This window comes from Burkholderia sp. SRS-25, assembly GCF_004343765.1.
Classification (GTDB): domain Bacteria; phylum Pseudomonadota; class Gammaproteobacteria; order Burkholderiales; family Burkholderiaceae; genus Burkholderia; species Burkholderia contaminans.
In genome coordinates, this window is record NZ_PTXM01000005.1 from 1 (window position 1) to 112274 (window position 112274).

The following is a 112274-nucleotide window of genomic DNA, read 5'->3' on the forward strand; positions in this document are numbered from 1 at the left end:
GGGCGATCGCGATCGGTCACCCGATCGGCGCGTCGGGCTGCCGGATCCTGGTGACGCTGCTGCACGAGATGGCCAAGCGCGATGCGAAGCGCGGGCTGGCGTCGCTGTGCATCGGCGGCGGGATGGGTGTCGCGCTCGCGGTCGAGCGTCCGTAACCGGCCGTCCGTAACCGGCCATTCGCGACCAGCGAACCGAATCCGTGTGCCGGCCGATTGCAGCTTCGGCCGGCGTCACGTGAAGTCAGAGGGGGCCTCCGGCAGCTCTCGAAACCAAAAAATGGAGTGAGATTTATGTCTCAGCGAATTGCGTACGTAACGGGCGGGATGGGCGGCATCGGCACCAGCATCTGCCAGCGCCTGTCGAAAGACGGCTTCAAGGTGGTCGCGGGTTGCGGCCCGAACTCGCCGCGCCGTGTGAAATGGCTCGAGGAGCAGAAGGCGCTCGGGTACGATTTCATCGCGTCGGAAGGCAACGTCGGCGACTGGGACTCGACCAAGGAAGCGTTCGACAAGGTCAAGGCCGAAGTCGGAGAGATCGACGTGCTGGTCAACAACGCGGGCATCACGCGCGACGTCGTGTTCCGCAAGATGACGCACGAAGACTGGACCGCCGTGATCGACACCAACCTGACGAGCCTGTTCAACGTGACGAAGCAGGTGATCGACGGGATGGTCGAACGCGGCTGGGGCCGGATCATCAACATTTCGTCGGTGAACGGCCAGAAGGGGCAATTCGGCCAGACCAACTACTCGACCGCGAAGGCCGGTATCCACGGCTTCACGATGTCGCTCGCCCAGGAAGTCGCGACGAAGGGCGTGACGGTCAACACCGTGTCGCCGGGCTACATCGGCACCGACATGGTGAAGGCGATTCGCCCGGACGTGCTCGAGAAGATCGTCGCGACGATCCCGGTGCGGCGTCTCGGCGGGCCGGAGGAAATCGGTTCGATCGTCGCGTGGCTCGCGTCGAACGATTCCGGTTTCGCGACGGGCGCAGACTTCTCGCTGAACGGCGGCCTGCACATGGGCTGAGCGTCCGCGCTGCGCGGGCCGGGTGGCCGCGCAGCCGGGCGTTTTCCGAAGGCCCCCGCCTCCCGGATTCGGGCGGCGGGGATTCGTCACTTCCGCTACGCTGCACTCAAAGGCGTTACATGACTACTACAAAGAAGACGGCCGAACGGCTCATCAAGAAGTATCCGAACCGTCGGCTCTACGATACCGAGACAAGCACGTACATTACGCTGACCGACGTGAAGCAACTCGTGCTGGAGCAGGAGGACTTCAAGGTCGTCGATGCGAAATCCAACGAAGACCTGACGCGCAGCATCCTCCTGCAGATCATCCTCGAAGAGGAAAGCGGCGGCGTGCCGATGTTCTCGTCGTCGATGCTGTCGCAGATCATCCGTTTCTACGGGCATGCGATGCAGGGCATGATGGGCACGTACCTGGAAAAGAACATCCAGGCGTTCATCGACATCCAGAACAAGCTCGCGGATCAGTCGAAGAACCTGTACGAAGGCAATGCGATGAATCCGGAAGTCTGGTCGCAGTTCATGAACATGCAGGCGCCGATGATGCAAGGGATGATGACCAGCTACATCGAGCAGTCGAAGAACATGTTCGTGCAGATGCAGGAGCAGATGCAGAACCAGGCGAAGTCGATGTTCAGCACGTTCCCGTTCAAGCAGCCGGGCGCGTCGGAGCCGGAAAAGAAGTAACGGTTTCGCGGCAGGCCGACCGGCGGGCAACCCGTCGACGTCGGTGCCGCGAAGCAACGCGGTGCGGGCCGGCCGATCGTGCGTTCCGGCGCGACGATGTGCGGCGGCCGCCTGCCGGACCCCCTCGCCGACGGTCGTTCGTGATCGTCGGCACCGAATGCGCGTGCCGGGTTCGGGCGTGCATGATCGTTGTCCAGTCGATCGAGATCCAGTCACCTGCGAAGGAACACCGGGGCGCGCCGCGCCTGATGGTGCGCGTTCGTGCAGGCACGCTTACCATGAGCGGCGCTGCGTGGTGTGGCGTGGAGCTGCCTTCGGCGAAACGCGATACCGGCGCCCGGGCACGACAGGCCGTGATCGGCGATGCTGCCTCGACGCAGTGCGACCAAGAAAAAACCGACTGAGAGAAAGCATGCGTGGGATTCGAGTGGCATCGGCCGGCCGGCTGGCTGGTTTTGCTTCGATGTTCATGATGGGCATTGGCTTGACGACACCTGGCTTTGCGATGGATTGCGCGAAAGCCGCGCAGCCGATCGAGAAGCGCATCTGTGCGAGCCCCGTGCTGCGGGCAGCCGATACGCGGATGAATTCGGTGTACACGGGCGCGCTGAAGGCCGCGCCGGACACGGCTATCCGCGACATGCTGGTGCGCAGCCAGCGCCGCTGGATCGACGCGCGCAACAACCGTCTCGACGCCGATTACGAAGGCCGTGCGCTCGCCGTCGACGAAGTGCGCAAGGCAATCGATCGGCGCACCGCCGTACTGGCCGATCAATCGAACAAAGGGTTGATCGCGCGTGCGCAGGCCGAGCGCCGGTGGCTCGTGAAATACACGGGTGGCCCGCTCACCGGTTTCGATGCGAACTGCGACTTCATTCCCGACGATGCGACTGGCGCGCACGTTTCCTACGCATGTTTCGGCGCGGTCCATGTGCAGCATCGCGCAAGGGTCTGCAGCCAGAGCGAGGACTGGGCGACCGGTGCGGTTTATCAGTATCGCTCCGTGAGTGCAGCCGACGGCGGGAAGGGGCGACCTGTGGCGTTCTGCGAAGCGCAGGCGCATGGGAGTGCGTGCGACACCGGTGGCGCGCAATCGGCGTGGATGCGTGCGGAGGTGTCCGGTGGCGATAACCACGCGTCAGCGCCGGTAGCCGGGTTGCCGCAACTCGATGCGGAAATGTGGCCGATCGGCGATGGAGACGATGCTTTGTGGTTCGAGCGGTGCCTGACGGCTGCGAAGTTTCCGTGAGCGCCGGATTGGATTTGTCTGTTGTATGGGCCCGCTTCGGCGGGCTTTTATACGTACGTGTTCGTGGTTGGCGGTTCAATACGAGGCGGGCCGGGCGTGCGCAATGGCCGACGTTACCGGCCCGGCTTGTTTTATGCCGGGAATCCTTGCTCGTCGTCGTGCGGCGGCAGATCGAGCACGAGCTTGACCGCGCAGTAGTTTGCCTTGAGCGAAAACACGCGGCCGATCACGAGAAATGTCTGGCGCGAATTCTCGAGCTCGACGAAGTCGCCCGGTTGCGGTACGTGCGCGCCTTGGTCATACGAAAAGCTGGTGCTGGTTTGCTCGCCGATGGCTTCCGCCGCGTGTTCGGTGAATTCGATCGTGATGTGGGTGGTCATGCGAGCCCCGTTGGGTAATGGAAGAGAGGGAAGAGAGTCGACGCTGCGATTTTCGCATAGCGACGGGGCGGTTCCGGCGGAATTGTCGGGAAGCGACGCGTGCAGGTGGATCCCCGTCACTTCACCGATTTCCAGTCGAAGGCGGACCGTACGGTCTTGGCCAGCACGTTGCGCAGCGCCAACCAGAGCAGCTTGATCGCCGCCTCGTCGTTCGGGAAGTGGCCACGCATCGTGTCTCACATGGCGTTGACGGTAAGCCGACAGCCTCTCATCCCGCATCAAACCGATGCGAGCGGCACGCACGTTTCCTATGCGTGTTTCGGCACGGTCCATGTGCAGCATCGTGCACGGATCTGCAGCCAGAGCGAGGACTGGGCGACCGGCGCGGATTGTCAAAACCGGTCGGTGATTGCGACCGTCGACGGGAAGGTGCATCCGGTGGCGTTCTGCGAAGCGCAGGCGCACGCACAATCGTGCGATGGCAGCGGCCCGCCCGAAGCCGGGCGGGGTACGGAGCGAAGCGAGGCGGCGGTTATTTCTCCGCAAACGTGCCTGCTTCCACCAATGTCATCTTGTCGGGGTCCAGGTACGTGCGGATGGCGGTGTTGACCTGCTCGACGGTCAACGCGCGGACGCGCTCGGGATAGGTGTCCAGGTCACTCAGCGGGCGGTCCTGGAGCACCGTCTGGGCGATCATGGCGGCCATCTGCCCGGTGGTTTCCATCGCGACTCGATGGCGGCCGATCATGCCGTCCTTGCGTGCATCCAGTTCCGTCTGGGTAACGCCCTGTTTCCACCAGGCATCCAGAATCCGGCGTGTGCTGGCGACGCCCTTGTTCAGCAGGGGCGGGGCGAAGCTGCTGGTGATGACGAATCCGCCGTCCATCAGGGAGAGCCCGGACAGGCCGGCGCGGATGCCATAGGTCAGGCCTTCCTTGTCGCGGACCCCTGCCATCAGGCGGCCGGTGAAGCCGTTGCCCAGGATGTTGACAGCCGCGCTGAGGGGCAGATAGTCGGCATCGTTGGCGCGCAGGTCGATGGCCTGACCCAGCATCACGCTGACGGATTCCTTGTCCCCCATGGCGATGCGCTGCGTGTCGGGCCGGCTTGCCTTGCGTGGCGGGCTTTGTCGCACGAGTGCCCGGCCTCCGCTCCAGCCCGCGAAGGCGTCGGTCACCATGGACTGCAGGCGGCGAGGGTCCGCGCCGCCGACCACGACCAGCGTCATGTGGGCGGGCCCGTAATAGGCTTGATGAAAGGCCTTGATGTCGTCCAGCGTGGCAGCGGCGATCGCTTCGAGCATCCGTTCGCGCGGCACCGGTGCGTTGAGGTGGGCATCGGGGTAAATGGACCGATTCAGCGCCTCGGTAGCCCGAACCGACGGGTTTTCTCCGGCGTTACGGACCGCGGCCTCCAGCCGGCTCTTGGCCTTGGCCAGCTCCTCCGGCTTGAAGGCCGGCAGGCGCAACTGCTCGGCCATCAGGTCGATCAGCGTCGGCAAATCCTTGGTCAGGCTTTGGCCGTGTATGCCGACATAGCCGCCGTCGGTCTGGAACGACAACTGAGCGCCCAGGCTCTCCAGCAGCGCGGAGATCGCCACCTTGTCGCGACGGGTGCTGCCCTCCTGCAGCAACATGCCCGTCAGCAACGGCACGGCGGGATTGGCCGCCTTGCTGGCCGTGTCGGCATCGCCCAGGGGCATCACCCCGGTCACGGACACCATTTCCTGCGGCGACATCGAATAGGTCAACAGCGTGATGCTGCCGGCCTGGGAGCGTACGACGCGGTCGGCGATGCCTGCCTGAGCCGCAACAGGCAGGCATAGCACGGCGAACCACACGAACCACGTTCGCAGATGGTTGAAACGAACATGTTTCATGAAGATTTCTCCGGGACGAACCAGCCGGTGGTGCTCTGGTTTTCAACGAGGTACTTGCGGGCTACGCGCTGCACATCGGCGGGCGTCACCTTTTCCAGTGCTTCAAGCTCGGTGACGAACAGTGTCCAGTCGCCCTGCGAGACCGCGTTGCCCAATCGGGCGGACGTCGAGCGGACGCCGTCGCGCTGGTAGACCTGATCGGCCCGGTAAGGGCCCAGCACCCGCTGGATATCCTCGCGAGTGACGCCCTCGGTCTTGATCCGCTCCAGTTCGGTCCAGGCGATTTTCTCGGCCTGCTCGTGTTTCGCGTCGGGCGGCAGGCTGACCGTCACGACGAACGGACCGGGATCGCGCAGCGCGTGAAAGCCGGCGCCGGCTTGCGTGGCAACCGTGGTGTCGACCAGTGCGCGATACAGCCGGCTGCTCTTGCCTTGGCTCAATACCAGGCCCAGTACGGTCAACGCAGCCGCATCGGGGTCGAGCGCGCGCGGCCCCTTGAAGGCGATGATCAGATTGCCCGTTGCGCCCGCGCGTTTGAGCACCAGCCTTCGCGGCCCCTGCTGCGGCGGCTCTTCGGTCGTGACAGCGGGAATGGCCTTGGGCGCGCGCGGGATGCCGCCGTAATACTGCCTGACCCACCCCAACGCCTGGTCCGGCTGGAAATCGCCGACCAGGATGACGGTGGCGTTGTCCGGCCAGTAGAAGGTGTCGTAGAAACGGCGCAGCTTGTCCACGTTCGCATGCTCGATGTCGCTACGCCAGCCGATGGTGGGGTGGTGGTAGGGATGCGCCTGGTAAGCCGTGGCCATGACCTGCTGGAACAAGGCGGTGAAAGGACTGTTCTCGCCTCGCTCGTACTCGTTGCGAACCACCGTCATCTCGCTGGCCAGGTCTTCCGGGCGCAGCAGGAGGTTGCGCATGCGGTCGGCCTCGATCGCGATGTAGCCTTCCAGCGCATCGCGCCCGAGCGTGCCGAAGTAGTTGGTGCGGTCCATCGAGGTGGTTGCGTTGAAGTTCGCGCCCACTCGCTCCATGTAGCTGTTCAGGGAGTTGCCGAGCGCCTTGTTGTAGTGCCGGCTGCCCTTGAACATCAGGTGCTCGAGCAGGTGAGTGTCGCCGGTCGTGCCTGCGGCTTCGTTGCGTGAACCCACCCGGTACAGCACCTGGAAACTGACCACCGTCGCAGCGGGATCGGGCACGGCAAGCACGGTAAGGCCGTTGGCATCCAGACGGTATTCGTCGATACCGCCCAGGGAGCGCACGTGGGTAAAGCCCGGTACCTCGACGGGTTGGGCCATCACCGTGCCGGCGATCAACGGGCACAGCGAGAGCCACGTGCATATCAAACGTCGTACTGACATGTAGCGTCCTTTTGTATAGGCAGGATGAACGCGGAAGATCGGGCGCCGGCTCGGCGGTCGGTTGACTGCGATGCGTCGAGCGCGGCGAATGCGAAGTTTTTCATATTCTCCGATGCATGTTGACCGACGGCGCGTTCCGGGAGGCATCGCAGCCGTGATGCGTTCGTCGACGGCCGTACGTTGCTTGACCGTCGACGCGTAGCGACGGACGGCGCGATCCCCGTTGAGCGTGCAGATCACCTGAAAGCGATTGTCGGGCTTGGACTTCTTCAGTGGCGCATCGTCCTTGGGTTTGCCGGCAAACAACGTCGGCAGGATACCGTTCGAAGCTGATGCAGCGGCGGAGAATCGGGGCTTGCCGCCCATGCCCCTGTGGAGCGTGACGGCAATCGATATGCTCAGGCGGCTCGACGGCGACATCGAGGACAACGCGGCCTCGTGGCGCGCTGATGAGCCAGATTCGACCCCGCGCCGCAATGCAGGCGGGGGCAGGGAGACTCATGCGCAATGCTACTTTGCGCCCCATTATCGTGAAATGAGACGAGTTCGAATGTTTGGGACAGTACCGGCGCACTCGTCGGCAGGACCCGGCCATGAAAGATCGTGAAAGCAGGTGCGCTTTGCCTTCCGCTCGATCGAGAGTCTCACCGGGATCAAAGGAAGCGCGGCGCCGTCAGCGCTTCAAATGCGTTGGTTTCGGACATCGCGTGAGCGGGTCGCGTGGCAATGCACCGTTTCAAAGTGAAAGGGGCGCATCGGGCAGCCGTCGCATGACGGCGCCCCCGCTGGCGCGCCGTGCATCCGATTCGACGGTCGATGCCGCCGCCGATCGCCTGTTTTGCCTCGCCACCCCTAAATGGCTGTAAACTCACGCTTTTGCTGCCACGCCCCCACATTCCAGATGTCCCAATCCCCCAAAGTAGGGTTCGTATCCCTCGGGTGCCCGAAGGCGCTCGTCGACTCCGAACAGATCATCACGCAACTGCGCGCCGAAGGCTATGAAATCTCCGGCACGTACGACGGTGCCGACCTCGTCGTCGTGAACACCTGCGGCTTCATCGACGAAGCCGTGCAGGAAAGCCTCGACGCGATCGGCGAAGCGCTGACCGAGAACGGCAAGGTGATCGTCACCGGCTGTCTCGGCGCCAAGTCGAGCGCCAGCGGCTCGAACCTGATCGAGGAAGTCCACCCGAAGGTGCTCGCCGTCACCGGTCCGCACGCGGTGGGCGAAGTGATGCAGGCCGTGCATTCGCACCTGCCGAAGCCGCACGATCCGTTCACCGATCTCGTGCCGGCGGCCGGCATCAAGCTCACGCCGCGCCACTACGCGTACCTGAAGATTTCCGAAGGCTGCAACCACCGCTGCACGTTCTGCATCATCCCGTCGATGCGCGGCGACCTCGTGTCGCGCCCGGTCGCGGAAGTGATGCTGGAAGCCGAGAACCTGTTCAAGTCGGGCGTGAAGGAGCTGCTCGTGATCTCGCAGGACACGAGCGCGTACGGCGTCGACGTGAAGTACCGCACGGGCTTCTGGAACGGCAAGCCGATCAAGACTCGCATGACCGACCTGGTCGCCGCGCTCGGCGAACTCGCCGCGCAGTACGGCGCGTGGGTGCGCCTGCATTACGTGTATCCGTATCCGAGCGTCGACGAAGTGATTCCGCTGATGGCCGAAGGCCCGTTCAAGGGCCACGTGCTGCCGTACCTCGACGTGCCGTTCCAGCACGCGCACCCGGAAGTACTGAAGCGCATGAAGCGTCCGGCGAACGCCGAGAAGGTGCTCGAGCGCGTGCAGAAATGGCGCGAGATCTGCCCGGACCTGACGATCCGCAGCACGTTCATCGCGGGCTTCCCCGGCGAGACGGAAGAGCAGTTCGAAACGCTGCTCGACTTCATCCGCGAGGCGGAACTCGATCGCGTCGGTTGCTTCGCGTATTCGCCGGTCGAAGGCGCGACCGCAAACGAACTCGACGGCGCGCTGCCGGATGATGTCCGCGAGGAGCGCCGCGCGCGCTTCATGGAAGTCGCCGAGGAAGTGTCGGCGAACCGCATCCAGCGCAAGGTCGGCAAGACCCTCAAGGTGCTGATCGACGAAGTCAGCGACGAAGGCGGGATCGGTCGTACGGCGGCCGATGCGCCGGAGATCGACGGCGTCGTCTATGTCGAGCCGGCGGCGAAGGCATCGAAGCGCTACAAGGTCGGCGATTTCGTGTCCGTGAAGATCACGGGCGCCGACGGCCACGATCTGTGGGGCGAGGTTTAAGCGATGGCCGCCGCATTTCCGGAGATCCTCGCGCTCGGCGAGGCGATGATCGAATTCAACCAGTCGCAGCCGGGCCGGCCTGAATTCCTGCAGGGCTTCGGCGGCGACACGTCGAACTTCTGCATCGCCGCGGCGCGCCAGGGCGCATCGACGGGCTTCGTGTCGGCGATCGGCGACGATCCATTCGGTCGCCTGCTGGCCGACATGTGGCGTGCGGAACACGTCGACACGACGTATGTGCGCGTCGACTGCACGGCGCCGACCGGCGTGTACTTCGTCACGCACGGCGCCGATGGTCACCAGTTCGACTACCTGCGTGCGGGCTCGGCTGCGAGCCGCTATGCGACAGGTGATCTGCCGCTCGATGCACTGGCCGCAGCGAAGGCCGTGCACCTGTCGGGCATCAGCCTCGCGATCAGCACGGCTGCGTGCGATGCCGCATTCGCGGCGACGGACCACGCTCGCCGCAACGGCGCGAAGGTCAGCTTCGACACGAACCTGCGCCTGAAGCTGTGGCCGCTGCCGCGCGCCCGCGCGGTGATGCGCGAAGCGCTGCGCCAGACGGATATCTGCCTGCCCAGCTGGGACGACGTGACGGCACTCACGGGCGCGAACGATCGCGACGCGATCGTCGATGCGATGCTCGAACACGGGCCGCAGGTCGTCGCGCTGAAGCTCGGCAAGGAAGGCGCTTACGTGGCGACGCCGAACGAGCGGCGTGTCGTGCCGGGCTTCGCGGTCGAAGCCGTCGATGCGACGGGCGCGGGCGACTGCTTCGGCGGCGCTTTCGTCGCGCGGATCGTCGCGGGAGACGATCCGTTCGCGGCGGCGCGTTATGCGAACGCCGCGGCGGCGCTGTCGACGACCGGCTACGGCGCGGTCGCGCCGATTCCGCACCGCGATGCGGTGGAGCGCCTGATGCAGGGCTGACGCGGCATGCGCACGCCGGTCACGGCAAGGCGCTCATGATTATGCGCATTGGCGGCGGGCAGGGCATCGCCGCGATTTTCGAGCGAATCTGAAGCAAGGAGCAACACAAGGTGGGTCGATATTCGCAATGGCAACGGGCGCTCGTCGTCGCGGGCGCGCTGGCGGCGAGCATGGCGATGCCGGGTGTCGTCGCGGCGCAGGCCGTCGCGCCGGGCGCGCAGCAGGATGAACCGGCAATGGCGCGGCCGCTGAAGCCGAATCCCGAGTTCGCCCGCCTGCCGCGCTACGAAGGTACGCTCGGTGACCGGCCGATCGTCGTGCATCTCGGCCCGAAGACGGACGAGGAAGGCGTGCACGGCGAATACCAGTTCGCCGATACGGGCGAGGTCGTGCTGCTCGCGGGCGATCGCGACGGCGACACACTGGAAATCGAGGAATCGAACGACGGCACGAACATCACGGGCGTGTGGATCGGCCGCTTCGACGCGACAGGTGACCTGAAAGCCGACCGGATGAATTCGGACGAGTCGGATCCGCAGCCTGTCGTGCTGCGTCTCGCGCCGGGCAAGCGTGCGGCGCTGCAGGTGCGCGACGGCCGCGTGCAGGAAATCGAGACGGTGGGCGGCGTCGTCAATCTGCGCACCGAAGACTGAACCCGCGCTGGCTCGGTGCGCGCGGCGCGCATTGTACCGGGCCAATTGCGCCGATTTTGGCTAATCTAGCTGCATATTCCGCAACCGAACGGCCTCGTGCCCGGCTTCCAGTCATGACTGCATCCACTCCCAAGCGCGCACTGCAAACCCGCATCGTTCAACCCGACGACGTGATCCCGGAAGGCTTCCGTTCGTTCGTGCCGCCGGTCGCGCGCGCGTCGACGGTCGTGTTTCCCGATCTCGCGACGATGCGTGCGCTCGTCTGGCACAACGACAACCAATGGCGCTACGGGCTACACGCCACGCCGACGTCGCTCGCGCTCGCGCAGCGGCTCGCCGAGATCGAGGGCGGCTCGCATGCGCTGCTGCAGCCGTCGGGTCTCGCGGCGATCATGAATGTCTACTTCGGGATCGTGAAAGCCGGCGACGACGTGCTGATTCCGCACAACGTGTACGGGCCGAACGCCGATTTCGGCAACTGGCTCGCGAAGGATTTCGGCATCACCGCGCGCTTTTACGATCCGCTGATCGGCGCCGGCATCGCCGACCTGATCCAGCCGAACACGCGGCTGATCTGGATCGAGGCGCCCGGCTCGGTGACGATGGAAGTGCCGGACGTGCAGGCGATCACGGCGGCCGCGAAGGCGCGCGGCATCGTTACCGCGATCGACAACACCTTTTCTGCCGGGCTTGCGTTCAAGCCGTTCGAACACGGCGTCGACATCTCGGTGCAGGCGCTGACCAAATACCAGTCGGGCGGCAGCGACGTGCTGATGGGCGCGACGATCACCGCGAATGCGGAACTGCACGCGAAGCTGAAGCTCGCGCGGATGCGCTGCGGCGTCGGCGTGTCGGTCGACGATTGCTCGCTCGTGCTGCGCAGCCTGCCGAGCATGCAGGTGCGTTTCGACGCGCACAGCAAGAGCGCGCTTGCGCTCGCGCAATGGCTGAAGGCGCGGCCGGAGATCGCGGCGGTATTGCACCCGCAGATCGCCGATTGCCCGGGGCACGCGTCGTTCATGCGCGACTTCACCGGCGCGGGCGGGTTGTTCTCGGTGGTGTTCGACGAACGCTACAGCGCGGAGCAGGTCGACCGCTTCGTCGAGTCGCTCGAGCTGTTCGCGATCGGCTGGAGCTGGGGCGGCGCGTGCAGCCTCGCGATGCCTTACGACGTCGCGTCGATGCGTCCGGACTGGGCGCATCGCGGCACGCTGGTGCGTTTCTATGTCGGCCTGGAAGACGAAGCCGACCTGCGCGCGGACATCGAGCGCGCGATGCAGGCCGCACTGGGCTGATCGCCAGCCGATCGCGGCCTTCGGAAAAACAAAACGCCGGCGCGATGTTGGATCGCGCCGGCGTTTTTCATTTCGGATTCCGCGGGATCAGAACAGCCGCAGCAGCCCGTCGAGGCCGACGTGATCGAACGCGACCGTCGCCGCATCGCGCACGACGGGCTTCGCGTGGTATGCGACCGACAGCCCGGCCTCGGCCATCATCTTCAGGTCGTTCGACCCGTCGCCCATCGCGATCGCACGGCTCGGCTCGAGGCCGAGCGACGCGCACGTCTCGCGCAGCAGGCGCGCCTTCACGTCGGCGTTGACGATCTCGCCGAGCACCTTGCCGGTCAGCTTGCCGTCGACGATCTCGAGCGTGTTCGCATGCGCGTAGTCGAGGCCGAGGCGGGCCTTCAGCCGTTCGGTGAAGAACGTGAAGCCGCCCGACACGAGCAGCGTCTTCATGCCGGCGGCCTTCACGCCGGCGAGCATCTTCTCGGCGCCCGGCGACAGTTGCAGCCGTTCCTCGTACACGCGTTCGAGCGCATGCGCGTCGAGCCCGGCCAGCAGGGCGACACGGCGCGTGAGGCTTTCGTTGAAGTCCCGGATCTCGCCGCGCATCGACGCTTCGGTGATCTCGGCGACCTGCGTTTTCAGCCCGCAGAAATCGGCGATTTCGTCGATGCACTCGATCGTGATCAGCGTCGAATCCATGTCCATCACGGCGAGCCCGAAATTGCCGAGCGAGAGGCCGGCCTCGACGAATGCGAAGTCGAGCGCGTGCGTGCCGCAGTAAGCATCGATGTCGAGGCGTTGCGCCGGTTTCGCGTTGTCGATCCGCAGCGCATGATCGTCGGTCTGCACGATGCGGGTGCCGCGCGACAGCGCGAGCAGCGGTGTGTGATGGGCGTCCGACAGCGGCGCAAGACTCTGGATGACGAGGTTGTGGGTCATGACGGGATGGTTGGGAAGCGAATGAAATGCGTAGGGGGCCAATGGGCAGCCGCCTGCCGATGCGGGCCCCGTCCGGCGTCGGGCCCTTGCGTGGCGAACGCGCCATTGTAGCCGGTTGGCCGCACGCGGCGGTCAGGGGCGGATCGAAACCGCGTGCGGCGCTGCGGTCATTGCCCGTCCGCGCGATCCCAGTACGGCGGATCGCCGAAATGCCCGGCCAGGAACGCGATGAAGGCGAGCGTCTTCAGCGGCACGTGCGCGCGGCTCGGGTAGACGGCCCAGATCGCGATGTCTTCCGCGAACGGATAGTCGTCGAGCACCGTGACGAGCGCGCCGCTCGCGAGCAGCGGGCCGACGTCCCAGGTCGACTTGATCGCGATCCCGAAGCCGTCGACGAGCGCTTCGCGGATCGCCTCGCCGTTGCTCGCGACGAGCCGGCCGCTTACCCGCACGGTGAGCGGGCCTTGCGGCGTGGCGAACGACCAGTCGCGCTGGTCGCCGAGGATCACGCACTCGTGCTGCGCGAGGTCGGCCGGATGGCGCGGCGTGCCGTGTTCGGCGAGATACGCGGGCGAGCAGCACAGCACGCGGCGGTTCGTGGCGAGCTTGCGCGCGACGAGCGTCGAATCCTTCAGCGCGCCGAGGCGGATCGCGACGTCGTAGCCGTCGTCGACGAGGTCGACGATCTCGTCCGACAGCCGCAGGTCGAGCGACACGGACGGATAGCGGCGCAGGAACGCGGGAATCACCGGCGCGACATGCTGGCGGCCGAACGACGACGACATCGACACCTTCAGCCGCCCGTACGGTTCGGTGCGGCCGTGGCCGACCGATGCGCGCGCGGCATCGGCGGCCGCCAGCAGCGTGTCGGCGTGCGCCATGAAGACTTCGCCGTCCTGCGTGAGGCTGATGCGGCGCGTGGTGCGGTGCAGCAGCCGCGCGCCGAGCTGGCGTTCGAGTTGCGCGATGCGCGCGCTCGCGACCGCGGCCGACACGCCGAATTCACGGCCGGCCGCGGTGACGTTCGCGAGCAGCGCCGCGCGCACGAACAGCGCGACGTCGAGCAGGTCGAGCGGCTTGTCGGGGGCCGGAATCGGGTCGGACGTCATTATTCTGAAATTCCTGAAAATGTTTAAGGAAATATAGCGCTTTTCTCGAAGGATCGGGTTGCCTACGATGACGTTCATGGGGCTGCGCCGCGGCCCACAGGATTTCCTGAAGGAGTGTCGTGATGAAAGCCGTTGGACTGACCCGTTATCTGCCGATCGACGACCCGCAAGCCCTGCTCGACGTGGAGCTGCCGCAGCCCGTACCGGGCCCGCGCGATCTGCTCGTGAAGGTCGAGGCGATTTCCGTGAACCCGGTGGACTTCAAGGTGCGCGCGCCGAAGCCGCAGGTCGAGGACACGCCTCGCGTGCTCGGCTGGGACGCAGCGGGCACGGTGGTCGCGGTCGGCGCCGACGTCACGCTGTTCCGGCCCGGCGACGAAGTGTTCTACGCGGGCAGCATCACGCGGCCGGGCGCGAACAGCGAATTCCATACGGTCGACGAGCGGATCGCCGCGCTGAAGCCGCGCACGCTCGATTTCGCCGCATCCGCCGCACTGCCGCTCACCGCGCTGACCGCATGGGAAGCGCTGTTCGACCGGCTGCGTGTATCGCCGCAGGGCGCGGACGCCGGCAAGTCTGTGCTGATCATCGGCGGCGCGGGCGGCGTGGGTTCGATCGCAATCCAGCTCGCGAAGGCGCTCGGCAAGCTGCACGTGATCGCAACTGCATCTCGGCCGGCGTCGGCCGAGTGGGTGCGCTCGCTGGGCGCGGACGCGGTGGTCGATCATTTCGGCGACCTGCCTGCGCAGCTGCGCGAGGCCGGGCATCCGAACGTCGACTACGTGCTGATTTTCAACGATACGGATCGTCACTTTCCTGCCGCTGCGGAGGTAATCCGGCCGCAGGGCGGCATTTGCACGATCGTCGAGAACGACAAGCCGGTGCCGGTCGAATTGCTGAAGGCGAAGAGTGCCGGGTTCCACTGGGAATTCATGTTCACGCGCGCCATGTTCGAGACGCCGGACATGATCGAACAGCACCGCATCCTCGGTGAAGTCGCGCGGCTCGTCGATGGCGGTACGCTGCGCACCACGGTCGGCGAGCAGCTCGGCACGATCAACGCGGCGAACGTGCGACGCGCGCACCAGTTGCTCGAGGCCGGGCGCTCGATCGGCAAGCTCGTGCTGAGCGGCTTCTGAGCCGGCATCGCGCGTAAGGTTGCGGCGCCGCGAACGCAAGCGGGGTAACACCCGATGCGTTTGCGGCGCATTGCATGCCGCTTGGCGGTAGACTGGCAGCGCATCATGCATCGAAAACCGCGCGGCACGCGCGTGCCGCCGCATACCAAGGAGGTCAGCATGAGCCAACGCAGCTTGTCAGTCGCCGCATCGTGGTCGGTCGTGTTCGTGGCGGCGTGCGTCAGCGCGAGCGTATTCGCGGCGCCGCCGGTCAAGGGCAGCCTGAAGGGCGGCGGGACCGGACAGCTCGAATACACCGTCAAGGTCGACTCGAAGACCTTCGGCAATACGCAGGAGACCCGCAAGATCCGTTCGGGCGAGACGGACGACTTCAACTGGAAGTCGGTGCCGCCGAGCGGCGCGGTCGCGATGCCGGACGGTTGCCCGAATGCCGACAGCCTGCCGCGCGACGAGAACGGCGCGATGGTGCGCCAGACCCAGGTGCGGCTCGCGCCGTCGATCGACGCGAAGGGGATCGCCAACGTGCAGTTGAGCTTCCAGGCGGCCGCGCCGAAGGGCACGCGCAACGTGACGGCCGGGGGCAAGGCGCTGCAGTGCCCGGACGTCGTGTCGGTGAGTCAGGTGAAGTGGGTGTCGATCCCGACCAACGGCGGGTCGAAATCGGTCACGATGAGCGATGGCACGAAGGTGACGGTGTCGATCAAGCGTTGAGCGGTGCGCGCGGGCCGGCGTCGGACCAGGTGCGCGCGCAACGGATTCGACTTGCGGTACCACGCGGCGACACGTGACCGTTTCGTGTCGCCGTCACGATGCTTTCTCGCGACCTGCTTCAACGGCATGGCAGCCGTTCGCCGTTCGCCGTGCGACAGCGTCGCAAAGCGACCTGCGTGACGTCATGCGAATGTCACGCTATGCTCGCCCGCATCATCACCTTCCTGTCACGACATCCCGATGAAATACCCAATGCGCGCGCTGTTGTGTGCCCTTGCGTTCGTCGCCGCTCGCGCGCACGCGGCCGACGATTGCGGTTTCGTGAAGAAAGTCGAGCTGCCGTCGCGGCAGCAGGTGGCGGTCGTGTCGAGCGGCGCGCTCGAGCCGTGCTCGACCGGCAGCTACGCGGTGCGCGTGTATTCGACCGCGCATGCCGCCCCGGGCTTCGACACTGACGATTACGTGACGGGCACGCTGCATGTGCGTGACGGTACGGTCACCGATGCATTCACGGCCGACCTCGGTGCACGTGCGCCGCAGGCACTCGTCGTGACGACGCGCTCGGCCGGCAGCGGCGGCTATGTCGGCGCGCAGGCGTATGTGACGACACCGCGTGCGGTAAGGCTCGTCGCGTCGGTCGACGGGCTCGCGCCGGACGCTGACATCGCGGCGGCGTTGCGGCAGGCGCTCGGCAAGCGCCGCAGCGGGCGCTGACTGTGGCGAGCGCGCGAACGTATCGCGCGACAGCGCCGCGTGTCAGTGCGCGCGTTCTTCGAGCCGCGCGGCGAGAAAGCGGTGATCGGCCGAGAACAGCCGGCGATAGGTCATCAGCACCGCGCCGACCGTGCCGAGCGCGGAGGCCGCGGCGATCAGGAACATGATCACGATCTGGTAGCGCACGGCCTGCAGCGGCGACTGGCCGGCCAGCACCTGGCCCGTCATCATCCCCGGCAGGCTCACGACGCCGACGACGGCCATCTGGTTCAGCGTCGGCAGCATGCCGGCGCGCACGGCCTGGCGTGCAGCGTCCTGCGCGGCTTCCCAGCGCGTCGCGCCGAGCGCCAGCGCGGTTTCGACGCGATCGCGGCGCGCCGTGAGTTCTTCCATCATCCGCTCGACACCGAGCGACACGCCCGTGAGCGTATTGCCGAGAATCATCCCGAGGATCGGAATCGCGTATTGCGGCGCATACCAGGGGTGGATGCGGATCACGACGAACAGGCCGACCGCCGCGACGAACCAGCTGCTGAACCAGATCGACGCGATGCTGTCGATGCGCTGGCCGCGATACGTGCGCTTGCCGCGCCCCGCGCCGGCGAACCCGGCGATCAGCGTCATCAGCGCGGTGAGCGGCAGCACGATGTACCAGTGAGGATGACCGAACACCCAGCCGAGCACGTAGCCGATCGCGAGCAATTGCACGACGGTGCGCACGGCCGCGAGCGCGAGCTTGCGGCCGAGGCCGAGCGACAGGGCCATCGAGATCGCGCCGTTGACCGCGACGAGTGCGGCGGCGATGCCGACGTCGACGAGACTCAGGTCCTGCAGTGCGGGGCTCATTGCGTGGCCTCCGTCGGGTTGGCCGCGTGCATCACGCCGGCCTGCATCACGAGCCGCATCGTGCCGATCCGCGCGGCCTGGGCCGGATCGTGCGAGATCCACATGTACGCGCGGGCGTCGGGCGCCGCGTCGAACCACGCGCCGACCAGCGCCTCGATCGCGCGCGCCGATTCGGGGTCGAGCGCGGACGTCGGCTCGTCGAGCAGCAGCACGTCGGGATCGAGCTGCAGCACGCGCAGCAGCGCGGTGATCTGCGCTTCGCCGCCGGACAGGTCGCTCGCGCGCTTGTCGAGAAAGTCGGGTCCGCGGCCGGCCTGAGCGGCGAGCGCTTCGGCGCGCGCGCGATCGAACGCAACGTCGCGATAGATCGCGAGCGAATACGGATAGCGCAACTGCGCTTCGACGGTGCCGTCCATCTGTGCGGGGCGCTGGCGCACGTAGGCGATGCTGCGCCGGTAACGCGGGATCGCATTGCGCCGGATCCGTTTGCCGCGCCACAGGATGTGGCCGCCGTCGAGCGGATCGAGCAGTGCGAGCGCGCGCAGCAGCACGCTCTTGCCCGACCCGGACGGCCCGGTGATAGCAATTCGCGATCCCGCTGCGAGGCTGAAATCGGTCGGGGCGAGCAGGGTCTTGCCGCTGCTGGCATCGCGCCGCGTGATGCGCTCTGCATCGATGAGGCCGGTGGGGGCTGTCATGTCACAAATGAAAAAAAGCGTTAATGGCGCCGAAACGTCACCATGGCGTGCGTCATAATACCGATTGAAAAGCCGCGGGTGTCGTGCGCCGTTCGTCCACGCAAGCGGCCCGGCATGGCGCGGCAACATTTCAGAACAACAACGGAACCGCCATGACGCTAGCCCGAGCCATCGGCAAATCGGCTGCATGGATCGTCGGTATCGTCGCGGTGCTCATCGCGGCGGCCGGCGTCTTTCTCTTTATCTTCGACTGGAACCGCGCGAAGCCGTGGGTCAACGAGCAGGTCACGGCCGCACTCGGCCGCCCGTTCGCGATCAACGGCGACCTGAAGGTCGGCTGGCGCCGTCCCGACGGCGAAACCGGCTGGCGCGCATGGGTGCCTTGGCCGAGCTTCACGGCTACGCAGCTCGAGATCGGCAACCCCGACTGGGCGAAGATGCCCAAGTTCGTCACGCTCGATGCCGCGCACTTCGATCTTGCGATCCTGCCGCTGCTCGCGCATGAAATCGTGATCCCGTCGATCGACGTCGTGAATCCGGCCGTCGACCTCGAGCGGCTTGCCGACGGCCGCAACACGTGGACCTTCCAGTTCAAGCAATCGTCGCAGCCGTCGCCGTGGAAGGTGCGGCTCGACAGCTTCGGCTTCGCGAAGGGCACCGTCACGTACCGCGACGCGATCACGAAGGCCGACCTGACCGTCGCGATCGATACGCTCGGGCAGCCGATTCCGCTCGGCGACGTGCTGAAGGAGCAGGAGCAGACATCGCGCGCGGCATCCGCGCAGCGTGTCGGCAAGCATGGCGCCGCGCAGTTGAGCGCGAAGGCCAACGCAGAGGCCGCGTCGAGTGCTTCCGCCGCGCAGGCTGCAAGTGCGGCGTCGGCCGCGGGTGTTTCGGCCGGGTCTGCCGTGGCGCCGGCTTCGTCTTCCTCGTCCACAGCTTCGGCATCGGCTGCTGCTGCCGCGTCTGGTGCAAGCAGCGTCACGGCGCCCGCGAAGCCGTCCGGCCCGACCTATGCGTTCGGGCTGAAGGTCGACGGCCGCTACAAGAACGTGCCGATCAGCGGCACCGGCAAGCTGGGCGGCGTGCTCGCGATCCAGGACGCGTCGCGGCCGTTCCCGTTGCAGGCCGACGTGAAGGCGGGCGACACGCGGCTTGCGATCGTCGGCACGCTGACCGATCCGATGCATCTCGCGGCCATCGACCTCCGACTGTGGCTTCAGGGCACGTCGATGTCGCACCTTTACCAGCTGACCGGCATCACGCTGCCCGACACGCCGCCTTACGCGACCGAAGGCCGGCTGATCGGCAACTTCAAGCGGAAGGCCAGCACCTTCCGTTACGAGAACTTCAACGGCCGCGTCGGCGGCAGCGATCTCGGCGGCACGCTCACCTACGAGCAGCGCGAGCCGCGGCCGAAGCTGTCGGGCGAGCTCGTGTCGAACCTGCTGCAGTTCTCCGATCTCGCTCCGGTGATCGGCGCGGATACGGCCGCGAGCAAGGCCAAGCGCGGCGACACGACGAAACAGCCGCCGGGCCGCGTGCTGCCGGTCGAGACGTTCCGCACGGACCGCTGGCGCGCGCTGGATGCGGACGTCAAGTTCACGGGGCGCAAGCTGGTCAAGAGTTCGGACCTGCCGATCACCAACCTGTACACGCACATCGTGATGACGGATGGCGTGCTGTCGCTCGAGCCGCTGCAGTTCGGCGTCGCGGGCGGCACGCTCGCCACGACCGCGCATCTCGACGGCAGCGGCGCGCCGCTCAAGGGGCGCTTCACGGTGGCTGCGCGGCACCTGAAGCTCAAGCAGTTGTTCCCGGCGCAGAAGGTCATGCAGTCGGCGCTCGGCGAGATCAACGGCGATGCGTCGCTGTCGGCGACCGGCAACTCGCCGGCCGCGCTGGCCGCCACGTCGACCGGTGAGGTGAAGGCGCTCGTGACGGATGGCCGCATCAGCCGCCTGCTGATGGAAGCGGCGGGGCTGAACGTCGCGAACGTCGTCTACGAGAAGCTGTTCGGCAACAACGACGTGAAGATCAACTGCGCGGCGATCGACTTCGTCGCGACCAACGGCATTCTCGACCCGAAGGTATTCGCGCTCGATACGGACGACGCGCTGATCAACGTCGACGGCCCGATCAGCCTGCGCGACGAAACGCTGAACCTGAAGATCCATCCGCACACGAAGGGTTTCCGGATCTTCTCGCTGCGCTCGCCGCTGTACGCGAAGGGCACGTTCAAGAACCCGGACGTCGGCGTCGATGCAGGCGCGCTTGCGCTGCGCGCCGGCGCGATGGTCGGCCTCGGGCTGATCAACCCGTTCGCGGCCTTGATTCCGCTGATCGCGCCGAGCAACAACCGCGACGTGCCGTGCTCGGAGCTGTTCGGTCAGATGAATGCGAAGGCGGCGCAGCGGGCGGCGGCGAAGGCCGGCAAGTGACGCGCGTCAGCGGCCTGCGCGCACCCACAGCAGCACCGCGTCGACTTCCCGGCCGTCGATCCTTACCGGGGCGGCGGTGCCGAGCTGCAGGCGATCGCCGTCGAGGCTGAAGGCGCGCTGCTGGACGTTGCCGATCCAGTTCGGGAACAGGCTGACGTCCATTTCGTGGGTCAGCGTGCCGTCGTCGGCAACTTGAAAGGGGCCGGAATAGGCGATGTAACCGCCGGCGGCGGCCGCGCGCTCGTCGGCGGTGCCGCCCTGCAGGTCGCCGTCCGCGTAGGGCGGTCGGCCGGCGGCCATCAACTGGGCGGACATGTAGCCGTCCGGCGTGTACAGGATCCAGCCGCGCGCGTCTCGGCCGAGCGGGTAGGTGACCGCGCTGCCGTCGCGCGGGCGGATTTCGTAGGACACGAGGCGCCATGCGCCGACGAGTTGTTCGCGAAGCTGGCTGGCAAGCATGCAGGATTCCGGTAAGACGGCGGTGGGGCGCGTGCCGTCGTGTTGGCGGGCCGCCGGGCGGCCGGAAATGCGCTGCCGGAACGGCGTGGTCGGCAGTTTCTCCGACACCTGCTAAAATACACGGTTTTCCGTCGATTTCTCCTTTAACGGGACCTGCCGTGCTTTCTACTGCCAACATCACGATGCAATTCGGGCCGAAGCCCTTGTTCGAGAATATCTCGGTCAAATTCGGCGAGGGCAACCGCTATGGTCTGATCGGCGCGAACGGCTGTGGCAAGTCGACGTTCATGAAGATCCTCGGCGGCGACCTCGAGCCGAGCGCCGGCAACGTCGCGCTGGAGCCGAACGTGCGTCTCGGCAAGCTGCGCCAGGATCAGTTCGCGTACGAAGACGTGCGCGTGCTCGACGTCGTGATGATGGGCCACACCGAAATGTGGGCCGCCATGACCGAGCGTGACGCGATCTACGCGAACCCGGAAGCCACCGACGACGACTACATGCACGCCGCCGAGCTCGAAGGCAAGTTCGCCGAATACGGCGGCTACGACGCCGAGGCGCGCGCGGGTGCGCTGCTGCTCGGCATCGGCATCGAGGAGAAATTCCACAACGGCACGATGAGCGACGTCGCGCCGGGCTGGAAGCTGCGCGTGCTGCTCGCACAGGCGCTGTTCTCGAAGCCGGACGTGCTGCTGCTCGACGAACCGACCAACAACCTCGACATCAACTCGATTCGTTGGCTCGAGCAGACGCTCAACGAGTACAACTCGACGATGATCATCATTTCGCACGATCGTCACTTCCTGAACTCGGTGTGCACGCACATGGCCGACATGGACTTCGGCACGCTGAAGGTCTGGCCGGGCAACTACGACGACTACATGCTCGCATCGGCACAGGCGCGCGAGCGCCAGGCCGCGGCGAACACGCGTGCGAAGGAGCGTGTCGCTGAACTGCAGGACTTCGTGCGCCGCTTCTCGGCGAACAAGTCGAAGGCCCGCCAGGCGACGAGCCGTGCGAAGCAGATCGACAAGATCAAGATCGAGGAATTCAAGCCGTCGTCGCGCCAGAACCCGTTCATCCGCTTCGAGTTCGAGAAGAAGCTGCACAACGTCGCGGTGGTGGCGGAAGAGATCACGAAGAAGTACGAACGCACGATCTTCCAGAACTTCAACCTGTCGGTTCAGCCGGGCGAGCGGATCGCGATCATCGGCGAGAACGGCGCGGGCAAGACGACGCTGCTGCGTTCGCTGCTCGGCGCGCTCACGCTCGATCACGGCACGGTGAAGTGGTCCGAGAACGCGAATGTCGGCTACATGCCGCAGGACACGTACGAGGAGTTCCCGAACGACATCACGCTGATGGACTGGATCGACCAGTACCGCAAGGACGGCGACGACGAAACGATGGTGCGCGGCACGCTGGGCCGCCTGCTGTTCTCGTCGGACGACATCAGGAAGTCCGTGAAGGTGCTGTCGGGCGGCGAGAAGGGCCGCATGATCTGGGGCAAGCTGATGCTCGGCCGCCACAACGTGCTGCTGATGGACGAGCCGACCAACCACATGGACATGGAATCGATCGAGTCGCTGCAGATCGCGCTCGAGCAGTTCGAAGGCACGCTGATCTTCGTGTCGCACGACCGCGAATTCGTGAGCGGGCTGGCGAACCGGATCATCGAAGTGCGTACGGACGGCACGCTGTTCGACTTCGGCGGCAATTACGAGGAGTTCCTGACGAGTCAGGGGCAGGAGTAATTGTCCTGACGCTTCCGTTCATGTGTTGCGGTCCGGCAGTGGTACGAAGCTGGAGCGTATAGCAGCGCGAAGCCGCGAGAGGCGCATCGGGCCCGCATCGACAGTATTGTCGATGCGGGCTTTTTCATTTCCGTGCCGGTGAAGCGCGGGGGTGTCGTACATTCCCGTTTCCTCCCCTCAATCGACTTCGGGTAAATTACGCTCCGAATACCACCCTCAATTCCGACCCGGAGCCCCCCTCGATGCAGGACCATCCTCTCCCGCTCGATCTATCCGGCCTTGCGCCAAGCCTCTATGCGCAGGGTACCGAGGAAGGCATCCTGTCGCGCATGATGGAGCGGATCGCGCCGACCAACCGCTTCTGCGTCGATATCGGCGCGAGCGACGGGCTGCGCAACAGCAACACCGCGCGGCTGCTGCGCGAACGGGATTGGTCCGGCGTGCTGGTGGAAGGTAGTGCGTACCGCTTCGGCAAGCTGGCCGCCCACTACGCGGGGGTGGACCGCGTTCGCTTGCACCACGACCGCATCCAGCCCGACACGATCGACACGTTGCTCGCCGATGCGACCACGCCAACCGACTTCGACCTGCTGTCGATCGACATCGACGGCAACGACTACTGGGTCTGGCGCGGCCTGCGGGCATTCCAGCCGCGGATCGTCGTGATCGAATACAACCCGTACTACACGCCGCCCGAGCGCTGGGTCATGTGCTTCAACCCGGACCACGAATGGGACGGCTCGACCTATTACGGTGCGAGCCTCGAATCGCTCGTTCATCTCGGCCGGCAGAAGGGCTATGAGCTCGTCTGTTGCGACGACATGGGCAACAACGCGTTCTTCGTGCGGCAGGACCTGTATCCGCTGCTCGGCATCGCGAACAACGATCCCTCGGTGCTGTTTCGTCCGGCGATGTACAAGGTGCGCTACGTCGGACACAACACGTTCCTGAGCGGTCATCCGTATCGATACGGCCCGGCCGAGCACATCTGAATGGACTCGCTCGCCGCGACCTTCGACGAGATCCGCGAGGCCTATGCGCTGGGCCGCATCGGGCAGCCGCGCCAGGTCGGCGAGCGCGTGTGGCACTTGCCGACCGATGACGGCGGCATAGCAGTCAAACTCTACGCGCTCGAACATCATGCGCGTGCGGCCAAGGAAGCGGCCGTGCTCGCGCACTTCGAGAGGCACGGCGATGCGCGCTTCCACGTGCAGGCGCTGAAACGCACGACGTCGGGCGCATCGCTGTGGACGGGCCACGGCTCGCACGCGATGCTGACGCGCTGGGAAACCGGCCGGTTCAGAACCTACGACACGTTTTCGCCGGCCGAATGGGATGCGCTCGGGGCGAGTCTGGCCGCGTTGCATCTGAGTCTCGAGCAGCTTCATTTGCCGCAGCTCGACACGATCCGCGCACGGCTGATCGCGATCGACGCGGACGCAGTGCGCCGCAGCCTGCACGACGCACTCGATCGCGCGCGCGCGAACCACGCCACCGACGACCTGCGCCGCTACGTCGATCTCGCGTTGCGCATGCTCGACCGCTACTATCCGGGCAGCATCGACGCGTTTCCGGCCGACGATCCGCAGCATCCGATCCACAACGACTACAACCAGTTCAACTATCTGTTCACGGGCACGCTGCCGCCGCTCATCCTCGACTGGGAAGCGTCGATCGGCGCGCCGCGTGAATACGAGCTGGTGCGTTGCCTGAATCATCTGCCGCTGGAGGCGCCGCATCTGGCGGAAGCGTTCGTGCTGGCCTATCGGCGGACCCGGCCGGTCGATCCCGCGCGCATTGCATGGGCGGTCGATGCCGCGTGCGTGCAGCACGCGCTCAAGCTCTGGATCGTGCAAGGCTGGCTCGACGAACCGTCGCGCTTTGGATCGCATCTGAACGGCGCGGTGACGATGGCGTCCGCGATGGTGGATGCGCGCGACCGTCTGGTCGATTTCTTTTCCCGTTGTGTGGAAGCAGGACGCTGATGTGAATGCGAATCTGAACCGGATGTCGAATCCGACGCTGACCACCGAGCGGCAGCATGTGTTTCCGCCGCCGCTGGATCGCGATTACCGCGTCGAAGACGGGCGCGTGCTGACGCGCTCGCTGGAAGCGCATATCGTCGATCACTGCAACCTGACCTGCGCGGAATGTTGCTCGCTGTCGCCGCTGCTGCCCGAGTGGTATGCGAGCCCCGAATCGATCGAGGCCGATCTGCGCCGCGCCGCTAAGGTGCTGCGCCCACGCATGTTCAAGCTGGTCGGCGGCGAGCCGCTGCTGCATCCGGCGCTTGTCGAACTCATCCAGCGCGTGCGCGCCACCGGCATCGCGCCCGTGATCTCCGTCACGACGAACGGCCTGAAGCTCGGCGAGATGACCGATGCGTTCTGGCAGGCGGTGGATGCGCTGACGATCTCGCGCTATCCGAAGCCGGCGCTGTCGCCCGACCTGGTCGCGCACATCGAGCGCCAGGCCGCGCGCTTCGACGTGCGCCTGAACTGGAAGGTGCAGGACGTGTTCACGACGATGAACCGCGCACAGCCCGGCACCGATCGCGACGAAGCGCAGCGGCTTTTTCACGATTGCTGGATCCGCGAGCGCTGCCATATGATTCGCGACGGCATGTTCTACACGTGCACGCGTCCGGCGCATTTCCATACGCTCTACAAGGGCGAGAAGGACTTTCAGTCCGACGGCCTGCCGCTGCGCGACGACGCCGGCATGCTCGACGCGATGCTCGCCTATCTGCAACGCGAGGCGCCGCTCGAAGCGTGCCTGCATTGCCAGGGCGGCAGCGCGCCGGTGGCGCCGCATCGCATCCTCAAACGTATTGAAGTGGACTCCTTGAAAGCTCGTTATCCATGATCGTCGGCACGCGCGACCTGTTCGGCTTCGACCGGCTTCACTACCATCCGCGCAGCGGTGCGGCGGCGTCCGGCATCCGGGCCGTCCTGCACGCGTCGGGGCAACCGGCCGGCGCGCCGGACGCGGCGGCCATCGCGGGTTACCTGAGCGGTGAGCGGCTGCTCGGCCCCACCGTGTTGCGCGACGTGCGTGCGGTGCCGCCCGGCCATGCGCTGATCCGTTCGCCGCAGGGGCTGACCGTGCAGCCGGCACCCGGGCAGCCGCAGCACGCCGATCTGGAAACCGTGCTGCGCGCATCGCTGCAGCGCGCGCTCGACAGCGGCAAGCGGGTTGCGCTGGCGCTGAGCGGCGGGCTCGATTCGGCGCTGTTGCTCGCGTTGCTGCGCGAACTCGGCGCGCAGCGGCACGTGACGTCCTACGTGCTCGTGACCGACATGCCTGACTATTGCGAACGCGATGCCGCACTCGAACTGGCCGCGCAGATGCAGGCGAACGTGAAGATCGTGCGCGCGAACGAGGCCGATTTCGTCGCGGCGCTGCCGAGAACGACGCATGCGGTCGAGGAGCCGATGTTCAACCTGCATCCGGTCGCGAAGCTGTTGCTCGCCGAGGCGATGGCCGCCGATGGCGTCGAGGTGGCCATCACCGGCGACGGCGCGGACCAGGTGCTGCGCCGCGACCAGTCGGCCAACTATCTGCCGCTGTGCCATGCGCTGTTCGATGCGGCGTCGGTCGGCCTGCATCCGCCGTTCGTCGACGATGCCGTCGTCGCGCATCTGACGAGCATCGCGCCCGATCCGGACAAGCAATGCCTGCGCGATCTCGGCGCGCGCCTGAACCTGCCGGACCGTCTCGTGCACGGCCCCAAGCGCGGGCGGCTCGCCCCGGCGATGGACCTCGCGGCGCTGCTCGATCGCGACCGCACGCACGCGCTGGCCGACACCCTCGGCCTGGCCGCACCCACGCTGCAGGCGGATACCGAACGCGTGCTGTGGACGACGCTGTCGCTGATCCTCGATCATTTTGACCACCTCGATGCCGCGCATCGCCCAGCCTGAATCGTTCATGAAACGCATCCTGTTCTGCGTGGTGCCCGAAAAGGGGCACGTCAATCCGTGCATCGGCCCGGCCCAGCATCTGCGCACCGCCGGGTGCAACGTCGCGTTCTATGCGCCGGCCGATATCAGTGCACAGCTCGACGGTGCCGGCGGCTTCGAATTCGTCGGGCCGCGCGAAACGCCCGAGCGCCACGACCTGTCGCGCGGCGCGAGCTTCGCCGCGAACATTCGCGACGCGGACTGGCTGCGGCACTGGATCCGCACGCTGCTGATCGATCTCGCCCCCGCGCAGGTGGAAGGCCTCCGCGCGGTGCTGCGTGACTGGCGGCCCGATGTGGTCGTGATCGATCCGCTGCTCTATGCGGCGGCGATCGCGGCGGAGCTGGAAGGGCTGCCGTGGGTCTCGATGTCGAATTCGCTGAATCCGGTGCTGCCGGACGATCTCGATTCGGAACTGCTGCGCACGGTGCGATGGCTCGAACCGGAACGCACGCGCCTGTTCGCGCGCTACGGGCTCGACGCGCGTTTTCGCGGTTGCGACATCCTCTCGCCGCACCTGACGCTCGCGTTCACGACCGACGCGCTGGTCGGTGTCCCGCCGCCCGGTGTCGAGCTGGTCGGGCCGGCAATGCCGTCCGGCCCGCGCGGCGACGAGACGCCGTTCCCGTGGGAACGCCTCGATGCGGATCGTCCTTTGGTTTACATGTCGCTCGGCAGCCAGCTTTACTACCATCCCGATGTGTTTGCGAAGGTCATCGAGGCGACGCGCGCGACGTCGGCGCAACTGGTGCTGTCGGTGGGTGAACTGGTCGATTCGGATCTGCTGCCGGCCGACGACGGGCGTGTGGTCGCGGTACGTTACGTGCCGCAACTGGCGCTGCTGCAGCGCACGCACGCGTTCGTCAGCCACGGCGGCGCGAATTCGGTGATGGAGTCGCTTGCGAGCGGCGTGCCGATGCTGCTGTCGCCGTTCTGCAATGACCAGTTCCATTCGGCGCACTTCGTCGAGTGGGCCGGCGCGGGGTGCGTGCTGGATCTGCAGCAAGCCGGCGTGGCGGATATCGCCGATGCACTTGAACGCCTGTTGCGGCCCGGGACGTTGCGCGACCAGGCGGCGCGGATCCGCGCGAGCTACGCGGCGCGCGACGGTTCGGCCGAGGCGGCGCGCCTGATCAGCGTACTCGCTTCAGGAAACCGCCTGGCGACAGCGTCATGAGCACGCGGTCCTCGATGTCGTAGTCGACCTCGAAGCGGTTGTCGCGAGCGAGGAATTCATGCGCGGCGGTGGCCGGGTTGTTGCCTTTGCCGTACGGCTTGCCGTCGAACATCGACGCGGGCAGGTACTCCATGATCGTATCCATCACGATCGCGTAACTGCCGGGCGTCACGAGCGGCGCATAGCATTCGAGTTCGCGCAGCACGTGCGCGTGGGTGTGCGTGAGATCGAGGATCGCCATCACGCGTGCGCCTTCATCGATCTGCGCACGCACCGATGCGAGCGTGTCGGCCGCGCATGATTCGCCTTCGATCAGCGTCATGCGGTGGGCGAGGCGGTGCGATTGCAGGCGCTGCCTGACCTCGTCGCGCAGGCGCGGCTCGATTGCGACGACGCCGCCGTGCTCGCCGGCCAGTTCCAGCATCGACGCGGAGAATACGACGCCGCCGCCCGCCGCGATCCCTGTCTGCACGATGCGGTCGGGACGCTCGCGCCAGATCAGCTCCTGGAGCGCGAGCATGTCGCCGGGCAGGTGAAAGAAGCGCTCGCCGAGCCAGCGCGTCTGGAACAGATGGTCGAATTCGGCAGCACGCGTCAGCCATTCGATATTGATGTCCCGCATGCGGGCCGAGGGACGCTCTGACATGGTCAATGCAACGAGTAGGAGTGACGTGAAAACGCTGGAACCGTGGCTTCACCGGTATTGGAACATCGGGCCGGCGCACCTGCAGGCGCTGGCGTCGGGCCATACTAACAAAACGTATCTCGTCGAGTGCGATGCGGGGCGCGCGGTGCTGCGCGTGTCGTGGCCAGGCAAGGCGGTCGAGCAGGTGCATCGCGAGGCGGCAGTGCTCGGTCATCTCGGCCACTCGCGCACGGCACCGAGGCTGCCTGCGCTGCCGAAGCTGCGGCCGACCGTGGACGCACGGTCCGGTGTGCAGCTGCCCGACGGGACCTGGCTGCATCTGTTCGAGCCTATCGCCGGCTGCCCCGGCCTGCCGGACGATGCAGAGGCGGGCGCGATCGATGCGATGCGTGCGCTTGCGCATCTGCACGCGGCGATGGCGGCGATGCCCGCGACCGAATCGGCGCCGCTGGCCTGGCTGTCTGCGCGCCACGCACGCGTGGCGGCGCGAGCTGCGCCGTCGTTGCCGGGTGACTTGAGCGGCCACTACGAGACGATGATCCGTCGGATCGGCGCACATCTCGACGCTGCTGCCCGCTGGCTGACGGGAGCGGCGCAGTGGCTGCACGGCGACTATCACGCGGGCAACCTGCTGTACGTGGGGCACGCGGTGAACGGCGTGCTCGATTTCGACGATGTCGGGCAGGGCGCGCAGTGGCTCGAAGCGGCTTTTGCGCTGTTCGCGCTGTCGCGCGATGCGGGCAGGGACGATGGCTTCGTATTCGATGCACGGCGCTGGGATGCCGGCCTGCAAGCCTATGCCGCGACGCGGCCCGGTGACGTGCCGGACTGGATGCACGACCGCCGCGATGCGCTGATGGCCCTGTTCTGCGCGGACCAGACGCTGATCCATCTCGAAGCCGCACAACGCGGCCTGTGGACACCGGGGCCGGGCATCGGCTTTCTCGGCAGCTGGCGGCAGTTGCTCGATGGTGCGGCGCCGGTACGTTGACCGGCGGCTTCGTCAGCTCGGACGATTCAGGAACAGGCGCACCGCTTCGACCGTATTGGGCCGCGCCTCGCCGTGCCGCGATCCGTCGTGCATGCAGAACAGCACGTCACGTTGCCGTGCCGCGCTGGCGTCGACATGTGCGCACATCGCTTCGAACAGCGCTTGCGGCGACGGAGCGGGGCGCTGCCAGTCGTCCAGTATCGCGGTCCAGCCCGTGTGTTCGCGCTGCAATCGTGCCAGCACGCCGGTGCGATTGTCCTGCGGCATCAGGCCGTAAGGCAGGCGCAATGGAATCGTGTCCGGAGCCGGAACGCCGGCGCGGCGATAGGCTTCGCGGATCAGCGCGTCGGTCGTCTCGATCTCGTCGATCAGTGCATCGTCCGTCAGCGCGCCGGGCTTCGCGTGCGAATGGGTGTGATTGCCGAGTTGGTGGCCTTCGCGCGCTATTCTTGCCGCGACGTCGAGCGCGTTTGCCAGATTCTGGCCGAGCAGGAAGAAGGTCGCCTGACAGGACGCGGCGTGCAGGACATCGAGCAAGAAGGGTGTCGAGGGACCGGGCCCGTCGTCGAAACTGAGGCGAATGGACATCGCGGGTGGGTGCGCCGTTCAAGGTGTACCGGAGGAACGATAACGCAAGTCGCGGCGAGCGGCGGCCGGCGCTCTCATCGGTCGGCTACTGGAGCGGCTCGATCGCCAGCGGACAGGTGCCGATCCGACGCAACTGCGTGCCGGTCCATTCATAGAAGAACCGGGCGGCCTTCGCGCTGTTGTCGTCGCAATCGTCGTTGAAGCAGCCCGCGACGATCAGCAGCCTGCTGCCGGGGCGGAAATCGACACGCTCCTCGTCGTTGCCCATCACGCCCGCGATGGCCTGCACGCCGGGCATCGTGTACGTCGCGCCCGTGTACTTGTCGACGATCGCGAAATTTCGGCAATCCGTTCCGCAACCCCAGATCGCAACCCGGTAGTGGCCGGAAAAATTGGCCGGTTGTGTGAATTCGTCGCGAATCACGGTGCGGTAGAGGCGGGTTTCCCGGGTGGTCAGGCGGGGCGCGGCAGCCGGCTTGCGTGGCGCGCTTGCGGCGGGTGCCGGATAGCGGTCGAACGAAGGCGACGAGCATGCGGCGGCGACCGCGGCCGTCGCGGCGCGAGCGGTGCCGGTGCCGCAAAGCAGCGCGGCCGACGCGCAGGCGATCAGCAGAAATCGATGGGCAAGCGTCACGCGCGCATCCTTCAGGTTCGGGATCGGGCCGGAGGGTCCGAACGGCCGGCGACGACGATTCTATGACGCTTCACGCGCGCCGGCGACCCGGCGCAGCGATCGCGAGCCTGCGTCAAACCGACCTTCCGCACGCGGCCCGTCGTCAAGCTTTGTCAAATTGTGGCGATATCACGATGCCTGACGTTTCAGGCCGCCTTCGAAGGCAGTCATGTGCGGGTTGATTGAGTATCCTTGGATTCGATTCGCGGCACTCATGCCATCACAACCGGGAGGCTTCACATGAATGCACGTCTATACCGCGCGATCGTTGCCGGCGCGCTGATCGGATTGCTCGCGCCGTTTTCGGTGGCGCATGCGCAGCTGGGCGATGTCCTGAAGCAGGTCGGCGGCGGTGGCGATTCAGGCGGCAGCGCGGGCGGCGCGCTCGGCAATCTCGGCGGCCTCGGCGGTGCATTGACGGGCGGCGGTGGTGCGTCGCTGATGCCGGGCAGCACCGGCAACGTCGCCGGCCTGCTGCAGTTCTGCATCCAGAACAACTATCTCGGTGGCGCGTCCGGCGGCGCGTCGTCGGTGAAGGACGCGCTGATGGGCAAGCTCGGCGGCAGCGCGTCGTCCGACAGCGGCTATACCAGTGGCGCGAGCGGGATCCTCGATGCCGGCAACGGCGGCAAGCTCGACCTGAGCGGCGGCGGCTTGAAGCAGCAGGTGACCAAGCAGATCTGCGACAAGGTGCTGACGCAGGCGAAGTCGCTGCTGTAAGTGTCGCGGTGCGTGGCGGCGCAGGGGGCGGCGCGACGCGTACCGCGTCCGTCGGTCATCGCGACTGCCACGCGCGTCGACAAACAGGCGAGCGGCCGCGCGACGCCGCGGCCCGCACGCATGGACTCAATCGGCCAGCCGCTTGTCGGCGAGCGCCTTGCAGCAGTCTTCGTAGACCCATTGCACGAGTTTCGCCCGATAGTCGAGATCGTCGGTATCGACGATTTCCTCGACCGCGTCGCGCGCCCATGACGCATCGACGAACCCGGCATGCCGCTTCGCGATGTCTTGCGCGAGCGCCGCGAGCTTGGCAACGGCCAGCCAGTCGGCCTGACGATGATGGCGGTCGAGCCAGCGGTGTGCGGCCTGGACCTGGAACGCGGCGTCCGGCCACGATTCGTTGAGGTAAAACGCGCCGAGATTGCCGCAGGTGAGCCAGCAAAGCAGTTCCAGGCGGTCTTGCGAGCCGAGGGTATGGGGTGCGTCGGACATGGCAGCGCTCACGAAATACGTCGATTCCGGGCGGCGCCGGTTGCAACGGGCCGGTGCCGATAATAAAAACATAGCACGATGCGGGCCCGACCGCGCACCCGGGTGGATGCTGACATGGCGGTGGTGAAACGGACGCTGCGCCGGCCAGGATCGCCGACGGCGAAGGAAGGGGGCAGCGGGAACGGAAAGTGCGCGAGCGCGTGAGCGGCGACACGGGAAGAGGCGGCCGGGGAACGGCCGCTGGGCGCCGTGAATGCCGTGGAGCGGGCCCGTTGCCGGACCCGCCGCAGCCCGGCGCGCGGGCCGGGCTGCCGATGAGCGAACTCAGGTCGTCGTGTGCGTGGCGCGCGCGATCGAGCGGATGCTGCGCTCGACGCGGATCAGGATGATCAGCACCGCGAGCGACACGAACGAATACAGCGCGACGAGCGCGGCGACGCCCGCGTAGCGCGCGGTCTGGCCGTTCTCGGCAGCGGTTTCTTCCGCGGCCTTCTTCTCGTTGTCGATCGCGGTCCGGCGTGCATCGTAGCGCTGCGAGAAGTCGCGCATGACCGCCGACACGACGTCGGTGTACGCCTGCTCCCGCGCATATTCGTCGCCGTGACTGGTGACCTTCTTCTTGACGCTGGCCGCGACGTCCGTGCGCGACAGCACCTTGTCGAGATACGCGATCTGCTGCTCGTAGTACGCGACTTCCGGATGGTCGTCGTCATTGAGCACGCGCTGGAACGACGGCTCGTATGCATCACGATCGACCGCGTAATCCGGCGACAGGGCCGCCCGGCCATGCTTCTGCACGATGCCCGACAATTGCGTCGACAGGCGCAGCGCGGGCGACGCATCGTCGTCCTTGGCTGCCGCGCCGTCGGCGGCAGGCGTGGCCTTGGCGGGCGCATCGCTCTCCCACGCGAACGATGCAGGATCGACCTGAACGGCCGAATCGACCTTCGGCGGTTTCGACAGGCGCGCATCGAGTGCGACCGCGCCGAATATGACCCCGCCGATCAGGACTGCGGTCGCGAACAACAGCACGATCACGCGCAGTACCTGAAGATAGCCGCCCTCGATTCTGGTCAGGATGCTCAAGGCATTCTCCTTTCTTATGATGATTGAGGCGCCGAGGCTAAAGACCTTTCTAATGGCTGTCAATCGTCACACCGGCCGCCCGAAACGCTCGCTAGAATGTCGGCTTTCCTGGAGGCGGAAAGCGATGAAAATCTACGACCAGTTCTATATCGACGGCGCGTGGCGCAAACCGGCCGGCACCGGCACGATCGACGTGATCGACTCGGGCACCGAGGCCGTGATCGGCCGGATTCCGGAAGGCGTCGCTTCCGACGCGCAGGACGCGATCCGCGCGGCGCGCGCAGCCTTCGACGCGTGGGCGGCCACGCCGCCCGCGACGCGCGCGGGCTACCTGCGCAAGATCGTCGAGCAGCTGCAGGCGCGCAGCGAGGAGTTCGCGCAGTCGATCACCGGCGAAGTCGGGATGCCGATCAAGCTGTCGCGCGCGATCCAGGTCGGCGGCCCGATCTACAACTGGAAGGCGTACGCGAAGCTCGCCGAATCGTTCGAATTCGAGGCGCAGGTCGGCAACTCGCTCGTCGTGCGCGAGCCGGTCGGCGTCGTCGCGGCGATCACGCCCTGGAACTATCCGCTCAACCAGGTCACGCTGAAAGTCGCGCCGGCGCTCGCGGCCGGCTGCACGGTCGTCCTGAAGCCGTCCGAAGTCGCGCCGCTGAACGCGTTCATGCTTGCCGAAGCGATTCACGAAGCCGGGCTGCCGCCCGGCGTGTTCAACCTCGTGTGCGGCTATGGCCCGGTCGTCGGTGAAGTGCTGGCCACCGATCCGGACGTCGACATGGTGTCGTTCACGGGCTCGACGCGTGCCGGCAAGCGCGTGGCCGAGCTGGCGGCCGCGAGCGTCAAGCGCGTTGCACTCGAGCTGGGCGGCAAGTCGGCGTCGGTGATCCTCGACGATGCCGATTTCGCGACGGCCGTGAAGGGCACGGTCAACGCGTGCTACCTGAACGCGGGGCAGACCTGCTCGGCGCACACGCGCATGCTCGTGCCGGAAGCGCGCTACGACGAGGCGCGCGCGATCGCGAAGGCGGCGGCCGAATCCTACGTCGCCGGCGATCCGCGGCAGGATGCGACGCGCCTCGGCGCGCTCGCATCGGCCGCACAGCAGCAGCGTGTGCAGGACTACATCCAGCGCGGGATCGACGAAGGCGCCGAACTCGTGACGGGTGGCACAGGCCTGCCGGAAGGGCTCGCGAAGGGCTTCTTCGTGAAGCCGACCGTGTTCGGCCGCGTCGATCCGAAATCGACGATCGCGCAGGAGGAAATCTTCGGGCCGGTGCTGTCGATCATCACATATCGCGATGAAGACGAGGCCGTGCGAATCGCGAACGATTCGCCGTACGGGCTCGGCGGCGCGGTATGGGCCGGCAGCGACGAACGCGCGATGGGTATCGCGCGCCGCATCCGCACCGGGCAGGTCGACATCAACGGCGGCGCGTGGAACATGGCCGCGCCGTTCGGCGGCTACAAGCAGTCGGGGCACGGCCGCGAGAACGGCGTGTACGGGCTCGAAGAATATCTCGAGTACAAGTCGATGCAGCTCAAGCCCGCGAAGCCGGTCTGAGCGTTTCTCGTGGCATGAGATGGAAACGGCACGCTCGCGTGCCGTTTTTTTATTGACGGCCGTCAAGGTGCGCGTCTGTGGATCGTCGATCATCGCGGTTCCGATGTTCCGACGAGGTTTCAGATGACCGTACGCACTTCCTTTCCGCCGCTGACGATTCGCGGCCGCACCTTGTTGCCCGTCGTGCAGGGCGGCATGGGCGTCGGCATCTCTGCGCACCGGCTGGCGGGCAGCGTCGCGCGCGAAGGCGCGGTCGGCACGATCGCGAGCATCGACCTGCGCCACCATCATGCGGACCTGCTTGCACGATGCCGCGCGCAACCCGATCGCGCGACGCTCGAGGCCGCGAACCTCGAGGCGCTCGCACGCGAGATCCGCCTCGCGAAAACCTACAGCGAAGGCCGCGGGATGATCGCGGTCAACGTGATGAAGGCCGTGAGCGCGCATGCGGACTACGTGCGGGCGGCGTGCGACGAGGGGGCGGACGCGATCGTGATGGGCGCAGGCCTGCCGCTCGACTTGCCCGATCTCACGCAAGGCTACGACATCGCGTTGATTCCGATCCTGTCGGACAGCCGCGGGATCGCGCTCGTGCTGAAGAAGTGGATGAAGAAGGGGCGCTTGCCCGACGCGATCGTGATCGAGCATCCGGCGCACGCGGGCGGGCACCTCGGCGTCACGCAGATCGACGACATGCACGACCTTCGCTTCGATTTCGCGCGCGTGCTCGACGAGACCGCCCAGGTGATGGCGTCTCTCGGTCTTGCGCGCGAAACGATCCCGTTGATCGTTGCGGGCGGGATCAACAGTCACGACTCGGTGCGCGCGGCGTTCGACGCCGGCGCGAACGGCGTGCAGGTGGGGACGCCGTTCGCGGTGACGGAAGAAGGCGATGCGCATCCGCACTTCAAGCGCGTGCTGGCCGACGCGACGCCCGAGGACATCGTCGAATTCGTCAGCGTGACGGGGCTGCCGGCGCGCGCGGTGAAGACGCCGTGGCTCGATCGTTACCTGCGCAACGAGACGCGCATCCGCACCAAGCTCGGCGCGCTGAAGCAGCGCTGCCCGACCGCGCTCGAATGCCTCAGCGTATGCGGCTTGCGCGACGGCATCGAGAAGTTCGGCCATTTCTGCATCGATACGCGGCTCGCGGCCGCGCTGCGCGGCGACGTGGCGAACGGGCTGTTCTTCCGCGGCCGCGAAGCGTTGCCGTTCGGCCGTGCGATCCGCAGTGTGCGCGATCTGCTCGACCTGCTGCTGACGGGCAGCGCGACCGAGCCTGCGGCAAACCGTCCCACGTTTACGCTGGCTTGACGGATATCAAGATAAAGAGAAGACCCTACAGGGAGAATGGAAACCATTCTTTGGGGGTCCGTACCATGCATAAAACGATTCGAACTTGTGTCACCGCTGCTGCCGTTGCAGCCGCTTTCGCCGCGATGCCTTCGCTGTCGCATGCGGCCTCGCCGGGCGACGGCATCAACCAGGGCGACGTCCTGGTCCGGCTGCGCGCGATCAGCATCCAGCCGAACGAACGCGCGAGCGATACGCTGGGCGCGCTCAACGTCGGCGTGAACAACGCGATCGTGCCGGAGCTCGACTTCACGTACATGATCCGCGACTACCTGGGCGTCGAGCTGATCCTCGGCACGTCGCGTCACCAGCTCACGTCGAGCATCGGCAATCTCGGCGGCGTGGGCGTGCTGCCGCCGACGCTGCTGCTGCAGTACCACTTCAACCATGCCGGCAAGGTGCGTCCGTATGTCGGTGCGGGCGTGAACTACACGTACTTCTACAACAACGGGCTCAACGTCGGCGGCGAGGGCGTGTCGATCAACAAGAGCAGCTTCGGCCCCGCGCTGCAGTTCGGCGTGGACGTGCAATTGACGAAGAAGGTCTTCATGAACGTCGACGTGAAGAAGATCTGGATGAGCACCGATGCGACGCTCGGCGACAAGGGCATCGGCACGCTGCACATCGATCCGCTGATCGTCGGCGTGGGCGTCGGGATGAAGTTCTAGACGCGAAGGGAAAAGAACAGAGTTGGGGTTGGCGGCATGGCGGTCGGCATGCCGCTCTTTTTTTGCGCGGCGGATTTACAGCTTGTCGTACTGGAAGCGCATCGCGGTGCCTTCGCGCGAGATGCGCTCCCACACCGCGCGCTTCTCGTCGTCGCTCAGGAACACCCAGTTCGACACTTCGGCGGCCGTGCGGCCGCAGCCCTTGCAGACTTCGTCGAAGAGGGTCGAGCACACGCCGATGCAGGGGCTGTCGGGCAGGTCGTGGAGATTGGAGGCCATCGGGAGGTTCACGCAGTTGAATCGTCAGCCGCCATTTTAATCCATCGCGGCCGATCGGCCGGGCGGGGGCGACCGGCGTGCCGTACGCGCGCCGGGCGCGTGTCGGCACGGCCAGGCATCGGGCCCGGTCGCGCAGGCCGCTCGCGCGTCCGGCCGGCGAACGCGGTTGCGTCGCCGCCCGTTTTTCCCGGTGGACAGCCGCCGATTACCCGATAGAATTCCCCGGGAACGCCTCGCCGCACGGGCAGCCAGCCTGGCCGGCAGCGGGAATCTGTTCCGTTTGCGCGACACCGGCATGATTTTTTTGTGACGGGGCGCGAATGATGGTAGTTTTCGGGGTTTTCGAGGGGCGGCGCGCCAGAATGCGCCGCCATGACGAGGCAGACGGCAGCCGGACACACGGTCCGGCCGTAGGGAGAACGGGATGAAAGCAAAGGTAGTGGGCCGGTTCGCAGCGCTCGCGCTGTGCGTGGGTGCATCGGCGGCAGCGGCGAAGGATACGCAGCTCAATGTCTATAACTGGTCGGACTACATTGCGAAGGACACGATCCCGAACTTCGAGAAGCAGACGGGCGTCAAGGTCCGCTACGACAACTACGACAGCGACGACACGCTGCAGGCGAAGCTGCTGACGGGCAGCTCGGGCTACGACATCGTCGTGCCGACCAGCAACTACGCGGGCAAGCAGATCGCCGCCGGCATCTTCGCGCCGCTCGACAAGTCGAAGCTGCCGAACCTCAAGTACCTCGACCCGCAACTGATGGCGCTCGTCGCAGGCGCCGATCCGGGCAACAAATACTCGGTGCCCTGGGCGTACGGCACGACCGGTCTCGCATACAACCTGACGAAGGCGCAGCAGGCGCTCGGCAAGGTGCCGCTCGACAACTGGGACATCCTGTTCAAGCCGGAAAATCTCTCGAAGCTGAAGACCTGCGGCGTGTCGGTGCTCGACGCACCCGACCAGATGTTCGCGGCGACGCTGCACTACATCGGCAAGGATCCGATGAGCACGAACCCGGCCGACTACAAGGCCGCGATGGAAGTGCTGAAGAAGATCCGCCCGTACATCACGCAATTCAACTCGTCGGGCTACATCAACGACCTGGTCGGCGGCGACATCTGCTTCGCGTTCGGCTGGTCGGGCGACGTCGTGATCGCGAAGCATCGTGCGATCGAAGCGAAGAAGCCGTACAAGGTCGAGTACTACATTCCGAAGGGCGGCGCGCCGGTGTGGTTCGACGTGATGGCGATTCCGAAGGACGCGAAGAACAAGGATGCCGCGCTGCAGTGGATCAACTACATCGAGGATCCGAAGGTGCACGCGGCGATCACGAACGCGGTGTACTACCCGAGCGCCAACGCAGAGGCCCGCAAGTACGTGCGGCCCGACGTCGCGAACGACCCGGCCGTCTATCCGCCGGCCGACGTCGTGAAGACGCTGTTCCTGCTCAAGCCGCTGCCGCCTGAAATCCAGCGTCTGCAGACGCGTCTGTGGACCGAGCTGAAGTCGGGCCGCTGACGCGAGCCGATGTTCCCGGCAGTCATGAAGCCCCTGGTGCCCCCGGGGGCTTTGTTCGTTCAACGCAGGAGAGAAGCAGCACATCATGAATAGCCAGTCGGGTGCGCCGGTCGCGGGCGCGCCGTCCTCCGTTTCCTCCTCCGGCGCCGATGCGCGCGCCGAGTCTTTTGTCCAGATCGTCGACGTCGTCAAGAAATTCGGCGACACCGAAGCCGTGCGCAGCGTCAACCTGACCGTGCGCCAGGGCGAGCTGTTCGCGCTGCTCGGCAGCTCGGGCTGCGGCAAGTCGACGTTGCTGCGGATGCTCGCGGGTCTCGAGACGGTCACGTCGGGCAAGATCCTGATCGATGGCGAGGACCTCGCGCAGATGCCGCCGTACAAGCGGCCCGTGAACATGATGTTCCAGTCGTATGCGCTGTTCCCGCACATGTCGGTCGAGTCGAACGTCGCGTTCGGTCTCAAGCAGGAAGGCACGCCGAAGGCCGAGCTGAAGGCGCGCGTCGCATCGGCGCTGGAACTCGTGCAGATGAGCAAGTACGCGAAGCGCAAGCCGCATCAGCTGTCCGGCGGCCAGCAGCAGCGCGTCGCGCTCGCGCGCTCGCTGGTCAAGCGGCCGAAGCTGCTGCTGCTCGACGAGCCGATGTCCGCGCTCGACAAGCAGATCCGCCAGCGCACGCAGATCGAGCTCGTCAACATCCTGCACAAGGTCGGCGTCACCTGCATCATGGTCACGCACGACCAGGAAGAAGCGATGACGATGGCCAATCGCCTCGCGGTGATGAGCGAAGGGCAGATCGTGCAGATCGGCTCGCCGAACGAAGTGTACGAATATCCGAACAGCCGCTTCTCGGCCGAATTCATCGGCTCGACGAACCTGTTCGACGGCGTGACCGTCGAGGACGAACCCGACCACGTGTACATCGAGTCGCCGGAGCTGCCGAGCCGGCTGTACGTGAGCCACGGGATCTCGGGCCCGCTCGGGATGCCGGTCACGGTGTCGGTGCGCCCCGAACGGATCGCGCTCACGCGCAAGCCGCCCGAGGGCGCGTTCAACTGGGCGCGCGGCCGGATCAGCAACGTCGCGTACATGGGCGGCTACTCGCTGTATCACGTGAAGCTCGACGGCGGCAAGACGGTGATCGCGAACGTGTCGAGCCTCGCGATTTCGGAGCTCGACACGCCGGCGCTCGGCGACGAGATCTACGTGCGCTGGAGCGCGACGGCCGGCGTGGTGCTGACGTCATGACCACGTTCAAGTCCATGCTCTCGTGGCCGGTGCGGCGCTTCAACCTGACGGGCGCCACGGCGGTCGTGGCTGGCCCGTTCACGTGGCTCGTGCTGTTCTTCCTCGTGCCGTTCGTGCTGGTCGTCAAGATCAGTTTCGCGGAGCTGCAGCTCGGCATCCCGCCGTATACGGAGCTTGCGTCGTATACCGACGGCGTCGTGCACGTCGCGCTTAACCTGTCGCACTACGCGTTCCTGTTCACGGACAGCCTGTATTTCGCGACCTACGTGAACTCGGTGTGGGTGGCAGCGATCACGACGCTCCTGTGCCTGCTGATCGGCTATCCGATGGCGTACTACATCGCGCGCTCGAATCCGGCGACCCGCAACCTGCTGATGATGGGCGTGATGCTGCCGTTCTGGACGTCGTTCCTGATCCGCGTGTATGCATGGATCGGCATCCTGAAGAACAACGGGCTGCTGAACAACTTCCTGATGTGGATCGGGCTCACGCATACGCCGATCGAGCTGTATCGCACCAACTACGCGGTGTACATCGGGATGGTGTATTCGTACCTGCCGTTCCTCGTGATGCCGTTGTATGCGCACCTCGTGAAGATGGACCTGCGCCTGCTCGAAGCCGCGTACGACCTCGGCGCCAAACCGTGGAAGGCGTTCGTGCAGATCACGCTGCCGCTGTCGAAGAACGGGATCATCGCGGGCTGCCTGCTCGTGTTCATCCCGGCGGTGGGCGAGTACGTGATCCCCGAACTGCTCGGCGGCGCGAACACGCTGATGATCGGCCGCGTGATGTGGAACGAGTTCTTCAACAACGCAGACTGGCCGATGGCGTCGGCGGTGACCTGCGCGATGGTGCTGCTGCTGCTCGTGCCGATGGCGATGTTCCAGCACTTCCAGGCGAAAGAGCAGGGAGGCCGTCGATGAAGCCGAATCGTTACCTGCAGTTCGCGGCGCTGTTTGCCGGCTTCGCGTTCCTGTACATCCCGATCATCAGCCTGATCGTCTATTCGTTCAACGAGTCGAAGCTCGTCACCGTGTGGTCGGGCTTCTCGTTCCGCTGGTACGCGGCGCTCGTCGAGGACGACGAACTGCTGACGGCCGCGTGGCTGTCGCTGAAGATCGGCGTGCTGACCGCGTTCGCGTCGGTGTTCATCGGCACGTGGGCCGGCTTCGTGCTCGCGCGGATGGGACGTTTTCGCGGCTTCGCGCTGTTCAGCGGAATGATCAACGCGCCGCTCGTGATTCCCGAGGTGATCCAGGGGATCTCGCTGCTGCTGCTGTTCATCGAGCTCGCGAAGTGGATCGGCTGGCCGGCCGAGCGCGGCGTGTTCACGATCTGGCTCGGGCACGTGATGCTGTGCATCTCGTACGTGGCGATCATCGTGCAGTCGCGCGTGCGCGAGCTGAACCCGTCGCTGGAAGAAGCCGCGCTCGATCTCGGCGCGACGCCGCTGAAGGTGTTCTTCACGATCACGCTGCCGCTGATCTCGCAGGCGCTGATCGCGGGCTGGCTGCTGTCGTTCACGCTGTCGATCGACGACCTCGTGCTGTCGGCGTTCCTGTCGGGCCCCGGCTCGACGACGCTGCCGCTCGTGGTGTTCTCGCGTGTGCGGCTGGGGCTGAACCCGGAGATGAACGCGCTGGCGACGCTGTTCATCGTCGCGGTGACGGCCGGTGTCGTGATCGCGAACTTCGTGATGCTGCGCCAGGAACGCAAGCGGATGGCGGGGTTCGCGACCTGAGGTTCGGGTTGCGACCGCTGCTGTTAAAAAACGCCCGGTGCCGACGACGAGTCGGGCCGGGCGTTTTGTTTTGGTGGCGCTGCGTGTGGATCGGTGCCGGTCAGTACGCGATTGCGACGGACGAGGGGCGTCGCGGGCGGGACGCGGGTTCGATTCCCGCGCCCGATCGCGCGCCGCCTTACGCGCCGAACGCCGCCTTCGCGAGCAGCCCGAGCGCGACGCACACGAGCACGGCCGCGAACCCGGCTTGCACGTGCCGCGCGGCGAGGTGGCGCGACGCGCCGCGGCCGGCGGCCATGCCGAGCGCGGTCGCGACAGTGAACCACAGCGTCACGTCGAGCGGTGCGCGCGTGCCCGACACGAGCGTCGCGAACACGCCGCCGGTGCCGACGAGCGCGATCACCATCAGCGACGTCGCGACGACGCCGTGCATCGACACGTTCGTGAATTTGCGCAGCATCGGCACGATCACGAAGCCGCCGCCGACGCCGAGCAAGCCCGTCATCAGGCCCGTCATCGCACCGGTCGACGCCAGCGCGACGCCGACCGGCCAGGACCACACGAGCCGGCCGGTATCGGGGTTGATGCGGCCGACGCACAGCGGCGACGCTTCCGCGTCGACCGGCGCGTGCCGCAGCGCCTGCAACAACAGGCGGCCGGCAACGACCAGCATCGTCAGCGCGAACAACGCGAGCAGCAGGCGTTGCGGCAGCACGTGCGCGAGCCGCACGCCGAGCGTCGTGAGCGGCACGCCGGCCACCGCCATCAGGATGGCGGCGCGATAGCGCACGAGCCCGCGGCGGAAACCTTCGAGCGCGCCGAGGGCTGCGCTGCCGGCCACCGCGACGAGCGCGACGGGCGTGGCCTGCTGCATCGGCCAGCTCATGCCGACGACGAGCGCCGGCACCGCGAGGATGCCGCCGCCGGCGCCGGTCAGGCCGAGCACGGCGCCGACGAAACCACCGAGGACGAGAGAAATCAGCATGACGTCATCGGGCTCCGCTCAACGCACGATCGCGGGCTTGGCGAGCCATTCGCGGCCCTTGAGCATCGCCTTCCAGTAAAGCGGCGGCAGGATGCGCTCCTTCAGCAGCCACGCGAGCCGCGACGGACGCTTGCCGTCGATCAGCCACGCAGGGAAGGTCGGCGCGACCTTGCCGCCGTACAGGAACTCGGCGAGGACGATCTTGCCGCGCTCGACGGTGAGCGGGCACGAGCCATAGCCGTCGTACGCGGCGTCGCCGTGCACGCGGCCGAGCGACGCGAGCAGGTTGTGCGCGACGACGGGCGCCTGCTTGCGGGCGGCCGCGGCCGTTTTCGCATTGGTCGTGTTGGTGGCGTCGCCGAGCGCGTAGACGTCCGGATACTGCTTGTGCCGCAGGGTTGCAGGATCGACGTCGATCCAGCCGGCCGCGTCGGCGAGCGGGCTCGAACGCACGAAGTCGGGCGCCTTCTGCGGCGGCACGACGTGGATCATGTCGAACGGACGCACGACGGTTTCCTTGCCGCCGTCCGGCAGCGCGCGCGCGAACGTCGCACGGCGCGCGGGGCCGTCGACCGACACGAGGTTGTGGCCGAACGACAGCGCGATGTCGTAGCTTTTCACGTATTCCATCAGCGCCGGCACGTAGTCGGCGACACCGAACAGCGCGGCGCCCGCATTCAGGAACTCGACGTTCGCGGCTTCCAGGCGGCCGGAACGCCGCCAGTGGTCGCACGACAGGTACATCGCCTTCTGCGGTGCGCCCGCGCACTTGATCGGCATCGGCGGCTGCGTGAAGAGCGCGTTTCCGCCGCGGAACGCGCGGACCAGCTCCCACGTGTACGGCGCGAGATCGTAGCGGTAGTTCGACGTGACACCGTTGCGGCCAAGCGTGTCGGCCAGGCCTTCGATCGCGTGCCAGTCGAGCTTGAGCCCCGGGCACACGACGAGCTTGCGATACCCGATGCGGCGGCATCCGTCGAGCACGACCGTGTGCGCGTCGGGCTCGAAGCCCGCGACGGCGGCCTGGATGTGCTGCACGCCGCGAGGCAGCACGTCGGTCATCCGGCGCGCAGTGGTCCCGGGCTGGAACACGCCCGCGCCGACCATCGTCCAGCCCGGCTGGTAGTAGTGGACGTCGGCCGGATCGATCACCGCGATGTCGAGCGATGCATCGCGCGAGAGCAGGCTCGACGCGACCGCGATGCCGGCCGCGCCCGCACCGACGATCACGATGTCGTGCCGAGCGTCGACGGCCGGCGCCGCCTGTCTGCCACCTTGCACGACCCGCGACGCGAGCGCGCGCAGGTCGTAGCCGGCTGCGCCGGCCGTCGCGACGATGTCGTTCAGCGGACGCAGGCCGGCTTGCGACAGCGCCCACAGTGTGGCCGAGCGTGTACCGCTGCGACAGTACGCGAGTACCTGGCCTTCGAGCGACGCGACGAGCGCGCCGAACTGCGCGGCCTGGTCGTCGGTCACCTTGCCGGTATCGACCGGCAGGTAATGCACGTCGATGCCGAGCGGCGCGGCGGCCGCGCGGATCTCGGTGACGGTCGGCTGGTCGGGGCCTTCGCCGTCGGGGCGGTTGCAGATGATCGCGCGAATGCCGGCCGCGTGAAGCGCGGGCAGGTCGGCCGCCGCGATCTGCGGCGAGACCGACAGCGTGTCGGTCAGCTTGCGGATGGTCATGTCGGGGTTCTCCGGGGGGGGGGCGTGTCGCTCAGATCGCGTCGAGCGGGATCTTCAGGTAGCACACGCCGTTGTCTTCGGGCTCGGGCAGGTGGCCGGCGCGCATGTTGACCTGCACGGACGGCAGCATCAGCACGGGCATCGCGAGCGTGGCGTCGCGCGCGGTGCGCATCGCGACGAAATCGTCCTCGGTCACGCCGTCCTTCACGTGCACGTTCGCGCGGCGCTGCTCGGCCACGGTCGTCTCGAACTGCACGTCGCGGCCGCCCGGCTGGTAGTCGTGGCACAGGTACAGGCGCGTGTCGGGCGGCAGGCCGAGCACGCGCGCGATCGAGCGGTACAGCGTGCGCGCGTCGCCGCCGGGGAAGTCGCAGCGGGCCGTGCCGTAGTCGGGCATGAACAGCGTGTCGCCGACGAATGCCGCGCGCTGCGTCGCGTCGTCGACGCAGTAGGTCATGCACGCGGGCGTGTGGCCCGGCGTGTGCAGCGCGCGGATCGTCAGCGCGCCGAGCGCGAGCGTGTCGCCATCTTCGAGCAGCCGGTCGAACTGGCGGCCGTCCTGCGCGAAGCCGGGGCCTGCGTTGAACAGCGTGCCGAACACGTGCTGCACGCGGCGCACGTGCGAACCGATCGCGATCTGTCCGCCGACGTGTTCCTTCAGGTACGGCGCGGCCGACAGGTGGTCGGCGTGCACATGGGTTTCCAGCAGCCAGTGCACGTCGGCGCCGAGTTCGGTGACGCGGGCGATCAACCGGTCGGCGCTGGCCGTGCTCGTGCGGCCGGATTTGGGGTCGTAGTCGAGCACGCTGTCAATCAGCGCGCACGCGCGACTCGCGGTATCGAGCAGCAGATAGCTGACGGTATGGGTCGCCGGGTCGAAAAAGCCTTCGACCGACAGCGTGGTGGCATCGCTCACGGGGTGTCCTCGATCGGGTTCTGCAAGTGCAATCGGAATCTGTAACTCAAGAAGCGTGCCAGGTTGCAGCGCGGCCCGAGCCGATCTGCCAGGGACTTGATTCCGCTCGGATTTCGGGTCCGGCCGCCATGATGCGCGGACGTCGGCGGCATCCGGTCACCGACGCGGACTGCCACATCTGGCAGTGTCGTGGCAGAATTGGCAGTCTGCCTGGCAGTTCGTCGGGCTGCCCTTCACCGAGCGTCCGCATGAATCCGCACGACACCATCCCGATCGTCCCTGCGCCGCGCCACGACGCCATGCCCGACGTGCGCGCGCTCGTCGCGTATCTCGAGCAGGATCCGCAGCCGATGATCGTCGTCGATCCCGACTACCGCATCCTCGCGGCGAACGACGCGTACCGGCGCCAGTTCGGCGTGGCCGGCGTCGAGCACGTGGGCCGGCACTGCTTCCAGGTCTCGCATCACTACGACGTGCCGTGCGACCAGGCGGGCGAGCATTGCCCGATGAAGCAGGCGCTCGAATCGCGCGGGCTGAACCGTGTGCTGCACATCCACCACACGCCGCGCGGCCCCGAGCATGTCGATGTCGAATTGCGGCCGATCTTCGATGCCGACGGCAACGTGATCGCCTATGTCGAGCGCCTGACGACGGTGCGCAGCGCATCGGCGCAGCCGAGCGCGGAAGGGCTCGTCGGCGGCGCCGATGCGTTCAATGCGGCGCTCGGCGCATTGCAGCGCGTCGCGCCCTCGATGCTGCCGGTGCTGCTGCTCGGCGAATCGGGCACCGGCAAGGAGCTGTTTGCCCGCGCGCTGCACGAGGCGAGCGACCGCGCGATGGGGCCGTTCGTCGTCGTCGATTGTTCGGGGATCGCCGAGACGCTGTTCGAGAGCGAACTGTTCGGTTACGAGAAGGGCGCGTTCACGGGCGCGAACCAGCGCAAGCCGGGCCTCGTCGAAACCGCGCAGGGCGGCACGCTGTTCCTCGACGAGATCGGCGACGTGCCGCTGCCGATGCAGGTGAAGCTGCTGCGGCTGATCGAGTCGGGCACGTTCCGCCGCGTCGGCGGCGTCGAGGCGCTGCGCGCCGACTTTCGGCTGGTCGCGGCCACGCACAAGCCGCTGCGCGAGATGATCGACGACGGCCGTTTTCGGCAGGACCTTTACTACCGGATCAACGCGTTTCCGATTCCGTTGCCGGCGCTGCGCGAGCGGCGAGGAGACGTCGCGCTGCTGGCCGAATCGATCCTGCGGCGGATCGCGAACGCGCGCGCCAGCGCGGGCGACGCGGGCGCCCGGCCGTTCGTGCTGACCGAGCGCGCGCTCGCGTGTCTCGATGCGTACGCGTGGCCGGGCAACATCCGCGAGCTGCGCAACGTGCTCGAGCGCGCGTGCCTGTTCGCGGACGACGGGACGATCCGGATCGAGCATCTGCCGGCCGAGCTGGTTGTCGCGTCGGCGGTGCAGCAGGAGGGGGCCGGCGATGCGCGCGGCGTGTCGGACGCGGAGCTCGTGCGCATCGCACGCACATTCGACGGCACGCGCAAGGCGCTCGCCGAGCAGGTCGGGATGAGCGAGCGGACGTTGTACCGGCGAATGAAGGCGCTCGGGCTTGGCACGCGCGAGGGCTGAGCGCGCATGCTGCGCGCGGCTGGCGGCGAAAAGCGGCTTTGCCGATAATGGCGCGTTCGATGTCCTTGTCCCGTTTCCGATGAAAAGACATGCCCTTTTGCATGGCCTGGTGCTCGCCGTCGCAGCGCTGGCCGCCCCGGCGCACGCCGCAGACTACGCGTGGTCCGATGCGGCCGGCGCGCACGCGGTGACGCTCGCCAGAACCACGTCCGGCGACGACGTTGAACTCAAGGTCGCCGCGACGCTCGACGGCCGGCCCGACTGGACGGTGCGGGACTTCGTGAAGGCATGCCCGGTCGACGTGATCCTCGACGTCGTGCCCGCGTCGATCGAAATGCGCGACCTGCTCGGCAACGGCCGCAAGCAGTTCCTGTTCGCGTACAAGATCGGTTGCCGCGGCGACGTGAGCGCCGATCAGGTCAAGTATTTCCTGATCGACGCGGGCACGAAATACGTGCTGCGCGGCGAGGAAACCGTGACGGTCAACGGCAAGTTCGTCGACGGCGGCGCGGCGCCCGTGCCGAACGCGGACCTGAAGGCGCAGCCCGCGTTTCTGCGTTACATGACGAAGCGCTGGCGCGGGATCAGCATGCGCAACGACTAGGCGGATGCACGGCCGTCGCGTGCGGTACGGGCACGGTGATGCGGGGTTGAGCCTGCCGCACAATAAAAAATCACAACAAAACGACAATTAATTATCGTTTTACGATAATTTCAGACGTACAATCGATGCTCATTCATTTGTCGTCGAGGTCCCCTCATGCATTCCGATCGCATCGCCCGTATCAGCCAGCAGATGGCCGCCGTCACGCTGGGGTTCATCGTCGGCATGATGGTGCTCAACGCCGCGTGCTGGCTGTTTCCGTCGCTGAACGGGGCCTCGGGTCCCGGTTTCGTATTCGGCATCTCCAATACGGTGTTGACCGATCTGCACGTCGATGTCGCCGCGTTCCCGTGGTGGCAGAAGGCGGTGGGCATCCTGTTGTCGAGCGTGCCGCTCATCGCGCTGGCAAACGGCCTTCGTCATCTGCGCGCGCTGTTCCGTATGTACGCACGCCGCGACTATTTCTCGGTGGGAGCCGCCGGCCATCTCGGCAAGACGGGGCGTGCGATCGGCCTGTGGGTGCTGCTGAGCGTCGTATGCGAGCCGTTGCTCACCGTCTGGGCGACGATGCTCGAACCGGTCGGCCAGCGCACGGTCAGCATCGGCTTCGGTCTGCCGTACGTCGTTGCGCTGTTCACCGCGGCCTGTATCTCGATCATCGCGCACATTCTCCGGCAGGCGAGCGAGCTCGACGCCGAGCATCGGCAGTTCGTCTGAGGCGCGCGATGACGATCGTAGTCAAGCTCGACGTGATGCTCGCGATGCGCAAGGTTCGCTCGAAGGATCTGGCGGCAGCCGTCGGCATCACCGAACAGAACCTGTCGCTGCTCAAGCAAGGGAAGGTGAAAGGCATCCGCTTCGCGACGCTCGAGGCGATCTGCCGCTATCTCGACTGCCAGCCCGGCGACCTGCTCGTGTTCAGCGATGACGGCGGCGCGCCCGACTGACTCGGCGCGAACGCGGTGTGTCGATGCGCTCGGGCGGCGGCGGCCGCGTATCGTCGCGCTGGCCGTCGCGGTGTCCGTATCGATTCATGTGCTCGGATGGTTCGTGCTGCAACGGGCATTGACGGCGGGCGGCCCGACAAACCGCGAGCGGCCGCGGGTCGCACTGCACTTCGAGTTGATTCCCGCGCGACCGTCGCCGGTGGCGATCACACGCGAGAACGGGCGAGCCGGTCCCGCCAGCCGGCGCAGCGTCGCGCAATCGGCGAGACATTCCGGTGCGGTTGCGAATGCGCGTACGACGGCGCGCGCCTCATCCGATGCATCGCACGGCCCACGCGAGACGATTGCAGGCGCGAGCGCGGACCGGCGCGGAGATCAACCGGCAGCCGCCGCACGTGCCGACATCGACTGGCGTCGCGATCTCGATACGATCGGCGCGCCGCAACGCACGGCGCGCAGCCCGGCGCAGGCGGCGGTCGGTGCGTTGGGCGCGTCGTCGGGCGGCACATTGCCACGTCGCCGTACCGTCGACACAAAGCTGGCCGACGGCATGTCAGGCGCGCATCGCGCCGATTGCCGGAACACCTATGCGGGCGCGGGCCTTCTCGCACTGCCGATGCTCGCGCTGGATGCGGTTCGCGATACCGGTTGTCAATGGTGAAACGGGCGGCAGGCAGAAAACCCGCCTGCCGCCCGCACCGTCATGCACTCAACGCGCTCAACGGGTTCATCGCGCAGGCGCAAGCTGCGCCATCGCCTCCCGCACGAAGCCGATCAACGTGTCGTCGATCCACGAATCCTTCGTCAGCGACGGCTCGCTCATCATCGCGTGGCGGAATTTCGCATGCGTGGCAGGATCGTTGCCGGCATAGCTGCAGAACAGCGTGAGCCAGCGCTGCGCGAGCGCGCGGCCTTCCGGTGAATCCGGCCTGGCGCCCGCATCGATCGCGTCGCGCACGTCGCCCATCAGTTGCGGCCATGCCATCGCGCTTTCACCGTAGTGCGCCCGCATGAAGCGGATCTCGTCCGGCGCGAGATACTTCTCGAAGATCCGCATCTTGGTTTCCGCCGACGCGCGCAGCACATAGTCGCGCAGCGCGGTCGAGATGCCGATCTTCGACTGCATCGCCGGTTCGTGTTCGTGCATCAGGTTCAGCTTTGCCAGCAGCCGTGGATCGTTGTTCGTGTCGCGCACGAGCAGCGACATCCAGCGGCCGGCGAGCGCACGGGCGCGTTCGTCCTCGGCGGGCACGCCCGCGTCGTGCAGCGCACGCACCTCGTCGACGAGTGCGATCCATTCGGCGTCGCCCGCCTGGCTCTTCTGGTACATCGGCAGGCGTGCGAGTTCTTCCTCGGAAAAGTATTTGTCGTACACGGTCATCAACTCCAGTGTGGTGAGCCAATCGGCCAGCTCCGGCTCCGTGCCCGCGGCAAGCTGCGCATGCAGGTTCACGAGCCGCTCGCGCAACTGCGCGGTCTGCGCGAGCTGACGGTCGAGCAGCGCGATCTGCTTCTCGACGATCTCGACGAGCGGCGTGTCGGGCTGGTTCAGGTGGTCGCCGATTTCGGTGAGCGACAGGCCGAAGCGACGCAGCGCCTGGATCTGGTGGAGCCGGGCGATGTCGTGGCGGTCGTACAGCCGGTAGCCGTTGTCGGCGCGCGCCGAAGGCGTCAGCAGACCGATCGCGTGATAGTGATGAAGCGTGCGGACGGTCAGCCCGCTGCGTTTCGCCAGTTCTCCCACTTTCAGTCGCATTCGTTCCTCCATTCGGGTCGCACACTGGAGTCTCGAACGTTACGCTACGTGAGGGTCAAGCGGAAGATCGGGAATCGGGTGCGCGGCGGGATTCCGCGCACCCGATGGCAGGGCCGGCTTATTGCGGCGAAGGCGGGGTGTCGGCGCCGGCGCCGGCGGCGCGCGCCTGCTGGCCGGCGGCGGACGCGTCGGCCGACTTGTCGGTCTTGCCGGGCTGGCCGGGTTGGCCGGGTTGGTCGACCGGCGGCGTGCCCATCGCCTGGTAAAGCCGCGCGGTATCCGCGAACCGCGCGCCGGTCGCACGGATCTCGTCGAGCCGGGCGTTGCGATACTGCAGCTCGCTGGCGCGCGCGGCCGACGGCGGCAGCGCGCCGAGCCGCACGCGGGCCGCCGCGTCGTCGTACGCGCCGCGCGCGGACAGCGCGGCGCGGGACGACGCGTCGAGCGCTTCCGCATCGTGCTCGAGCGCCGCGAGCGAATCGGCGACGTTCTGGAACGCGCCGAGCACGGCCTGCTTGTACTGGTCGACGGCGGCCTCGTAGGTCGCCTTCGCCGCGCGGCGCTGCGCGAGCAGCGCGCCGCCGTGGAAGATCGGCTGGCTCAGCGACGCACCGACGTTCCAGATCGAGCCGGCGCCGGACAGCATCGTCGGCCAGCTGAAGCCGCCTTTACCCATCGCGGCCGACAGCGACAACTGCGGGAACATCTGCGCGGTCGCGAGGCCCACTTCGGCCGCGGCCGCCTTCAGCCCGGCGTCGGCCGCCTGGATGTCCGGGCGGCTTTGCAGCAGGTCCGACGGCACGACGACGGGCACTTGCTCGGGCAGGTGCAGGTCGGCAAGCGTGAGATCGGCCGGCGGCTGGTCGGGCGTGCGGCCGACCAGCACCGCGAGCGCATGGCGCGCCGAGTCGCGCTGCTGGCGCAGTGCGGGCAGGCTCGCCGCGAACGTGTCGGCGCTTTGCCGCGCGTTCAGCGCGTCGCTGCGCGACGCGGAGCCGAGTGCGTAGCGGCGTTCGGCGTCGTGCGCCTGGTCGTTGGCGAGCGCGACGAGCCGCTCGGTCGTATTGATCTGCGCATTCAGCACCGACACCGTGATCGACGCGGTGACGATGTTCGCGGCCAGCGCGCGCCGTGCGGATTCGAGCTGGAACGTGCTGACGTCGACGCGTCGCGCCAGCGCGCGGTTCGCGAAACGCGCCGCGCCGAACAGGTCGATCGTGTAGCTCGCCTGCAGCTGCCCGACGAACGTGTCGTACAGCAGCGTCGGCGCGCCGAGCGCGGGAATCGGTACGCCGAGCGCACGCTGGCGCGTGGCCTGGCCGCCCGCGTCGATCGACGGCAGCATCGAGCTGCCGATCTGCCCGCGCAACTGTTCACGCGCGGCATCGAGCGAATGGGATGCCGCGCTCAACGTCGGGCTGTTGCGCAGCCCTTCGTCGACGAGCGCGTTCAGTGCGTCGGAGCGGTACTGCTTCCACCAGTCGGGCACCGGTTTTGCCCCGACTTCGAACTGCTGCGTGACGCCTTGCGCGGACACGGTCTGCTGGACTTGCGGTGTGGCGCCATAGTGCGCGGGCGACGGCATCGCGGGCGGCTCGCCGCTCGGCGCGAACCACGCGCAGCCCGCGAGCGGGCCGGCGAGGCTCGCCGCCGCGAGTGCCCGCACGACTTGTGTTTTCAGGTTCATCGATCGATCCATGGTCAGGCTCCCGACGGCGCGGCACGGGTGCCGCCTGGCGGCGGGCCGTCCTGCGGGTCGCGTTCGTCGCGCTTCACGCGGAACCACGTCGCATACAGCGCGGGCAGGTAGAACAGGGTCAGCACGGTCGCGCTCGTGATGCCGCCCATCAGCGCGGTCGCCATCGGCCCGAAGAAGTTCGAGCGCAGCAGCGGGATCAGCGCGAGCACGGCGGCCGCAGCCGTCAGCGTGATCGGGCGGAAGCGCCGCACGGTCGCGCCGATGATCGCGTCGATGCGACGGTGGCCGACCGCGATGTCCTGCTCGATCTGGTCGACGAGGATCACCGAGTTGCGCATGATGATCCCGAACATCGCGATCACGCCGAGCATCGCGACGAAACCGAACGGCTGGCCGAACAGCAGCAGCGTCGCGACCACGCCGATCAGCCCGAGCGGTGCGGTCAGCACGACCATCAGCACGCGCGAGAAACTCTGCAGCTGGATCATCAGCAGCGTGAACACGGCGATCGCCATCAGCGGCATCTGTGCGTTGATCGACTTCTGCGCCTTCGCGCTTTCCTCGACCGAGCCGCCGATGTTGATCTGATAGCCGACCGGCAACTGCGCGCGCAAGTCGTTCAGCTTCGCGTCGACCGCATGCGTGACGTCGATGCCCTGCGCGCCGGCGCGCACGTCCGACTGTACGGTGATGGTCGGCTGGCGGTCGCGCTCCCACACGACGCCGTATTCGAGCGTCGGCTTGAAGCGGCCGAGCGAGCCGAGCGGCACCGGGCCGTTCGGGGTCGGCAGCGCGAGGCCTGCCAGCTTCCCCGGATCGACACGATCCGCCCGCGGCGCGCGCAGGTCGACCGCGATCAGCTTGTCGCGCTCGCGGTACTGCGTGACGGTCGTGCCGGACAGCGTCATCGCGAGGAAGCTCGACACGTCCTGCGACGTGACGTTCAGCTCGCGCGCCTTCTTCTGGTCGATCTCGAAGCGCACCGAGCGCTCGGCCGGCTCGTCCCAGTCGAACTGCACGTTGACCGTGCGCGCGTCGCCGCGCATCGTCGCCGCGACTTTCTCGGCGATCGAGCGGACCGTCGCGATGCTGTCGCCGCTCACGCGGAACTGCACCGGATAGCCGACCGGCGGGCCGTTCTCGAGCCGCGACAGCCGCGAGCGCACGGCCGGGAACTGCTCGCGCAACGTGGTTTCGAGCCAGGCCGCGAGCTTTTCGCGGTCCTTCACCGATTTCGCGGTGATCACGAACTGCGCGAAGTTCGGCAACTGAAGCTGCTGGTCGAGCGGCAGGTAGAAGCGCGGCGCGCCGCTGCCGACGAAGTTCACCGAATGATCGATCTCGGGGCGCTTGTCGATCACCTTCTCGAGCCGCTCGGTCTCGCGCAGCGTCGCCGCGAACGATGCGCCTTCCGGCAGCCGCAGATCGACCAGCAGCTCGGGGCGATCGGAACTCGGGAAGAACTGCTGCGGCACGAGCGTGAAGCCCATCAGCGCGACGACGAAAAGCGCGCCCGTGATCAGCAGCACGACGAAGCGCCGTTCGATGCACCAGTCGATCCAGCCGCGCAGCCGCCGGTAGAAACGCGTGTCGTAGATGTCGTGCTCGTGGTCGTCGGGCAGGTGCGCTTCATGTGCCTGCCGCTTGCGCTCGGGCAGCAGATGGAAGCCGAGCAGCGGGATCAGCACGACCGCCGCGAACCATGACGCGATCAGTGCGATCGCGGACACCTCGAAGATCGAGCGCGTGTATTCGCCGGTGCTCGATTTAGCGAGCGCGATCGGCAGGAAGCCCGACACGGTGACGAGCGTGCCCGTCAGCATCGGGAACGCGGTGCTCGTATAGGCAAACGCGGCGGCGCGTGCACGGGTGTAACCCTGTTCGAGCTTCACGGCCATCATCTCGACCGCGATGATCGCATCGTCGACGAGCAGCCCGAGCGCGAGCACGAGCGTGCCGAGCGACACCTTGTGCAGCCCGATGTCGAACAGGTACATGAAGAGGGCGGTGACCGCGAGCACGACCGGAATCGAGATCACGACCACCATCCCGGTGCGCAGGCCGAGCGACACGAGGCTCACGACCAGCACGATCGCAATGGCTTCCGCGACGGCTTCGAGGAAGTCGTCGACCGAATGCGCGACCGCATGCGGCATGCTCGACACCAGCGTCAGCTTGAGGCCGGCCGGCAGTTGCGCCTGCAGGTCCTTCGATTCCGCGTCGAGCGCCTTGCCGAGCCGGATCACGTCGCCGCCCGGCTGCATCGTGACGCCGATGCCGAGCACGGCTTTGCCGTTCGCTCGCATCTGCGTGACTTGAGGATCGTCGTAGCCGCGCTTCACCGTCGCGAGATCGCCGAGCCGGAACGTGCGGCCGTTGATGCGGATCAGCGTGCCGGCGATCGCGTCGACGTTGTCGAACTGGCCGCTCGGCCGCACGAATACGCGATCGTCGGCGGTCGTCAGCGTGCCGGCCGACGAGATGTCGTTCTGCGCGTTGATCGCCTGCCCGAGCTGCTGCGGCGAGATGCCGAGGCGCGTGAGCTGCGCATTGTCGACCTCGATGAAGATCCGCTCGCCGGGGTCGCCGAAATAGTCGACCTTGCCGACGCCCGGCACGCGCAGCAGCACGGTGCGCAGCTGGTCGGCGTAATCGTGGAGCTGCGCGGGCGTGAAGCCGTCGCCTTCGAGCGTCCAGATGTTGGTGTAGACGTCGCCGAATTCGTCGTTGAAGAACGGGCCCTGCACGCCGGGCGGCAGCGTATAGCCGATGTCGCCGACCTTCTTGCGGATCTGGTACCAGGTCTCCGGCACGTCCTTCACGGGCGCCGAATCCTTCATCGTGAAGAAGATCAGCGATTCGCCGGGGCGCGAATAGCTGCGCAGGAAGTCGATGGCCGGCGTTTCCTGCAGCTTGCGGCCGATCCGGTCGGTGACCTGTTCCTGCACCTGCCGCGCGGTCGCGCCGGGCCAGAACGTGCGGATCACCATCACGCGGAACGTGAACGGCGGGTCTTCGGATTGCGCGAGGCGGGTGTACGCAAGGATGCCCGCGAGCGTCGCGAGCGCGATCAGGTAGACGACCAGCGCCTGGTGGCGCAGCGCCCACGCCGACAGGTTGAAGCGGCCTTCTTCGTAGGAAACGCTCACGATGCGAAGTCCTCCGGATGCAGCGGCGCGATCGCGCGCACCTTCTCGCCCGCGCTGACCGTGTGCACGCCCTGCAGCACCACGCGTTCGCCGGGCTGCAGCCCGTGCGACACCGTCACCGTGCGCTCGTTGAAGCGCGCGACGTCGACGCGGCGCAGCTCGAGCGTGTCGTCCTTCGTGCGCACGACCCATACGGCCGGCTGCTGGCCGTCGTGGAACAGCGCGGTCGCGGGCAGCGTGATCGGCTGCGTGCCACCGGTGGCCGGTGCGCCGTCGAACGCGACGCTGGCCGTCATCCCGAGCCGGATCGCCGCGTCGGGTGCGGTGAGGGTGAGCTTCACGCGATACGTGCGGCTTTGCGGATCGGCGGCCGGTGCGATTTCGCGGACCTTCGCGGCGAACTGGCGGCCGGGCAGCGACGGCAGCGTGACGTTCGCCGTGTGACCGGGCGTGAGCGATGCGAGCGCGGCCTCGGGCACGTCGCTGACGACGTCGACGTCGCCGGACCACGCGAGCTGGTAGACGGCCTGGCCGGCCGACACGTTCTGGCCGGTATCGGCCTGTTCGGCGGTGATGGTGCCCGCGTGGTCGGCAACGAGCGTCGCGTAGCGGAGCTGGTTTTTCGCGAGCGCGAGCTGCTGCTGCGCCTGGTCGCGCTGCGCGAGCGCCGACGTGTAGCTGTTCTCGGTCTGCTCGAGCTGCGCGGTCGCGATCAGGTTCTCGTGCGCCTGAGCGCGATCGCGGTCGAGCTGCTGCTTCGCGAACGCGAGGCTGTGCGTCGCGGCATCGAGTTGCGCCTGCGCGCTCGCGGCGTTCTTCTCGACGTCGGACGGATCGAGCAGCGCGACGACCTGGCCGGCCTTGACCGTATCGCCGAGGCGCACCTTGCGCTCGATGATCTTGCCGGCGATGCGGAACGACAGCGGGGTGGCGTAGCGCGGCTGGATCTCGCCGGGGAGCGTGCGTGCGACGGCAGCGTCGTCGGCATGAGCGGGCAGCGCGACGACGGGGCGCGGGGCGGGCGGCGCGGATTCTTTCGGATGACAGGCGGCAAGGACGAGCGAGGCGCCGACCAGCAGCGCGACGCGGGAACCGGAGCGATTCACGAAACCCCCAGATGAGGTGAGAGCGAGAGCGGAACGAGGCCGGCAAGCGCGGCGGGCGCTTGCCCCGAGCGGCGCCGGCACGGGCGTGCGGACACCATCTTTCAGAAACTGTGGCGAATTCTAATACACACCTGTATCTGAATGCAAAGATGAATCCGTAAGGTAAAGGGTGCTAGACTGCGCGCCATGAAACCTCAGCGCTTAACTCGCGAGCAGAGCAGGGACCAGACGCGCGAACGTCTGCTGATTGCCGCGCACGGTATTTTTCTGAAGAAAGGCTATGTCGCCGCGAGCGTCGAGGACATCGCGGCGGCGGCCGGCTATACGCGTGGCGCGTTCTATTCGAATTTCAGCAGCAAGTCCGACCTGTTGCTGGCGTTGCTGGAGCGCGACCACGCGGAGGTGCAGGCCGATTTCCAGGCGATCTTCGACGGCGGCGGATCGCGCGAGCAGATGGAGTCGATGGCGCTCGCGTATTACCGGACGCTGTTCCAGGACGACGAATATTCGTTGCTGTGGGGCGAGGCGAAGCTGCAGGCCGCGCGCGACGCGAAGTTCCGCGTGCGCTTCAACCAGTTCCTGCACGGCAAGCGCCTGCAGATGGCCGAGTTCATCCGGCGCTTCGCCGAGCGTGCCGGCACGCCGCTGCTGCTGCCGGCGGAGACGCTTGCGTTCGGGCTGATGTGCCTGTGCGACGGCGTGCAGTCGTATTACACGGCCGATCCGCAGCACGTGTCGGCCGAGGCGGCCGAGTCGGTGCTCGCGGGGTTCTTCGCGCGCGTGGTGCTCGGGCGCGCGCCGGACTGAGCGGGCCCTGGCCTTGAGCCGCGCTCGTGCTGCCGGCGGCGAGGCGCCCGGTCAGCGCTGGCCGGTCATCCGCCGGTACGCATCGAGCAGCGACGTCTTGTAGACGACCCCGGCGAGCGTCGGCTCGGCTTCGCTTTCGATCACCGGCAGGCGTTCGCCCTGGAACGCCATGAAGCGTTCGAGCGCGGTCGCGAGCGGCATGTCGGGCGTGAGGAGCGGAAACGGCGTGTGCGCATAGTGCGCAGCCGTCTTGTCGGTCGTGTCGCGCTTGTCGAGCAGGTCCGACGTGATGTCCTTCAGTGCGACCGCGCCGCGAAAGCGCCCGGCGTCGTCGGTCACGTACAGATACTTCACCGGATATTCGAGGAACACGCGCGTCATGTCGGCGACGCTCGCGGTGAGCGGCACGACCGTCTGCGCGGGCTGGATCAGCTCGCGCATCTGCGTGGTGCGGATCCGGCTGCGTTCCTCGGCATCCTGGTGGTGGTGCAGCGTGATCTCGTACATCGACGTCGTGCCGGTCGCGCGTGCGACGAAGTACGCGAACACGCAGGACACCAGCAGCGGCAGCACCACCTGGTAGCTGAGCGTCATCTCGAAGATCATCAGGATCGCCATCAGCGGCGCCTGCGTGGCGCCCGTCAGGAACGCGCCCATCCCGACGATCGCGTACGCGAAGTACGCCGATGTATGGCCGGGCCACACGGCTTGCATCGCGAGCCCGAACAGCGAGCCGAACACCGCGCCGACGAACAGCGTCGGCGTGAATACCCCGCCGATCGCGCCGGAGCCGACGGTGGCGGAGGTCGCGATCACCTTGAGCACGAGCACCGCGACGAGGGCCTGCCAGGTCCACGGCGAATGGAGGATGAGGTTCACCACGCTGTAGCCGTTGCCCCACACGTCCGGCACCCATACCGAGATCACGCCGACGACGAGGCCGCCGAGCGCGAGCCGCACGGGCAGCGGCACGGGCAGCCGCTTGAACTGGTTCTTCGATGCATCGAGCAGGTGCAGGAACTGCGGCGCGAGCACGCCGCACAGCGCGCCGAGCACGACGAACAGCAGCACTTCGGGGCCGGTGACGGCCGGAAACACCGGCATCTCGTACGGCGGCCGGTAGCCGGCAAATTCGCGCATCACGATGTTCGCGACGACCGACGAGACGATCATCGGCCCGAGACTTTCCATGGCGATGCCGCCGAGCACGATCTCCGACACGAAGAAGGCGCCGGCGATCGGCGCGTTGTACGCGGACGTGATGCCGGCGGCCGCCCCGCAGGCGACCAGCAGGCGCAGGCGCGGCGGGTCGAAGTGCACGAAGCGGCCGACGAGCGACGCGGCGAGCGCGGCGAGCTGCACCATCGGGCCTTCGCGGCCGATCGAGCCGCCGCTGCCGATCGTCAGCAGCGACGACACGCTGCGCCACAGGCTCTGGCGGACCGGCACGATGCCGTTGCCGAGCGCGACCGATTCCATGTAGTCGGTCTTGGCGGCCTGCTTGTCGCCGCGGGTAGCGAGCAGCAGCACGCAGCCGGCGAGGAAGCCGCCAGCGGCCGGCATCCAGAACCGCACGTACCACGGCAGGCGCTTGGCCATCTGCACGAAGCTGCCGCTTTGCCCGGAGATCAGGTGCTGCATCAGGTCGATGCCTTCGCGAAACGCCATCGTGGCAAAGGCGCCGCCGACGCCGACGATGGCCGACCAGATCAGCATCGTATGGGCGTCCGACAGGCGGAACAGCGTTTGGGCGCGAGTGCGCAGCTTCAGCAGGAACGAGAGCACGGCTGAAAGAGGGCGATGGAAAACGACGCGAAGCATAGCACTGCGCCGCGCCCGCGGGACCTTCCCGTCGGACGCGGCGCGCGAAGTGTCACGGGCGGGCAACTCAGCCAAGCCAGTGCTGCACGGCCCAGGTGATCCCGTAGCCGCCGGCAATCAGCCACACGTACAGGATCAGGCCGGTCACGAGCGCCCGGGGGCCGGCTGCACGGATCTGCGCGACGCGGGTTTCGATGCCGAGGGCGGTCATGGCCATCGTCAGCGCGAAGGTGTCGAGCACGTTCAGCGTGTGGGTGACGTCGGTGGGCAGCACGTTCAGCGAATTGACGATCACGAAGCCGAGGAAGCCGAGTGCGAACCAGGGCACGGCCACCTTGCGCTTGCCTGGCACGCCGCCGGCGGTGGCGCGTGCCGAGCGGGCCAGCCACCAGCCGAGCACCAGCAGCACCGGAACCAGCAGCATCACGCGGGTCATCTTGACGATCGTCGCGATGTGCGCGACCTGCGGGCTGATGTCGCTCGCCGCGCCGACCACCTGCGCGACTTCGTGGATCGTGCCGCCGAAGAACAGGCCGAGGCCGGCCGGATCGAGGTTCAGCAGCCCGGCGTGATACGCGATCGGATACAGGAACATCGACAGCGTGCCGAACAGCACGACGCTGCCCACGGCCATCGCGCTCTGGTGCGGCTTCGACTGCAGCGTCGATTCGAATGCGAGCACGGCGGCCGCGCCGCAGATCGCGCTGCCGGCGGCGGTCAGCAGCGCGGAATCGCGGTCGAGCTTCATGATCTTCATGCCGGCCCACGTGCCGATCACGAGCGTGCTGACGACGACCAGTACCGATACCGTCAGGCCCGGCAGCCCGACCTGCGCGATTTCCTGCAGGCTCACGCGCAACCCGAAGAACGCGACCGCGATGCGCAGCAGCTTGCGCGCGGAGAAATTGACGCCGGTTGCCCAGCTGGCCGGCATGCCGTCGCGCAGCGCGTTGCCGTACAGGGCGCCTGCGACGATGCCGACGATCAGCGGCGACAGGCCGAGCCCAGCGATCGCGGGAAGCTGGGACAGGCTCGTGACGGCGGCGGCGAACAGCGCGACGAACAGCACGCCGTTCAACTGGCCGCGCATCGACGGCGCGGCGGGGCTGAGATGGGGAGTCGGAGCAGTGGACATGGAAGCACCGTGATGGAGCGTGTTGCGATGGTGTAATCCTAATTTCGTTATATCGATATGAAAAATTGTGATTTGTGACGTAAACTATCCGGAAAGCCGATAATTTATCCCCATGACCCCGGATCAACTGATAACGTTCGCCGCCGTCGCCGAGCACCTGAACATCAGCCGCGCCGCCGTGGCGCTGCACCTGTCGCAGCCGGCCGTGTCGGGCCAGTTGCGGCTGCTGCAGGACGAATTCGGCGAGCCGCTGTACCAGCGGGAAGGCCGCGGCATCCGCCTGACCCCGGTGGGCGAACAGCTCGCGCAGTACGCGAAGGCGCAGCGCGACACGTTTGCGCAGGCGCGTGCGTTTCGTGACGCGGTACGCGGCCTCGAAGCCGGCACGCTGCGCATCGGCGCGAGCACGACGCCCGCGAGTTACCTGTTGCCGTACCTGATTGCGGCGTTCCAGCCGCGTGCGCCGCGCGTGGCGATCCAGACGATGAGCGGCAATACGGCCGACGTGGTCGCGGCACTGCCGTCGCTCGATATCGCGATGATCGAAGGGCCGCCCGGCGAGGCCCTGCCGCCGGGCACCGCGGTGCATGCGTGGCGTGAGGACGAGATCGTGGCGATCGTGCCGACCGGGCATCCGCTCGCCGAGCCGGATTACGCTTCGGGGGTCACGCTCGACGCGCTGGCGGCCCATCCGCTCGTGCTGCGCGAGGCGGGCTCCGCCGTGCGGCAACTCGTCGAACGCGCGTTCGCGCAAGGCGCCGCGCCAATGCGCGTCGCGTTCGAGATCGCGGGAGTCGAAGCCGTGAAGGAAGCGGTGCGGGCCGGGATGGGCGTCGGATTCGTGTCCGCGATGTCGCTGCGTCACGACGATGCCGCGCTCGTGCTGCGCTCGCTCGCGCCCGCGCCGCTCACCCGTCACTTTTCCATTCTCGTGCCGCACGGAGGCGCGCCTTCGCGGGTCGCCGCCCAGTTCCTCGAGATGAGCCTCGCGCACGGCCCCGCCTGAGCGGCCGGACCCGGCTCGGGAACGCCCGATGCAAGCCGTCGGGCGCGCGTTCACGTCGTGCACTGTCTTAGGGATTTCCTCTATGGCGTGGGTCCGGAGCGAGGCGCACCATCCTTCTCAAGCAAATGGAACCGGTTCCATTCCGGTTAAAAAGGGCAAAATGGCAGACATCGTGATCGTGGCGAGCGCATTCGGGATGGACCGCGTGCGTCAGGAGGGCCACAGTGCATTCATCGCGACCGCGGCGGCATCCGGTGCGACCGGCTTCGAGGTGCGGCGCGAGCTGTTCGCGTCGGAACAGGACGCCGCGCCCGGCGCGCTGGCCACGCTCGGCGCGCAACTGGCCAGCCACGGTCTGTGGTCGGTCTTCTCGACGCCGGCCAACCTGTACACGGAAACGGGCGCGCTCGATGCGGACGCATTGCGCAGCGCGCTCGCCGAAGCCAACGCGCTCGGCGCGCGCTTCGTGAAATTCCAGCTCGGCGGCTTCGCCGGAGACGCGCACGCGGCCGACATCGTCGCGCTGTCGCGCGGCGCGCGGGCCCGCGTGGTGGTCGAGAACGGCCAGCTTCCGGCCGGCGGCGCGCTCGCGCAGTTCCGCGGGCTGTTCGACGCACTGGCCGCGGCCGGCATGCCCGATGCGCTCGGGATGACCTTCGACATCGGCAACTGGCAGTGGCCGGGCGAAGCGCCGCTTGATTGCGCACAAGTGCTCGCGCCGCATGTGGAATACATTCATTGCAAGGCGGTTGCGGGCGAGGGCGCGCGTCGTTTCGCGACCGCGCCGGCCCCGAACGATCCGCTCGTGACCGGCGTGCTCGCGGTGCTGCCGCAACACGCGCCGCGCGGCATCGAGTTCCCGTTCGACGCGGCCGACCTGGCGGGCGATGCATGCCGGCGCGTTGCATGGCTCGCCGCTGCGTGACGGCGGAAGGATCCTGGAGAGTTCATTCATGAAAGCAGCACTCGATGTGGTGACCTACGGCGAAGCGATGGCGATGTTCGTCGCGACCGAGCCCGGCCATCTCGCGCACGCGACGCAGTTCACGAAGCGGGTCGCGGGCGCCGACCTGAACGTCGCGATCGGCCTGTCGCGGCTCGGCTTCCGGGTCGGCTGGATGAGCCGCGTCGGCCGCGATTCGTTCGGCGGCTACGTGCTCGACACGCTGGCGCGCGAGAGCATCGACGCGTCGTGCGTGACCGTCGATCCGCGTTATCCGACCGGCTTCCAGCTGAAGTCGCGCAACGACGACGGCAGCGACCCGACCGTCGAATATTTCCGCAAGGGGTCCGCCGCGAGCCACCTGTCGTGCGACGACTACGTGGCCGACTACGTACTCGGCGCGCGCCACCTGCACCTGACGGGCGTCGCGCCGGCGATCTCCGCGACATCGTGCGAACTCGCGTTCAAGCTCGCGCGCGAAATGCGCGCGGCCGGCAAGACGATCTCGTTCGACCCGAACCTGCGCCCGACGCTGTGGCCGTCCGCCGACGTGATGGCGAAGACGCTGAACGCGCTCGCGTCGCTCGCGGACTGGGTGCTGCCGGGCATCGCCGAAGGGCGGCAACTGACCGGGCACGACACGCCGGCCGACATCGCGGGCTTCTATCTTGCACAGGGCGCGCGCGGTGTCGTGATCAAGCTCGGCGCCGAGGGCGCGTACTACCGGACGGCCGACGGCCGTGACGGAACGGTGACGGGCGAGCGCGTGCAGAACGTCGTCGACACGGTCGGCGCCGGCGACGGCTTCGCGGTCGGCGTGGTCAGCGCGCTGCTGGAAGGCAAGACGATCGAGCAGGCGGTGGCGCGCGGCAACCGGATCGGCGCGCTCGCGATCCAGGTGATCGGCGACTCGGAAGGACTGCCGACCCGCGCCGCGCTCGATCGATTCGAAAACGTCAGCAATCGCACCGATCGCTTAGAGGAAACCTTCACCGCGCAATGAGAGGCCGGACACGGCACAATCCGCGGACTCATTTCGTCGTGCATGCGCACGGCAAGGTACGGGACCGGGACGGGCGCTGAAGCGTTTGTTCCGGTCGATTGTGGAGCATGGAGCCGGAGTAAGCGCTGAAGCGCCGACTCTGGCCGACCGCGAAGCATGGGACCGGAGTAAGCGCTAAAGCGCCGACTCTGGCCGACCGCGAAGCATGGGACCAGAGTAAGCGCTAAAGCGCCAACTCCGGTCGACCGCGAAGCATGGGATCCAAGTAAGCGCTAAAGCGCTAACTTGGATCGACACAGGAGACATTCTGATGGCCAACACTCTCGCTGCCCGCCGCTGGTGGACGATCATGCCGATCGTCTTCATCACGTACAGCCTCGCCTACCTCGACCGCGCGAACTACGGGTTCGCGGCCGCGGCCGGCATCAACCAGGACCTCGGGATCAGCAAGGGCCTGTCGTCGCTGATCGGCGCGCTGTTCTTCCTCGGCTACTTCTTCTTCCAGATTCCCGGCGCGATCTATGCGGAACGCCGCAGCGTGAAGAAGCTCGTGTTCGTCAGCCTCATCCTGTGGGGCGCCTGCGCGGCGCTCACGGGCGTGGTCAGCAACATCCCGTCGCTGATGGCAATCCGCTTCGTGCTCGGCGTTGTCGAGGCGGCCGTGATGCCGGCGATGCTGATCTACATCAGCAACTGGTTCACGAAGAACGAACGCTCGCGCGCGAACACGTTCCTGATCCTCGGCAACCCGGTCACCGTGCTGTGGATGTCGATCGTGTCGGGCTATCTCGTGCACGAATTCGGCTGGCGCCACATGTTCATCGCCGAAGGCGTGCCGGCCGTCCTCTGGGCCGTGTGCTGGTGGTTCCTCGTACAGGACAAGCCGGCCGATTCGCCGTGGCTCAACGCGCAGGAAAAGCGTGACCTCGACGCCGCGCTCGCGGCCGAGCAGGCCGCGATCAAGCCCGTGCGCAATTATGGCGAAGCGTTCCGCTCGCCGGCCGTGATCAAGCTGTGCGCACAGTATTTCTGCTGGAGCATCGGCGTGTACGGCTTCGTGCTGTGGCTGCCGTCGATCGTCAAGAACGGCTCCGACCTCGGGATGGTCGCGACCGGCTGGCTGTCCGCACTGCCGTATCTCGCCGCGACGATCGCGATGATTGCCGCGTCGTGGGCGTCCGACAAGGTCGGCTCCCGCCGCGGTTTCGTGTGGCCGTTCCTGCTGATCGGCGCGGCTGCGTTCGCCGCATCGTATGCACTCGGCTCGTCGCACTTCTGGATCTCGTATGCGCTGCTGGTCGTGGCAGGCGCCGCGATGTACGCGCCGTACGGCCCGTTCTTCGCGATCGTGCCGGAACTGCTGCCGAAGAACGTCGCCGGCGGCGCGATGGCGCTGATCAACAGCATGGGCGCGCTCGGTTCGTTCGTCGGCTCGTACTTCGTCGGCTACCTGAACGGTGCGACCGGCTCGCCCGTCGCGTCGTACGCGTTCATGAGCGCCGCGCTCGTCGCCGCGGTGATCCTCACGCTGTCCGTCAAACCCCAGGCGCGCGATACGCATCCGCTCGCGACGCCGCTGCAAGGAAAATGAATCAGATGAAGCCCCGTATCGTCGCGTACAAGCCGCTGCCCGATGACGTCCTCGCGTACCTTCGCGAGCATGCGGACGTCGTGCAGGCCGACGGCGCCGCCGCCCTCGCCGATGCGCTCGGCGACGCGGACGGCGCGATCGGCGCGAGCCTGAAGGTCACGCCGCAGATGCTCGACCGCGCACCGCGGCTGAAGGCGTGGTCGACGATCTCGGTGGGCTACGACAACTTCGACGTCGCGGATCTCACGCGGCGCGGGATCGTGCTCGCGCATACGCCGGACGTGCTGACCGAGTCGACCGCCGATACGGTGTTTTCGCTGATCCTCGCGTCCGCGCGACGCGTGGTCGAGCTGGCCGAGTGGGTGAAGGCCGGGCACTGGCATCGCAGCATCGGCCCCGACCTGTACGGCACCGACGTGCAAGGCAAGACGCTCGGCATCGTCGGGCTGGGGCGGATCGGCGGCGCGGTCGCGCGCCGCGCGGCGCTCGGTTTCCGGATGCAGGTGCTGTACGCGAACCGCTCCGCGCATGCGGAAGCCGAGACGCAGTACGGCGCGCGGCGCGTCACGCTCGACGACCTGCTCGCGCAATCGGATTTCGTGTGCCTGCAGGTGCCGCTGTCGCCGGAAACGCACCACCTGATCGGTGCGGCCGAATTCGCGAAGATGAAGCGCGGTGCGATCCTGATCAACGCATCGCGCGGGCCGGTAGTCGACGAAGCCGCGCTGATCGATGCGCTGCACGCGGGCACGATCCGCGGCGCGGGGCTCGACGTGTTCGAGAAGGAGCCGCTGGCGGCGGATTCGCCGCTGCTGCAGATGAAGAACGTCGTCGCGCTGCCGCATATCGGCTCGGCGACGCACGAGACGCGCGATGCGATGGCGCGCTGTGCCGCGGAAAACCTGGTCGGCGCGCTGGCCGGCACGCTGCGCACGAATCTCGTCAATCCGGATGCGCTCACGCGCGCCTGAGCCGCGGCAGGGAATGGAGCGACCACGGGCCGATGTCCTGCCGGCGGGGGACGGCTTCGTTAGAGTCGATGGTCTTGGTGCCGGACGGCTGGCTGCGTTATGATCGCCCGCGCGTCGCATCGACAACCCGGCAATGCTGCCGGCAGCGTTTCGCGACGGGTATCCGCGCCAGGTCCGGTGCGGCCGACTGCTTTTGCAGGTGACCGGGGCGGGTGCCGACGCGCCGGTGCTGACCATCGCGAAGCAGGGGATCGGCGTAAGCGGTGAAGGGCTGCGCTGGTCGACCGCGAAGCATGGGACCAGCGTAAGCGCTGAAGCGCTAACGCTGGTCGACAGGAGATTCCACCGGGTGGCTTACGTTTCCAACAACAAAGGTCCGTCTGCTCACGAAGCGGCGCGGATCGCACGTCGCGAGGCACCACAGTGACCGATTCGCAACCAACCACGACGCGTCCGGCGACGATCAGCGATGTCGCGCGCGAGGCCGGCACCGGCAAGACCAGTGTGTCGCGCTACCTGAACGGCGAGACGCACGTGCTGTCCACCGATCTGCGCCAGCGGATCGAAGCGGCCATCGCTCGGCTCAACTACCGGCCGAACCAGATGGCGCGCGGGCTCAAGCGCGGCCGCAACCGCCTGCTCGGCATGCTCGCGGCCGACCTGACCAATCCCTATACCGTCGAAGTGCTGCAGGGCGTCGAGGCCGCGTGCCATGCACTCGGCTACATGCCGCTGATCTGTCACGCGGCGAACGAAGTCGAGATGGAGCGCCGCTTCCTGCAGCTGCTCACGACCTACCGCGTCGAAGGGCTGATCGTCAACGCGCTCGGCGCCGACGAGGACGTGCTGCGCCCGCTGCGCGGCGCCGGCATCCCGGCCGTGCTCGTCGATCGCACGGTCGAAGGCTTCGAGGCCGACCTGATCGGCCTCGACAACGCCGACGCGATCGAGACGGCGCTCGCACACCTGGTCGAACACGGTTTCGATGCGATCCATTTCGTCGTGCAGCCGTTCGAGCGCGTCAGCTCGCGGCGCCTGCGCGAGGCTGCGTTCCGCACGGCGCTGGCGGCACGCGGGCTGACGGTGCCGTCGACGGTCGTGCTCGACCTGGACGCGCCCGACGCGGTCACGGCGGCGCTGGCCGACATCGATGTTCGCATCGACGACGCGGCACGGCGCGGCGTGCGCGCGGCGCTGTTCGCCGCGAACGCGCCGGTCGCACTCGCGATTGCGCGCCACCTGCGCGCGCGTTTCGGCACCGCATGGCAGCAGAGGGCGGCGCTGCTGTCGATCGACGATCCGGAATGGGCCGAGCTGATCGGGATCACGACGATCCGTCAGCCGACCTACGAAATCGGCTACAAGGCCGTCGAATTCGTGCACGAGCGGATCGACGGCGCGGCGGGCGACGTACGCGTCTCGCTGTTGCCGGGCGAGCTGGTTGCGCGCGCGTCGACCGCAAGCTGAGTATCATTCGGGGCACGCAGCGCGTCAGGTGCGCTGCCCCGAACAAGGAAATACATGACTGTCGCTCCCGTCACGCTGGCGGTGCTGATCGCCGCCACGCTGATCATCGCGCTCCTGCCGCTCGTCCTCTACCGACTCCTGCGCAAGCCGCTGGCGCTGAACCGCCGCGACACGATCGTCGGCGTGGCCGTCTTCACGCTGTTTGCGATGATCCTCGAGCGCGCGTTCCACGGGCTCGTGCTGAGCCGGACGCCGCCGGATGGCTGGCTCACGCAGCCGCTCGCGTTCGTCGCGTACAGCGCGCTCGCGACGGCCGTATTCGAGGAAGCCGGCCGCTATCTCGGGATGCGTTTCCTGAACCGCCGCTACGGCCCGTCGGCCGGCGACAGCCGCGGAATCGGCTACGGGATCGGTCACGGGGGCGCCGAAGCGTGGTTCATCGGCGTACTCGTATGGGGCCAGTGGTCGTATCTCGCGTGGCTCGCGAGCCGCGGCCAGCTCGAGACGCAGCTCGCCGACCTGCCGGGCGAGACCGTCGTGCGCCTGCACGTGATGCTCGCGACGCTGTCGGCGCAGTCGATGCTGCTGTTGCTGCTCGAACGCTGCACGGCATTCGTGCTGCAGCTCGCGTTGTCGGTGCTGGTCTGGCGCGGCGTGCGCGCCGGCCGCGCGGGCGTGTTGCCGCTCGCGATCGTGCTGCATGCGCTGGCGGCCGCGCCGGCGTTGCTGTACCAGGTGCGCGTGCTGCCGGCCGGCTGGGTCGAGGCCGCGTATTTCGTGCTTGCCGCGATCCTGGTCGTCGTGCTGGTGAAGGCATGCCGGCCGTCGCAATCGGCAGCCTGACGGGAGAGACGGGATGGATGACTATCTGATCGAATGCCAGAGCGCGGAATTCGACGCGCTCGCACGCGTGATCTGCGATCTCTTTCCGGAGCAGACGCGTTTCGCCGAAAGCAGCGACGCGCGCGGGCGATTCCTGTCCGTGCAGTGGCTCGCGATGCGTTTCGGCTCGGCGCCGAAGCGGATGACGCTCGATATCCGGATCGTGCCGGCCGCGCTCGCGCGCTACCTGGCGCTCAAGCCGATGCAACGGGCACGCAGCCACGCGGTGCTGCATGCGTATACGGAAGCGATGCTCGGGTCGCTCGAGGAGCGTCACGCGGCCGGCGAGGCCGTCGAGCGCGACGCGGAACTCGTACTCGACGAAGACTTCGCGTGACCGTTCGCGCCGGCGCCATGCCGGCGCGCTGCATTACGCGTCGCGGTAGACCTGCGCGAAGCGCTGCGCCTGCACGACACCGTAGTCGCCGGGCGCGTACTGCATCACCCAGTCGCCGGCGACGCCACGCAGCGTATCGCCGTTTTCCGAGCGGGCGATCGTGAACGGCTCGTCCATCCGGCGGGCGAGCACGACGGCCGGCCGGTTCCGGTAGGCGCCCGGTTCGCCGTGTGCGAGTGCCGGATCGGCGGGCAGGTATTTGGCGTCGAAGCGCGCGCGTGACACGACCCAGCGGTCGCCGGTCGAGCCCGTGATCAGCGCGTCGCCCGCCACATAGCGGTTCGGGCCCTCGAGGCTCATCAGTTCGCCGTCGGCCTCCGCGAAGGCAACGGCGACGGTTTCGTCCTTGACGACGCGACGGGCCTGCGGATCGGTACGCAGGTCGAGGTGCTTGAGTTCGAGCATGGCGGGGAAGGGCGGGAAAGCTGTAAAAGCCGGGAGCTTATCCCGAATCCGGCGCGCCGTGTGACGCGCCGGTCGCCTGGAGCGGCGCGGCGCCGTTCGGCCCGGATGGGCGGTACGGCGCCGGCAGGGAGGGCGTCAGGGTTGCGCGGGTGCGCTGGCAGCCGGCGCGGCTGCCGCCTTGCCATCCTTGCCCTTCGTCTTGCCCTTGCCGCGATGCTCGCCGCCGTGGTGCAGCCAGCTGCGGAACGTCGTATCGGCCAGCGCCTTCTGGTCGGCCGGGAAGCTCTCGTAGAGCGGTGCGAAGGCGTCGGCGAGCTTCTTCGCACCGTCGGCGTTCGCCTGCGACAGTTCCGCGTACTGCTTCATGTCGTCGAGTGCGGAGACCTCGTGCTTCGCCATCCGTTCGCGATAGAGGCGGCCCATCGTGTCGCCGTTGTCGCGCATCGTGTCCGCGAACGTCTTCCACTGCGGTTCCTGCGCCGACGTGATCTTCAACTGGTCGTGCAGGTACTTGATGCGCTGCTCGACGCGCGCTTCGTGGCGCGCCTCGCGCTGCTCGGCGCTCGGGGCCGACGCCGCGGCCGTCGTGGCGGGGGCCTGGGCGGGCGCCTGCGGCTGCGCCGGGGTTTGGGCGAACGCGCTGGCTGCAACGGCGAGCGTAGCGAGGGTGAGCGAGATTTTCTTCATGGTTGGCTCTCCGGGGTGGTGTCTTGCGAGCGGGCGCGGCGGCAACTGCCGCAAGCGCGCTTCTCGCGTCGCACGGTATTAGTAGCACGTTGCGTGCAGCGCAGCAGTGAATGCGACACTTGCTTACATCCGATACGAATCGAAATTGAAAGGTTCGACCCGGGCCCGGGCCCGTGCGATGGCGTTTGGGCGGGCCGGCGTTCGGCGCTATCATCGCGTCACCTTTCACTCAGCCGGCGCGTCGTGCCCCGGCCCAGCCTCATGCGTCCACCCCGCCTCGACCAACTCGACGATCTCGACCGGCAACTGGTCGCGCTGCTGCAGGCCGATGCGCGCGCCAGCGTCGCGGATCTGGCGCGCCAGCTCGACGTCGCGCGCACGACGGTCGTCGCCCGCATCGCGCGGCTCGAACGCACCAACGTGATCGCCGGCTACAGCGTCCGGCTCGGACAGGACGTGCTCGATGCGAGCATTTATGCGTACGTCGGCATCATCCTCACGCCGAAGTTCGGCAAGGACGTGTTGCGCAAGCTCGACCGGATGCCCGAGGTGCAGTTGCTGTGCGCGGTGAGCGGAGAGTACGACTACGTCGCATGGCTGCGCGCCGATTCGCCCGAACGGCTCAACGACCTGCTCGACCAGATCGGCACGCTCGAAGGCGTCGAACGCACGACGACGTCGATCATCCTGTCGCGCAAGATCGATCGCGGGACGATCGGCGGCTGACGCTCAGGCGCGGCCTGCGTCGCGCCGTGAGTGTTGCGCCGGGGTATCGGCCCGGCTGTCGGGCTGCGCCGCGCCGGGCGGCCGCGCGAGCGGAATCCGCACCGAGATGCGCAACCCGCGCGATTGCGCTTCATCCGCATACGCGAGCGCAATGTCGGCACCCATCCGGTCCGCGACGACCTTCACGATCGACAGGCCGAGCCCGGAGCCGATCTGCGCGTTGCCGGGCACGCGGTAGAACGGGTCGAACACACGTTCGCGTTCGTGCGGCGCGATGCCCGGCCCGGTGTCGGCGATCGTCACGCATACGTGCGTGTCCGTGCATTGCGTCGACAGGTCCACGCGTCCGCCCGGCGGCGTGTAGCGGATCGCGTTGTCGACCAGGTTCATCACGAGCGACACGAGTTCGAGTTCGTCGACGGGCACGTGCGTGTCCGGGCCGTCTTCGATGCCGATGTCGATGGTTTTCGCGTCGGCGAGCGGCATCAGGTATTCCAGCACGCGCCGATAGATCGCATGCACCGACACGTCGCCGGGCGGCGCGGCCGGCGCGTTTTGCGCTCGCGCGAGCGCGAGCAGTTGACCGATCAGGTGGCGGCTGCGGTCGAGCCCGCCGCGCAGCGCGGCGAGCCGTGCGCGCGCATCGTCCGGCAGGTCGGCCTCGGCGAGGCGCTCGGCCTGCAGCGACATCGCCGTGAGCGGCGAGCGCAGTTCGTGCGCGGCGTCGGCGACGAAGCGGCGCTGTGCGGCGACCGACTGCGCGACGCGCCCGAGCATCCGGTTGATCGCGACGACGAACGGCCGCACTTCGACCGGCACGTGCTCGGCCGGCACCGGGCGCAGGTCGTGCTCGTCGCGCGCATCGATGCCGGCGGACAGCACGGCGACCGGGCGAAACAGCTTGCGCACGAGATCGGCGACGAGCAACAGCAGGATCGGGACGAGGATCAGCAGCGGCAACGCGGTGCGCCACGCGCTTTCGCGTGCGACGTCGTCGCGCATGCCGGCTTCCTGGGCGACCGCGATGCGCTCGCCGTTCGCGAAGGTGCGGACCATCACGCGATACGTGCTGCCGCCGGCATCGACCGTATGCAGTCCGTCGGCAAGCGTCGGCGCCAGCGCGAGCCGCGGTGCGCCGTCGCTGCCCGGTTGCGGTGTGCCGCCGAGCGGCTGCACGAACACGCGCGACAGTTCGTCGCTTTCGCGTGCGTGCCCGGTACCGTCGGCATGGAGCGACGGCGCGTGCTCGCGGTCGAGCAGTGTCGCGACCTCGCGCAGCACGTCGTCCTGCAGTTCGTGCGCTTCATCGAATGCCGATGAAAACGCGAACGCGGCCGCGGCCGTCGCGACGGCCAGGATCGCGGCCGACAGCGCGACCGACAGCCGCAAGCCGATCGACTCGCTCAGGCGCTTCTTGAAACCATCCATCCCGCACCCCTGACGTTCTTGATCACGGTGCTGCCGAGCTTGCGGCGCAGCGAATGGATCAGGAATTCGACTGCATTGCTTTCGACTTCCTCGCCCCAGCCGTACAGGCGATCCTCGAGCTCGCGCCGCGACAGGATCGCGCCCGGGCGCACCAGCAACGCGCGCAGCAGCGAGAATTCGCGATTCGACAGCGGCACCGGCGCTTGCCCGTCGACGGCGGCCTCGCGCGTGGCCGGATCGAGCGACACGATTCCGTTGCTCAGCAGCGGCGCGGCCGAACCGGCCCGGCGCCGGATCGCGACGCGAATCCGCGCGAGCAGCTCGGCCATCTCGAACGGCTTCACGATGTAGTCGTCGGCGCCGCCGTCGAGGCCGGCCAGGCGATCGTCGAGCCCGTCGCGGGCGGTGACGATCAGCAGCGGTGCGCTGGCGTCCTTCGCGCGGATGGCGGCCAGCACGTCGAGCCCGTCGCGGCCGGGCAGGCCGAGATCGAGCAGGACCAGGTCGTAGGGCTGCGCGGCGAACGCGGTCAACGCGCGCACGCCGTCGGTGACCCAGTCGGTGGCGTACGACGCGTCCTTCAGCGCGGCATGGACGGCCTCGCCGATCATCGGGTCGTCTTCGACGAGCAGTATCCGCATGCGTGTTCTCCGTGCCGTGCAAACGCCGCCAGCGTATGCGATTCCCGCACGGGCGTCACGCGGCACGCACGCTGCGATCCTTATTTGCCGCTGAACCGGTCGAGAACCGCGAGCAGGCTCTTCATCGCGGCAGCCGAATCGGCCTGGGTCGGATGGTCGGCTCGCAGCGCGGAAAGCGCGCGGTCGATCTCCTGGTCGACCATGTGCCAGTCGGCGGCCGCGCGCGGCTTGAGGCCGGCCTCGGCCGAGTCCCACGCGATCTCGAGATCCTTGATGCGCGTTTTCGCGCCGGGCAGGTCGCCCTTGGCGACGAGCGTGTTCACGTCGACGGCGATCGTGCGGAACTGCGACAGGTCGCCGAGCTTCGATGCGCGGGGCGCTGCGGCGGCCGACGCGGCCACCGGAGTCGCTGCGCTTGCATTCTGCTGCTTCGAGCAGCCGGCGGCGGCGCCCAGCAGGGCAATCGTGGCCGCGGCCACGGCGAGGCGGGAAACGGGATGGGGAATGCGCATGGGGTGTCCTCGATTCAATGAACGGAAAAGACGGAAAGGAAAGGGCGTCATTCGGCGGTACCGGCGCGCGTGCGCGGACTGCTGCCGAATTGCGCGACGGCGACGAGCAGCACGATCACGGTCAGGAACAGCAGGCTCGTCCAGGCGGCGCCGAAGCCGAGCCCGCCATAGGTGCGGGCCTGCGTGAGCAGGTCGCCGAGCGATGCGCCGAACGGGCGCGTCAGGATGTACGCGATCCAGAACGCGAGCACCGCGTTGGCGCCCAGCCGCCACATCACGAACACGGCCGCGATCAAGCCGCCGAAGCACAGCGCGCCGAGCGTGAAGCCGAGCCCGAGCGCCTCGGTCGCGAGATCGCCCGCGGCGGTGCCCAGCGCGAACGTGCAGAGGATCGCGGCCCAGTAGAACAGCTCGCGCCGCGGCGTGACGATGGTGTCGATCGACAGCGTGCCTTCGACGCGATGCCACACGAAGAAGATCGCGGCGAGCGCGACGGCAAACGCGGCGGTGCTCGCATAGAGGCTGACGTTCAGGCCGTCGGTGAGCAGGTCGGTGATCTGCGTGCCGACGATGCTGACCAGCACCACCGTGAGCCAGTAGATCCACGGCACGTAGCGGCGCGTGCGCAACTGCAGCCACAGCGCGATCGCGAGCAGCGACGCCATCGCGACACGGGTGACGGTCTGGCCGAGGCCCGCGTTGACCGCGAGAAAGTCCGCGCCGGTTTCGCCGACCGTGGTCGACATGATCTTGATGATCCAGAACGACAGCGCGACGTCGGGCACCTTGTTCAGCCAGTGCGGCGTGCGATGGACAGGCAGGGATTGCATGCGATGCCTCCTTGGAAATCGGGTGGTCGGCATGCAGTCTGAAACGGAAGACTTAGGCCAGCCATAGCGAGGCCGGCAGCGGGCAAAAGGCGTCATTTCGACGTTTAGACGAAAAGTGTGGTCGAAACGTCGAAATTATCGGTCGTTTCGCATCATTCTTCGTCTTGGAACTGATTTTGCGCGTCCCTACACTGTGTTCATGGCTCAACGCCGTTCACAACACCAACCCATCATCAGGAGATAAGCGCATGAAAATCGCCATCGTCGGCGCAGGTCTGATCGGCCACACCATTGCTCACATGCTGCGTGAAACGGGCGACTACGAAGTCGTCGCGTTCGACCGTGATGCGGATGCGCTTGCGAAGCTGTCGCGCGAAGGCATCGCGACGCAACGGGTCGATTCGGCCGACGCGAGCGCGATTCGCGAAGCAGTGAAGGGCTTCGATGCGCTCGTCAACGCGCTGCCTTACTACCTCGCGGTCAACGTTGCCGCCGCCGCGAAGGCTGCCGGCGTCCACTACTTCGACCTGACCGAAGACGTGCGCGCAACTCACGCGATTCGCGAACTGGCCGAAGGCTCCGACCGTGCGTTCATGCCGCAGTGCGGCCTCGCACCGGGCTTCATCGGTCTCGCCGCCCATGAGCTGGTGAACGGCTTCAGCGAAGTGCGCGACGTGAAGATGCGCGTCGGCGCGCTGCCCGAGTATCCGACCAACGCGCTGAAGTACAACCTGACGTGGAGCGTCGACGGCCTGATCAACGAATACTGCCAGCCGTGCGAAGCGATCCGCGACGGCCGCAAGCAGTGGGTGCAGCCGCTCGAAGGCCTCGAGCACTTCTCGCTCGACGGCACCGAATACGAAGCGTTCAACACGTCGGGCGGCCTGGGCACGCTGTGCGAGACGCTGTCGGGCAAGGTCGAGACGCTCGACTACAAGTCGGTGCGCTATCCGGGCCACCGCGATCTCGTGCAGTTCCTGCTGGAAGACCTGCGCCTGTCGACCGACCGCGACACGCTGAAGTCGATCATGCGCCGCGCGGTGCCATCGACGAAGCAGGACGTCGTGCTCGTGTTCATCACGGTGACGGGCGTGAAGGACGGCCAGCTGGTGCAGGACGTGTTCACGCGCAAGATCTTCGCGAAGGACGTATGCGGGATGCACATGAGCGCGATCCAGATCACGACGGCGGGCGCGATGTGCGCGGTGCTGGATCTGTTCCGCGAAAAGAAGCTGCCGCAGAGCGGTTTCATCCCGCAGGAAAAGGTGTCGCTGAAGGCATTCCTGTCGAACCGCTTCGGCAAGCTGTACGAAGGCGGCACGATGGAGCGCGTGCACGAAGTGGCCTGACCACCCGCCAGACTCAGGCACGAGGGCCGTACGACGCCGGGAGCGCAGCAGCGCTTCCGGCGTTGTTTTTTGCGGGTGACGAAAAAGAGCGGCCGGTCAGGCCGGCAGCGGCGGAACGATCGTGGCCGCCGGCGGGGGCGGCGCGATGCGGTACAGCAGCGCATCGACGTCGGCGTCGGATGGCGCGGTATTGTCGAACATCACGATGCCGTCGCATTCGTGGCCGGTGGGCACGAAGCGGCGCTGCCGGTATTCGTCCCAGTGCGCGAGCTTGTACGCATCGTTCGGGTTGCCGCGCGCGACGATCCGCTGGTGCGCGACGTCTTCCGACGTGTAGACCCAGACCACCGTCAGCGTGACGTCGGGCGCGATGCCGAGCCACGCACGGTCGAGAATGCGGCGATCGCGCACTTCGCGCGACAGCGGGCCGACCACGAGCGCGCCGATGCCGAGCGCGAGATTTTCACGGGCCGTGTCGAGCAGGCCCTGGTATTCGGGATCGCGCAGGTGCTTCAGGTAGAGCGGGCTGTCGCGGTCGTTCGGATCCTCGGTGAGCGCACCCATCGCGGCGGAGCTGTAGCGGCCGTACAGCGTGTCCTTGTCGAGCAGGCAGAAGGCCTCGCCGGTCGCGCGCATCAGCGGCCCGATGAGCCGCTTCGCGAGCGTGGTCTTGCCGGTACCGGCGTGACCGCAGAAGAACACCAGATGCGTCACGAAGCGTTGCCTCCCGAGCGCGGGCTCGACGCGCCGTTGCGCTTGTCGCCGCGCGAGAAGACTTCCGCTTCCAGCCACATCGCGTTGATGATGCCGAAGCCGAGCGCCACGCCGATGCCGAGTATCCACGAGAAATACCACATGGGTCTGTCTCCTTGACGATTGGGCCGCACGCCGTGCGGCTGGGGGCCGAAGTGCCGGGTGCGCATGCTGCGGCGCACGCAGCCCGATCATGACCAATATCGCCGTGCCGCGCAAGCCGGGCCGCCCGCGCAGCAAACCGGTAAACTGATGCGCAAACCGCAACGTCACGACACCATGCTGATCAACTGTGCTGCATACCAGGACGGCCGCAAGCTGGCCGACATCGATATCGACGCCATCAGCGACTACGTGTCGAAGCCCGAGTGCTTCGTGTGGGTCGCGCTGAAGGATCCGACACCCGACGAACTCGACCTGATGGGCGAGGAATTCGGGTTGCACGAACTGGCGCTCGAGGATGCCCGCAAGGGGCATCAGCGACCGAAGATCGAGGAGTACGGCGATTCGCTGTTCGCGGTGCTGCACACGGTCGAGCTGGACGACGACGATGAATTCAATGTCGGCGAGCTCAACGTGTTCGTCGGCCCGAACTACGTGCTGTCGATCCGCAACCATACCGAGCACGATTTTCGCGACGTGCGCAAGCGCTGCGAGCGTGAGCCGCATCTGCTCCGGGAAGGGTCGGCATTCGTGTTCTACGCGCTGATGGACCAGGTCGTCGACCGCTATTTCCCGATCCTCGAAACGCTCGGCGCCGAACTCGAGGAGCTCGAGGACCGCATCTTCGCGAAGGCCACGCCCGCATCGTCGCGCGCGATCATCGAGGATCTCTATTCGCTGAAGCGCCGGCTCGTGATGCTGTACCAGCACACGGCGCCGCTGCTCGAGCCGCTGGCGAAGCTCACCGGCGGGCGCATTCCGCAAATCTGCAGCGGCATGGAGCCGTATTTTCGCGACGTGTACGACCATCTGCAGCGGATCGTGAAGACGATCGAAGGGCGGCGCGAGATGGTGGTCACGGCGATCCAGGTCAATCTCGGGATGATCTCGCTGGCCGAGAACGAGGTGACGAAGCGCCTCGGCTCGTTCGCCGCGCTGTTCGCGATCCCGACGATGATCGCCGGCATCTACGGGATGAACTTCGCGAACATGCCCGAACTGCACCTGAAATACGGCTTCTACGGCTGCATCGCCGTGATGGTCGCCGCCGACTTCGGGTTGTGGTGGCGCTTCAAGCGGGCAGGGTGGCTGTAGTCCCGCTTCACGCGCGGGGCGGCGCGTGCTTGCCGACCACGACGCGCCACGGACGCACGCGCCACGATTTCACGAGGCCGTTCTGCACGTACGGATCGGCGCGCGCGAACGACTCGGCCGCCTCCGGCGAATCCCCTTCGAAGACGAGAACAGCCTGGTCGGCCGGGTCCGACAGCGCGCCGGCGAGCACGAGTTCGCCGCGCTCGGTTGCCGCCTGCGCAAGCGCGAGGTGCTGGGCGCGGAACGGTTCGCGACGGGACAGGTAATCGTCGACGAGTTCGTAGGTCAACTGGTAATGCATGGCGGCTCCGGGAAGAATCGCGGCGGTCGGTGCGTCAGCGCGCCGTCGGTCAGTGTGCTGCGGGCAGTATAGGGCACGCGCACGGCGGCGGCACGACGCGGAGGGCGGCGCGCTTTTGTGGCCACAAATGCAACTAACGGTCTGAGTGTCGTCCGCCCTGGAATCTCAGCCGCGACGCGCGTTCCATTCAGCGCGGTCTACAGGCCCGCGGCGGGGCGTCCCTACGCCTTGTAGCCGATCGTGCGCAGCAGGTCCTTGCGCCAGCGGATGTCGTCGTCATTTTCCACGCCGAGCGGCCCGAAGCCGTCGACGACGCCGACGATCCCGCGTCCTTGCGCGGTTTCCGCGACGATCACCTCGGTCGGGTTCGCGGTCGCGCAATAGATCCGGCAGACCTCCGGCACGGCCTTGATCGCATTGAGTACGTTGACGGGAAAGAATCCGTCGCCGAGAAACACGATGAACGCGTGACCGGCGCCGATCGCGCTGGCGTTGCGGCAGGCAAGGTCGACGAGCGCCGCATCGGTGCCGGAGTGGCGCACCAGCCGCTTACCCGACGCCTCGCAGAATGCGAGCCCGAAGCGGATGCCGGGCACGGTGCCGACCAGCGCCTCGTGGATGTCCTCGACGGACTTGATGAAATGCGACTGGCCGAGGATGAAGTTCACTGTCTCGGGTTTGTCGACGGCAACGGTTTGCAGTTGCAGCATGGCGGACCTCGTCTCGCGATGCGGCGCTTGGGCCGCAATGGGCTCTTCAAGCTTAATACGCGGCAACCGGCGACGAAAGCGGCGAGGGCGGCCTATCCTTCGTTGTGTGTGGCGCGTGCGCTGCGCGAAGTCAACGGAGGAAGACATGGACGTGCGACAAGGCTTCGTCGACTGCGTGGGGCGCACGCCGCTGATTCGCTTGACGAAGCTCAGCGCCGAGACGGGCTGCGAGATCCTCGGCAAGGCGGAATTCATGAATCCGGGCGGGTCGGTGAAGGACCGCGCGGCGCTCTACATCGTCCGCGACGCCGAGCGGCGTGGCGTGCTGAAGCCAGGCGGCACCGTGGTCGAGGGCACGGCGGGCAACACCGGCATTGGTCTCGCGCATATCTGCGCGGCGCGCGGCTATCGCTGCGTGATCGTGATCCCCGACACGCAATCGCCGGACAAGCTGGCGATCCTGCGCACGCTCGGCGCCGAGGTGCGCCCGGTGCCGGCGGCGCCCTACCGTGACCCGAACAACTATCAGAAGATTGCCGGGCGGCTCGCGGACGAACTCGACGACGCTGTGTGGGCCAACCAGTTCGACAACGTCGTCAATCGCCAGGCGCACTACGAGACGACCGGGCCCGAGATCTGGCGCGATACGGCGGGCACGATCGATGCATTCGTCTGCGCGACCGGGACGGGCGGCACGCTGGCGGGCGTGAGCCGTTTTCTGAAAGAGCAGAATCCGGACGTCCGGATCGTGCTCGCCGACCCGCATGGCAGCGGGCTCTACGGTTACGTGAAAACGGGCGACCTCGGCGCGCAAGGCAGCTCGATCACCGAAGGAATCGGATCGACGCGCGTCACGATGAACCTGGCGGACACGCCGATCGACGACGCCGTGCGGATCGACGATCAGCAGTGCGTGACGATGGTCTATCGGCTGCTGCGCGAGGAGGGGCTGTACGTCGGCGGATCGAGCGGCATCAACGTCGCGGCGGCGGTCTGGCTGGCCCGCCGGATGGGCCCGGGGCACACGATCGTGACCTTGCTGTGCGACCGTGGCGATATCTATCGCACGCGGCTGTTCAATCGGGAATGGCTGCGCGAAAAGGGACTCGATCCGGGGGACTGAACCCGTGTGTCGAGCCTGTGCGAAGCGCGGGAGCGGCGAGATTTTCCATCCGCGGGAATGCGACCTATGCTGAACGAATCCGGTGCGAACGCCGTTCGCCCGTTTCGCCCAGACGAGGTGTGCCATGCCTGTGTCAGCCACCCTGCAGGATTGCCTGCGTCAGAAGTCATCGCGGTACGAAGTGGTGTACCACCCCTATAGCCATACGAGCATGGAGACGGCCGCCGCCGCGCATATTCCCGGCGATCGCCTCGCGAAAACCGTGCTTCTCGAAGACGACGAAGGCTACGTCGCCGCCGTATTGCCGACCACGCACGCCGTGCGCCTGTCGGATCTCTGGGTGAAGACGGGACGCCATCTCGTGCTCGCCCGGGAGGTCGAGCTGCGCGAGCTGTTCAAGGATTGCGACATGGGCGCGTTGCCGCCGGTGTGCATGGCGTACGGCATGAAGACGTTTCTCGAGGAACGTCTCGCGCAGCAGCCGGAAGTGTATTTCGAGGCCGGCGACCACGAAGCGCTGATCCACATGATGCAGGATGAATTCCTGACGCTGATGGAGACGGCCGAGCGCGCACATTTTTCGCACAAGATGCAGGGCATGCACTCCTGATGCTTGCGGTGTGTGGGCGCTGGTAGGTGCGTGTCTGACGGCGCGCGTGTAGAGCCGTAAATGGTCGCGAGATAGTTAATTCGGTATGCGAAATCATTTTTCATGGGTTGTAGGATGCCGGGTCCATCACGAAATTTGTATCGCATTGCTGACTAAATTTTATGGATATCCGGAGTGTTTCGGACGTTCTGAAGAAGCTGTATCGACCAGCTCGAGGCAGTTGATCAGCGTATCTGGCGACCGATTGGGGCGCCGATGAGGGGGCGTGCATCTTGCCAGTCGCATCCGGAGTGGGCCATTTTGGTGCGGCGCGTGAAATATGCCGATATTTATGTTGAAGCAGATTAATATCCGGTTTTGCATATACCCATACAATTCAATTACCGTTTTTATAATAAAAGGTTGATTTGTGCTTACCGGAATATTATTTGAGTAAACCCTCCAAACTTTGTATTCGGGCATCAAATAAAGTTTGACGTCAAAATTTTTTCCTTGCTATCTTCTGCACCCAAGTGAACGGCGCCACTGACATCACCGTGTAACGAACGGTGGGTCGTCATACGAAATGTAAGGTGCCGCCCGCTCAGCTGACAATTGCCTGAACGTGCTGGCGCGTTTTTTTCGGTGCATATCCGGACCGCGCCGGCCGGAACGATTCCTTGAAAAAGAATGAATTTGCATTCGAATTGAATTCTTTCAATTCGGATTGCTAATTGAATTTGAAATGAAATGTTCGGGTTGATGTGGTGGTGATGCCGACCTGGCTTCGCCGCCGGCAGCAATCCGATACTGGGCGAATCGCTTGGGGGATGGATGGTGGGCATGAAAGTCGAAGAACGTCTGGCTACGTCGAACAGCGGACTGGCTACGCTGGGCCGTCCGCGAGAGTTCGGCAAGAGGCAACAGAACCCGGTACGCCGGTTCGGCGGCATCGGAATCGTCCTGGTGCTGCATGCCGTGCTGATCTACGCGCTGCTCAACGGCCTTGCGACGAAAGTCGTGCAGGTGATCCAGCACCCGATCGAAACCCGCATCATCGAGCCGGTCAAGCCGCCGCCGCCGCCGCCGATGCCCGTAGTGAAGCTCCCGCCGCCGAAATTCGCGCCGCCGCCGCCGCCGTTCGTCCCGCCACCGGAAGTGCCGGTGCAGGCGCCGCCGCAGGCGACGATCACGCACCAGTCAGCCCCGGTACCGTCCGCGCCGGCCGTGCAGGCGCCGGTCGTGGCGCCTCCGGCGCCGGCCAAGCCGGTCAGCCATGACGTGGGGGTGGTTTGCCCGAATTCGGACACGCTTCGCGCGTCGATCCAGTATCCGAAGGAAGCGCAGGAAAACAACATCACGGGCGACGTGACCATCGAATTCGTCGTGGATGCGGAAGGGAACATCACGAACGAGCGCGTGGCGCAGTCGGCCGATCCGATCCTCGATCGCGCTGCCTTCAACACCGTGAAGCGATTCAAGTGCGTCGCGCAGGGCCAGCCGGTACGGGTCCAGGTACCGTTCTCGTTCAATCTGAATTGATGCAGTGGGCGGCCCGGCGCGATCCGGGCCGGAGAAAACCATCTCGAACTGACGTATTAAGTTTATCGAATTAACTGGAGTGGGGTATGACGAAGCGTTCACTGGCCGCGCTGGCGGCAAGCATCCTGATGTCCGTCGCCGCAATCGACGGGTTCGTTGCACCGCAGCTCGCCCACGCGCAGGCCAGCGGCGCGGCCGGCACGTCGGCACAGGCAGCGGCGCCGTCGGCTGCGCCGGCCCCGGTTCCGGCCGCCGCCGAGCCGGCTCCGCCGCCCGCGCCGGCCACGACGGAAGCGGTCGAGAATCCGTACGGGCTCGGCGCGCTTTGGAAGAACGGCGATTTCGTCGCCCGTTTCGTGCTGATCCTGCTGGTGATCATGTCGATGGGAAGCTGGTACATCATGATCACGAAGTTCGTGGAGCAGTTGCGCGCCAATCGCCGCGCGAAGCTGGCGGACGCGCAGCTCTGGTCCGCGCCGTCGCTGGCCGAGGGCGCCAGGCTGCTCGACGAGGCATCGCCGTTCCGCTTCATCGCCGAAACCGCGATCGAGGCCGGCGAGCATCATGACGAGGCGCTGCTGGAAGCCGTGGACCGCAATACGTGGATCGACGTGTCGGTCGAGCGCTCGATCACGAACGTGTCGAACCGGATGCAGGACGGGCTCGCCTTCCTCGCCACGGTGGGCTCCACCGCGCCGTTCGTCGGGCTGTTCGGCACGGTCTGGGGGATCTATCACGCGCTGACGGCCATCGGCATCGCCGGCCAGGCGTCGATCGACAAGGTCGCCGGCCCGGTGGGCGAGGCGCTCATCATGACCGCGATCGGCCTCGCCGTCGCGGTGCCGGCGGTGCTCGGCTACAACTTCCTGGTCCGGCGCAACAAGTCGGTGATGGAGCGGGTGCGCAACTTCGGCGCGCAACTGCACACGGTGCTGCTGGCCGGCAATCGGCGCCCGGTGCGCGCGTCGTCGCCGGCAGCTGCGTCGCTTGCGAACTGATCGGCTGACGGGAGGCGCGCGATGGCCATGAACGTCGGGCAGGACGATAGCGACGAGGTGATCGCCAACATCAACACGACGCCGCTCGTCGACGTGATGCTGGTGTTGCTGATCATCTTCCTGATCACGATTCCGGTCGTGACGCACACGATCCAGCTTCAGTTGCCGAAGGAGACGGTGCAGCCGCTGCAGACGACGCCGAAGAGCATCGAGATCGCGGTGAACCGCGACGGCGATTTCTTCTGGGGCGAGCAACTGGTGGATGCACAGACGCTGCTCGCGAAACTGAAGGACGTGTCGCAGCAGCAGCCGCAGCCGAGCGTCCACGTGCGGGGCGATCAGAACACGCGCTACGAGTTCATCGGTCGGGTGGTCACGATGTGCGAGCGCGCGGGGATTGCGAAGCTGTCGTTCATTACGGAGCCGCCGGCGCGCGGGGGATAGTCGCGCAGCGCAATCGTGGCGGGATAGGGGGCTGGCGGCAAGTGGTGGAGCGCTGACGCTGGTCGAGCGCGAGGCATGGGATCCACGTAGGCGCTAAAGCGCTAACGTGGATCGACCGCGAAGCATGGGATCCACGTAAGCGCTAAAGCGCTAACGTGGATCGACAGGAGTCGACGATGGGAATGAATGTGCCTTCGGGCGGAAGCAATGCCGAACCGGAAGTGATGGTCGATATCAACACCACGCCGCTGATCGACGTGATGCTGGTGTTGCTGATCATGCTGATCATCACGATCCCGATTCAGATGCATTCGGTAAAGATGGACCTGCCGGTGGGGAATCCGCCGCCGCCGGCCGCGCCGCCGGAAATCGTGCAGATCGACATCGACTTCGACGGCACGACGACATGGAACGGCGCACCGGTGCCGGACCGCGCGACGCTCGAGTCGAAACTGACCCAGGTGGCAGCGGAGCCCGTGCAGGCGGAGATCCATCTGCGCCCCAACAAGCTGGTGCCGTACAAGGACGTGGCCGCGGTGCTCGCCTCCGCGCAACGCGTGGGCGCGACCAAGATCGGCCTGATCGGTAACGAACAGTTCATGCAATGACGATACGGACGAGCCGATGAACCCGCGACGACTGAAACGGATGATGGCGGTGACGGCGCTCGGCGCGGCGGCCCTGCTCGGCCGCCCGGCGCTGCCGGCGGACGCGCTGCGGCCGGACGTGGCGAAACCGTTGGCGGCCGCGCAGGAGCTGTACCGGGCGCACAAGTATCGCGACGCGCTCGGCAAGATCGCCCAGGCGGCCGCCGTGCCGAACCGGACGCCGTATGAAACCACCGTGGTGGAAGAAATGCGCGGCGCGGCAGCGATGGCAGCCGGCGACTCGGGCACGGCCGCACAAGCCTACGAGAGCGTGCTGAACTCGGGCCGGCTGTCGGGCGAAGACGAGCAGCGGACCACGGCGGCGCTGGCCGGCATCTACTTCCAGCAGAAGAACTATCCGCTGGCGATCCGCGTCGCGCAGCGCTACCTGAAGGCGGGTGGCTCGGATCCGGAAATGCGCACGCTGCTCACGCAGTCTTACTACCTGTCGAACGATTGCGCACCGCTCGTGAGCCAGTTGAAAGCGAGCACCGACACGCAGGCGAATGGCGGACACGCACCGGATGAAGGGCAGTTGCAGATGCTGGCGAGCTGCGCGCAGAAAGTGAAGGACGGCAACGCATATCGCGGTGCGCTCGGACTGCTGGTGGCGTATCACCCGAGCCCCGCGTATTGGGACGAAATGGTCACGGCCATTCGCGGCAACCCCGGGTATCTGCCGTCGCTCGACCTCGACATCTACCGGTTGCGACGGGCGACGGGCTCGCTCTCGACCGCCGGCGCGTACATGGAAATGACGCAACTTGCGCTGGTCGCGGGCTCGGCCGCCGAAGGCAAGCAGGTGATCGACCAGGGGTTCGCGTCCGGCGTACTCGGCAAGGACGCGCAGGCGGATCGCGAGAAGCGGCTGCAGACGCTCGCGGCGAAGCGCGCGCAATCGGGCGGCGACGCCACGACGCCGGCAGCGCCGATCGACGCGGGCATGAACCTCGTCTTCGAGGGCCATGCGCAGCAGGGGCTGTCGATGATGGAGCAGGCGATCGCGAAGGGCGGGCTCGAGCATCCCGATGCGGCGCGGCTGAGGCTCGGCGAGGCCTATTACGTGGCCGGCCAGAAGGCGCGTGCGGTCCAGGTGCTGCGCACGGTCAAGGGCACCGACGGCTCCGGTGATCTGGCGCGGCTCTGGACGGTGGTGGCCTCACGGTAACGCAACGGAAGGACACGGCCGCGCGCAACGCTAGCGGTCGGAAAGCGGTGTGCCGCCGCGATCGCACCCATGCACGACGAGCAGGTAAGCCGATGGAAAGGGGCAACCTTGTTAATTAGTAAACCGAATGAAATGGGCAGGTGCCGCGAGGCTGCACGACGCCAGCGCATTGCCGCACCGCACGTGGCTTGCACGTCGCGGCAGCGTGCGGCGGGGGATCGCGCCGGGCCGGCTGCATCACGGCATCGGTCGAGGCTTGACGACATCAAACCGATTTCGACTGCGAGGGACCGTCTTTCCATGGTTTTGCCCCCTGATGAGTCGGTGCTCGTCGCCGTGTCGCTCGGCAACAAGATCCGGGCGCTGCGCCAGCGCCTGAAACTCACGCTCGACGAAACGTCGACGATCGCCGGCATTTCGAAGCCGTTCCTGTCGCAGGTCGAGCGCGGGCGGGCGACGCCGTCGATCACGTCGCTGGTGCGGATCGCGAAGGCGCTGGGCGTGACGATGCAGTACTTCATCGACACGCCGACGGAAGCGCGCTCGGTATGCCGCGGCAACGCGCTGCAGTATTTCCAGTTCACGAATTCGGCCAGCCGGTTCGCCAGGCTGACGAACCCGGTGGACAGCCGCAAGCTCGACGCGATTCTCGTCCGGATGCCGTCGGGGCAATTGCCGTCCGAGATGACGACGCATGCCGGCGAGGAGTTCGTCTACGTATTGCGCGGGCAGTTGGCGCTGACGCTGGAGGATTGCACGTTCACGCTGAACGAGGGCGATACCGCGCATTACGAATCGACGACGCCGCATGCGTGGCGCAATACGGCCGACGAAGAGGCGGTGATCGTCTGGGTGGGCACGCCCAGGCTGTTCTAGCGAAGGCGGCCGGCAGGAAGGAGACGTACCCGATCGACGGCAGGTGGTGCGCAGTACGGCGCGCACACAGGTTCGCGTTGTACGGAACCGGCTGCCAGCCGCGTCGGGAAGATGCACGCAATGCGCTCAATGTAGGTGTTTAGCATGTCGAATCAAAATAGAAAGAAACGGTGACGCTGGATGGTGCGGGTGACCCGAGGCTGATCCGTTCGAGTCGTGGCAGTCGAAAGCGTGGCAATCGCGGGTTCCGGTACACGGGCACCCAGGACGCGCAAGGAATTCACAAGGTTCCGGCGCACAGCAGGTGGGGTCTTACTACGAGCGAGAGGGAACAAAATGAAGCAGAGAGTGTTGGCGTTGGCCATCAAGAGGATAGTCTGGGCGGAACTCGCGCTGACGGCCGTACTGGCGCCGCCGGCGTTCGCCCAGAGCCAGCCGGCGCCGGGCGCCGTCGCGATCGCGGATGCGGTCGCGAGCGGCGCGCCCGTGACCGTTGCACAGGCGGGCGGCACGGCGGGTGCTACCGCGAGCACCGCAGCGCCCGCGGCGCCTGATGCGTCGGCCGACGCGACGCCTGCCGCACCCGCCGCGGACGGGCAGGGCAAGGTCGCGCAGATCAAGCGGTTCGAAGTGACGGGCTCGCTGATCCGGCAAGCCGACAAGACGGGCTTCCAGCAGGTGCAGACGATCACGCCGAAGGAAATCCAGGCCAGCGGCGCGGTGACCGTCGCCGACTTCCTGCGCGATGCGGCAGCCAACTCGGCGAACAGCTGGGGCGAAGGGCAGTCGGGCAACTTCGCGGCCGGCGCGGCCGGCATTGCACTGCGCGGCCTCTCGGAGAAGTACACGCTCGTGTTGGTCGACGGCCAGCGCGTCGCGCCGTATGCGTTCTTCTCGAACAGCGTCGATTCGTTCTTCGACCTCAACACGATCCCGCTCAACGACATCGAACGGATCGAAATCGTGAAGACGGGCGCCGTGTCGCAGTACGGTTCGGACGCGATCGGCGGTGTCGTCAACATCATCACGAAACACAATTTCCGCGGCCTGCAGCTCGACGGCAGCCTCGGCAGCGCGATCAACGCCGGCAACGGCGACGGCACGATGAAGTTCGGCGTGCTCGGCGGCTTCGGCGACCTGAACGCCGACCGCTTCAACGTGACGGCCGCGCTCAGCTACTACAAGTCGAACGGCTTCACGCTGGCCGACCGTGATTCCACGCGCAACCAGGACTTCACGGGCAAGCCGGGCGGCTTCTCGCTGCTCGCGCCGTCCTACTGGAACATGCCCGACGGCAGTGCGCAGGCGCTGAACGGCGGCTGCCCGTTCGGCGGCTCGGTTCGTCCGGCCGCGTCGAATTCGCTGTCGGCCGGGTTGCCGGGCACCGTCTGCGGGTACAACACGGCCGAAAGCACGTCGATCCTGCCGATGACCGAGCGCCTGAACGCGAAGCTCCATGGTGACTTCAAGATCGACGACAAGACGACCGCGTTCGCGGATTTCCTCGAGAGCTACAACACGACCACGACCAACGACGGCCTGTGGAACAACGTGATCGGCAACTCGCAGAACCCGGCGCTCGTCTGGAATCCGCAGACGAAGCTGCTGTCGCCGTTCAACTACACGGTGCCGGTCAGCAACCCGTACAACACGACGGGCGCGGCCACGCCGCTCACCTACGCGTTTCCGAACACGGTCGCGCAAAAGACCTGGGCCAACTACTGGCGGGCGGCCGCCGGCATCAAGGGCTCGTTCACGCTGCCGTACGGCGACTGGGACTGGGCGACGTCGGTCAGCCATTCGCAGAGCACGGTGTCGAACGTGTTCACGAACCAGCTGAACGTGAATGCGCTGAACAACATCTACCAGAACGGCACGCTGAATTTCGCGAACCCGGCCGCGACGCCGAACGCGTTCAACGGGCTGTTCCAGGAAGCGAACAACCTCGGCATTTCGAAGCTCGACACGATCGATGCGACGCTGTCGACGCCGAACCTGTTCCATCTGCCGGCCGGCGACGTCGGCATCGGCTTCGGTGCTCAGTTCACGCACCAGAGCGAAATGCTGACGCCGGGATCCGAGTACCTGAGCGGGGCCGTCATCTCACCGGACCTCGAGACGGTGGATGGCCAGCGCAACGTTGCGGCCATCTATTACCAGATCAACATACCGATCATCGAGAACCTGACGTTCAGCCAGGCAGGCCGCTACGATCACTACACCGACGTGGGCGGCGCTTTCTCGCCGCGCTTCGCGTTGCGGTACCAGCCGATCAAGGCGCTCACGTTGTATACGTCGTACAACCGCGGCTTCCGCGCGCCGACCTTCGTCGAGGACAGCAAGTCGCAGACGCTCGGCATCCAGGTCGATCCGGCCACCGGCCAGAACTACACGTCGATCACCGTCGGCAACCCGAACCTCGCGCCGGAGCGCACGCGCAACCTCAATATCGGCTTCCAGGTGTCGCCGAGCCGTTACACCGACCTCGGCTTCGACTGGTACAAGATCCGCATCGACAACGTGATCGGCCAGGGCAAGCCGTCGCAGGTCGTGACCGACCCGACGACCGGCCAACTGCTGTACAAGGTGATTCCGTACCAGAACCTCGGCTACCTCGACACGAACGGCTTCGAAGGCACGTTCCGCCAGGGCCTGCCGCTGAAGGGCTGGGGCACGATTACGCTGTCGGGCGACTGGGCTTACGTCAACAGCTACAAGATCGGCTTCCCGGGCGCCGCGCCGATCAACGGCGCGGGCAACAACTTCACGATCACGCAGCCGTTCGGCGGCAGCTTCCCGCGCTGGCGCGGCAACACGACGCTGGACTGGAACTACCGGAAGTTCGATGCGGCGCTGACGTGGCAGTTCACGGGCCCGTACGCGCAGAACCTGATGCCCGAGCCGAGCAAGGTCGGTTCGTACAGCCAGTTCAACCTGATGGTGACGTACACGGGCTTCAAGAACTGGACGATCTACGGCGGCATCGACAACCTCTTCAACCGCACGCCGCCGTACGACCCGATCTTCGCGAACGGCACGCTGAGCCAGAGCGGGTACGACACGTCGGTGTACTCGTACATCGGCCGGTTCGCGCAGGTCGGCGCGACGTACAAGTTCTGATGGCGATCGCGATGCACTGACAGGTTTGGGACAGGCCGCTCCACGTCCACTACCCCCTTTTCGGGGCGGCCTTTTTTCACCTGGCGCCACGACGGCCCGCGACCGGGACGCGCGGCGGTGCAGTTCATCCGATCGTGACAGTACGAACCATCCGCGGGACGCGGCCGTATGCGGCGTCCGGCACGGGCATCGATTGCGCGCAGGCTTCACACCCGCACGCTTCCGGACAGACTGACCATGAGACTGTTGAATGGGCGACGGGCACGCGTGCCGCGCCACTCGCACCTGACGCGCACGCACGGGCGGATGCGCACCGCCACGCGCGCCGCGCTGCTCGCGTGCGCCGTGTGGCTCGTATCGGGCGGCGTCATGCCGCAGGCCGCGCTCGCGGTGCCGGCGATTTCGCAATACGACCAGCCGAAGTATCCGCCGGGCTTCACGCATTTCGACTACGCGAATGCGGATGCGCCGGACAGCGGCACGCTCCAGTTCGAAAACTACGATGAAGCGCAGAGCTACGATTCGCTGAACCCGTTCCTCGTGCGCGGCTCGCCCGCACCGGACATCAAGAACCTGATGTTCGACACGCTGATGCAGCGCAGCTGGGACGAGCTCGCATCCGAATACGCGCTGATCGCCGACGACGTCGACATCGCGCCCGACGGGCTGTCGGCGACGTTCCGCATCAACCCGGCCGCACGCTTCTCGAACGGCGACCCGATCACCGCGGCCGACGTCAAATATTCGTTCGACACGCTGACGAGCCCGCAGGCGTCGCCGCTGTACAACGCGCAGTTCGCGATCATCAAGCGCGCGGTGGTGATCGACGGCCACACGGTGCGCTTCGAATTCAAGCACGCGGAGCGCGACGCCGCGCTGATCGCGGGCGACCTGCCGGTGTTCTCGCCGAAATGGGGGCAGCGCGCGGACGGCACGCGACCGCCGTTCGACCAGATCGCGAACGTGCCGCCGATCGCGAGCGGCGCGTACCTGATCGACCAGCGCAGGAACGACAAGCAGATCAGCTACGTGCGCAACCCGCACTACTGGGCAGCGAACCTGCCGTCGCGACGCGGCATGTTCCGCTTCGCGCACGTGTCGTTCAAGCTGTACCTGGATCAATACACGGCGCTCGAAGCGTTCAAGGCCGGCGACATCGACGCGCGCATGGAATACAGCGCGACGCAGTGGGCGCGCAAGTACGTCGGCAAGAATTTCCGCAACGGCATGCTGAAGCGCGGCGAGTTTCCCGACGGCCCCGCGCAGATGCAGGGCTTCCTGATGAACATGCGCAAGCCGATGTTCCAGGACGTGAGGGTGCGGCATGCGCTCGCGCTGGCGTTCGATTTCGACTGGATGAGCCGGATGATGTTCTACGGGCAGTATCGCCGCACCAACAGCTTCTGGGAGGCGAGCCCGTTCGCGGCATCGGGCATGCCGAGCGAGAAGGAACTTGCGCTGCTCGAACCGTTCCGTTCGACGCTGCCGCCCGAGGTGTTCGGCCCGATGGTCCGGCAGCCGTCGACGCTGCCGCCGAACTCGCTGCGCGCGAACCTGAAGGAGGCGCGCGACCTGCTCGCGCAGGCCGGGTGGCATTACCGCGACGGCGCGCTGCGCGACGCGAACGGCACGCCGATGACGATCGAGATCATCGACGACCAGCCCGGCATGGACCGCCTGATCCTGCCGTACACGCAGGCGCTCGCGATGCTCGGCATTCAAGCCTACCTGCACGAGATCGACAGCGCGGTCTACCTGAAGCGGCTCGACAATTTCGAGTACGACATGACGACGTACATCTACCTGCCCGTGACGATTCCGGGCGCGGAGCTCACGCGCCGCTTCGGCAGTGCGGCCGCGTCGCAGCCGGGCTCCGAGAACTATCCTGGCGTGAAGTCGAAGGCGGTCGATGCGCTGATCCGTGCGGCGCTCGCAGCCGACACGCTCGACGACCTCGAGACGGCCACGCACGCGCTCGACCGCGTGCTGATCAACCTGTACGCGCTGATCCCGCAGTACTACCTGCCGAATGCACGGATCGCGTACAAGGCGACGCTCGGCCACCCGGCGATCGTGCCGGACTCCTATCAATACGAAGACTGGATCATCGACTACTGGTACGTGAAGCAACCGGCGGCGAAACCCGCGCCGGCCGCCTGACGGAGGAACGACGATGCTGGCATACATACTCAGGCGATTGCTGCTGATGATCCCGACGCTGATCGGCGTGGTGACGATCACGTTCGCGGTCACGCAGTTCGTGCCGGGCGGCCCGGTCGAACAGGTGCTCGCGCAGTTGCGCCACGGCAGCGCGCGCGGCGGGGAGGCGGGCGGCGCAGGCGGCTACCACGGCAGCCAGGGCGTCGACCCGCAGCAGATCGAGCAGATCCGCAAGCAGTTCGGCTTCGACAGGCCGCCGCTCGAACGCTACGTGCTGATGCTGAAAAGCTATGCGACGTTCGATCTCGGCCAGTCCTATTTCGCGCACCGCAGCGTGTGGGCGGTGATCCGCTCGAAGCTGCCGGTGTCGATCACGCTCGGGATGTGGACGGTGATCCTCACGTACATGGTGTCGGTGCCGCTCGGCATCGCGAAGGCAGTGCGCAACGGGTCGCGGTTCGACACCGTGACGAGCGTGCTGGTGCTGGCCGGCTACGCGGTGCCGGGCTTCGTGCTCGGCGTGCTGCTGCTGATGCTGTTCGGCGGCGGCACGTTCTGGCAGGTGTTCCCGATGCGCGGGCTCACGTCCGACAACTTCGACGACCTGACGTTGATCGGCAAGGCGCTCGATTATCTGTGGCACATCGTGATGCCGGTGACGGCGTCGGTCATCGGCAACTTTGCGATCGTCACGATCCTGACCAAGAACACGTTCCTCGAGGAAATCGGCCGCCAGTACGTGCTGACCGCGCGCGCGAAGGGCGCGCCGGAGCGCGACGTGCTGTGGAAACACGTGCTGCGCAATGCGGCGATCCCGTTGCTCACCGGGCTGCCGGCCGCGTTCGTCGGCGCGTTCCTGAACGGCAACCTGCTGATCGAGACGCTGTTCTCGCTCGACGGCATGGGGCAACTGTCGTACGACTCGGTGATCCGCCGCGACTATCCGGTCGTGCTCGGCTCGCTGTTCCTGTTCACGCTGATCGGCCTGCTGACCAAACTCATCGCGGATATCTGCTATGTTCTCGTCGACCCCCGTATCCAGTTCAACCGCCTGGACCACTGACCCGGCGTGCGCCGCGTGCGCGGCGTCGCCGTCACCGTGGCGGCGCACGTGGCTGCGCTTTCGCGCGCAGCCGCTCGGCTACTGGAGCCTCGTGATCTTCGCGGTGCTGTTCGCGCTCAGCCTCGGTGCGAACCTGCTGTCGAACGATCGGCCGCTGATCGTGCGCTACGACGGGCACTATTATTTCCCGATCGTGAAGGACTATCCGGAGACGGCGTTCGGCGGCGACTTTCCCGCGATGACGAATTATCTCGACCCGTATATCCGCACGAAGATCGAGTCGCACGGCAACTTCGCGGTCTATCCGCCGAACCGGTATCGCTACGACACGATCGACTATTTCGCGTCGCGGCCGTATCCGGCGCCGCCGTCGTCGAGCAATTGGCTCGGCACCGACCAGTTCGGGCGCGACGTGCTCGCGCGGCTGCTGTACGGGTTCCGGCTGTCGGTGCTGATGGCGTTCGCGCTGACGGTATCGGGCGTGCTGGTCGGGGTGCTGACGGGCGCGTTGCAAGGCTTCTACGGCGGCCGCACCGATCTGGTCGGGCAGCGCCTGATCGAGATCTGGAGCGCGCTGCCGGACCTGTACCTGCTGATCATTTTCGCGTCGATCTTCACGCCGTCGCTGTGGCTGCTGTTCATCCTGCTGTCGATGTTCGGCTGGCTCGTGCTGTCCGACTACGTGCGCGCCGAATTCCTGCGCAACCGCGCGCTCGACTACGTGAAAGCGGCGCGCACGATGGGGCTGACGAACGCGCGGATCATGTGGCGCCACGTGCTGCCGAACAGCCTCACGCCGGTGATCACGTTCCTGCCGTTCCGGATGAGCGCGGCGATCCTGTCGCTGACGAGCCTCGATTTCCTCGGCCTCGGCGTGCCGCCGCCGACCCCGAGCCTCGGCGAGCTGCTTCAGGAAGGCAAGAACAACCTGGATGCGTGGTGGATCTCGATCTCGGCGTTCGCGGCGCTGGTGGTGACGCTGCTGCTGCTCACCTTCATGGGCGATGCGCTGCGCAACGCGCTCGACACGCGCACGCGCGGTTCGGCATTCGGCGGAGGGCGGTGATGACGAGACCGTTGCTGCAGATCGACGGGTTTTCGGCGCATTTCGGCGCGACCGCGGCCGTACAGGACCTCAGCCTGTCGATCGGCCGCGGCGAGCGCGTGGCGCTCGTCGGCGAATCGGGGTCGGGCAAGAGCGTGACGGCGCTGTCGATCCTGCGGCTCGCGCAGCAGGCGACGCTGTCGGGGCGGATGCTGTTCGACGGCGAGGATCTGCTCGCGAAAACGGAGCAGCAGATGCGCGGGATTCGCGGCGCCGACATCGCGATGGTGTTCCAGGAGCCGATGACCGCGCTCAATCCGCTGTATACGATCGGCAAGCAGATCGCCGAGAGCCTGCGGCTGCACGAGGGGCTGCGCCCGGGTGATGCGCGCGAGCGCGGGATCGCGCTGCTGCGGCGCACCGGGATTCCGGAGCCGGAGCGGCGCATCGACAGTTTTCCGCATCAGCTGTCGGGCGGGCAGCGGCAACGCGCGATGATCGCGATGGCGCTGGCGTGCCGGCCGCGCTTGCTGCTGGCAGACGAGCCGACCACCGCGCTCGACGTGACGGTGCGCCAGCAGATCGTCGACCTGTTGATCGAGCTGCAGGAGCAGGAGGCCGCCGCGCGCGGGATGGCGGTGCTGCTGATCACGCACGACCTGAACCTCGTGCAGCGCTTCGCGCAGCGCGTGGCCGTGATGGAGAAAGGCGTGCTGGTGGAGACCAACACGACCGCCGCGCTGTTCGCGGCGCCGCAGCATCCGTATACGCGCCGGCTGCTCGACAGCGCGCCGCAACGGGCGGTCGAGCCGGTTGCCGCCGGCGCGCAGACGATCCTCGACGTGCAGCACCTTGCCGTCGACTACCGCATCGCGGCAAAGGGCTGGCGCTCGGTGCTCGGCAAGACGACGTTCCGCGCCGTGCACGACGTGCAGCTGAGCCTGAAGCGGGGCGAAACGCTCGGGATCGTCGGCGAGTCGGGCTCGGGGAAATCGACGCTCGCGTCCGCCGTGCTCGGCCTGCAGCGGCCGGCGTCGGGGGGGATCGAGATCGACGGAATGCCGCTGGCGTCGCTGCGCACGACGCAGGGCCGGCGCGCGCTGTACGGGCGCATGCAGGTGGTGTTCCAGGATCCGTTCGGCTCGCTGTCGCCGCGCATGACGGTCGAGCAGATCGTCGGCGAGGGGCTGGGCGTGCACCGGCCGCAGGTGGCCGGCGACGCGCGGCGGGCGCGGATCGCCGCGCTGCTGCAGGAGGTGGGCCTGCCGCCCGAGGCGATGCTGCGCTATCCGCACGAGTTCTCCGGCGGGCAGCGGCAGCGGATCGCGATCGCGCGGGCGCTGGCGGTGGAGCCGGAACTGCTGGTGCTCGACGAGCCGACGAGCGCGCTCGACGTGTCGATCCAGAAGCAGGTGCTGAATCTGCTGACGAATCTTCAAAAGAAGTACAAACTCAGCTACCTGTTCATCACGCACGATCTGGCGGTGATGCGCGCGATGGCCCACCGGGTCATCGTGATGAAGGCAGGGCGCGTGGTCGAGGAGGGCGAGACGCTCGACGTGCTGCACGCGCCATCCCATCCGTATACGCGGGCGCTGCTCGCGTCGTCCATGCCGGCGCCGGTGCGCGGCCCGCAGGAGAGGCAAGAGAGAACCGATGATTGACGAGAACCGGGCGCCGGGCGCCCGAGCCGTGCAGGCGGCGCAGGCGCTGCGCAGCGACGCCGATTTCTGGTCGCTGCGCATCGTCGACGAGACGATCGACGAACACGCGGTGCGCAACGACGTCGCGCAGCCATTTTCGCGCACGCGCGAGCGCGGTGCGATGCTGACGGCCTGGGCCGGCACGGGCGCGGGTTATGCGGCGACGCCCGACCTGTCGCCGGCCGGGCTGCAGGCGGCGCTCGATATCGCAACCGCGCGGGCACGGGCCAGCGCGCCTTGGGCGCTGGTCGATCATCGCCAGGCCGCGCGTCCGCAGGCGAGCGGCACCTACGCGTCGCCCGATGTCGACGCGGCGCTGCCGTCGCGCGCGGAATGGATCGAGCGTCTCGCGCACGAATGCGCGGCGGCGAACCTCGGCGCGCGCATCGTCGAGCGTTCGGCGAGCGTGATGATCGTGCACACCGAGCAGTGTTACGTGACGAGCGACGGCGTGCGGATCGACCAGCGCTTCCGCTTCCTGATGCCCGAGCTGCAGGCCGTCGCGCATGGCGACGGCGACACGCAGACGCGCTCGCTCGGTCAGTCGGGCACGCTGGCGCAGGGCGGTATCGACGTGCTGGCGCGCTACGGCTTCGACGGCGCCGGCGTTCGTGTGGCCGACGAGGCGCTGCAGTTGCTCGCCGCGCCGAACTGCCCGACCGGCCGGCGCGACCTGCTGCTGATGCCGGACCAGATGATGCTGCAGATCCACGAGTCGATCGGTCATCCGCTCGAACTCGACCGGATTCTCGGCGACGAGCGCAACTTCGCCGGATCGAGCTTCGTCAGGCCGGAGATGGTCGGCCACTATCAATATGGCTCGCCGCTGCTGAACGTCACGTTCGATCCGGAGCCGACGGCCGAAGCCGCGTCCTACGCGTTCGACGACGACGGCACGCCCGCGCGCAAGCAGTACCTGATCCGCAACGGCGTGCTCGAACGGCTGCTCGGCGGGGCGCTGTCGCAGCAGCGCGCGGGCTTGCCGGGCGTGGCCAACTCGCGCGCGTCGAGCTGGAACCGCGCGCCGATCGACCGGATGGCGAACCTGAACGTCGAGCCCGGCGACCAGTCGCTCGATGCGCTGATCGCGGGCACCGAGCACGGGATCCTGATGCGCACCAACACGTCCTGGTCGATCGACGACCACCGCAACAAATTCCAGTTCGGCTGCGAATTCGGGCAACTGATCGAGAACGGCCGGCTCACGCAGGTCGTCAAGCGCCCGAACTACCGCGGCATCTCCGCGCAGTTCTGGCGCAGCCTGCGCGCGGTCGGCGACGCAAGCACGTTCGGCATCTACGGCACGCCGTACTGCGGGAAGGGCGAGCCTGCGCAGATCATTCGTGTCGGCCATGCCGCACCGGCCTGCGTGTTCGCCAGCGTCGACGTATTCGGAGGCGCGTGATGACGGGATTCGATCCGATGGCACGCCACGCCGGAATCGACTGGCACGCGTATTTCGCCCGGCTCGCCGACGACGCGCAACGGCTGACCGCACCGGCCGAAACCGTGCTGCTCGGCTTCTCCGGCGAAACGTCCGACTTCATCCGTTTCAATTGCGGCAGGATTCGCCAGACCGGGCGCGTCACGCAGGGGCGGCTGTCCGTGCGGCTCATCGACGGCGCACGGCAGGCCCACTCGGCACTGACTGTCTGCGGCGATCCGGCGGCCGACCTGCGCGAGCTGGCGGACGCGCTCGCCGTGCTGCGCGACGGCCTGCGCGATGCGCAGGACGATCCGCACCTGCTGTTCGATACCTCGTCGTGGGTGCAGGAAACGCGCCGCACCGGGCGCCTGCCGAATGCGGACGGGCTCGCGCGTATCGTGGCCGAATGCGCGCGCGGGCTCGACTTCGTCGGCTTTTACGCGGGCGGCACGCTGGCGCGCGGCTTCGCGTCGTCGACCGGCAGCCGCGGCTGGTACGAGGTCGAGAACTTCAACTTCAGCTGGTCGCTGTACGACCCGAGCGGCCGCGCGATCAAGACCGTCCATGCGGGCGACGACTGGCGCGATGCGGCATTCGCGGCCAAGGTGGACGCGGCCGCCGCGCGGCTGCCCGTGCTCGGCCGCGCGCCGAAGGCGCTTGCGCCCGGGCGCTACCGCACGTATTTCGCGCCGGACGCCATTCACGAGATGACGAGCCTGCTCGGCTGGAGCGGCTTTTCGGCGCGCGCGGTGGCAAGCGCCCGCAGCCCGCTGCATCGCCTGTACGCCGGCGAGGTCGCGCTCGATCCGTGCGTGTCGATCACCGAGGATTTCACGCTGGGCATCGCACCGGCGTTCAACGCGGACGGCTACCGGCGCGACAGCGTGCCGCTCGTCGTCGAAGGGCGGGGCGCCGGGCAGCTCGTGTGCGCACGCACCGCGCGCGAGCAAGGGGGCACGCCGAACGGCGCGGACAACGGCGAATCGCCGCAGTCGCTGACGATCGCCGGCGGCACGCTCGCCGATGCCGACGTGCTGGCCGCGCTCGACACGGGGCTCTATGTCGGCAACCTCTGGTACCTGAACTTCTCCGACCCGATCGCATGCCGGATGACGGGGATGACGCGGTTCGCGACGTTCTGGGTCGAAGGCGGGCGCATCGTCGCGCCGGTCGACGCGATGCGGTTCGACGACAGCTTCTACCGGCTGTTCGGGTCGGAGCTCGAGCAGCTCGGCGCGGTGCCGGCGCTGCTCGCGAGCGACGACACGTACGGCGAGCGCGCCACCGGAGGCGCGCAGTTGCCGGGACTGCTCGCGCGTTCGTTCGAGCTCACGCTGTAGCGCGTTCGCCTCCACTCGCCGATGCCGTCATTCTTCATCGACCGTCCCGTCTTTGCGTGGATCGTCGCGCTCGCGATCGTCGTCGCGGGCGTGCTGGCCATTCCGCAGTTGCCGATCGCGCAGTATCCGCGCCTGGCGCCGCCGCGGGTCGTGATCACCGCGTCCTATCCGGGCGCGTCGACCGAGACGGTCGATGCCGACGTCGGCAGCATCATCGAGGAAAGCCTCGACGGCGCCGACGGGCTGCTGTACTACGAGACGAGCAGCGACGGCCACGGCAACCTCGAGATCGACGTGACGTTCGCGCCGAGCACCGATCCGGACATCGCGCTCGTCGACGTCAACAACCGGTTGAAGCAGGTCGAGCCGCGGCTGCCGCAGCAGGTCGTCCAGCAGGGGATCGGCGTGTTCAAGGCGGCGAACACGTTCCTGATGCTCGTCACGCTGACGTCGACCGACGGCACGCGCGATTCCGCGCAGCTCGGCGATTACCTGAACCGTTACGTGCTGCGCGAGCTGAAGCGCGCGCCGGGGGTGGGCGCGGCCGAGCTATGGGATGCCGACGAGGCGCTGCGGGTCTGGCTCGATCCGGTCAGGTTGCGCGAATACGATCTCGGCGCCGACGACGTGATCACGGCGATCAGCGCGCAGAACGCGACGGTCACGGCCGGTGCGATCGGCGATGCGCCGTTCGTGCGCGGCCAGCAGCTCACCGCGACGGTCGTGGTCAAGGGGCAGCTCACGTCGCCCGAGGAGTTCGGCCGGATCGTGCTGAAGTCGAAACAGGACGGCTCGGTGGTGCGCGTGGCCGATGTCGCGCGCGTCGAGATCGGCCGCGACGACTATTCGTTCTATTCGCGGCTGAACGGCCGGCCGGCCGCGACGGTCGGCATCCAGCTCGGCCCGCGCGGCAACGCGCTCGAAACGTCGACGGCGATCCGCGCGCGGCTCGCCGAGCTGTCGCGGACGCTGCCGCCGGGCGTCGCCGTCGAGATTCCGTTCGACGGTGCGCATTTCGTCAGGATCGCGATCCACGAAGTCGTGCTGACGCTCGTCGAGGCTGTCGTGCTGGTGTTCTGCGTGATGTGGCTGTTCCTGCGCGACCTGCGCTACACGCTGGTGCCGACCGTCGTGATTCCGGTCACGCTGATGGGCGCGTTCGTCGCGATGTGGGCGTTCGGGCTGTCGATCAACGTGTTCACGATGTTCGGCCTCGTGCTGGCGATCGGCATCCTGGTCGACGATGCGATCGTCGTCGTCGAGAGCGTGCACCGCGTGATGGAGCAGGGCGTGTCGCCGCGCGACGCCACGCGCCGGGCCATGAAGCGGATCGGCGGGGCGATCGTCGGCGTGACCGCGGTGCTGACCGCCGTGTTCGTGCCGATGGCGTTTTTCCCGGGCAGCGTCGGCGGCATCTACCGGCAGTTCGCGGTCGCGATGATCGCGTCGATGCTGGTGTCGTCGTTCATGGCGCTGTCGCTCACGCCCGCGCTGTGCGCGAACCTGCTGAAGCCGGTCGCGCGACACGATGGCGGCGCCGGCCGTGCGCGGCGACCCGGCATCGGCGCGCGCCTGGCCGACCGGTTCGGTGCGGCCTTCGCGCGTGCGGAAACCGGTTATCGTCGCGTTGCCGTGTTTGCGGTGCGCCGGACCGGCCTGGTCGTGGCTGTCTATGCGGCGCTCGTGATCGGGTGCGGGCTGCTGTACTGGATGATGCCGGGCGGCTTCCTGCCCACCGAGGACCAGGGGCAACTGCAGGTGATGATCCAGTTGCCGGCCGGCGCCACGCAGGCGCGCACGCTCGCGGTCGTCGAGCGGGTGGAGGCCATCATGCGCGGGGAGCCGGCGATTGCCAACGTGACGAGCGTGATCGGCTGGAGTTTCGTCGGCAGTGGGCAGAACGTCGGCATGGCGTTCGTGGAACTGAAGGACTGGGCGAAACGCGACGTCGATGCGATGGCATTGCGCGACCGGCTCAACGGGCGGTTCGGTGCGATCCTCGACGGCGACGTCGAGGCAGCGCTGCCGCCTTCGGTGCGAGGCATCGGGCATTCGGACGGCTTCACGTTCCGGCTCGAGGATCGCGGCGGGGTCGGGCTCGATGCGTTGAAGGCGGCCCGCGAGCAGCTTGCCGAGCGCGCGAAGGCGAGTCCGTTGCTCTCGGCCGTGCATTTCGAAGACCTGCCGGACGCGCCGCGGATCGAGCTCGATGTCGATCGCGCGAAGGCGTATGCGCTCGGCGTGCCGTTCGAGCGGATCGCGGGGCTGCTGGGCGGCACGTTCGGCTCGAACTACATCAACGACTTTCCGGCATCGGGCCGGATGCGGCGAGTGATCATCGAGGCTGATCCGGTCGCACGCGCGACCGATACGCAACTGATGGCGCTGACCGTGCCGAACCGCACCGGCGACATGGTGCCGCTGTCGGCCATCGCCGCGCCGCACTGGACGATCGGGCCGGTGATGCTGAACCGGTATAACGGCTATCCGTCGCTCGACATCAGCGGCCACGCGGCGACCGGCACGAGTTCGGGCGCGGCGATGGTGGAGATGGAGCGGCTTGCCGCTGCGCTGCCGGCCGGGATCGGCTTCGACTGGGTCGATGCGGCGCGCGAGGAGCAGGTCGCCGCGCGGCAGACGCCGCTGCTCGTCGGGCTGTCGGTGCTCGCGGTTTTCATGGCGCTGGCCGCGCTGTACGAAAGCTGGACGATTCCGCTGTCCGTGCTGACGATCGTGCCGCTCGGCATGATCGGCGCGATCGCGGCGGCGCTCGCGCGCGGGATGCCGAACGACGTGTACTTCAAGGTCGGGATGATTACCGTGGTCGGGCTGGCCGCGAAGAACGCGATCCTGATCGTGCAGTACGCGCGTGACCTGGCCGTGCACGGCGTGCCGTTGCGGCAGGCGGTAGTCGACGCGGCCGCTGCGCGATTCCGGCCGATCGTGATGACGTCGATGGCGTTCCTGCTGGGCGTCGTGCCGCTGGTGCTGGCGACGGGCGCGGGTGCGGAAAGCCGGCGGTCGATCGGCACGGGCGCGTTCGGCGGTGTGCTGGCGGCGACGGTGTTCGGGCTCGTGTTCGCGCCGGTGGCGTTTCGGGTCGTGGCGTCGGCTGGGCGACGGGGCCGGCGGGTGGCGGTGGGGAGGCGGGATGATCGGCAGGCGGAGACGGTGGGGGAGTGAGGTCGCTTCGACAGGTGATTTGCGAGCGTTGTGTTGAATAAATGCGGTTGCCGTACTGCCGGTTTACACACATTTCAATTCAAATTCAAAGAGACGAATTCAGACCATGTCCTATGTTCTGTATTACTCGCCCGGCGCGGCAAGCATGGCCGTGCACTGGATGTTGATCGAACTCGGCGTGCCGTTCGAAACGCGCCTCGTCGATATCGACACCGGGGCGCAGCATTCGCCGGAGTACCTGCGGTTGAATCCCGCGGGCCGAGTGCCGACGCTGGTCGTCGATGGCAAACCGCGGACCGAATCTGCCGCGTTGCTGATGCTGCTCGCCGAACGTCATCCGGAGCCGCGCCTGGCTCCGCATCCGGGCTCGCCTGAACGTGCCGAGTGGTTCGAGATGATGATCTATCTCGCCAATTCCGTCTTGCCGGCGATGCGAAACTGGTTCTATGCGGAGACGGATGGCGATCCGCGGTGTGCTGACATGGTGAAGGCTTTTTCGCAGGGGCAAGTCGAGGCGTCGATGGCGCATCTCGACGATCTGCTGTCCGATGGCCGTTCGTGTTTGATCAACGACCGGTTGAGCACGGTCGACTTCCTGGCGCTGATGCTCATGCGCTGGACACGCAACATGCCGCGCCCGGCGACGACTTGGCCGAATCTGACGCGCTATATTCACACGCTTCGCGCGATGCCGACATTCATTGAATTGAACGCGCGCGAAGGACTGACGGAGTGGATGAATCCGGTTTCATGAGCGTTTCGAAGGCGCTCGAAAGTGCGGCAGCGGTCGGTTGGGGGCTGCTTGCCGCTAGGTTTGGGGCTGAAATATTGTATTTGACATAATCAACATTATCACCGGAAAAATCGCGGGCTAAATAGAAGTGTCGCATCTGGGCAAAGTTGAAATGTCGTAGCTCGTGGGCCAACCTGGACTGATCACTATGAGCATGCGCGAGCTGGACCGCTTCAAGGTCATTCTCTAGAAATTGCGCGCCACGCCGACCATGAACATGTCCTGGTCCTTGTCGTTGCGGGTTGCGACACGATTGAAGCGCAAGCTCGCCGCCCAATCGTTCGTGATCTGATACGCCACTTGCGCGCTGAGCAACGCATTGAGTCGCGTGCTGCCCGAGGCATCGTTCCGATCCCGCGACAGATACGGGCCGACGCCTGCCGAAAGCGTCCATTTGCTCCTGATCGGCGCGACGTACCAGAGCTGCGCGGCCACGCCTCGCCGGCCGGCGACGCCATTGTTGCCTTCATAGACGAAGCTCGCCGAATAGGCCCACGCATTGCCGAGCGGCCGCTTGACTTCGACCATGTATCCCTTTTCGATCGGCACTTGAGGACGGTTCGTCTGCGACGTTCCGGCCCACACGCCGACCTGCGTCTTGCCGTCCGAAAACGCCGGGCCGGGATCGCCGCCGAAATCCGAGCCGATACCGAACAGCACCGCGTCGGAATTGAATCCGCCGATCATCTGAACGTGGTTGTACTGCAGCTTGAGGAAGAAGCGGTTGGGAACGACGTAATACCGCACCGCTGCCGACGCACGCACGCCCCAGCGCTTGTCATTGCGCGGCTGGTCGTCGACATGGGTCGTGTCCATGCTGAAATACGGGCCCGCCGAAAATTCGAGCGCCAGACGACTGCCGATCGGCCAACGAAACGAACCCAGGGCGGCAAAACCGTCACGGTGGTGATCCAGCGGATGCCCTTCGTTCATGTACGCGAGGTAGACCGACAGGTAATCGTTCAAGACGTCACCGAAGCCGACTTCGTACGCACGCCAATGCATGTCGCCACCCTCGGTCGCGCGTCCGTCGCCATACACCGCATACGCGTTGATCGTTCTTCCCGATGGTTTGAGTTCGCTCGGCGTACTCGAAGGACCCTCCTCGGCGTGCGCGTGTCCCGGGCACGCCAGTATTGTCAGACCAGCGATCGAGCTTGCGAGAACGAAGCGCGAACAGATGCGACGGCACTGTCCCATTTGGACACCCCCACCTTGGTAACCGCGATTTCCCGGAAACGCTGATAGCGATTATAGGCGGCGTCCGGTCAGGCGGCTGACGTGCACCGCATGCCGACATCGGGCGGCACATCGACGACGAAGCCATCGAGGATGCAACCGCTCGCCTGCGCGCCCGTCGTTCCCGCCAGGCGCGCGGCGATGTCCCAAACCGTTCGCAAAACGCGAGGCTGAGATGCGACACATCGTCGATCCCCGCCGCAACGCGACGCCTCCCCGTTTTTGTCTACCTAGATCAGCTTCGTGTCACACCCTCCCGATCCCGCCAAACCGCTCATTCACCCTGCAACTACCACTACTGCCAGTACCTCCTCCGTCCCTGCCCCCTTAACCTTGTCGGCATCGCTGGCGCGCCGTCGAAGGCCGCGCCGCTTCGACCGGAGACACGACAGATGCCATTTGACTGGACGCAGGAACAGCATGCGACGCTCGCGCGCTTTCGCGACATCGGCATGGAGATCGCCGCCGCGGAGCGCGACGTTCGCGCGCCGGCCGGATTCGATGAAGCCGGCTGGACCCGGCTGGGCCAGGAAGGACTGTGGGACATGATCGTGCCGGAAACGTATGGCGGTGACGGTCACGGCTGGTGGCATTTCTCCGCGGCGCTCGAAGGGCTTGCATCGTCGATCCGCCGCCCGGCGCTGCTGCTGTCGGTGATCGCTCAGGCCGGCATGGTACGCGCGCTCGAACGCTACGGCACCGCGGCCCAGCAGGACCGCTATTTCGGCGCGATCCTGCGCGGCGAACTGAGCGCGACGGCGATCGCCGAACCGGGCACCGGCACCGACGTGCGCAGCATCGCGACGAAGCTGGTCGAGCACGGCGACGGCTACCGGCTGACCGGCAGCAAATTCAACATCGCGCACGCGCCCCTCGCGCGCTTCGTCCTCGTCGTCACGCGCATCGAAACGCTTGGGCGACGCAACACCGCGCTCGTGATCGTCGATCGCGACCAGCCGGGCATGACGGTCGCCGAACCCGACCGCAAGCTCGGCCTCGACGACCTGCCGACCGGCGCGCTGCACTTCGACGACTGTCCGATTGCACGCGGCCAGTTGCTGGGCGAACCGGGCGCGGGGCTCGGCAACCTGATCGACATCATCTCGCTCGGCCGCCTGTATTACGGCCTCGTCGCCGCGCAGGTGACGGCGCCGTATCTGCGCGACGCGATCGACTATTGCCGCGACCGGCGCAGCTTCGACAGCACGATCGACACGCACCAGTACGTGCAGCGCCGCCTCGTCGACCTGCAGATCGGCATCGAGCGCGGCACCTGGCTCGCGCGCGGCGCACTCGCGCAGTTGCTGACGGATCACCCGCAAGCGCTGATGACCTGCTCGATCGCGAAGCTGGTCGGCGCGCAGGATCTCGTCGACGGCGCGCTCGGCCTCGTACGGCTGTACGGCAGCCTCGGCTACCAGGCCGGGCCGGTGGCCGCATTCGCGTCGGACGCACTGGGTTTCATGAGCGTCGGCGGCACCGAGGAAATGCATCGCAAGAACATCTTCAACCAGATGATGCGTGCCGGCTGAACGCCCGCGCCATCGATATGCGTACCACGCGCCCTACAGGAATCCACGCATGACAACGACCCACCGACGCCCTTCCCGCCTGCGCCGCTCCTGGCTGTTCCTCGCCGGCGCCGATCACGATGCGCTCGTCGAAGGCGCCGCGAGCGGCGCTGACGTCCTGATCCAGGAACTCGAAACCTTTACGCCGCCGGACCGCCGCCCGGCCGCGCGCGAACTCAGCGAGCGCGTGCTCGCGGGCTGGCGCGAGGCCGGCATCCTCGCGTCGGTGCGCGTGAACCCGCTCGATGCGGGCGGCATCGACGACCTGCGCGCCGCGATGCGCGGCCGGCCGGACATCGTGATGATGTCGTACGTCGCGACGCCCGAGCAGGTCGTCGCGCTCGACGAAGCGGTCACGCGGTTCGAGCGCGAATACGACATCGCGCCCGGCTCGACCGAACTGGTGCCGAACATCGAGACGACGCTCGGCCTCGTGAACACGATGGCGATCGCGCGGTCGAGCCCGCGCGTGTCGGCCGTGCTGGTCGCAACCGAGGACATGGTGGCCGACATGGCGGCCGAGCGCACCCGCGCGGGCCGCGAGCTCGACTATGTGCGTTCGCGCTTTCGGGTGGAATGCGCGGCGGTCGGCGTCACGGCGATCGACTGCCCGTACAGCTACGCCGACAACGAAGGCGCGGAACTCGACATGCGCGTGTCGCGCGGGCTGGGATACCAGGCCAAGGCGATCGTCAACGGGCAGTTCGTACCGGTCGTGAATCGCGTGCTGACGCCGACGGCCGACGAGGTCGCCCTCGCCCGCCGCGTGATCGATGCGTTCGACACCGCACGACGCGAATCCGGCGGCCGCCGCGTGGCCGCGGCTGTGGTCGACGGTTTCCTCGCGGAAGTCCCCGACTATCTCGCCGCGCATCGGCTGATCGCCCGTGCGACGCAATTCGGCATCGCCTGAGGCCCGCCATGGATACGATCGCCACGCGCCTGAAGGCGCTGAAAACCCTCGCGCACGCGGCGCCGCACGTTCCGGCCGAGGACTGGCCCGACACGCCGCAAGCGCAATTCGAACGCTGGCTCGACGAGGCCGTTGCCGCAGGCGCCGTCGAACCGCAGGTGATGACGCTGTCGACGGTCCGCCCCGACGGGCGGCCCGATGCGCGCTCCGTCGTACTGCTGAACGTCGACGCGCGCGGCTGGCATTTCGCGGCGAGCACGCGCAGCCCCAAGGGGCGCCAGATCGAAAACCGGCCGTTCGCCGCGCTGACGTTCTATTGGCCGGCGATCGCGAGCCAGGTCCGCCTGAGCGGCCCGGTCGAGCGGCTGCCGGCCGCCGAAGGCCGCGCGGATTTCGCGGGCCGCCCCGAGCGCTCGCGCGCGAGCATCCTGGCAGGCCGGCAAAGCGAGCGGCTCGACGATCCCGCCGACCTGACGCGCGCGATCGACGCGCAGCTCGCGCGGCTGGCCGCCGACCCTGCCCTCGTGTCGGACGACTGGCACCTGTACACGCTCGCGCCGGACGAAGCCGAATTCTGGCGTGCCGACAGCGCGCGCCGTTTCGCGCGGCAGGCGTACCGTCGGGCCGATCAGCGCTGGGAACGGTGCGCGCTATGGCCTTGAAGTCCGCCGCACATCCGTCGCAATCGGGCGGCACCTTGCAGACCGGAATCGACGATCGAATCGACGGCCGGATGCACGACGACACACGGCTCATGCACGCGGGCCGCGACAGCGCGGCCTGGCACGGCTTCGTCAATCCGCCCGTCTACCACGCGTCGACCGTGCTCAGCCCGACGGTGTCCGATCTGCTGAACCGCACGCAGCCGTATATCTACGGCCGCCGCGGCACGCCGACGACCGATGCGCTCGAGCGCGCGGTGACGAGCCTCGAAGGCGGCGCCGGCGCGGTGCTTTGCCCGTCGGGTTTGTCCGCGTGCACGCTCGCGCTGCTGTCGTGCCTGAAGCCCGGCGATCACCTGCTGATGACCGCGTCGGTCTACGGCCCGGTGCGCCATGCGTGCGAAGGCGTGCTCGCGCGGCTCGGCGTCGAGACGACCTGGTACGACGGCAGCACGCCCGTCGCAGCCGCATTCCGTGCGAACACGCGCGCGTTGTACATCGAGGTGCCGGGCTCCTACACGTTCGACATGCACGATATCCCGGCGCTCGTCCGGCTCGCGCAGGCGCACGACGCGCTGGTCATCGCGGACAACAGCTGGGCCACGCCGCTCTTCTTCCAGCCGCATGCGTTCGGCATCGACCTGTCGATCCAGGCCGGCACCAAGTATCTGGTCGGGCATTCCGACGCGATGCTCGGCTCCGTGTCGGCGAGCGAGCGCGCGTGGCCCGCGTTGAAGCAACTGCATGGCGATCTCGGGCTGTGTGCCGGCCCCGACGACGTCTATCTCGCGCTGCGCGGGTTGCGCACGCTCGGCGTGCGGTTGCGGCAGCACCAGCGCAATGCGCTCACGGTCGCGACCTGGCTCGCAGCACGCCCCGAAGTGCAGCGCGTGCTGTATCCGGCCCTGCCCGGCGACGACGGACATGCGCTGTGGCAGCGCGATTTTCGTGGTGCATCGGGGCTGTTCTCGATCGTGCTGCAGCCGGCACCGCGGCACGCGGTCGAAGCATTTCTCGACCCCCTCGCACTGTTCGGGCTCGGCTATTCGTGGGGCGGCTACGAGAGCCTCGCGCTGCCTTTCGAGCTGGACGCGCACGGCCTCGCGGCACGCTGGCCGGCCGACAGCCGCGGCGTGCGCCTGCATATCGGCCTCGAGGATCCGGACGACCTGATCGCCGATCTCGCGGCCGGTCTCGATCGCTATGCGGCGTGCGCGCAGCAGGCCACTGCCGGCGAGGATGCCGCGCGATGCTGACCGTCTGGGGCCGCCGCACGTCGTTCAACGTGCAGAAGGTGTTGTGGCTGATCGGCGAGCTGGGCGTGCCGTACCGGCACATCGCGGCCGGCGGCGAACACGGTTCGCTGCAGACGCCCGCATTCGCGGCGCTGAACCCGACCTGCCGGATTCCGGTGATCGACTGGGACGGCGACGTCGTGTGGGAGTCGCACACGATCCTGCGCTATCTCGCCGCGCGCGTGCCGAACAATCCGTTCTGGTGCCGCGACGCGTTCGCCCGCTCGCGCGCGGAGCGCTGGATGGACTGGTCGCAGACCGCGCTCGAGCCCGACGTGATGACCGGGCTGTTCTGGGCGCTCGTGCGAACGCCGCCAGAGCGGCGCGACGACGCGCTCGTGCGCGACAAGGCCGCGCGCAGCGCGACGCACTTCCAGTTGCTCGACCGCCTGCTGTCGACTCAACCCTTCCTTGGCGGCGCAACGCCGGGCCTGGCCGACATTCCGGCCGGCGCGACGCTGTTCCGCTATTTCGCGCTCGACGTCGAGCGGCCGCCGTTGCCGCACGTCGAGGCCTGGTATGCCCGCCTGTGCCGGCGGCCCGCCTATCGCGAGCAGGTGATGGTGTCGTTCGACGCGCTGCGCGGCCAGCCGGGCTGACGTCCAGCGTAACGACTCTCACGGTCTCACGAACTCACGACCCTCCCGACACGACATGACGCACACTGCCCTTCGTCCGATCCTGATCGTTCTGCATCGCGAACAGTCGAGCCCTGGCCGGATCGGCCGGCTGCTGGCCGCTCGCGGCCATCCGCTCGACGTTCGCCGCCCGCCCCTCGGCGATCCGCTGCCGGCGACGCTGGCCGACCATGCGGGGGCCGTGGTGTTCGGCGGCCCGATGAGCGCCAACGACGGCGATCGCTGGATTCAGGACGAAATCGACTGGATCGGCGTGCCGCTGCGTGAGGCTGCGCCCTTTCTCGGCGTATGCCTCGGTGCGCAGATGATGATTCGTCACCTGGGCGGCCGCGTCACCGCGCATCGCGACGGGCGTGCGGAAATCGGCTATTGGCCGATCGCCGCGACGCCCGTCGGCCGGCGGCTCGGGTCGTGGCCGTCGCACGTCTACCAGTGGCATCGCGAGGGCTTCGAGCGCGTTGCCGGGCTCGAGATCCTCGCGACCGGCGAGCACTTCGAGAACCAGGCCGTCCGCTACGGGCCGCGCGCGTATGGCGTCCAGTTCCATCCGGAAGTGAGCTATCCGATGATGCGGCGCTGGAGCACGGCCGCCGCGCACAAGCTGTCGGCGCCCGGTGCGCAGGATCTTGCGACGCAGGCGTTCGAAGGCCGGCGGCACGATCGCGCGACGGCCGCATGGCTCAGCGCGTTTCTCGACCGCTGGCTCGACGATGCGCCGGCATCAGGTCGGCACGGTCACGTCGGAGATGCTGATCAAGCCCCACTCGACCGCGCGCAGCACGGCCTCATGCCGACGTGACACGTTGAACTTGCGGCGGATGTTCATGAAGTGGAAATTGATGCACGACTCGGTCACGTTCAGGATGTGGCCGATCTCCCACGACGTCTTGCCGGCCGCGTGCCAGCGCAGGCATTCGACTTCCCGGCGGCTGAGGCGCGGCACGCTGTCCGGCGGCGCATGGCAGCGCGTGCCGGCGATCGCTTCGCACGCGACGTCGCGCAGCAGCGTCAGCGCCGCGAGATGGCGGTCGCAGTGCTCGCGCGTCGCGGCGAGTTCGTCCGTGCTCGCACACAACAGCATGCCGACCTCCCCCTTCGCGCCGCGCACCGGCAGCACGACGCCGCTGCGCATGCCGTACGCGGCGGCCGCTTCGTAACACGGGCGCTGCTCCGGCAGCGCGAACAGTGCGTCGTCCCAGACGAGCGGCAGTGCCGAACGGAAGCAGTGCCGCAGCATCGGGTCGACGCGGTCGAACTGGCGCTGCCGGTACAGCGCCGTCCAGCCGGGCACGCCGCTGCTCCATTTGCGCGCGAGATCGAACGACGCGCCGGCAAACGGCAACACGATCAGCACGACCTTGTCGAACCCCATTCCGGCGGCCGCGTCGGTCATTCTCTGCCATGACGCGTCCGTGTCGCCGGGTACCAACCATTTCAGACAATCCAGTCCATACATACAAGCCACCCCGTTCGTTTAGTTTGAATCTGCATTCAGGCGGACTTGCGCAACCGGTTCGAGGCGTTGCGCGCGAACGGGCCGCGCTAGACCGCCTCGGCCAGACGTTGCCGGCCTGCCTGCTTCGCGTCGTCGAGCGAAGCCGTCACGTCGAACGGAATGCCGAACGCCTTTTCGATGCCGGATGCGTTCGCGAGGGCCGCTTCACGTTCGGCCGGGTCCGGTTCGATCGTGATGAGCGCACGGCAGACCGCGGCGAGCGCAGCGCGGTTCTGCTTGAGCCACATGCCGCGTTCCTTGCGGTCGTCGTGCGCTTCGTCCGGGCGGGCCGGCGGAAAGATCATGACAAACGGCTCGCCGTGCCGCATCAGCACGTGCATGTCGTCGAGCCAGCGCTGCGCGTAGCCGGTGGATGCGATCGCGTCGTTGCGCACGACGACGAACGGAAATTCCGTCACGTCGAACACGGCGAGCGTCGCCAGGTCGGGCGGCATGGCGCCGGCGTGGTGAGTAGGCATCGGGACAACCTCCATCGAATTGAACAGCATGGGTCGGAACGGGCCGCGCAGCGCCCGCTTCATCGTTTTGCGGCCGCGCCGGGGCCGAACGGCGGACGGGCGAGCCAGACCACCGCGATCACGGCGAGATACACGCAGCCGAGCGCGAACGAAACGTCGTTGAACGAGATCTGGTACGCCTGCGCATCGACCAGGTTGCTCAGCAGCGTGGCCGCGCGTTGCGGATCGCCGCCGCCGAGCCGGGCGACCTCGGCGCGCACCGCCGGATCGAACGCGCTCACGTGCTCGCTGAGCTGTGCGTGGTGCAGAATGGCGCGCCGGTCCCACAGGAACGACGTGATCGACACCGCGAAGCTCGCGCCGAGCGTGCGCAGGAACGTCGACAGGCCGGAGCCGGCGGCGATCTCGTCCGGCTTCAGGTCGGACAGCAGGATGCTGTTGATCGGCATGATGAACAGCGCGAGGCCGAGGCCCTGCAGCAGCTGGATCAGCGCGATGTGCGTGAAGTCGATGTCGGGCACGAAGCCCGCACGCAGGAACGACGACGTGCCGAGGATCGCGAACGCGCAGCACACGAGCACGCGCATGTTGAAGCGCGGTGCGTACTTGCCCATGAACGGCGTCATCAGCACCGGGATCACGCCCATCGGCGCGACGGCGAGCCCGGCCCAGAAAGCCGTGTAGCCGAGCGTGCGCTGCAGCCACTGCGGCACGATCACGTTGACCGCGAAGAACGCCGAATAGGCGAGCACGAGCGTCAGCGTGCCGGCCGCGAAGTTTCGATGCGCGAAGAGCCGCAGGTTCACGATCGGGTTCGGCTCGTTGAGCTCCCAGATCACGAACAGCGCGATGCCGAACGCGGCGACCACCGACATCACGACGATGAACGTCGAGTTGAACCAGTCGGCTTCATTGCCCTTGTCGAGCACGATCTGCAGTGCGCCGACGCCGACGATCAGCGCGGCGAGGCCGACATAGTCGACACGCGCGGCGACCGTCGTCTCGACGCGCGCACGCATCTGCGCGAACACGCACATCGCGGCGAACACGCCGATCGGCAGGTTGATCAGGAATGCCCAGCGCCACGAGTAATGCTCGGTGACCCAGCCGCCGAACACAGGCCCCGCGATCGGCGCGACGACGGTGACCATCGCGATCATCGACAACGCGAAGCCGCGCCGCTGCGGCGGGTAGATCGACAGCATCAGTGCCTGCGTGGTCGGGATCATCGGCCCGGCCACCAGGCCCTGCAGCGCGCGGAAAGCAATGAGCTGCGGCAGGTTCTGCGCGAAGCCGCACAGGAGCGACGCGAACGTGAACGCGAGCGTCGCCCACACGAACAGCCGCACCTGCCCGACGCGCTTGACGAGAAACCCGGTCAGCGGCAGCGCGATCGCGTTGCTGACCGAGAACGTCGTGACGACCCATGCGCTCTGCGTCGTGCTCACGCCGAAGTTGCCGGCGATCGTCGGCAACGACACGTTCGCGACGGTGCCGTCGAGCACCTGCATGAAGACCGCGAGCGCGAGGCCGAAGGTCGTCAGCCCGACGCTCGACGGACGAAAGCCGCTGTCGGCGGCCGCCATCGGGCCGCTCATCGCACCGCCTCCGCGCGCACCGCCGCCGGCAGGTTCGCATGGATGACCGCGGCGATCAGGGTGTCGGCACGCGCGAGCTCGTCACGGTACACGTCGGTGCGGAACAGCGGCGCGCGCTGCTCGCGATGCGACAGCATCGCCCCGCTGCGGTCGTGCTGGTCGACGCGTGCGTGCATCGACAGGCCGATGCGCAGCGGATGCGCGTCGAGCTGCGCCGGGTCGGTCAGTTCGATGCGGACCGGCAGCCGCTGCACGATCTTGATCCAGTTGCCTGTTGCGTTCTGCGCGGGCAGCAGCGAGAACGCGCTGCCGGTGCCGACGCCGAGGCTCTGCACGCGGCCGGCATAGCGCACCGCGTCGCCGTACAGGTCGGCGGTCAGCTCGACCGGCTGCCCGATGCGCATGTGCTCGAGCTGCTTCTCGGTGAAGTTCGCGTCGACCCACAGCTCGCGCAGCGGCACGACCGCGAGCAGCGGTACGCCTGGCGACACGCGCTGCCCGACCTGCACCGTCCGCTTCGCGACATAGCCGGTCACCGGCGCGACGATGGCGGTGCGGGCATGCGCGAGGTAGGCGGCCCGCAGCCGTTCGGCCGCGGCCTGCACGTCCGGGTGCGACGCGACCGCGGTGTCGTCGATCAGCGCCTTGCTCGTCTGGTGCTGCTCGCTCAGCGTCGCGAGCGCGCTCTGGGCGGCTGCGTAAGCACTTTGTGCGGACGTCAGCGTGTCGCGGGCATGCGCGAGTTCCTCGCGTGAAATCGCGCCGGAGCGGCCGAGATCCTCGCGGCGGCTGTAATCGGCCTTCGCCTTGTCGAGCGCGATGCGGCGCGTGTCGAGTTCGGCCCGTGCGCCGTCGATGCTGTTCGCGAGCCCGCGCTCGTTGCTGTACAGACCGCGCACCTTGCGCACCGTTGCCGCGAGATCGGCCTGCGCGGTCGCGAGCGCGATCTGCGCGTCGCTCGGGTCGAGTCGGACGAGCGGTGTGCCGGCGCGCACGAGGTTGCCGTCGTCCGCGTCGATCGACACGACGGTGCCCGTCACCTGCGGTGTCAGCTCGACGACGTTGCCTTGCGCGTACGCGTTGTCGGTGGATTCGTACCAGCGCCCGACGATCACGTACCAGATGCCCCAGCCGATGATGCCGAGTGCGAACACGGCGATGAGCGCGCGCACCAGATGCTTGCGCCGTGCAGGCGGTGCGGGCGGCGTTGCGGGTGCACCGCCGCCCGGTGCCGGTTGCGTGCGGGCATCAGGACCACCTGGCCCGCCCGGCGGGCGCGGCGCGGTGGTGTGGTCGGCCGCCGGCTGCTGGCGGGCGCTGGCGGTTTCGGCGGCAGCCGGTCGCGCGGGAGTCTGCAGGGAGTTGTCGCTGCTCATGGTTCGATGTCAAGGGCGTTGGGAAGGAGTGGCGGCAAGCGCGGCGTCGTCCGGCTCGGCGCGGAAGCCGCCGCCGAGCGCGGCGACGAGCTGCAGCGACTGGTCCGCGCGCTGTGCGCGCAGCGCGGCGACCTCGCGGCTTGCGACCAGCAGTTGCTGGCGCACGACGAGCGCATCGAGGTAGCTGCCGACGCCGGCCCGGTAGCGCGCGTCCGCGAGCCGCCACGCATCGGTGGCGGAGTCGAACGCACGCTGCTGCGCATCGGTCTGCACGGCGAGCGAATGCAGTCGGTGCAGATCGTCGGCCACTTCGCCGATCGCACCGATCAGCGTCTTGTTGTAGCCGGCGACCGCGAGGTCGTATTGCGCGTCGCGCCTGCGCAGCACGCCGCGCCGTTCGCCGCCGTCGAAGATCGGCAGGCTCACGGCCGGGCTGGCGTTGTAGGTGCGCGACGCG

At 67.2% G+C, this 112274-nt stretch carries 108 protein-coding genes and 1 pseudogene (1 of these 109 running past the window's edge); 68 read left to right on the top strand and 41 right to left on the bottom strand.

Annotated elements, in window-relative coordinates:
• From C5O79_RS06555 to C5O79_RS06575, 5 genes and pseudogenes are all read left to right on the top strand, one after another.
• Positions 1 to 155 (top strand): annotated as a pseudogene (locus tag C5O79_RS06555) (acetyl-CoA C-acetyltransferase); the annotation flags it as partial.
• Between the two features lie 135 nt (positions 156 to 290).
• Complete coding sequence (locus C5O79_RS06560; RefSeq protein ID WP_027784565.1) at positions 291 to 1031, top strand: 3-ketoacyl-ACP reductase; 741 nt, start codon at positions 291 to 293, stop codon at positions 1029 to 1031.
• 119 nt (positions 1032 to 1150) lie between these two features.
• On the top strand, positions 1151 to 1717 hold the full coding sequence (gene phaR, locus C5O79_RS06565) for a polyhydroxyalkanoate synthesis repressor PhaR (RefSeq protein WP_006485265.1): 567 nt from the start codon (positions 1151 to 1153) through the stop codon (positions 1715 to 1717).
• 140 nt (positions 1718 to 1857) lie between these two features.
• Positions 1858 to 2121, top strand: a complete 264-nt coding sequence (locus C5O79_RS06570; protein ID WP_124472379.1) for a hypothetical protein — start codon at positions 1858 to 1860, stop codon at positions 2119 to 2121.
• 8 nt (positions 2122 to 2129) lie between these two features.
• On the top strand, positions 2130 to 2966 hold the full coding sequence (locus C5O79_RS06575; RefSeq protein WP_122473991.1) for a lysozyme inhibitor LprI family protein: 837 nt from the start codon (positions 2130 to 2132) through the stop codon (positions 2964 to 2966).
• Positions 2967 to 3097: 131 nt separating this feature from the next.
• On the opposite strand, the gene C5O79_RS06580 is transcribed toward C5O79_RS06575, so the two are convergent.
• The 3 genes from C5O79_RS06580 to C5O79_RS06595 all read right to left on the bottom strand — a co-directional run bounded on the left by C5O79_RS06580 (position 3098) and on the right by C5O79_RS06595 (position 7006).
• The gene (locus C5O79_RS06580) at positions 3098 to 3346 is read right to left on the bottom strand and encodes a hypothetical protein (protein ID WP_039357809.1); all 249 of its coding nucleotides are present in this window, start codon (positions 3344 to 3346) and stop codon (positions 3098 to 3100) included.
• A 532-nt stretch (positions 3347 to 3878) separates the two neighbouring features.
• Positions 3879 to 5225 carry a pitrilysin family protein gene (locus tag C5O79_RS06590; RefSeq protein WP_122473990.1) on the bottom strand — a complete coding sequence of 449 codons (1347 nt, stop codon included), beginning with the start codon at positions 5223 to 5225 and terminating at the stop codon, positions 3879 to 3881.
• Positions 5222 to 7006: a pitrilysin family protein gene (locus C5O79_RS06595; protein WP_236862322.1), complete on the bottom strand. Its 1785-nt coding sequence runs from the start codon at positions 7004 to 7006 to the stop codon at positions 5222 to 5224. Before C5O79_RS06595 ends, C5O79_RS06590 begins: the two co-directional genes overlap by 4 nt.
• A 481-nt stretch (positions 7007 to 7487) precedes the next feature.
• On the opposite strand from C5O79_RS06595, the gene rimO reads away from it, so the two are divergent.
• The 4 genes from rimO (at position 7488) to C5O79_RS06615 (ending at position 11727) form a co-directional block, all read left to right on the top strand.
• Entirely contained in the window at positions 7488 to 8849 is a 1362-nt protein-coding gene (gene rimO / locus C5O79_RS06600; RefSeq protein ID WP_047850802.1) for a 30S ribosomal protein S12 methylthiotransferase RimO, read from the top strand.
• Between the two features lie 3 nt (positions 8850 to 8852).
• The gene (locus tag C5O79_RS06605; protein ID WP_122473989.1) at positions 8853 to 9779 is read left to right on the top strand and encodes a sugar kinase; all 927 of its coding nucleotides are present in this window, start codon (positions 8853 to 8855) and stop codon (positions 9777 to 9779) included.
• A 110-nt stretch (positions 9780 to 9889) separates the two neighbouring features.
• Positions 9890 to 10432 carry a hypothetical protein gene (locus C5O79_RS06610; RefSeq protein ID WP_046545830.1) on the top strand — a complete coding sequence of 181 codons (543 nt, stop codon included), beginning with the start codon at positions 9890 to 9892 and terminating at the stop codon, positions 10430 to 10432.
• Between the two features lie 113 nt (positions 10433 to 10545).
• Positions 10546 to 11727 carry a cystathionine beta-lyase gene (locus tag C5O79_RS06615; protein ID WP_039357826.1) on the top strand — a complete coding sequence of 394 codons (1182 nt, stop codon included), beginning with the start codon at positions 10546 to 10548 and terminating at the stop codon, positions 11725 to 11727.
• An 87-nt stretch (positions 11728 to 11814) separates the two neighbouring features.
• Here the strand turns inward: C5O79_RS06615 and serB are convergent, their stop codons facing one another.
• Both serB and C5O79_RS06625 read right to left on the bottom strand, forming a co-directional pair.
• Positions 11815 to 12660 carry a phosphoserine phosphatase SerB gene (gene serB, locus C5O79_RS06620; protein ID WP_131931293.1) on the bottom strand — a complete coding sequence of 282 codons (846 nt, stop codon included), beginning with the start codon at positions 12658 to 12660 and terminating at the stop codon, positions 11815 to 11817.
• Between the two features lie 167 nt (positions 12661 to 12827).
• Positions 12828 to 13769 (bottom strand): LysR family transcriptional regulator, encoded by a 942-nt coding sequence (locus tag C5O79_RS06625; protein WP_046545828.1) that lies wholly within the window; start codon positions 13767 to 13769, stop codon positions 12828 to 12830.
• Positions 13770 to 13891: 122 nt separating this feature from the next.
• On the opposite strand from C5O79_RS06625, the gene C5O79_RS06630 reads away from it, so the two are divergent.
• The 3 genes from C5O79_RS06630 (at position 13892) to C5O79_RS06640 (ending at position 16333) form a co-directional block, all read left to right on the top strand.
• Complete coding sequence (locus C5O79_RS06630) at positions 13892 to 14908, top strand: zinc-binding alcohol dehydrogenase family protein (protein ID WP_122473986.1); 1017 nt, start codon at positions 13892 to 13894, stop codon at positions 14906 to 14908.
• Positions 14909 to 15067: 159 nt separating this feature from the next.
• A complete protein-coding gene (locus tag C5O79_RS06635) occupies positions 15068 to 15619 on the top strand; it encodes a DUF6013 family protein (RefSeq protein ID WP_046546357.1) in 552 nt (183 codons plus the stop codon).
• Positions 15620 to 15859: 240 nt separating this feature from the next.
• Positions 15860 to 16333, top strand: coding sequence for a PliI family lysozyme inhibitor of I-type lysozyme (locus tag C5O79_RS06640; RefSeq protein ID WP_122473985.1), 474 nt, complete (start codon positions 15860 to 15862; stop codon positions 16331 to 16333).
• Between the two features lie 42 nt (positions 16334 to 16375).
• Here the strand turns inward: C5O79_RS06640 and fetB are convergent, their stop codons facing one another.
• Both fetB and C5O79_RS06650 read right to left on the bottom strand, forming a co-directional pair.
• A complete protein-coding gene (gene fetB / locus C5O79_RS06645) occupies positions 16376 to 17179 on the bottom strand; it encodes an iron export ABC transporter permease subunit FetB (RefSeq protein ID WP_039357836.1) in 804 nt (267 codons plus the stop codon).
• Complete coding sequence (locus tag C5O79_RS06650; protein ID WP_046545825.1) at positions 17176 to 17877, bottom strand: ATP-binding cassette domain-containing protein; 702 nt, start codon at positions 17875 to 17877, stop codon at positions 17176 to 17178. Before C5O79_RS06650 ends, fetB begins: the two co-directional genes overlap by 4 nt.
• A 152-nt stretch (positions 17878 to 18029) precedes the next feature.
• Here C5O79_RS06650 and C5O79_RS06655 point away from each other — a divergent pair, with 152 nt between their 5' ends.
• On the top strand, positions 18030 to 20318 hold the full coding sequence (locus C5O79_RS06655; protein ID WP_122473984.1) for an AsmA family protein: 2289 nt from the start codon (positions 18030 to 18032) through the stop codon (positions 20316 to 20318).
• Between the two features lie 6 nt (positions 20319 to 20324).
• On the opposite strand, the gene C5O79_RS06660 is transcribed toward C5O79_RS06655, so the two are convergent.
• Positions 20325 to 20777 (bottom strand): lipocalin-like domain-containing protein, encoded by a 453-nt coding sequence (locus tag C5O79_RS06660; RefSeq protein ID WP_046545823.1) that lies wholly within the window; start codon positions 20775 to 20777, stop codon positions 20325 to 20327.
• 158 nt (positions 20778 to 20935) lie between these two features.
• On the opposite strand from C5O79_RS06660, the gene C5O79_RS06665 reads away from it, so the two are divergent.
• Positions 20936 to 22528: an ABC-F family ATPase gene (locus C5O79_RS06665; protein WP_046545822.1), complete on the top strand. Its 1593-nt coding sequence runs from the start codon at positions 20936 to 20938 to the stop codon at positions 22526 to 22528.
• Between the two features lie 18 nt (positions 22529 to 22546).
• Here C5O79_RS06665 and C5O79_RS38035 read toward each other — a convergent pair whose 3' ends face one another.
• Positions 22547 to 22690 carry a hypothetical protein gene (locus C5O79_RS38035; protein WP_160313540.1) on the bottom strand — a complete coding sequence of 48 codons (144 nt, stop codon included), beginning with the start codon at positions 22688 to 22690 and terminating at the stop codon, positions 22547 to 22549.
• An 80-nt stretch (positions 22691 to 22770) separates the two neighbouring features.
• Here C5O79_RS38035 and C5O79_RS06670 point away from each other — a divergent pair, with 80 nt between their 5' ends.
• The 5 genes from C5O79_RS06670 to C5O79_RS06690 are packed head-to-tail and all read left to right on the top strand — an operon-like array spanning position 22771 to position 27667.
• Entirely contained in the window at positions 22771 to 23520 is a 750-nt protein-coding gene (locus C5O79_RS06670; protein ID WP_122473983.1) for an FkbM family methyltransferase, read from the top strand.
• Positions 23521 to 24513: an aminoglycoside phosphotransferase gene (locus C5O79_RS06675; RefSeq protein WP_122473982.1), complete on the top strand. Its 993-nt coding sequence runs from the start codon at positions 23521 to 23523 to the stop codon at positions 24511 to 24513. It abuts the gene before it with no gap.
• A gap of 1 nt (position 24514) precedes the next feature.
• Positions 24515 to 25393 carry a 4Fe-4S cluster-binding domain-containing protein gene (locus tag C5O79_RS06680; RefSeq protein WP_122473981.1) on the top strand — a complete coding sequence of 293 codons (879 nt, stop codon included), beginning with the start codon at positions 24515 to 24517 and terminating at the stop codon, positions 25391 to 25393.
• Entirely contained in the window at positions 25390 to 26451 is a 1062-nt protein-coding gene (locus C5O79_RS06685) for an asparagine synthase-related protein (protein ID WP_122473980.1), read from the top strand. The genes C5O79_RS06680 and C5O79_RS06685 overlap by 4 nt, the downstream gene beginning before the upstream one ends.
• 7 nt (positions 26452 to 26458) lie before the next feature.
• On the top strand, positions 26459 to 27667 hold the full coding sequence (locus C5O79_RS06690; RefSeq protein ID WP_122474543.1) for a glycosyltransferase: 1209 nt from the start codon (positions 26459 to 26461) through the stop codon (positions 27665 to 27667).
• On the opposite strand, the gene C5O79_RS06695 is transcribed toward C5O79_RS06690, so the two are convergent.
• Positions 27624 to 28313, bottom strand: coding sequence for a CmcI family methyltransferase (locus tag C5O79_RS06695; protein ID WP_122473979.1), 690 nt, complete (start codon positions 28311 to 28313; stop codon positions 27624 to 27626). The two genes, C5O79_RS06690 and C5O79_RS06695, sit on opposite strands and share 44 nt — an antisense overlap.
• A 25-nt stretch (positions 28314 to 28338) precedes the next feature.
• Here C5O79_RS06695 and C5O79_RS06700 point away from each other — a divergent pair, with 25 nt between their 5' ends.
• Positions 28339 to 29304, top strand: a complete 966-nt coding sequence (locus C5O79_RS06700; protein ID WP_122474542.1) for a phosphotransferase — start codon at positions 28339 to 28341, stop codon at positions 29302 to 29304.
• A 12-nt stretch (positions 29305 to 29316) separates the two neighbouring features.
• On the opposite strand, the gene C5O79_RS06705 is transcribed toward C5O79_RS06700, so the two are convergent.
• Entirely contained in the window at positions 29317 to 29892 is a 576-nt protein-coding gene (locus tag C5O79_RS06705) for a polysaccharide deacetylase family protein (protein WP_046545815.1), read from the bottom strand.
• 85 nt (positions 29893 to 29977) lie between these two features.
• The gene (locus C5O79_RS06710) at positions 29978 to 30526 is read right to left on the bottom strand and encodes a hypothetical protein (RefSeq protein ID WP_047850816.1); all 549 of its coding nucleotides are present in this window, start codon (positions 30524 to 30526) and stop codon (positions 29978 to 29980) included.
• Positions 30527 to 30805: 279 nt separating this feature from the next.
• Here C5O79_RS06710 and C5O79_RS06715 point away from each other — a divergent pair, with 279 nt between their 5' ends.
• A complete protein-coding gene (locus C5O79_RS06715) occupies positions 30806 to 31285 on the top strand; it encodes a DUF2501 domain-containing protein (protein ID WP_122473978.1) in 480 nt (159 codons plus the stop codon).
• Positions 31286 to 31411: 126 nt separating this feature from the next.
• Here the strand turns inward: C5O79_RS06715 and C5O79_RS06720 are convergent, their stop codons facing one another.
• Both C5O79_RS06720 and C5O79_RS06725 read right to left on the bottom strand, forming a co-directional pair.
• The gene (locus tag C5O79_RS06720; protein ID WP_039357869.1) at positions 31412 to 31777 is read right to left on the bottom strand and encodes a hypothetical protein; all 366 of its coding nucleotides are present in this window, start codon (positions 31775 to 31777) and stop codon (positions 31412 to 31414) included.
• 324 nt (positions 31778 to 32101) lie between these two features.
• Positions 32102 to 32863, bottom strand: coding sequence for a hypothetical protein (locus C5O79_RS06725; RefSeq protein ID WP_046545812.1), 762 nt, complete (start codon positions 32861 to 32863; stop codon positions 32102 to 32104).
• Between the two features lie 124 nt (positions 32864 to 32987).
• Here C5O79_RS06725 and C5O79_RS06730 point away from each other — a divergent pair, with 124 nt between their 5' ends.
• The 3 genes from C5O79_RS06730 to C5O79_RS06740 all read left to right on the top strand — a co-directional run bounded on the left by C5O79_RS06730 (position 32988) and on the right by C5O79_RS06740 (position 36445).
• Positions 32988 to 34424: an aldehyde dehydrogenase family protein gene (locus tag C5O79_RS06730; RefSeq protein ID WP_122473977.1), complete on the top strand. Its 1437-nt coding sequence runs from the start codon at positions 32988 to 32990 to the stop codon at positions 34422 to 34424.
• Between the two features lie 123 nt (positions 34425 to 34547).
• Positions 34548 to 35738 carry a nitronate monooxygenase family protein gene (locus C5O79_RS06735; protein WP_046545810.1) on the top strand — a complete coding sequence of 397 codons (1191 nt, stop codon included), beginning with the start codon at positions 34548 to 34550 and terminating at the stop codon, positions 35736 to 35738.
• A gap of 65 nt (positions 35739 to 35803) precedes the next feature.
• Positions 35804 to 36445: an OmpW family outer membrane protein gene (locus C5O79_RS06740; protein WP_039357873.1), complete on the top strand. Its 642-nt coding sequence runs from the start codon at positions 35804 to 35806 to the stop codon at positions 36443 to 36445.
• Between the two features lie 75 nt (positions 36446 to 36520).
• Here the strand turns inward: C5O79_RS06740 and C5O79_RS06745 are convergent, their stop codons facing one another.
• Positions 36521 to 36724: a DUF1289 domain-containing protein gene (locus C5O79_RS06745; RefSeq protein WP_010095552.1), complete on the bottom strand. Its 204-nt coding sequence runs from the start codon at positions 36722 to 36724 to the stop codon at positions 36521 to 36523.
• Positions 36725 to 37148: 424 nt separating this feature from the next.
• On the opposite strand from C5O79_RS06745, the gene C5O79_RS06750 reads away from it, so the two are divergent.
• The 4 genes from C5O79_RS06750 to C5O79_RS06765 all read left to right on the top strand — a co-directional run bounded on the left by C5O79_RS06750 (position 37149) and on the right by C5O79_RS06765 (position 41230).
• Positions 37149 to 38243, top strand: coding sequence for a polyamine ABC transporter substrate-binding protein (locus C5O79_RS06750; protein WP_046545809.1), 1095 nt, complete (start codon positions 37149 to 37151; stop codon positions 38241 to 38243).
• Positions 38244 to 38328: 85 nt separating this feature from the next.
• On the top strand, positions 38329 to 39489 hold the full coding sequence (potA, locus tag C5O79_RS06755; protein ID WP_046545808.1) for a polyamine ABC transporter ATP-binding protein: 1161 nt from the start codon (positions 38329 to 38331) through the stop codon (positions 39487 to 39489).
• Positions 39486 to 40412, top strand: coding sequence for an ABC transporter permease subunit (locus C5O79_RS06760; protein ID WP_043183030.1), 927 nt, complete (start codon positions 39486 to 39488; stop codon positions 40410 to 40412). The genes potA and C5O79_RS06760 overlap by 4 nt, the downstream gene beginning before the upstream one ends.
• Positions 40409 to 41230, top strand: coding sequence for an ABC transporter permease subunit (locus C5O79_RS06765; protein WP_039357879.1), 822 nt, complete (start codon positions 40409 to 40411; stop codon positions 41228 to 41230). The genes C5O79_RS06760 and C5O79_RS06765 overlap by 4 nt, the downstream gene beginning before the upstream one ends.
• 178 nt (positions 41231 to 41408) lie before the next feature.
• Here the strand turns inward: C5O79_RS06765 and C5O79_RS06770 are convergent, their stop codons facing one another.
• Genes C5O79_RS06770 through C5O79_RS06780 form a run of 3 tightly spaced genes read right to left on the bottom strand, consistent with a single transcriptional unit; the run spans position 41409 to position 44817 of the window.
• Complete coding sequence (locus tag C5O79_RS06770) at positions 41409 to 42215, bottom strand: sulfite exporter TauE/SafE family protein (RefSeq protein ID WP_046545807.1); 807 nt, start codon at positions 42213 to 42215, stop codon at positions 41409 to 41411.
• A gap of 18 nt (positions 42216 to 42233) precedes the next feature.
• On the bottom strand, positions 42234 to 43901 hold the full coding sequence (locus C5O79_RS06775) for a bifunctional protein tyrosine phosphatase family protein/NAD(P)/FAD-dependent oxidoreductase (RefSeq protein WP_122473976.1): 1668 nt from the start codon (positions 43899 to 43901) through the stop codon (positions 42234 to 42236).
• Between the two features lie 31 nt (positions 43902 to 43932).
• Entirely contained in the window at positions 43933 to 44817 is an 885-nt protein-coding gene (locus C5O79_RS06780) for an MBL fold metallo-hydrolase (protein WP_131931295.1), read from the bottom strand.
• Positions 44818 to 45065: 248 nt separating this feature from the next.
• On the opposite strand from C5O79_RS06780, the gene C5O79_RS06785 reads away from it, so the two are divergent.
• The 4 genes from C5O79_RS06785 (at position 45066) to C5O79_RS06800 (ending at position 47999) form a co-directional block, all read left to right on the top strand.
• Positions 45066 to 46448 (top strand): sigma 54-interacting transcriptional regulator, encoded by a 1383-nt coding sequence (locus C5O79_RS06785; RefSeq protein WP_122473975.1) that lies wholly within the window; start codon positions 45066 to 45068, stop codon positions 46446 to 46448.
• A 79-nt stretch (positions 46449 to 46527) separates the two neighbouring features.
• Positions 46528 to 47052 (top strand): DUF4124 domain-containing protein, encoded by a 525-nt coding sequence (locus tag C5O79_RS06790; RefSeq protein ID WP_122473974.1) that lies wholly within the window; start codon positions 46528 to 46530, stop codon positions 47050 to 47052.
• 156 nt (positions 47053 to 47208) lie between these two features.
• Entirely contained in the window at positions 47209 to 47769 is a 561-nt protein-coding gene (locus tag C5O79_RS06795; RefSeq protein WP_122473973.1) for a DUF2975 domain-containing protein, read from the top strand.
• Positions 47770 to 47777: 8 nt separating this feature from the next.
• A complete protein-coding gene (locus tag C5O79_RS06800) occupies positions 47778 to 47999 on the top strand; it encodes a helix-turn-helix transcriptional regulator (RefSeq protein ID WP_047850825.1) in 222 nt (73 codons plus the stop codon).
• 727 nt (positions 48000 to 48726) lie between these two features.
• Here the strand turns inward: C5O79_RS06800 and C5O79_RS06810 are convergent.
• The 4 genes from C5O79_RS06810 to C5O79_RS06825 form a co-directional block, all read right to left on the bottom strand.
• Positions 48727 to 49755, bottom strand: coding sequence for a MerR family transcriptional regulator (locus C5O79_RS06810; RefSeq protein ID WP_046545802.1), 1029 nt, complete (start codon positions 49753 to 49755; stop codon positions 48727 to 48729).
• Positions 49756 to 49873: 118 nt separating this feature from the next.
• Positions 49874 to 51454: an efflux transporter outer membrane subunit gene (locus C5O79_RS06815; protein WP_047850828.1), complete on the bottom strand. Its 1581-nt coding sequence runs from the start codon at positions 51452 to 51454 to the stop codon at positions 49874 to 49876.
• 2 nt (positions 51455 to 51456) lie between these two features.
• Entirely contained in the window at positions 51457 to 54603 is a 3147-nt protein-coding gene (locus tag C5O79_RS06820; protein ID WP_122473971.1) for an efflux RND transporter permease subunit, read from the bottom strand.
• The gene (locus C5O79_RS06825) at positions 54600 to 55709 is read right to left on the bottom strand and encodes an efflux RND transporter periplasmic adaptor subunit (protein WP_122473970.1); all 1110 of its coding nucleotides are present in this window, start codon (positions 55707 to 55709) and stop codon (positions 54600 to 54602) included. Before C5O79_RS06825 ends, C5O79_RS06820 begins: the two co-directional genes overlap by 4 nt.
• Positions 55710 to 55895: 186 nt before the next feature.
• On the opposite strand from C5O79_RS06825, the gene C5O79_RS06830 reads away from it, so the two are divergent.
• Positions 55896 to 56516, top strand: coding sequence for a TetR/AcrR family transcriptional regulator (locus C5O79_RS06830; RefSeq protein WP_046545798.1), 621 nt, complete (start codon positions 55896 to 55898; stop codon positions 56514 to 56516).
• A 51-nt stretch (positions 56517 to 56567) separates the two neighbouring features.
• Here C5O79_RS06830 and C5O79_RS06835 read toward each other — a convergent pair whose 3' ends face one another.
• Complete coding sequence (locus C5O79_RS06835) at positions 56568 to 58301, bottom strand: ClcB-like voltage-gated chloride channel protein (protein ID WP_205746227.1); 1734 nt, start codon at positions 58299 to 58301, stop codon at positions 56568 to 56570.
• Between the two features lie 103 nt (positions 58302 to 58404).
• Positions 58405 to 59472 (bottom strand): YeiH family protein, encoded by a 1068-nt coding sequence (locus C5O79_RS06845; protein ID WP_122473969.1) that lies wholly within the window; start codon positions 59470 to 59472, stop codon positions 58405 to 58407.
• Between the two features lie 112 nt (positions 59473 to 59584).
• On the opposite strand from C5O79_RS06845, the gene C5O79_RS06850 reads away from it, so the two are divergent.
• From C5O79_RS06850 to C5O79_RS06900, 9 genes are all read left to right on the top strand, one after another.
• A complete protein-coding gene (locus C5O79_RS06850) occupies positions 59585 to 60478 on the top strand; it encodes a LysR family transcriptional regulator (RefSeq protein WP_046545795.1) in 894 nt (297 codons plus the stop codon).
• Positions 60479 to 60638: 160 nt separating this feature from the next.
• Complete coding sequence (locus C5O79_RS06855) at positions 60639 to 61403, top strand: TIM barrel protein (RefSeq protein ID WP_131931332.1); 765 nt, start codon at positions 60639 to 60641, stop codon at positions 61401 to 61403.
• 28 nt (positions 61404 to 61431) lie between these two features.
• Complete coding sequence (locus C5O79_RS06860; protein ID WP_122474541.1) at positions 61432 to 62424, top strand: sugar kinase; 993 nt, start codon at positions 61432 to 61434, stop codon at positions 62422 to 62424.
• Positions 62425 to 62734: 310 nt separating this feature from the next.
• Entirely contained in the window at positions 62735 to 64015 is a 1281-nt protein-coding gene (locus tag C5O79_RS06875) for an MFS transporter (RefSeq protein WP_046545793.1), read from the top strand.
• 5 nt (positions 64016 to 64020) lie between these two features.
• Positions 64021 to 64986, top strand: coding sequence for an NAD(P)-dependent oxidoreductase (locus tag C5O79_RS06880; protein ID WP_047851142.1), 966 nt, complete (start codon positions 64021 to 64023; stop codon positions 64984 to 64986).
• A gap of 133 nt (positions 64987 to 65119) precedes the next feature.
• The gene (locus C5O79_RS06885; RefSeq protein ID WP_122473967.1) at positions 65120 to 65413 is read left to right on the top strand and encodes a hypothetical protein; all 294 of its coding nucleotides are present in this window, start codon (positions 65120 to 65122) and stop codon (positions 65411 to 65413) included.
• Entirely contained in the window at positions 65410 to 66453 is a 1044-nt protein-coding gene (locus C5O79_RS06890) for a LacI family DNA-binding transcriptional regulator (protein ID WP_047850834.1), read from the top strand. Before C5O79_RS06885 ends, C5O79_RS06890 begins: the two co-directional genes overlap by 4 nt.
• Positions 66454 to 66507: 54 nt before the next feature.
• On the top strand, positions 66508 to 67296 hold the full coding sequence (locus C5O79_RS06895) for a YhfC family glutamic-type intramembrane protease (RefSeq protein ID WP_047850835.1): 789 nt from the start codon (positions 66508 to 66510) through the stop codon (positions 67294 to 67296).
• Between the two features lie 13 nt (positions 67297 to 67309).
• A complete protein-coding gene (locus C5O79_RS06900) occupies positions 67310 to 67672 on the top strand; it encodes a DUF3022 domain-containing protein (RefSeq protein WP_047850836.1) in 363 nt (120 codons plus the stop codon).
• A gap of 33 nt (positions 67673 to 67705) precedes the next feature.
• Here the strand turns inward: C5O79_RS06900 and C5O79_RS06905 are convergent, their stop codons facing one another.
• Both C5O79_RS06905 and C5O79_RS06910 read right to left on the bottom strand, forming a co-directional pair.
• A complete protein-coding gene (locus tag C5O79_RS06905; RefSeq protein WP_046545788.1) occupies positions 67706 to 68137 on the bottom strand; it encodes a PGDYG domain-containing protein in 432 nt (143 codons plus the stop codon).
• Positions 68138 to 68272: 135 nt separating this feature from the next.
• Positions 68273 to 68824 carry a Spy/CpxP family protein refolding chaperone gene (locus tag C5O79_RS06910; protein ID WP_046545787.1) on the bottom strand — a complete coding sequence of 184 codons (552 nt, stop codon included), beginning with the start codon at positions 68822 to 68824 and terminating at the stop codon, positions 68273 to 68275.
• A gap of 261 nt (positions 68825 to 69085) precedes the next feature.
• Here C5O79_RS06910 and C5O79_RS06915 point away from each other — a divergent pair, with 261 nt between their 5' ends.
• Positions 69086 to 69550 (top strand): Lrp/AsnC family transcriptional regulator, encoded by a 465-nt coding sequence (locus tag C5O79_RS06915; protein WP_006481526.1) that lies wholly within the window; start codon positions 69086 to 69088, stop codon positions 69548 to 69550.
• A gap of 3 nt (positions 69551 to 69553) precedes the next feature.
• On the opposite strand, the gene C5O79_RS06920 is transcribed toward C5O79_RS06915, so the two are convergent.
• From C5O79_RS06920 to C5O79_RS06935, 4 genes are all read right to left on the bottom strand, one after another.
• Positions 69554 to 70978, bottom strand: coding sequence for a HAMP domain-containing sensor histidine kinase (locus C5O79_RS06920; RefSeq protein WP_122473966.1), 1425 nt, complete (start codon positions 70976 to 70978; stop codon positions 69554 to 69556).
• Positions 70954 to 71619, bottom strand: a complete 666-nt coding sequence (locus tag C5O79_RS06925; protein WP_039357951.1) for a response regulator transcription factor — start codon at positions 71617 to 71619, stop codon at positions 70954 to 70956. Before C5O79_RS06925 ends, C5O79_RS06920 begins: the two co-directional genes overlap by 25 nt.
• Before the next feature lie 80 nt (positions 71620 to 71699).
• Positions 71700 to 72131, bottom strand: a complete 432-nt coding sequence (locus C5O79_RS06930; protein WP_047850840.1) for a hypothetical protein — start codon at positions 72129 to 72131, stop codon at positions 71700 to 71702.
• 47 nt (positions 72132 to 72178) lie between these two features.
• On the bottom strand, positions 72179 to 72961 hold the full coding sequence (locus C5O79_RS06935) for a membrane protein (RefSeq protein ID WP_048022787.1): 783 nt from the start codon (positions 72959 to 72961) through the stop codon (positions 72179 to 72181).
• Positions 72962 to 73209: 248 nt separating this feature from the next.
• Between C5O79_RS06935 and C5O79_RS06940 the strand changes: the two genes are divergently transcribed.
• Positions 73210 to 74310: a saccharopine dehydrogenase NADP-binding domain-containing protein gene (locus C5O79_RS06940; protein ID WP_122473965.1), complete on the top strand. Its 1101-nt coding sequence runs from the start codon at positions 73210 to 73212 to the stop codon at positions 74308 to 74310.
• A gap of 96 nt (positions 74311 to 74406) precedes the next feature.
• Here C5O79_RS06940 and C5O79_RS06945 read toward each other — a convergent pair whose 3' ends face one another.
• Both C5O79_RS06945 and cydX read right to left on the bottom strand, forming a co-directional pair.
• Positions 74407 to 75024 carry an ATP-binding protein gene (locus C5O79_RS06945; protein WP_122473964.1) on the bottom strand — a complete coding sequence of 206 codons (618 nt, stop codon included), beginning with the start codon at positions 75022 to 75024 and terminating at the stop codon, positions 74407 to 74409.
• Complete coding sequence (gene cydX / locus C5O79_RS06950; RefSeq protein ID WP_039357973.1) at positions 75021 to 75167, bottom strand: cytochrome bd-I oxidase subunit CydX; 147 nt, start codon at positions 75165 to 75167, stop codon at positions 75021 to 75023. The genes C5O79_RS06945 and cydX overlap by 4 nt, the downstream gene beginning before the upstream one ends.
• 175 nt (positions 75168 to 75342) lie before the next feature.
• Between cydX and corA the strand changes: the two genes are divergently transcribed.
• The gene (corA, locus tag C5O79_RS06955) at positions 75343 to 76320 is read left to right on the top strand and encodes a magnesium/cobalt transporter CorA (RefSeq protein WP_122474540.1); all 978 of its coding nucleotides are present in this window, start codon (positions 75343 to 75345) and stop codon (positions 76318 to 76320) included.
• Between the two features lie 7 nt (positions 76321 to 76327).
• Here the strand turns inward: corA and C5O79_RS06960 are convergent, their stop codons facing one another.
• The gene (locus C5O79_RS06960; protein ID WP_039357977.1) at positions 76328 to 76621 is read right to left on the bottom strand and encodes a YciI-like protein; all 294 of its coding nucleotides are present in this window, start codon (positions 76619 to 76621) and stop codon (positions 76328 to 76330) included.
• A 221-nt stretch (positions 76622 to 76842) separates the two neighbouring features.
• A complete protein-coding gene (locus tag C5O79_RS06965) occupies positions 76843 to 77331 on the bottom strand; it encodes an adenosine-specific kinase (protein WP_105816623.1) in 489 nt (162 codons plus the stop codon).
• A 145-nt stretch (positions 77332 to 77476) separates the two neighbouring features.
• Here C5O79_RS06965 and C5O79_RS06970 point away from each other — a divergent pair, with 145 nt between their 5' ends.
• Both C5O79_RS06970 and C5O79_RS06975 read left to right on the top strand, forming a co-directional pair.
• Positions 77477 to 78454, top strand: a complete 978-nt coding sequence (locus C5O79_RS06970; protein WP_122473963.1) for a cysteine synthase A — start codon at positions 77477 to 77479, stop codon at positions 78452 to 78454.
• Between the two features lie 124 nt (positions 78455 to 78578).
• Positions 78579 to 79064, top strand: a complete 486-nt coding sequence (locus C5O79_RS06975; RefSeq protein WP_046545780.1) for a YbaK/EbsC family protein — start codon at positions 78579 to 78581, stop codon at positions 79062 to 79064.
• 461 nt (positions 79065 to 79525) lie between these two features.
• Here the strand turns inward: C5O79_RS06975 and C5O79_RS06980 are convergent, their stop codons facing one another.
• Positions 79526 to 79888, bottom strand: coding sequence for a hypothetical protein (locus C5O79_RS06980; RefSeq protein ID WP_124472343.1), 363 nt, complete (start codon positions 79886 to 79888; stop codon positions 79526 to 79528).
• Between C5O79_RS06980 and C5O79_RS06985 the strand changes: the two genes are divergently transcribed.
• The 15 genes from C5O79_RS06985 (at position 79887) to C5O79_RS07055 (ending at position 100512) form a co-directional block, all read left to right on the top strand.
• On the top strand, positions 79887 to 80585 hold the full coding sequence (locus C5O79_RS06985) for an energy transducer TonB (protein WP_046545779.1): 699 nt from the start codon (positions 79887 to 79889) through the stop codon (positions 80583 to 80585). The genes C5O79_RS06980 and C5O79_RS06985 overlap by 2 nt on opposite strands.
• An 86-nt stretch (positions 80586 to 80671) precedes the next feature.
• Positions 80672 to 81583: a MotA/TolQ/ExbB proton channel family protein gene (locus tag C5O79_RS06990; RefSeq protein WP_046545778.1), complete on the top strand. Its 912-nt coding sequence runs from the start codon at positions 80672 to 80674 to the stop codon at positions 81581 to 81583.
• 21 nt (positions 81584 to 81604) lie between these two features.
• On the top strand, positions 81605 to 82027 hold the full coding sequence (locus C5O79_RS06995; RefSeq protein WP_021160935.1) for a biopolymer transporter ExbD: 423 nt from the start codon (positions 81605 to 81607) through the stop codon (positions 82025 to 82027).
• A gap of 176 nt (positions 82028 to 82203) precedes the next feature.
• Complete coding sequence (locus C5O79_RS07000; RefSeq protein ID WP_039357991.1) at positions 82204 to 82635, top strand: biopolymer transporter ExbD; 432 nt, start codon at positions 82204 to 82206, stop codon at positions 82633 to 82635.
• Between the two features lie 16 nt (positions 82636 to 82651).
• Entirely contained in the window at positions 82652 to 83842 is a 1191-nt protein-coding gene (locus C5O79_RS07005) for a tetratricopeptide repeat protein (protein WP_046545777.1), read from the top strand.
• Positions 83843 to 84142: 300 nt separating this feature from the next.
• Complete coding sequence (locus C5O79_RS07010) at positions 84143 to 84718, top strand: XRE family transcriptional regulator (RefSeq protein WP_046545776.1); 576 nt, start codon at positions 84143 to 84145, stop codon at positions 84716 to 84718.
• Between the two features lie 336 nt (positions 84719 to 85054).
• Positions 85055 to 87838 carry a TonB-dependent receptor gene (locus C5O79_RS07015; RefSeq protein WP_046545775.1) on the top strand — a complete coding sequence of 928 codons (2784 nt, stop codon included), beginning with the start codon at positions 85055 to 85057 and terminating at the stop codon, positions 87836 to 87838.
• A gap of 237 nt (positions 87839 to 88075) precedes the next feature.
• Positions 88076 to 89998: an extracellular solute-binding protein gene (locus C5O79_RS07020; protein WP_122473962.1), complete on the top strand. Its 1923-nt coding sequence runs from the start codon at positions 88076 to 88078 to the stop codon at positions 89996 to 89998.
• 13 nt (positions 89999 to 90011) lie between these two features.
• Complete coding sequence (locus tag C5O79_RS07025) at positions 90012 to 91061, top strand: ABC transporter permease subunit (RefSeq protein ID WP_046545774.1); 1050 nt, start codon at positions 90012 to 90014, stop codon at positions 91059 to 91061.
• Positions 91015 to 92127 carry an ABC transporter permease gene (locus tag C5O79_RS07030; protein WP_122473961.1) on the top strand — a complete coding sequence of 371 codons (1113 nt, stop codon included), beginning with the start codon at positions 91015 to 91017 and terminating at the stop codon, positions 92125 to 92127. The genes C5O79_RS07025 and C5O79_RS07030 overlap by 47 nt, the downstream gene beginning before the upstream one ends.
• On the top strand, positions 92127 to 93770 hold the full coding sequence (locus C5O79_RS07035; protein WP_131931297.1) for a dipeptide ABC transporter ATP-binding protein: 1644 nt from the start codon (positions 92127 to 92129) through the stop codon (positions 93768 to 93770). The genes C5O79_RS07030 and C5O79_RS07035 overlap by 1 nt, the downstream gene beginning before the upstream one ends.
• Entirely contained in the window at positions 93763 to 95214 is a 1452-nt protein-coding gene (locus tag C5O79_RS07040) for a TldD/PmbA family protein (protein WP_122473959.1), read from the top strand. Before C5O79_RS07035 ends, C5O79_RS07040 begins: the two co-directional genes overlap by 8 nt.
• The gene (locus tag C5O79_RS07045) at positions 95214 to 96575 is read left to right on the top strand and encodes a metallopeptidase TldD-related protein (RefSeq protein WP_122473958.1); all 1362 of its coding nucleotides are present in this window, start codon (positions 95214 to 95216) and stop codon (positions 96573 to 96575) included. Before C5O79_RS07040 ends, C5O79_RS07045 begins: the two co-directional genes overlap by 1 nt.
• A 21-nt stretch (positions 96576 to 96596) precedes the next feature.
• Positions 96597 to 99758 (top strand): multidrug efflux RND transporter permease subunit, encoded by a 3162-nt coding sequence (locus C5O79_RS07050; RefSeq protein WP_122473957.1) that lies wholly within the window; start codon positions 96597 to 96599, stop codon positions 99756 to 99758.
• Between the two features lie 106 nt (positions 99759 to 99864).
• Positions 99865 to 100512, top strand: a complete 648-nt coding sequence (locus C5O79_RS07055; protein ID WP_122473956.1) for a glutathione S-transferase — start codon at positions 99865 to 99867, stop codon at positions 100510 to 100512.
• A gap of 225 nt (positions 100513 to 100737) precedes the next feature.
• Here C5O79_RS07055 and C5O79_RS07060 read toward each other — a convergent pair whose 3' ends face one another.
• Positions 100738 to 101751, bottom strand: coding sequence for a hypothetical protein (locus tag C5O79_RS07060; protein ID WP_046545767.1), 1014 nt, complete (start codon positions 101749 to 101751; stop codon positions 100738 to 100740).
• Positions 101752 to 102182: 431 nt separating this feature from the next.
• Between C5O79_RS07060 and C5O79_RS07065 the strand changes: the two genes are divergently transcribed.
• From C5O79_RS07065 to C5O79_RS07090, 6 genes are read left to right on the top strand one after another with little or no spacing between them, the layout of a single operon-like run.
• Entirely contained in the window at positions 102183 to 103322 is a 1140-nt protein-coding gene (locus C5O79_RS07065; protein WP_122473955.1) for an acyl-CoA dehydrogenase family protein, read from the top strand.
• Positions 103323 to 103371: 49 nt separating this feature from the next.
• Positions 103372 to 104274: a CoA ester lyase gene (locus tag C5O79_RS07070; RefSeq protein WP_039364054.1), complete on the top strand. Its 903-nt coding sequence runs from the start codon at positions 103372 to 103374 to the stop codon at positions 104272 to 104274.
• An 8-nt stretch (positions 104275 to 104282) separates the two neighbouring features.
• Positions 104283 to 104936, top strand: a complete 654-nt coding sequence (locus C5O79_RS07075; RefSeq protein ID WP_039364055.1) for a pyridoxal 5'-phosphate synthase — start codon at positions 104283 to 104285, stop codon at positions 104934 to 104936.
• Complete coding sequence (gene metC, locus C5O79_RS07080) at positions 104927 to 106192, top strand: cystathionine beta-lyase (protein WP_236862286.1); 1266 nt, start codon at positions 104927 to 104929, stop codon at positions 106190 to 106192. Before C5O79_RS07075 ends, metC begins: the two co-directional genes overlap by 10 nt.
• The gene (locus tag C5O79_RS07085) at positions 106186 to 106830 is read left to right on the top strand and encodes a glutathione S-transferase (protein WP_089445687.1); all 645 of its coding nucleotides are present in this window, start codon (positions 106186 to 106188) and stop codon (positions 106828 to 106830) included. The genes metC and C5O79_RS07085 overlap by 7 nt, the downstream gene beginning before the upstream one ends.
• A 55-nt stretch (positions 106831 to 106885) precedes the next feature.
• Positions 106886 to 107668 carry a glutamine amidotransferase gene (locus C5O79_RS07090; protein ID WP_046545764.1) on the top strand — a complete coding sequence of 261 codons (783 nt, stop codon included), beginning with the start codon at positions 106886 to 106888 and terminating at the stop codon, positions 107666 to 107668.
• Here the strand turns inward: C5O79_RS07090 and C5O79_RS07095 are convergent.
• From C5O79_RS07095 to C5O79_RS07115, 5 genes are all read right to left on the bottom strand, one after another.
• Positions 107591 to 108325, bottom strand: a complete 735-nt coding sequence (locus C5O79_RS07095; RefSeq protein WP_081421105.1) for an autoinducer binding domain-containing protein — start codon at positions 108323 to 108325, stop codon at positions 107591 to 107593. The two genes, C5O79_RS07090 and C5O79_RS07095, sit on opposite strands and share 78 nt — an antisense overlap.
• A gap of 86 nt (positions 108326 to 108411) precedes the next feature.
• Positions 108412 to 108843, bottom strand: a complete 432-nt coding sequence (locus tag C5O79_RS07100) for a hypothetical protein (RefSeq protein ID WP_226235668.1) — start codon at positions 108841 to 108843, stop codon at positions 108412 to 108414.
• A gap of 59 nt (positions 108844 to 108902) precedes the next feature.
• Positions 108903 to 110441, bottom strand: coding sequence for a DHA2 family efflux MFS transporter permease subunit (locus tag C5O79_RS07105; protein ID WP_039364060.1), 1539 nt, complete (start codon positions 110439 to 110441; stop codon positions 108903 to 108905).
• Entirely contained in the window at positions 110438 to 111817 is a 1380-nt protein-coding gene (locus C5O79_RS07110; protein WP_122473954.1) for an HlyD family efflux transporter periplasmic adaptor subunit, read from the bottom strand. The genes C5O79_RS07105 and C5O79_RS07110 overlap by 4 nt, the downstream gene beginning before the upstream one ends.
• 9 nt (positions 111818 to 111826) lie before the next feature.
• Positions 111827 to 112274, bottom strand: partial view of an efflux transporter outer membrane subunit gene (locus C5O79_RS07115; protein WP_131931299.1) — the end only. Its footprint extends 1052 nt past the window's final position; 448 of the gene's 1500 nt are visible here — the last part of the coding sequence; the start codon falls outside the window, past its right edge; it ends in the stop codon at positions 111827 to 111829.

Excerpts from the sequence above, each read along its gene's own strand:
- C5O79_RS06560 (WP_027784565.1), top strand. The coding sequence starts at position 291 with ATGTCTCAGCGAATTGCGTACGTAACGGGCGGGATGGGCGGCATCGGC.
- phaR (WP_006485265.1), top strand. The coding sequence starts at position 1,151 with ATGACTACTACAAAGAAGACGGCCGAACGGCTCATCAAGAAGTATCCG.
- C5O79_RS06575 (WP_122473991.1), top strand. The coding sequence starts at position 2,130 with ATGCGTGGGATTCGAGTGGCATCGGCCGGCCGGCTGGCTGGTTTTGCT.
- C5O79_RS06580 (WP_039357809.1), bottom strand. The coding sequence starts at position 3,346 with ATGACCACCCACATCACGATCGAATTCACCGAACACGCGGCGGAAGCC.
- C5O79_RS06590 (WP_122473990.1), bottom strand. The coding sequence starts at position 5,225 with ATGAAACATGTTCGTTTCAACCATCTGCGAACGTGGTTCGTGTGGTTC.
- C5O79_RS06595 (WP_236862322.1), bottom strand. The coding sequence starts at position 7,006 with ATGTCGCCGTCGAGCCGCCTGAGCATATCGATTGCCGTCACGCTCCAC.
- rimO (WP_047850802.1), top strand. The coding sequence starts at position 7,488 with ATGTCCCAATCCCCCAAAGTAGGGTTCGTATCCCTCGGGTGCCCGAAG.
- C5O79_RS06605 (WP_122473989.1), top strand. The coding sequence starts at position 8,853 with ATGGCCGCCGCATTTCCGGAGATCCTCGCGCTCGGCGAGGCGATGATC.
- C5O79_RS06615 (WP_039357826.1), top strand. The coding sequence starts at position 10,546 with ATGACTGCATCCACTCCCAAGCGCGCACTGCAAACCCGCATCGTTCAA.
- serB (WP_131931293.1), bottom strand. The coding sequence starts at position 12,660 with ATGACCCACAACCTCGTCATCCAGAGTCTTGCGCCGCTGTCGGACGCC.
- C5O79_RS06625 (WP_046545828.1), bottom strand. The coding sequence starts at position 13,769 with ATGACGTCCGACCCGATTCCGGCCCCCGACAAGCCGCTCGACCTGCTC.
- C5O79_RS06630 (WP_122473986.1), top strand. The coding sequence starts at position 13,892 with ATGAAAGCCGTTGGACTGACCCGTTATCTGCCGATCGACGACCCGCAA.
- C5O79_RS06635 (WP_046546357.1), top strand. The coding sequence starts at position 15,068 with ATGAGCCAACGCAGCTTGTCAGTCGCCGCATCGTGGTCGGTCGTGTTC.
- C5O79_RS06640 (WP_122473985.1), top strand. The coding sequence starts at position 15,860 with ATGAAATACCCAATGCGCGCGCTGTTGTGTGCCCTTGCGTTCGTCGCC.
- fetB (WP_039357836.1), bottom strand. The coding sequence starts at position 17,179 with ATGAGCCCCGCACTGCAGGACCTGAGTCTCGTCGACGTCGGCATCGCC.
- C5O79_RS06650 (WP_046545825.1), bottom strand. The coding sequence starts at position 17,877 with ATGACAGCCCCCACCGGCCTCATCGATGCAGAGCGCATCACGCGGCGC.
- C5O79_RS06655 (WP_122473984.1), top strand. The coding sequence starts at position 18,030 with ATGACGCTAGCCCGAGCCATCGGCAAATCGGCTGCATGGATCGTCGGT.
- C5O79_RS06660 (WP_046545823.1), bottom strand. The coding sequence starts at position 20,777 with ATGCTTGCCAGCCAGCTTCGCGAACAACTCGTCGGCGCATGGCGCCTC.
- C5O79_RS38035 (WP_160313540.1), bottom strand. The coding sequence starts at position 22,690 with ATGTACGACACCCCCGCGCTTCACCGGCACGGAAATGAAAAAGCCCGC.
- C5O79_RS06670 (WP_122473983.1), top strand. The coding sequence starts at position 22,771 with ATGCAGGACCATCCTCTCCCGCTCGATCTATCCGGCCTTGCGCCAAGC.
- C5O79_RS06675 (WP_122473982.1), top strand. The coding sequence starts at position 23,521 with ATGGACTCGCTCGCCGCGACCTTCGACGAGATCCGCGAGGCCTATGCG.
- C5O79_RS06685 (WP_122473980.1), top strand. The coding sequence starts at position 25,390 with ATGATCGTCGGCACGCGCGACCTGTTCGGCTTCGACCGGCTTCACTAC.
- C5O79_RS06690 (WP_122474543.1), top strand. The coding sequence starts at position 26,459 with ATGAAACGCATCCTGTTCTGCGTGGTGCCCGAAAAGGGGCACGTCAAT.
- C5O79_RS06695 (WP_122473979.1), bottom strand. The coding sequence starts at position 28,313 with ATGTCAGAGCGTCCCTCGGCCCGCATGCGGGACATCAATATCGAATGG.
- C5O79_RS06705 (WP_046545815.1), bottom strand. The coding sequence starts at position 29,892 with ATGTCCATTCGCCTCAGTTTCGACGACGGGCCCGGTCCCTCGACACCC.
- C5O79_RS06715 (WP_122473978.1), top strand. The coding sequence starts at position 30,806 with ATGAATGCACGTCTATACCGCGCGATCGTTGCCGGCGCGCTGATCGGA.
- C5O79_RS06720 (WP_039357869.1), bottom strand. The coding sequence starts at position 31,777 with ATGTCCGACGCACCCCATACCCTCGGCTCGCAAGACCGCCTGGAACTG.
- C5O79_RS06730 (WP_122473977.1), top strand. The coding sequence starts at position 32,988 with ATGAAAATCTACGACCAGTTCTATATCGACGGCGCGTGGCGCAAACCG.
- C5O79_RS06735 (WP_046545810.1), top strand. The coding sequence starts at position 34,548 with ATGACCGTACGCACTTCCTTTCCGCCGCTGACGATTCGCGGCCGCACC.
- C5O79_RS06740 (WP_039357873.1), top strand. The coding sequence starts at position 35,804 with ATGCATAAAACGATTCGAACTTGTGTCACCGCTGCTGCCGTTGCAGCC.
- C5O79_RS06745 (WP_010095552.1), bottom strand. The coding sequence starts at position 36,724 with ATGGCCTCCAATCTCCACGACCTGCCCGACAGCCCCTGCATCGGCGTG.
- C5O79_RS06750 (WP_046545809.1), top strand. The coding sequence starts at position 37,149 with ATGAAAGCAAAGGTAGTGGGCCGGTTCGCAGCGCTCGCGCTGTGCGTG.
- potA (WP_046545808.1), top strand. The coding sequence starts at position 38,329 with ATGAATAGCCAGTCGGGTGCGCCGGTCGCGGGCGCGCCGTCCTCCGTT.
- C5O79_RS06760 (WP_043183030.1), top strand. The coding sequence starts at position 39,486 with ATGACCACGTTCAAGTCCATGCTCTCGTGGCCGGTGCGGCGCTTCAAC.
- C5O79_RS06765 (WP_039357879.1), top strand. The coding sequence starts at position 40,409 with ATGAAGCCGAATCGTTACCTGCAGTTCGCGGCGCTGTTTGCCGGCTTC.
- C5O79_RS06770 (WP_046545807.1), bottom strand. The coding sequence starts at position 42,215 with ATGCTGATTTCTCTCGTCCTCGGTGGTTTCGTCGGCGCCGTGCTCGGC.
- C5O79_RS06775 (WP_122473976.1), bottom strand. The coding sequence starts at position 43,901 with ATGACCATCCGCAAGCTGACCGACACGCTGTCGGTCTCGCCGCAGATC.
- C5O79_RS06785 (WP_122473975.1), top strand. The coding sequence starts at position 45,066 with ATGAATCCGCACGACACCATCCCGATCGTCCCTGCGCCGCGCCACGAC.
- C5O79_RS06790 (WP_122473974.1), top strand. The coding sequence starts at position 46,528 with ATGAAAAGACATGCCCTTTTGCATGGCCTGGTGCTCGCCGTCGCAGCG.
- C5O79_RS06795 (WP_122473973.1), top strand. The coding sequence starts at position 47,209 with ATGCATTCCGATCGCATCGCCCGTATCAGCCAGCAGATGGCCGCCGTC.
- C5O79_RS06800 (WP_047850825.1), top strand. The coding sequence starts at position 47,778 with ATGACGATCGTAGTCAAGCTCGACGTGATGCTCGCGATGCGCAAGGTT.
- C5O79_RS06810 (WP_046545802.1), bottom strand. The coding sequence starts at position 49,755 with ATGCGACTGAAAGTGGGAGAACTGGCGAAACGCAGCGGGCTGACCGTC.
- C5O79_RS06815 (WP_047850828.1), bottom strand. The coding sequence starts at position 51,454 with ATGGATCGATCGATGAACCTGAAAACACAAGTCGTGCGGGCACTCGCG.
- C5O79_RS06830 (WP_046545798.1), top strand. The coding sequence starts at position 55,896 with ATGAAACCTCAGCGCTTAACTCGCGAGCAGAGCAGGGACCAGACGCGC.
- C5O79_RS06845 (WP_122473969.1), bottom strand. The coding sequence starts at position 59,472 with ATGTCCACTGCTCCGACTCCCCATCTCAGCCCCGCCGCGCCGTCGATG.
- C5O79_RS06850 (WP_046545795.1), top strand. The coding sequence starts at position 59,585 with ATGACCCCGGATCAACTGATAACGTTCGCCGCCGTCGCCGAGCACCTG.
- C5O79_RS06855 (WP_131931332.1), top strand. The coding sequence starts at position 60,639 with ATGGCAGACATCGTGATCGTGGCGAGCGCATTCGGGATGGACCGCGTG.
- C5O79_RS06860 (WP_122474541.1), top strand. The coding sequence starts at position 61,432 with ATGAAAGCAGCACTCGATGTGGTGACCTACGGCGAAGCGATGGCGATG.
- C5O79_RS06875 (WP_046545793.1), top strand. The coding sequence starts at position 62,735 with ATGGCCAACACTCTCGCTGCCCGCCGCTGGTGGACGATCATGCCGATC.
- C5O79_RS06880 (WP_047851142.1), top strand. The coding sequence starts at position 64,021 with ATGAAGCCCCGTATCGTCGCGTACAAGCCGCTGCCCGATGACGTCCTC.
- C5O79_RS06885 (WP_122473967.1), top strand. The coding sequence starts at position 65,120 with ATGCTGCCGGCAGCGTTTCGCGACGGGTATCCGCGCCAGGTCCGGTGC.
- C5O79_RS06895 (WP_047850835.1), top strand. The coding sequence starts at position 66,508 with ATGACTGTCGCTCCCGTCACGCTGGCGGTGCTGATCGCCGCCACGCTG.
- C5O79_RS06900 (WP_047850836.1), top strand. The coding sequence starts at position 67,310 with ATGGATGACTATCTGATCGAATGCCAGAGCGCGGAATTCGACGCGCTC.
- C5O79_RS06905 (WP_046545788.1), bottom strand. The coding sequence starts at position 68,137 with ATGCTCGAACTCAAGCACCTCGACCTGCGTACCGATCCGCAGGCCCGT.
- C5O79_RS06910 (WP_046545787.1), bottom strand. The coding sequence starts at position 68,824 with ATGAAGAAAATCTCGCTCACCCTCGCTACGCTCGCCGTTGCAGCCAGC.
- C5O79_RS06915 (WP_006481526.1), top strand. The coding sequence starts at position 69,086 with ATGCGTCCACCCCGCCTCGACCAACTCGACGATCTCGACCGGCAACTG.
- C5O79_RS06920 (WP_122473966.1), bottom strand. The coding sequence starts at position 70,978 with ATGGATGGTTTCAAGAAGCGCCTGAGCGAGTCGATCGGCTTGCGGCTG.
- C5O79_RS06925 (WP_039357951.1), bottom strand. The coding sequence starts at position 71,619 with ATGCGGATACTGCTCGTCGAAGACGACCCGATGATCGGCGAGGCCGTC.
- C5O79_RS06930 (WP_047850840.1), bottom strand. The coding sequence starts at position 72,131 with ATGCGCATTCCCCATCCCGTTTCCCGCCTCGCCGTGGCCGCGGCCACG.
- C5O79_RS06935 (WP_048022787.1), bottom strand. The coding sequence starts at position 72,961 with ATGCAATCCCTGCCTGTCCATCGCACGCCGCACTGGCTGAACAAGGTG.
- C5O79_RS06940 (WP_122473965.1), top strand. The coding sequence starts at position 73,210 with ATGAAAATCGCCATCGTCGGCGCAGGTCTGATCGGCCACACCATTGCT.
- cydX (WP_039357973.1), bottom strand. The coding sequence starts at position 75,167 with ATGTGGTATTTCTCGTGGATACTCGGCATCGGCGTGGCGCTCGGCTTC.
- corA (WP_122474540.1), top strand. The coding sequence starts at position 75,343 with ATGCTGATCAACTGTGCTGCATACCAGGACGGCCGCAAGCTGGCCGAC.
- C5O79_RS06960 (WP_039357977.1), bottom strand. The coding sequence starts at position 76,621 with ATGCATTACCAGTTGACCTACGAACTCGTCGACGATTACCTGTCCCGT.
- C5O79_RS06965 (WP_105816623.1), bottom strand. The coding sequence starts at position 77,331 with ATGCTGCAACTGCAAACCGTTGCCGTCGACAAACCCGAGACAGTGAAC.
- C5O79_RS06970 (WP_122473963.1), top strand. The coding sequence starts at position 77,477 with ATGGACGTGCGACAAGGCTTCGTCGACTGCGTGGGGCGCACGCCGCTG.
- C5O79_RS06975 (WP_046545780.1), top strand. The coding sequence starts at position 78,579 with ATGCCTGTGTCAGCCACCCTGCAGGATTGCCTGCGTCAGAAGTCATCG.
- C5O79_RS06985 (WP_046545779.1), top strand. The coding sequence starts at position 79,887 with ATGAAAGTCGAAGAACGTCTGGCTACGTCGAACAGCGGACTGGCTACG.
- C5O79_RS06980 (WP_124472343.1), bottom strand. The coding sequence starts at position 79,888 with ATGCCCACCATCCATCCCCCAAGCGATTCGCCCAGTATCGGATTGCTG.
- C5O79_RS06990 (WP_046545778.1), top strand. The coding sequence starts at position 80,672 with ATGACGAAGCGTTCACTGGCCGCGCTGGCGGCAAGCATCCTGATGTCC.
- C5O79_RS06995 (WP_021160935.1), top strand. The coding sequence starts at position 81,605 with ATGGCCATGAACGTCGGGCAGGACGATAGCGACGAGGTGATCGCCAAC.
- C5O79_RS07000 (WP_039357991.1), top strand. The coding sequence starts at position 82,204 with ATGGGAATGAATGTGCCTTCGGGCGGAAGCAATGCCGAACCGGAAGTG.
- C5O79_RS07005 (WP_046545777.1), top strand. The coding sequence starts at position 82,652 with ATGAACCCGCGACGACTGAAACGGATGATGGCGGTGACGGCGCTCGGC.
- C5O79_RS07010 (WP_046545776.1), top strand. The coding sequence starts at position 84,143 with ATGGTTTTGCCCCCTGATGAGTCGGTGCTCGTCGCCGTGTCGCTCGGC.
- C5O79_RS07015 (WP_046545775.1), top strand. The coding sequence starts at position 85,055 with ATGAAGCAGAGAGTGTTGGCGTTGGCCATCAAGAGGATAGTCTGGGCG.
- C5O79_RS07020 (WP_122473962.1), top strand. The coding sequence starts at position 88,076 with ATGAGACTGTTGAATGGGCGACGGGCACGCGTGCCGCGCCACTCGCAC.
- C5O79_RS07025 (WP_046545774.1), top strand. The coding sequence starts at position 90,012 with ATGCTGGCATACATACTCAGGCGATTGCTGCTGATGATCCCGACGCTG.
- C5O79_RS07030 (WP_122473961.1), top strand. The coding sequence starts at position 91,015 with ATGTTCTCGTCGACCCCCGTATCCAGTTCAACCGCCTGGACCACTGAC.
- C5O79_RS07035 (WP_131931297.1), top strand. The coding sequence starts at position 92,127 with ATGACGAGACCGTTGCTGCAGATCGACGGGTTTTCGGCGCATTTCGGC.
- C5O79_RS07040 (WP_122473959.1), top strand. The coding sequence starts at position 93,763 with ATGATTGACGAGAACCGGGCGCCGGGCGCCCGAGCCGTGCAGGCGGCG.
- C5O79_RS07045 (WP_122473958.1), top strand. The coding sequence starts at position 95,214 with ATGACGGGATTCGATCCGATGGCACGCCACGCCGGAATCGACTGGCAC.
- C5O79_RS07050 (WP_122473957.1), top strand. The coding sequence starts at position 96,597 with ATGCCGTCATTCTTCATCGACCGTCCCGTCTTTGCGTGGATCGTCGCG.
- C5O79_RS07055 (WP_122473956.1), top strand. The coding sequence starts at position 99,865 with ATGTCCTATGTTCTGTATTACTCGCCCGGCGCGGCAAGCATGGCCGTG.
- C5O79_RS07060 (WP_046545767.1), bottom strand. The coding sequence starts at position 101,751 with ATGGGACAGTGCCGTCGCATCTGTTCGCGCTTCGTTCTCGCAAGCTCG.
- C5O79_RS07065 (WP_122473955.1), top strand. The coding sequence starts at position 102,183 with ATGCCATTTGACTGGACGCAGGAACAGCATGCGACGCTCGCGCGCTTT.
- C5O79_RS07070 (WP_039364054.1), top strand. The coding sequence starts at position 103,372 with ATGACAACGACCCACCGACGCCCTTCCCGCCTGCGCCGCTCCTGGCTG.
- C5O79_RS07075 (WP_039364055.1), top strand. The coding sequence starts at position 104,283 with ATGGATACGATCGCCACGCGCCTGAAGGCGCTGAAAACCCTCGCGCAC.
- metC (WP_236862286.1), top strand. The coding sequence starts at position 104,927 with ATGGCCTTGAAGTCCGCCGCACATCCGTCGCAATCGGGCGGCACCTTG.
- C5O79_RS07085 (WP_089445687.1), top strand. The coding sequence starts at position 106,186 with ATGCTGACCGTCTGGGGCCGCCGCACGTCGTTCAACGTGCAGAAGGTG.
- C5O79_RS07090 (WP_046545764.1), top strand. The coding sequence starts at position 106,886 with ATGACGCACACTGCCCTTCGTCCGATCCTGATCGTTCTGCATCGCGAA.
- C5O79_RS07095 (WP_081421105.1), bottom strand. The coding sequence starts at position 108,325 with ATGTATGGACTGGATTGTCTGAAATGGTTGGTACCCGGCGACACGGAC.
- C5O79_RS07100 (WP_226235668.1), bottom strand. The coding sequence starts at position 108,843 with ATGCCTACTCACCACGCCGGCGCCATGCCGCCCGACCTGGCGACGCTC.
- C5O79_RS07105 (WP_039364060.1), bottom strand. The coding sequence starts at position 110,441 with ATGAGCGGCCCGATGGCGGCCGCCGACAGCGGCTTTCGTCCGTCGAGC.
- C5O79_RS07110 (WP_122473954.1), bottom strand. The coding sequence starts at position 111,817 with ATGAGCAGCGACAACTCCCTGCAGACTCCCGCGCGACCGGCTGCCGCC.